The organism is Clostridiisalibacter paucivorans DSM 22131, assembly GCF_000620125.1.
In the GTDB taxonomy this organism is placed as follows: Bacteria; Bacillota; Clostridia; order Tissierellales; family Clostridiisalibacteraceae; genus Clostridiisalibacter; species Clostridiisalibacter paucivorans.
The window spans coordinates 57,672-145,038 of record NZ_JHVL01000002.1 but is presented as its reverse complement, the minus strand read 5'-3'; the positions used below and the strand labels follow the sequence as shown (position 1 = coordinate 145,038).

93 protein-coding genes, 5 tRNA genes and 1 CRISPR repeat array (1 of these 99 running past the window's edge) are annotated in these 87,367 nt (G+C 29.6%); of the genes, 93 read left to right on the top strand and 5 right to left on the bottom strand.

What is annotated here, in order from left to right; genetic code table 11:
- The first annotated feature begins 140 nt into the window (after positions 1–140).
- The 4 genes from Q326_RS0101655 (at position 141) to Q326_RS0101640 (ending at position 2,111) form a co-directional block, all read left to right on the top strand.
- Positions 141–214 (top strand) — tRNA-Cys (locus tag Q326_RS0101655).
- A gap of 14 nt (positions 215–228) precedes the next feature.
- Positions 229–305, top strand: a tRNA-Arg gene (locus Q326_RS0101650).
- Between the two features lie 148 nt (positions 306–453).
- Positions 454–1,413 (top strand): tyrosine-type recombinase/integrase, encoded by a 960-nt coding sequence (locus Q326_RS0101645; RefSeq protein ID WP_026893794.1) that lies wholly within the window; start codon positions 454–456, stop codon positions 1,411–1,413.
- Entirely contained in the window at positions 1,413–2,111 is a 699-nt protein-coding gene (locus tag Q326_RS0101640) for a helix-turn-helix domain-containing protein (protein WP_026893793.1), read from the top strand. The genes Q326_RS0101645 and Q326_RS0101640 overlap by 1 nt, the downstream gene beginning before the upstream one ends.
- A 372-nt stretch (positions 2,112–2,483) precedes the next feature.
- Here Q326_RS0101640 and Q326_RS0101635 read toward each other — a convergent pair whose 3' ends face one another.
- Positions 2,484–2,687 carry a helix-turn-helix domain-containing protein gene (locus tag Q326_RS0101635; protein WP_026893792.1) on the bottom strand — a complete coding sequence of 68 codons (204 nt, stop codon included), beginning with the start codon at positions 2,685–2,687 and terminating at the stop codon, positions 2,484–2,486.
- Between the two features lie 169 nt (positions 2,688–2,856).
- Here Q326_RS0101635 and Q326_RS0101630 point away from each other — a divergent pair, with 169 nt between their 5' ends.
- The 17 genes from Q326_RS0101630 to Q326_RS18405 all read left to right on the top strand — a co-directional run bounded on the left by Q326_RS0101630 (position 2,857) and on the right by Q326_RS18405 (position 17,158).
- Complete coding sequence (locus tag Q326_RS0101630) at positions 2,857–3,105, top strand: hypothetical protein (protein WP_026893791.1); 249 nt, start codon at positions 2,857–2,859, stop codon at positions 3,103–3,105.
- A gap of 69 nt (positions 3,106–3,174) precedes the next feature.
- Positions 3,175–3,414 carry a hypothetical protein gene (locus Q326_RS0101625; RefSeq protein WP_026893790.1) on the top strand — a complete coding sequence of 80 codons (240 nt, stop codon included), beginning with the start codon at positions 3,175–3,177 and terminating at the stop codon, positions 3,412–3,414.
- Between the two features lie 490 nt (positions 3,415–3,904).
- A complete protein-coding gene (locus Q326_RS0101620; RefSeq protein WP_026893789.1) occupies positions 3,905–4,666 on the top strand; it encodes a hypothetical protein in 762 nt (253 codons plus the stop codon).
- Positions 4,667–4,892: 226 nt separating this feature from the next.
- Entirely contained in the window at positions 4,893–6,338 is a 1,446-nt protein-coding gene (locus Q326_RS0101615; RefSeq protein ID WP_026893788.1) for a hypothetical protein, read from the top strand.
- Between the two features lie 541 nt (positions 6,339–6,879).
- Positions 6,880–7,350: a hypothetical protein gene (locus tag Q326_RS16420; RefSeq protein ID WP_051531016.1), complete on the top strand. Its 471-nt coding sequence runs from the start codon at positions 6,880–6,882 to the stop codon at positions 7,348–7,350.
- A gap of 73 nt (positions 7,351–7,423) precedes the next feature.
- Entirely contained in the window at positions 7,424–8,254 is an 831-nt protein-coding gene (locus tag Q326_RS0101605; RefSeq protein WP_026893787.1) for a major capsid protein, read from the top strand.
- 103 nt (positions 8,255–8,357) lie between these two features.
- On the top strand, positions 8,358–8,597 hold the full coding sequence (locus Q326_RS0101600; RefSeq protein WP_084489492.1) for a helix-turn-helix domain-containing protein: 240 nt from the start codon (positions 8,358–8,360) through the stop codon (positions 8,595–8,597).
- 63 nt (positions 8,598–8,660) lie between these two features.
- Positions 8,661–8,834 (top strand): hypothetical protein, encoded by a 174-nt coding sequence (locus Q326_RS18635; protein WP_169733566.1) that lies wholly within the window; start codon positions 8,661–8,663, stop codon positions 8,832–8,834.
- Positions 8,776–9,612 (top strand): hypothetical protein, encoded by an 837-nt coding sequence (locus Q326_RS0101590; protein ID WP_026893785.1) that lies wholly within the window; start codon positions 8,776–8,778, stop codon positions 9,610–9,612. The genes Q326_RS18635 and Q326_RS0101590 overlap by 59 nt, the downstream gene beginning before the upstream one ends.
- Before the next feature lie 13 nt (positions 9,613–9,625).
- The gene (locus tag Q326_RS0101585; protein ID WP_026893784.1) at positions 9,626–10,012 is read left to right on the top strand and encodes a hypothetical protein; all 387 of its coding nucleotides are present in this window, start codon (positions 9,626–9,628) and stop codon (positions 10,010–10,012) included.
- A complete protein-coding gene (locus Q326_RS0101580; protein ID WP_026893783.1) occupies positions 10,005–11,546 on the top strand; it encodes a phage terminase large subunit family protein in 1,542 nt (513 codons plus the stop codon). Before Q326_RS0101585 ends, Q326_RS0101580 begins: the two co-directional genes overlap by 8 nt.
- A gap of 157 nt (positions 11,547–11,703) precedes the next feature.
- Positions 11,704–12,987: a phage portal protein gene (locus tag Q326_RS0101575; RefSeq protein ID WP_026893782.1), complete on the top strand. Its 1,284-nt coding sequence runs from the start codon at positions 11,704–11,706 to the stop codon at positions 12,985–12,987.
- Between the two features lie 763 nt (positions 12,988–13,750).
- Complete coding sequence (locus tag Q326_RS18845; protein ID WP_156936221.1) at positions 13,751–14,053, top strand: hypothetical protein; 303 nt, start codon at positions 13,751–13,753, stop codon at positions 14,051–14,053.
- Between the two features lie 20 nt (positions 14,054–14,073).
- The gene (locus Q326_RS0101565) at positions 14,074–14,388 is read left to right on the top strand and encodes a hypothetical protein (protein ID WP_026893781.1); all 315 of its coding nucleotides are present in this window, start codon (positions 14,074–14,076) and stop codon (positions 14,386–14,388) included.
- A gap of 347 nt (positions 14,389–14,735) precedes the next feature.
- Positions 14,736–15,074 carry a hypothetical protein gene (locus Q326_RS0101560; RefSeq protein WP_026893780.1) on the top strand — a complete coding sequence of 113 codons (339 nt, stop codon included), beginning with the start codon at positions 14,736–14,738 and terminating at the stop codon, positions 15,072–15,074.
- 210 nt (positions 15,075–15,284) lie between these two features.
- Positions 15,285–16,403 carry an Ig-like domain-containing protein gene (locus Q326_RS0101555; RefSeq protein ID WP_026893779.1) on the top strand — a complete coding sequence of 373 codons (1,119 nt, stop codon included), beginning with the start codon at positions 15,285–15,287 and terminating at the stop codon, positions 16,401–16,403.
- A gap of 578 nt (positions 16,404–16,981) precedes the next feature.
- Entirely contained in the window at positions 16,982–17,158 is a 177-nt protein-coding gene (locus tag Q326_RS18405; protein WP_169733565.1) for a hypothetical protein, read from the top strand.
- A gap of 410 nt (positions 17,159–17,568) precedes the next feature.
- Positions 17,569–18,942: direct repeats of the CRISPR family, unit length 30 nt; unit sequence GTTATTACTTTACCTATAAGGAATTGAAAC.
- Between the two features lie 461 nt (positions 18,943–19,403).
- Here Q326_RS18405 and Q326_RS0101535 read toward each other — a convergent pair.
- Positions 19,404–19,490, bottom strand: a tRNA-Leu gene (locus tag Q326_RS0101535).
- A 129-nt stretch (positions 19,491–19,619) separates the two neighbouring features.
- On the opposite strand from Q326_RS0101535, the gene Q326_RS0101530 reads away from it, so the two are divergent.
- The 53 genes from Q326_RS0101530 (at position 19,620) to Q326_RS0101270 (ending at position 64,948) form a co-directional block, all read left to right on the top strand.
- Entirely contained in the window at positions 19,620–20,210 is a 591-nt protein-coding gene (locus Q326_RS0101530; RefSeq protein WP_026893778.1) for a sigma-70 family RNA polymerase sigma factor, read from the top strand.
- Between the two features lie 23 nt (positions 20,211–20,233).
- Positions 20,234–21,424 (top strand): DUF4349 domain-containing protein, encoded by a 1,191-nt coding sequence (locus Q326_RS0101525; protein ID WP_026893777.1) that lies wholly within the window; start codon positions 20,234–20,236, stop codon positions 21,422–21,424.
- A 4-nt stretch (positions 21,425–21,428) separates the two neighbouring features.
- Positions 21,429–22,172, top strand: a complete 744-nt coding sequence (locus Q326_RS0101520; RefSeq protein WP_026893776.1) for an SIMPL domain-containing protein — start codon at positions 21,429–21,431, stop codon at positions 22,170–22,172.
- Between the two features lie 214 nt (positions 22,173–22,386).
- Complete coding sequence (gene polA / locus Q326_RS0101515) at positions 22,387–25,062, top strand: DNA polymerase I (protein ID WP_026893775.1); 2,676 nt, start codon at positions 22,387–22,389, stop codon at positions 25,060–25,062.
- Entirely contained in the window at positions 25,049–25,675 is a 627-nt protein-coding gene (coaE, locus tag Q326_RS0101510) for a dephospho-CoA kinase (RefSeq protein ID WP_026893774.1), read from the top strand. Before polA ends, coaE begins: the two co-directional genes overlap by 14 nt.
- Positions 25,676–25,693: 18 nt before the next feature.
- Entirely contained in the window at positions 25,694–26,260 is a 567-nt protein-coding gene (locus Q326_RS0101505; RefSeq protein ID WP_245592043.1) for a lytic transglycosylase domain-containing protein, read from the top strand.
- Between the two features lie 104 nt (positions 26,261–26,364).
- The gene (locus Q326_RS0101500) at positions 26,365–27,402 is read left to right on the top strand and encodes a nicotinate phosphoribosyltransferase (protein ID WP_026893772.1); all 1,038 of its coding nucleotides are present in this window, start codon (positions 26,365–26,367) and stop codon (positions 27,400–27,402) included.
- A 21-nt stretch (positions 27,403–27,423) separates the two neighbouring features.
- Complete coding sequence (locus tag Q326_RS0101495) at positions 27,424–29,169, top strand: peptide ABC transporter substrate-binding protein (RefSeq protein WP_026893771.1); 1,746 nt, start codon at positions 27,424–27,426, stop codon at positions 29,167–29,169.
- Positions 29,170–29,228: 59 nt separating this feature from the next.
- A tRNA-Leu gene (locus Q326_RS0101490) sits at positions 29,229–29,313 on the top strand.
- Between the two features lie 147 nt (positions 29,314–29,460).
- Positions 29,461–31,245: a flavocytochrome c gene (locus tag Q326_RS0101485; RefSeq protein ID WP_026893770.1), complete on the top strand. Its 1,785-nt coding sequence runs from the start codon at positions 29,461–29,463 to the stop codon at positions 31,243–31,245.
- A 217-nt stretch (positions 31,246–31,462) separates the two neighbouring features.
- Positions 31,463–32,527, top strand: coding sequence for a DNA polymerase IV (gene dinB, locus Q326_RS0101480; protein WP_026893769.1), 1,065 nt, complete (start codon positions 31,463–31,465; stop codon positions 32,525–32,527).
- A 48-nt stretch (positions 32,528–32,575) separates the two neighbouring features.
- Positions 32,576–33,346 (top strand): SPOR domain-containing protein, encoded by a 771-nt coding sequence (locus Q326_RS0101475; RefSeq protein ID WP_026893768.1) that lies wholly within the window; start codon positions 32,576–32,578, stop codon positions 33,344–33,346.
- Positions 33,347–33,365: 19 nt separating this feature from the next.
- A complete protein-coding gene (locus Q326_RS0101470) occupies positions 33,366–33,746 on the top strand; it encodes a DRTGG domain-containing protein (RefSeq protein ID WP_026893767.1) in 381 nt (126 codons plus the stop codon).
- Positions 33,730–34,164 carry an ATP-binding protein gene (locus Q326_RS0101465; RefSeq protein ID WP_026893766.1) on the top strand — a complete coding sequence of 145 codons (435 nt, stop codon included), beginning with the start codon at positions 33,730–33,732 and terminating at the stop codon, positions 34,162–34,164. Before Q326_RS0101470 ends, Q326_RS0101465 begins: the two co-directional genes overlap by 17 nt.
- A 10-nt stretch (positions 34,165–34,174) precedes the next feature.
- The gene (locus tag Q326_RS0101460) at positions 34,175–35,458 is read left to right on the top strand and encodes a [Fe-Fe] hydrogenase large subunit C-terminal domain-containing protein (protein WP_347876184.1); all 1,284 of its coding nucleotides are present in this window, start codon (positions 34,175–34,177) and stop codon (positions 35,456–35,458) included.
- 1 nt (position 35,459) lies between these two features.
- Entirely contained in the window at positions 35,460–35,792 is a 333-nt protein-coding gene (locus tag Q326_RS0101455; RefSeq protein ID WP_026893764.1) for a DRTGG domain-containing protein, read from the top strand.
- Between the two features lie 2 nt (positions 35,793–35,794).
- The gene (locus tag Q326_RS0101450; RefSeq protein ID WP_026893763.1) at positions 35,795–36,520 is read left to right on the top strand and encodes a PHP domain-containing protein; all 726 of its coding nucleotides are present in this window, start codon (positions 35,795–35,797) and stop codon (positions 36,518–36,520) included.
- Positions 36,517–37,062 (top strand): ATP-binding protein, encoded by a 546-nt coding sequence (locus Q326_RS0101445; protein WP_026893762.1) that lies wholly within the window; start codon positions 36,517–36,519, stop codon positions 37,060–37,062. The genes Q326_RS0101450 and Q326_RS0101445 overlap by 4 nt, the downstream gene beginning before the upstream one ends.
- A 332-nt stretch (positions 37,063–37,394) precedes the next feature.
- Positions 37,395–38,717: an electron transport complex subunit RsxC gene (gene rsxC, locus Q326_RS0101440; RefSeq protein WP_026893761.1), complete on the top strand. Its 1,323-nt coding sequence runs from the start codon at positions 37,395–37,397 to the stop codon at positions 38,715–38,717.
- A gap of 18 nt (positions 38,718–38,735) precedes the next feature.
- Positions 38,736–39,677 (top strand): RnfABCDGE type electron transport complex subunit D, encoded by a 942-nt coding sequence (locus Q326_RS0101435; RefSeq protein ID WP_026893760.1) that lies wholly within the window; start codon positions 38,736–38,738, stop codon positions 39,675–39,677.
- Positions 39,670–40,698, top strand: a complete 1,029-nt coding sequence (locus Q326_RS18115; protein ID WP_084489491.1) for an RnfABCDGE type electron transport complex subunit G — start codon at positions 39,670–39,672, stop codon at positions 40,696–40,698. The genes Q326_RS0101435 and Q326_RS18115 overlap by 8 nt, the downstream gene beginning before the upstream one ends.
- A gap of 27 nt (positions 40,699–40,725) precedes the next feature.
- The gene (gene rsxE / locus Q326_RS0101425; RefSeq protein WP_026893759.1) at positions 40,726–41,328 is read left to right on the top strand and encodes an electron transport complex subunit RsxE; all 603 of its coding nucleotides are present in this window, start codon (positions 40,726–40,728) and stop codon (positions 41,326–41,328) included.
- A 16-nt stretch (positions 41,329–41,344) separates the two neighbouring features.
- A complete protein-coding gene (gene rsxA / locus Q326_RS0101420) occupies positions 41,345–41,917 on the top strand; it encodes an electron transport complex subunit RsxA (RefSeq protein ID WP_026893758.1) in 573 nt (190 codons plus the stop codon).
- Positions 41,918–41,929: 12 nt separating this feature from the next.
- The gene (rnfB, locus tag Q326_RS0101415; RefSeq protein ID WP_250160287.1) at positions 41,930–42,919 is read left to right on the top strand and encodes an RnfABCDGE type electron transport complex subunit B; all 990 of its coding nucleotides are present in this window, start codon (positions 41,930–41,932) and stop codon (positions 42,917–42,919) included.
- Positions 42,920–43,084: 165 nt separating this feature from the next.
- The gene (locus tag Q326_RS0101410; protein ID WP_026893756.1) at positions 43,085–43,474 is read left to right on the top strand and encodes a NusG domain II-containing protein; all 390 of its coding nucleotides are present in this window, start codon (positions 43,085–43,087) and stop codon (positions 43,472–43,474) included.
- A 19-nt stretch (positions 43,475–43,493) separates the two neighbouring features.
- A complete protein-coding gene (locus tag Q326_RS0101405) occupies positions 43,494–44,009 on the top strand; it encodes a Gx transporter family protein (protein ID WP_026893755.1) in 516 nt (171 codons plus the stop codon).
- 25 nt (positions 44,010–44,034) lie between these two features.
- The gene (locus Q326_RS0101400; protein WP_026893754.1) at positions 44,035–44,286 is read left to right on the top strand and encodes a DUF4321 domain-containing protein; all 252 of its coding nucleotides are present in this window, start codon (positions 44,035–44,037) and stop codon (positions 44,284–44,286) included.
- A gap of 12 nt (positions 44,287–44,298) precedes the next feature.
- Positions 44,299–44,877, top strand: a complete 579-nt coding sequence (locus Q326_RS0101395) for a nucleoside triphosphate pyrophosphatase (RefSeq protein WP_026893753.1) — start codon at positions 44,299–44,301, stop codon at positions 44,875–44,877.
- Between the two features lie 31 nt (positions 44,878–44,908).
- Positions 44,909–45,598: a RadC family protein gene (gene radC / locus Q326_RS0101390; protein ID WP_026893752.1), complete on the top strand. Its 690-nt coding sequence runs from the start codon at positions 44,909–44,911 to the stop codon at positions 45,596–45,598.
- A gap of 25 nt (positions 45,599–45,623) precedes the next feature.
- Positions 45,624–46,649 carry a rod shape-determining protein gene (locus Q326_RS0101385; RefSeq protein ID WP_026893751.1) on the top strand — a complete coding sequence of 342 codons (1,026 nt, stop codon included), beginning with the start codon at positions 45,624–45,626 and terminating at the stop codon, positions 46,647–46,649.
- A gap of 17 nt (positions 46,650–46,666) precedes the next feature.
- Positions 46,667–47,512, top strand: coding sequence for a rod shape-determining protein MreC (gene mreC / locus Q326_RS0101380; protein ID WP_026893750.1), 846 nt, complete (start codon positions 46,667–46,669; stop codon positions 47,510–47,512).
- A 22-nt stretch (positions 47,513–47,534) separates the two neighbouring features.
- Positions 47,535–48,038 carry a rod shape-determining protein MreD gene (mreD, locus tag Q326_RS16405; RefSeq protein WP_245592044.1) on the top strand — a complete coding sequence of 168 codons (504 nt, stop codon included), beginning with the start codon at positions 47,535–47,537 and terminating at the stop codon, positions 48,036–48,038.
- 2 nt (positions 48,039–48,040) lie between these two features.
- Positions 48,041–51,370, top strand: coding sequence for a penicillin-binding transpeptidase domain-containing protein (locus Q326_RS16400; protein WP_051531014.1), 3,330 nt, complete (start codon positions 48,041–48,043; stop codon positions 51,368–51,370).
- A gap of 249 nt (positions 51,371–51,619) precedes the next feature.
- Positions 51,620–52,237, top strand: coding sequence for a septum site-determining protein MinC (gene minC, locus Q326_RS0101365; protein ID WP_026893749.1), 618 nt, complete (start codon positions 51,620–51,622; stop codon positions 52,235–52,237).
- A gap of 20 nt (positions 52,238–52,257) precedes the next feature.
- Positions 52,258–53,052, top strand: a complete 795-nt coding sequence (minD, locus tag Q326_RS0101360; RefSeq protein WP_026893748.1) for a septum site-determining protein MinD — start codon at positions 52,258–52,260, stop codon at positions 53,050–53,052.
- Between the two features lie 17 nt (positions 53,053–53,069).
- Positions 53,070–53,354: a cell division topological specificity factor MinE gene (gene minE / locus Q326_RS0101355; RefSeq protein ID WP_250160286.1), complete on the top strand. Its 285-nt coding sequence runs from the start codon at positions 53,070–53,072 to the stop codon at positions 53,352–53,354.
- Positions 53,355–53,370: 16 nt separating this feature from the next.
- The gene (gene mgsA, locus Q326_RS0101350; protein WP_026893746.1) at positions 53,371–53,769 is read left to right on the top strand and encodes a methylglyoxal synthase; all 399 of its coding nucleotides are present in this window, start codon (positions 53,371–53,373) and stop codon (positions 53,767–53,769) included.
- Between the two features lie 111 nt (positions 53,770–53,880).
- On the top strand, positions 53,881–54,549 hold the full coding sequence (locus Q326_RS0101345; RefSeq protein ID WP_026893745.1) for a M23 family metallopeptidase: 669 nt from the start codon (positions 53,881–53,883) through the stop codon (positions 54,547–54,549).
- Between the two features lie 87 nt (positions 54,550–54,636).
- Complete coding sequence (locus Q326_RS0101340) at positions 54,637–56,478, top strand: TIGR03960 family B12-binding radical SAM protein (RefSeq protein ID WP_250160285.1); 1,842 nt, start codon at positions 54,637–54,639, stop codon at positions 56,476–56,478.
- Positions 56,478–57,179, top strand: coding sequence for a TIGR03936 family radical SAM-associated protein (locus tag Q326_RS0101335; RefSeq protein ID WP_026893743.1), 702 nt, complete (start codon positions 56,478–56,480; stop codon positions 57,177–57,179). Before Q326_RS0101340 ends, Q326_RS0101335 begins: the two co-directional genes overlap by 1 nt.
- An 83-nt stretch (positions 57,180–57,262) precedes the next feature.
- Positions 57,263–58,711, top strand: a complete 1,449-nt coding sequence (locus Q326_RS0101330) for an Rne/Rng family ribonuclease (RefSeq protein WP_051531013.1) — start codon at positions 57,263–57,265, stop codon at positions 58,709–58,711.
- A gap of 109 nt (positions 58,712–58,820) precedes the next feature.
- Positions 58,821–59,132: a 50S ribosomal protein L21 gene (rplU, locus tag Q326_RS0101325; protein WP_026893741.1), complete on the top strand. Its 312-nt coding sequence runs from the start codon at positions 58,821–58,823 to the stop codon at positions 59,130–59,132.
- An 8-nt stretch (positions 59,133–59,140) separates the two neighbouring features.
- A complete protein-coding gene (locus Q326_RS0101320; RefSeq protein WP_026893740.1) occupies positions 59,141–59,473 on the top strand; it encodes a ribosomal-processing cysteine protease Prp in 333 nt (110 codons plus the stop codon).
- 3 nt (positions 59,474–59,476) lie between these two features.
- Positions 59,477–59,776, top strand: a complete 300-nt coding sequence (gene rpmA / locus Q326_RS0101315; protein ID WP_026893739.1) for a 50S ribosomal protein L27 — start codon at positions 59,477–59,479, stop codon at positions 59,774–59,776.
- Between the two features lie 102 nt (positions 59,777–59,878).
- The gene (locus Q326_RS0101310) at positions 59,879–60,403 is read left to right on the top strand and encodes a Spo0B domain-containing protein (RefSeq protein ID WP_026893738.1); all 525 of its coding nucleotides are present in this window, start codon (positions 59,879–59,881) and stop codon (positions 60,401–60,403) included.
- 50 nt (positions 60,404–60,453) lie between these two features.
- Positions 60,454–61,737 (top strand): GTPase ObgE, encoded by a 1,284-nt coding sequence (gene obgE / locus Q326_RS0101305; RefSeq protein WP_026893737.1) that lies wholly within the window; start codon positions 60,454–60,456, stop codon positions 61,735–61,737.
- A 51-nt stretch (positions 61,738–61,788) separates the two neighbouring features.
- On the top strand, positions 61,789–61,971 hold the full coding sequence (locus Q326_RS0101300) for a hypothetical protein (RefSeq protein ID WP_026893736.1): 183 nt from the start codon (positions 61,789–61,791) through the stop codon (positions 61,969–61,971).
- A gap of 25 nt (positions 61,972–61,996) precedes the next feature.
- Positions 61,997–62,290, top strand: a complete 294-nt coding sequence (gene yhbY, locus Q326_RS0101295; RefSeq protein WP_026893735.1) for a ribosome assembly RNA-binding protein YhbY — start codon at positions 61,997–61,999, stop codon at positions 62,288–62,290.
- A gap of 63 nt (positions 62,291–62,353) precedes the next feature.
- A complete protein-coding gene (locus tag Q326_RS0101290; RefSeq protein WP_026893734.1) occupies positions 62,354–62,557 on the top strand; it encodes a hypothetical protein in 204 nt (67 codons plus the stop codon).
- A gap of 82 nt (positions 62,558–62,639) precedes the next feature.
- Complete coding sequence (gene nadD / locus Q326_RS0101285) at positions 62,640–63,257, top strand: nicotinate-nucleotide adenylyltransferase (protein WP_026893733.1); 618 nt, start codon at positions 62,640–62,642, stop codon at positions 63,255–63,257.
- Positions 63,258–63,275: 18 nt separating this feature from the next.
- A complete protein-coding gene (gene yqeK / locus Q326_RS0101280; RefSeq protein ID WP_034600754.1) occupies positions 63,276–63,836 on the top strand; it encodes a bis(5'-nucleosyl)-tetraphosphatase (symmetrical) YqeK in 561 nt (186 codons plus the stop codon).
- A gap of 19 nt (positions 63,837–63,855) precedes the next feature.
- Positions 63,856–64,200: a ribosome silencing factor gene (gene rsfS, locus Q326_RS0101275; RefSeq protein WP_026893731.1), complete on the top strand. Its 345-nt coding sequence runs from the start codon at positions 63,856–63,858 to the stop codon at positions 64,198–64,200.
- Positions 64,201–64,297: 97 nt separating this feature from the next.
- Positions 64,298–64,948, top strand: a complete 651-nt coding sequence (locus tag Q326_RS0101270) for a helix-turn-helix transcriptional regulator (protein WP_026893730.1) — start codon at positions 64,298–64,300, stop codon at positions 64,946–64,948.
- 47 nt (positions 64,949–64,995) lie between these two features.
- On the opposite strand, the gene Q326_RS0101265 is transcribed toward Q326_RS0101270, so the two are convergent.
- A complete protein-coding gene (locus Q326_RS0101265) occupies positions 64,996–66,300 on the bottom strand; it encodes a D-alanyl-D-alanine carboxypeptidase family protein (RefSeq protein ID WP_026893729.1) in 1,305 nt (434 codons plus the stop codon).
- A 234-nt stretch (positions 66,301–66,534) separates the two neighbouring features.
- Here Q326_RS0101265 and Q326_RS0101260 point away from each other — a divergent pair, with 234 nt between their 5' ends.
- From Q326_RS0101260 to Q326_RS0101190, 16 genes are all read left to right on the top strand, one after another.
- Positions 66,535–67,170, top strand: a complete 636-nt coding sequence (locus tag Q326_RS0101260) for a ComEA family DNA-binding protein (protein ID WP_034600803.1) — start codon at positions 66,535–66,537, stop codon at positions 67,168–67,170.
- An 18-nt stretch (positions 67,171–67,188) separates the two neighbouring features.
- Positions 67,189–68,223 carry a selenide, water dikinase SelD gene (gene selD, locus Q326_RS0101255; RefSeq protein WP_084489494.1) on the top strand — a complete coding sequence of 345 codons (1,035 nt, stop codon included), beginning with the start codon at positions 67,189–67,191 and terminating at the stop codon, positions 68,221–68,223.
- Between the two features lie 25 nt (positions 68,224–68,248).
- A complete protein-coding gene (gene selA, locus Q326_RS0101250) occupies positions 68,249–69,685 on the top strand; it encodes an L-seryl-tRNA(Sec) selenium transferase (protein WP_026893726.1) in 1,437 nt (478 codons plus the stop codon).
- Between the two features lies 1 nt (position 69,686).
- Positions 69,687–71,603 (top strand): selenocysteine-specific translation elongation factor, encoded by a 1,917-nt coding sequence (gene selB / locus Q326_RS0101245; RefSeq protein ID WP_026893725.1) that lies wholly within the window; start codon positions 69,687–69,689, stop codon positions 71,601–71,603.
- A 30-nt stretch (positions 71,604–71,633) separates the two neighbouring features.
- Positions 71,634–72,332 carry a response regulator transcription factor gene (locus Q326_RS0101240; RefSeq protein ID WP_026893724.1) on the top strand — a complete coding sequence of 233 codons (699 nt, stop codon included), beginning with the start codon at positions 71,634–71,636 and terminating at the stop codon, positions 72,330–72,332.
- Positions 72,298–73,749: a sensor histidine kinase gene (locus Q326_RS0101235; RefSeq protein WP_245592042.1), complete on the top strand. Its 1,452-nt coding sequence runs from the start codon at positions 72,298–72,300 to the stop codon at positions 73,747–73,749. The genes Q326_RS0101240 and Q326_RS0101235 overlap by 35 nt, the downstream gene beginning before the upstream one ends.
- Before the next feature lie 128 nt (positions 73,750–73,877).
- Positions 73,878–74,378 carry a nitroreductase family protein gene (locus Q326_RS0101230; protein ID WP_026893722.1) on the top strand — a complete coding sequence of 167 codons (501 nt, stop codon included), beginning with the start codon at positions 73,878–73,880 and terminating at the stop codon, positions 74,376–74,378.
- A 163-nt stretch (positions 74,379–74,541) separates the two neighbouring features.
- On the top strand, positions 74,542–74,958 hold the full coding sequence (locus tag Q326_RS0101225) for a hypothetical protein (protein ID WP_026893721.1): 417 nt from the start codon (positions 74,542–74,544) through the stop codon (positions 74,956–74,958).
- Between the two features lie 6 nt (positions 74,959–74,964).
- Entirely contained in the window at positions 74,965–75,618 is a 654-nt protein-coding gene (locus Q326_RS0101220) for a DNA alkylation repair protein (RefSeq protein ID WP_034600748.1), read from the top strand.
- A gap of 65 nt (positions 75,619–75,683) precedes the next feature.
- A tRNA-Sec gene (locus tag Q326_RS18400) sits at positions 75,684–75,780 on the top strand.
- Positions 75,781–76,025: 245 nt separating this feature from the next.
- On the top strand, positions 76,026–77,630 hold the full coding sequence (gene serA / locus Q326_RS0101215; protein WP_026893719.1) for a phosphoglycerate dehydrogenase: 1,605 nt from the start codon (positions 76,026–76,028) through the stop codon (positions 77,628–77,630).
- Positions 77,631–77,821: 191 nt separating this feature from the next.
- Complete coding sequence (gene larAH6, locus Q326_RS0101210; protein ID WP_034600745.1) at positions 77,822–79,087, top strand: nickel-dependent malate racemase, LarAH6 family; 1,266 nt, start codon at positions 77,822–77,824, stop codon at positions 79,085–79,087.
- Positions 79,088–79,258: 171 nt separating this feature from the next.
- Positions 79,259–79,639, top strand: coding sequence for a universal stress protein (locus tag Q326_RS0101205; protein WP_026893717.1), 381 nt, complete (start codon positions 79,259–79,261; stop codon positions 79,637–79,639).
- An 88-nt stretch (positions 79,640–79,727) separates the two neighbouring features.
- On the top strand, positions 79,728–80,027 hold the full coding sequence (locus Q326_RS16395; RefSeq protein WP_051531012.1) for a YkvA family protein: 300 nt from the start codon (positions 79,728–79,730) through the stop codon (positions 80,025–80,027).
- A gap of 112 nt (positions 80,028–80,139) precedes the next feature.
- Positions 80,140–81,537 (top strand): hypothetical protein, encoded by a 1,398-nt coding sequence (locus Q326_RS0101195; protein ID WP_026893716.1) that lies wholly within the window; start codon positions 80,140–80,142, stop codon positions 81,535–81,537.
- A 114-nt stretch (positions 81,538–81,651) separates the two neighbouring features.
- Positions 81,652–82,740 (top strand): PRK06851 family protein, encoded by a 1,089-nt coding sequence (locus Q326_RS0101190; protein WP_026893715.1) that lies wholly within the window; start codon positions 81,652–81,654, stop codon positions 82,738–82,740.
- 18 nt (positions 82,741–82,758) lie between these two features.
- Here the strand turns inward: Q326_RS0101190 and Q326_RS0101185 are convergent, their stop codons facing one another.
- Positions 82,759–83,310: a cupin domain-containing protein gene (locus Q326_RS0101185; RefSeq protein WP_026893714.1), complete on the bottom strand. Its 552-nt coding sequence runs from the start codon at positions 83,308–83,310 to the stop codon at positions 82,759–82,761.
- A 303-nt stretch (positions 83,311–83,613) separates the two neighbouring features.
- Between Q326_RS0101185 and Q326_RS0101180 the strand changes: the two genes are divergently transcribed.
- Positions 83,614–84,825 carry a DUF819 family protein gene (locus Q326_RS0101180; RefSeq protein WP_026893713.1) on the top strand — a complete coding sequence of 404 codons (1,212 nt, stop codon included), beginning with the start codon at positions 83,614–83,616 and terminating at the stop codon, positions 84,823–84,825.
- Positions 84,826–84,848: 23 nt separating this feature from the next.
- Positions 84,849–85,820 (top strand): dipeptidase, encoded by a 972-nt coding sequence (locus Q326_RS0101175; RefSeq protein ID WP_026893712.1) that lies wholly within the window; start codon positions 84,849–84,851, stop codon positions 85,818–85,820.
- A gap of 12 nt (positions 85,821–85,832) precedes the next feature.
- Here Q326_RS0101175 and Q326_RS0101170 read toward each other — a convergent pair whose 3' ends face one another.
- Positions 85,833–86,732, bottom strand: a complete 900-nt coding sequence (locus tag Q326_RS0101170) for a phosphatidylserine decarboxylase (RefSeq protein ID WP_026893711.1) — start codon at positions 86,730–86,732, stop codon at positions 85,833–85,835.
- A gap of 98 nt (positions 86,733–86,830) precedes the next feature.
- On the opposite strand from Q326_RS0101170, the gene Q326_RS0101165 reads away from it, so the two are divergent.
- Positions 86,831–87,367: the 5' portion of a metal-dependent hydrolase gene (locus Q326_RS0101165; protein ID WP_026893710.1), read on the top strand. Its footprint extends 141 nt past the window's final position; 537 of the gene's 678 nt are visible here — the first part of the coding sequence; the start codon lies at positions 86,831–86,833; its stop codon lies beyond the right edge, outside the window.

The following is an 87,367-nucleotide window of genomic DNA, read 5'->3' as shown; positions in this document are numbered from 1 at the left end:
TAAAAATTAGATACGGCGGCATAGCCAAGTGGTAAGGCATAAGCAGAGAACCCAAATCTTTATTATGATTTGGAGTGAATCGCTTAGTAGAGTAGTATGTAGAATCATCTGATTAAGGTATAAAAATAAAAATTAAATATGGCGGCATAGCCAAGTGGTAAGGCAGAGGACTGCAAATCCTTTATCCTCAGTTCGAGTCTGAGTGCCGCCTCCAAAAATTATTTGTATGCGCCTATAGCTCAGCTGGATAGAGTGTCTGACTACGAATCAGAAGGCCGGGGGTTCAAATCCTCCTGGGCGCACCAGATATTGAAATTTCAACGTTTATAGCGATTGAGATTTCCAAAACAGTAAAATAGACATTGTGATTACTTGATTTTTATACAAGTTATTGCGATGTCTTTTTTATATGCAATTTTATGATTGTTGTCGGAAAAATGGAGGTATTTTAAAATGAAAATTAATATACAAAAAGATTTTTCTGACAAAAGTTTTAAAGAAGGATTTAAAGATTTTATAAGATATTGCAAGGTAAGAAATTTATCATCATCTACATTAAGATATTATAACACTACAGTAGATAAATTTACAGAGTTTTTTAATGAAGATAATCCAATCAATATTATTACAGAGGGAACTATACACGATTATATATTATATCTAAGGGAAGAAAGTAACTGTAATAACATATCCATAAATACACATCTAAGAGGTATAAGGGCAATTCTATATTATTTCATGAACTTAAATTATATGAAGAAGTTTAAAATAAAAATGTTAAAAGCAGAGAAAAAAATAAAAGAAACATATTCAGATAGAGAGTTAGAAATATTACTAAAGAAACCTAATTTAAAAAAATGTAAATTTAATGAATATAGAAATTGGGTTCTTATTAATTATCTATTAGCCACAGGAAACAGAGCCAACACAATTGTAAATTTAAAAATAAAGGATTTAGATTTTGAAGGTGGTTATATCCATTTAACTACAACTAAGAATAGAAGGCAACAGATCATTCCGATGTCAAAGAAATTAAGTCGCATACTAATAGAATACTTACAATATAGAGGTAGCGAATTAGATAACTATTTATTTCCTAATGCCTACAATAAGCAATTAACTGTTAATGGTTTAGGACAGGCAATAAGAAAATATAATTTAAAGCGTGGAGTACCTAAAACAAGTTTACATTTATTTAGACATACATTTGCTAAGAAATGGATTTTAGCAGGTGGGGACATATTCCGATTACAAAAAATATTAGGACACAGTACATTAGATGTAGTCAAAGAGTATGTCAATATGTTTGCAGAGGATTTAGTAGATGATTTTGATAAATTAAATACACTAGACCAAATAACATCTAGTGGAAAAGATGATTACATTACCCTTAATAAAGGGGGTAGAAGATAATGCTTAATGGAAATTTATTTGTACCTAAACATATAGCAGAAAAACTAAATATTAAAGAGAATATAATGTATGCAGTCCTAAGAAATTTCATGAATAATCAAAACAAAACTTGTTACCCTAGTATAGCAACATTATCTGATACTACTGGATGGTGTCCTAATACTGTAAGAAAGTGGTTAAGAAAATTAGAAGAAAAGGGTGTAATATTAATTAAAAAAAGAATAATAAAAAAACAAGGTAAAAAATGGAATGATACTAATATATATCATTTTATTTTAGAGGGGGTAGTTCAAAATAACAATAATTCTACTTCAAAGAATAGGGACAAACTTAATAAAAAAGAAAAGAATAAGAATATGACTGTACAGACAATTAAGGATAAATTATTAAAAAAATACGATAATAGCATTGTCCAAAAAGCCCTACAATGCCTAAAGAGGGCTACAGAACATGGAACAGTAATAAATCATCTATTAAACTACTTAAATGCTATTTGCACCAAAATATTAAAGCAAATGGAACTTATAAAAGGAATAGATAGTTTAGAAGTCGGTAAGCACGACATCAAAAAAGGAAAAAGCCCTAGTGCCAACAACACTAGAGCCAAGGTTAAAACCAAGTTCCATAATTTTGAGCAACGAACTTCTAAATATTCTGCTAAAGAATTAGAAGACATGGTAAGATACAAATTCAAATAAATTATATTTTACCATAATATAGAAAATTTTAGTCGAGAGTTTACTATTTGTAAAAAATTAGTAGATTGTCGACTAAAAGTATTTCTACAATTATTATAGCAATTATATTTATATATTTCAAGTATCCAATCCATTTTTGGACTGGTTATATGTAATATTATATCTCTACTATATTAACTATCTATTTTGCGTATATACAATTTTAAGAGGTTTAAATATCTTAATAGACCTATTGCATAGATAACATAGATAGAAAGGCAATAGATAGAATTAGATTTAATATAGTCAAATAAATTAGGTATTTGTGCAGTACAGTATGGTGTGTTGTGTATTTCCACTAACAAAAAAATAGACGCCTAACTGACCGTCTATTTAATCTTTTACATGTTCTATTATATCTCCTATGTTACAGTTAAAGAAATTACAAAGTTTATCTATAGTATCAAACTTTACACTAGATTTTTTATTGTAAATAAAATTATATAAAGTAGAATAGTTTATATTTGTTTTTTCCGATAACCATCTTATATTTCTTTCTTTTTTTTCTAATATGTCTAATACTTTTATATTTAACATTTATATCCCCTTCTTTATTTAAATGTTTGATAATAATAGTATAACAAAAAAATAGTAAATATTCTATATACAATAACAATTATCTATTGACAGATAATATAGATGCGATATACTATCTATATAGAGATAAAGATTATCTATAGACAAATAATAAACAGGAGGTAAAAATATGAAGGTATATACAAAAAGAAATATCGGCTTTGAAAAGGGTATAATTACTTTTACAGATTCGAGGATATTATCTATATTACAACAAGGATTAAAGCAAAGAATAAATTTATGCGAAAGTTGGAAAGAATCGGCAACAGAAGAAAAGAAAGCAGAAATAGACAAGGAAATAGCAGAATACAGAAAATATTTAGAAGAATTGGAAAATGAGATAGATTTAGACGAATTAGAAAAGAAATTATTATGTTAGTATTAGCATATGCGGGAAAAGTAAAAGATTTAGATAAATATTTAAACAATTATAAAGGGGAGATTATGGATGGAAAGAATAGTAAAAGAACATTTAAACAACATATCAAATATGGTCAACATGGACAAACAACAAATAAAACAAATATTTATAACATCTACAAAAAAATATAAGATACATAGAAGTAATGCAGACAAATGGCTAGAAGAATATAAAAAATTGCAAGATAAGGAAAAATATCTATTTTGGTTTGTGTTAGATGGGTTTTGTGGTGGACATGTAGCACAGGCATTGAGAGAAGTAAAATAGTCGACCAAAAAGAGGACTGGGGAATTAAAATCCTAGTCCTTTATCTACTTTAATATATATAGTAAAACTGCACATAAATAAGCATGTACAAGAAAAATAGACATAATATACCATAATAAACATATATAAGCATATATCAAGTTTGGAGATAGTTAGAATCCATGTTATACTTATTATATATGTCTATACATATTTATGGCTAATTATATATTTTCTATAAATCTATTATATATCACATTATTTTGTTTTGTCAAGTGTTAAATGAAAAGGAGGTGTAATTATTAAATATTACATAATTAAAAATAAGTATCTAGCAGATACATTGGCTTTTTTAGGTTTTAGATATTATAAATATCAAAATAAAAAAGGAGATACAGTTTATAGTTTTAAAGATACTGTGAAGTTTAGGAAGGCATTGACACAAATAACCAAACTAAAAAAAGAATTACATTAAAATCAATTTAGATAAAAAATAGGAGGAATGTCGATTATGAATGATAAAAATAAAAATTTTGTAAAAGTACCACACCAATGGTATCAAATGGATAAAGAAGGAATTAGTTTCATGAGTCAATTAGGAGATAAAAGGTTTACGCTTTGGTTTGCAATAAATAAAGTAGCAATACAAAGTGGTATGGCAGATATAATACGTTATAGCATAACAGAAATATCCAATGATATGAAAATATTAAAAGGTTTTAGCAACAAAACAAAAGTAAGGAATATGTTAATAGCACTAAAAAAAGTAAAGTTAATTGAATGTGATAGATTAAATAAGGAAACAAAACCGTCAAGTTTAATTTCTATAAAAGTTAATACAGATAGATATATAAAAGATTGCAATAACAAAGGATTTAGTATGATAAGTACAGATTTGTATGATGATAAGATACAAAAGTTAGATTGTACAGGATTTTTTATATACTGTTTCTTACATAAAAATCATAATGTTAATTTAGGTAATCAAGATATAACAAATAATGGATACTGTGAAACAACAAGAGATTCAATATCAAGAATACTAGGGATTAAAAATAAAAAAACAATAACAAAATATACAAATAAAATAGTTAAGGCAGGTAAGTTAGTAAAGAAAATTAAACAACAACAATATCAAGATGAGAATGAACTAGGGGATATAGTAACAAAATGGACACCAAACAGATATATTGTATGGGCAAAAATAGACAATTGTAATAAATATTATATACCAATAACCAGTAAGAAAAACAAAAAGGAGAAAGCAAGTTAGTTTAACACACGGGGCAGGTTTCCTGCAACGTGTATAATAGTAATTCTAATTTATATACAATTCTCTTTTATATAATGTGACCCAAAAACGTATCAAGTTTGAGTCGTTTTTACACTCCGACATAGTGTGTTTTTGAGTTGTTTTTACACTCCGATGTACTTGGCTATTTTTCAATGGTTGTAGCGATTTGAAATTTATATTAAAAATTTAGGGGGGAATGTCGATTATGAATAAAGATAATTTAAAAAATAACAAAAAATATGGTTATACAAATTATAAATGGTTATATGATTACATAGAAGGGTTATTCTACGAAAAGTGGGATATGTGTACTTATAATATTGATAGTCAAAAAATTCGACCTTGTAAAGGCAATAATGGTTTTGTTTATCCTTTTAAAAGAGGCATTAGGAAAGTGGAAACAAAATCTAAACAACAAGTAGACCATATAATACAAATAGAAATTAAAAAAATAATAAAAAAATATAGTTGGATTGACAAAAAGTCCGATACTGGAATAGATAAAGAAGATATTCCAAATATATGTTATTTAAAAATTATGGAATTAACCAATAATTTTATATTGCCACAGGACACACGTGAAGGTGAAGAAACGCAAAGGTTTAATGCTTATATAGTTAAAAATTTAAAAAATAAAGTAACTGATTATATTAATGCTAAATTAGAAGTAATAAGAAATCAGAGGACAGTAGATAAACAAAGATATAGTTTTTATTATATGCCCAACTTTTCGGTTGACTTATTTCAAGATTTAGAGTTTGAAGAAGGCGAGAGTTCCTACATTATTGATAGTGCCGTTGACTCCTATAGATCTTATGGCTCTACGTACATAGATTATAAAGAAAATGAATATATGAATGTTGCAAAGGATGTAATAGCAAATAATTTAACTAATAGACAAAAGGAATATATAGAAGAATTATTATTGTCAGCAACGGAAAACATAGACATATTTAATATTAGACGTGTAAATATAACTAAAACGGCTAAAAAGATGGGAGTTAGCCGACAAGCAGTAAAAAATGTTATAAAACAAGTTAAAAACAAGATAGATAAAAAATATAATATAAATTATACAGATAAATATAATAGAATGTTGCATGAAAAAGAAGAAATAACTCCACTATTAAATAAGATAGGTGAATTACTGGATGAACAAGGAGTTAAAACAATAATAGATTTTGTAAGGGATAATATAGATAAAGAATTTATTATAGATTATGTTTTAGAAAAAATGAAACATGAACACAAAAGATATTTAATTAAAAACTTTTTAAGAGTAGAGGAAAAAATTAATAATATACAAGAAACAGTAATTAGGATGAAAAGTACAAAAGATAAAGCACATATGCAATATTTAGATGTTGAAGGAGTATTAAAATGTTATGATGAAAAAAAATTAAATAATAGATATACTAAACAAGTTGTATTTAGTGTTATTGATGCTTTAAAACAATATGTTAACTATATAGATAATTACAAATATAAGAATAAAGTTAAAACAAAGCAACTAACAAAAAGGGAAAAGGAGAGATTTTTCATGAAAGATAGAGAAAAAGAATTAATTGAAAAAGGACTTACAACACTAGAAAGCGTAGAAAAGTATAACAATATATACCATAAGATTTATTTCGATGGAAATGTAGGATAAAATAGTTACCCCTGCACAGTATATTAATATAGGAAGGGGTAGTTTATTTTTACCTAAAATACACCATTATATTCTATGTTATTCTTATTATATCCTACATAAACCAAAAATACAACCCTTTTTTGAAAAAAGTTCTTTTATTTTATTAAAATTTTTATTTTCAAATTTAATATTGCAGGGTACTCCCCCTGCTTTTCTTATTTTTTTTAGTCAACTTTCATTAACCAAAACCAAATAAATAAACAAACGAAAGGATGTGATAGCATTAAAGATTTAAGGCAGGAACTAAAAAATTATTGTAAAGAAAATGGTATTAAGTATGTGTATATAGCAAACAAAATAGGAGTGTCTAAAAGTATGCTATCGCATTATATACATTATAGAAAGAATTTAAACAGTAATAGTATGGACAAATTAAAGCAAATAATAAAGGGCTAATTACAGTATATAGCCCTTATTATAATAAAAAATAAAAATAGGTGCTATGATATGGCAACTTGATTTAAGGGGCTTAGAATAGCAACTAGAAAGGAATGATTATATGGAATGGAAAGAAAATATGTCAAAGGAAGAATTTGAAAAAGCAATACAAGGTGCAGAGGATAAGGTCAGAACTCAACTTTACAATGATAAAATTAAACCATTGGAAAGTGAAATATCTGAACTTAAACCAAAGCAGAAGTCAGAAAAGGAAATAGCATTAGAAAAGAAAGAAAAAGAATTATTAGCAAAGGAAAGACAATATAAAATAGCAGATACATTAAAGGAGAAGAATTTACCTACAGGATTATCTAAATACTTAAATGTTGGTGATGAAGGTTTAGAAGATGCTATTGAAGAATTAGAGGAAATTTTTAATAGCCACGAACTAGATAATAGTTATAAACCTAAGAATAATAAAAAGAAAACTGAAACAACAGTAACAAAAGAACAGTTTAAAAATATGTCTTATATGGAAAGACAACAACTTTACGAAACAAATGCAGAACTATATAAACAATTATCTAAATAAAGGTATTTCTACAAGATGTGGAAGTATCTTTTTTTATACATAAAAAAATAAAATGTGAAAGGAATGATTTAATATGGCATTAATACAAAGAGATATTTATGCACAATTAACAAGGGAAAAATTCGAGGGAAAAGTTAAGGTACTAAACCTTGCAAGACCTTTAGGAGATTTGGAAGGTATGGGACAAGGAGAGAAGATAGCATTTCCAAAATGGGGATTAATCGGACAACCTACAGAAATGACTAAAGGGGATGCAATATCTACAGAGGAAATGCAACAGACAGAGTCATATGCAACTATTAAACAGGTGGGTAAAGGTGTTATGGTTTACGATTCTAGCAACAAAACTAATCTAGGTAACCAACTTGACGAAGGAGCAACACAAACAGGTTTAGTAATGGCTCGAAAATTGGATGATGACTTAATCGCAGAAGCAAAAACTACACCACTACAAACAACTTGTGCAGACCCTAAAGCAATAACAAATGCAGAAATAGAAACTGGAATGTTAAATTATGGCGATGAAAGGGATATTGAAGAATTTGCAGGTATAGTTGTTAATAGTTTATTAATCCCTAGTTTTTATGCTATGAATGAGTTTACAGATGCACAAAATACTACAACTATGCAAAATAATGGACTTATCAGAAATGGTCTATTAGGTTTCTACAGAGGTATTCCAGTTTACATAAGCGATAAAGGGACATACGACTCTACTGCTGGAGAATGTATAACTTTAATAATTAAGAAGGGTAGTTTAGGATATAAAATGGCGAAAAACTTAGACATAGAGTTAGACAGAGAGGCAAAATACAAAAGAACAAATGTATTTGCAGATATGATGTATGCAGTTAAACTTGTAAAAGACGATGGAGTTGTTTGTATTAAATCTACAAATGCATAGTAGGTATCCTTTAATAGGAGGGGTTTATTCCCCTTCTATTATTTTTTTAAATGACTATTTTGTAAATGTAATTACATAAATATAAAAATAAAAATTGAAAGGAATGATTATATTGTTACGAGGACATCAACTCAAAAGGTTAAGAATGGTAAAAGGACTAAGACAGGAGGATGTGGCAAAGGCACTAGATGTAAAGCGAAACTATATTTCTATGTTGGAGAATGAAATACAAGCAATAAATATAAACAGATACCACCAATGGGTTAATTTCTTAAACTCTGATAAAGCAAGGGAAATAGCAAAAAGGAACATAGAAAAGAAAGTTGATAAAAGTAAAAAGTAATAGGTTAATAAATTTATAAAAATAAACAAAAATAAAAATAAAAAATGAGAGGAAGGTGCAGTTATGCCATTCAAACAAAAACAAAAAAGGAGTATTAAAGTAATAAATTTTAAAGTAACAAAACCAAATGTGGGTTTGTACCCTGCATTAGCAACACTTACGGCATACGATAACAAAAATGAAAAAAGAGGTAAGAGAAAAATTTCCAAAGTGGGTAGAGGACAACCAAAAATTTGATTTAGTATTAAGCGATGATATAGACAGTTTATTATCTTGTGTATTTCTAAAAGAAATAAAAGGATATGAAATAAATTTTTTCTATGATTTTGAAGAAGGAGTTTATAAATTACATAATACAGGAAATAAAGCATTTGCAGTAGATGTAGATTTTGTTAAAGGTAGATGTTGGGGAAATCACGTTACTATGCTCAATAAAAATGACAAATATAATAAAGATTGTGCCAATCTAAATGTAATCAATAAAATTAGTAGAGAAAACTATACAGATAAATTTTGTGGCAGTACATTATTACAAATATTAAGTTATTATAACTATGATATATCCAATCTAAGTGAGGAAGCCAAAATGGTTTTACTTGCGATAGATGGAAGTTATTTAGGGTATTATAGCAGAAGTGATAAATTTAATAAAACAAATAAATATTATCTATGTGATGTGCTAGAATTTGAAGAATTATATCAACTACAACAAAGACATAAGGAACAGGATTTTGAAGATATAAGGAGAAAATATAGTTTAAAATGTAAAATAAAATTAAATATAGATAATAGTTTATATACTGCATTAAACCTTACAGAATTAAGTAGGGTTTTTTCTATGCCTATAGAACTACCACAAGGGCAATTCAACAAGGAAATAGTTAAAGTTCGTAATAGTAAAGTGAATTTAGGATATGGCTACAAACATAGTAAAGAGAAAATAAAAAAGAAACCATTTTCATTGGCAGTAGTATATACAAATAAAGTTAAATATTCATATGTAGATAAAAAATGAAAGGATGATTTGCATGGCAGGGACTAAAACAGTTACACCGTTTATGGAATTAAAAAAAAGTGTAAAAGAAAGAAAAGCATACTTTGTAAAATGGTATTGTTCCCCAAAAGAGGATAGAGAACCGTTCGAGGAATTGTCTAAGAAGTTTTTACATAATATTAATTATGAAACAGCAGAACAGTGGGTACTAGAGCCAAAAGTGGCAAAAGCAATAAAATATTATATGCGATTATTACATCTGCCAAAAATGAAAAATATATACGATAAGATGTACGAACAAGCATTAAGTGGAGATGTTCAGTCGGCTAAATTTTTAGCAGATTTTAGTAAGGAATTTTTGGCAGATGACAAAGAAGATGAATTAAGTAAAATCCTTGATGGGATTGATATAAATGACTAATGCAGATAAATTAAAAAAAGTATTAAGCAATTCCAAACTTTGGATAGTGAATTTTTTAAGGATAGCCAATAAAGAAGGTAAGGTTGTACCCTTCAAGTTGAATGAGTTGCAAGATGAATTTTTAGGTGGTATGGATAAATATAATATTATACTTAAAAGTAGGCAGTTGGGATTTTCTGTTTTAATGACTGCCTATTCTTTATGGATAGCAACAACACAAGCCAATTCAACGTGTTTACTTATGTCTTATTCGATAGATAGTGCGACTGGTATATTCGAGAAGTTAAAACAGATGTATTGGACAATTCCAAAGGTTTTAAGACCTACACTTGTAAATAACAATAAAAAGGAATTAAAGTTTACAAATGGAAGTAGAATAATAGTTTGTACTTGTGGTAATAAAGATGTTGCAAGGGGTTTAACAATTAAATTTGCCCATCTGTCCGAAGTTGGATTTATGAAGGATACAATTAATAAACAGTTGTTGGCTATAGAACAGGCATTAGTTCCACAGGGTAAAATAGTATTAGAGTCAACTGCCAATGGACTAAATTATTTTAGTGAGTTATGGAATAAAGCAAGTAATGGCGAGAATATGTATATACCTTATTTTGCTAACTGGTATGAAAATAAAACTATGTTTAAACAGGATTATATTAATGCAGTTAAAATGTGGAAAGCAAGACATAACGGTAAGATACTAACTAAAGCAGAACTGGATGCAGAGGAATTAGACCTACTTGATAAAGGGGCTACAATGGAACAGTTAATGTGGAGAAGATTAAAAATAGCAAATAGTAGTTTAGAACAGTTTAAACAAGAGTTTCCTGCAACGCCAGTTGAAGCATTTATTAGTACAGGAAACAATGTATTTAATTCTAAAAAGATAATAGAAAGAATAAGGTATATACCTAAACATCTTAATAGAAACCAATTAAAGGACTTGTCTAATACTTTAAAACAGTATTACAATAGTTCTTTTTTTATATGGGAAAAACCTAAGAAGGATAATAAATATTATATCGGTGTTGACAGTGGCGAAGGGTTAAAACAGGATTATTCTGTTTGTGAAGTGTTCAATTCAGATGGCGTACAATGTGCAGAGTTTAGGTCGAATAAGATACCACCACATAAGTTTGCAGAAGTGGTATATAACATAGGCAAATACTATAACAATGGTTATTTAGTAGTCGAAAAAGCAAGTGCAGGACATACAGTAGTATCGAAACTTAGATACGATTACAAGTATAAGAATATGCACAAATATAAGTCGTATGATGCTAGAGGTAGGGCTAAAAAGAAAATAGGATTTAGTACGGACTCAAAGTCAAGACCATTGATGATTAACGGATTTAGAGAAAAGTTTGAAGAAGGACAGGTACTTATTAATAGTAAATATTTACTAAAGGAAATGAATGTATTTGTATCTATAGATGGTAAAAATCAAGCACAGAAGAATTTCCACGATGATACAGTAATGGCTACTGCTATGGCTTTAATTGGTATGGATGCAGGAATTTATTATAAGAGTTAATTGACAAGGTTGTCGGATAGTAAGGTATCACAAATTTGATTACAACACACTCAAAATGTGAAGAGGTGTCATAATGGCAAAACAAGACGCCATAATGGCGGTTTGACATTAAAGGGGATAAGGACAGTCCTAATTCCAAAATTTAAGGAGGTATAACATGAATAAATTAAATAAATATATAAGTGATACATATAATAATAATCCTTTTTGGTTTGCAGAAGAAGTTAAACAAGCACATCATATAAGCAGAATAAGTAAGGTGTTAGACAATAAAAATTATTTAGATGGTAAGAACCACAAGGTATTAGAAAGGGAAGATATAGTTTACAAGGATAAGGAACTTAAAGTAAGCAAAATGATATTACAGACGGCTAAATCAATAGTTCGTACACATAATAGTTATATTGTAGGTAAGAGGGTTAGTTTAACTGGTACAGATGATAAAGTTAAGGTATATAATCGTGTATTTAGACGTGGTAAATTCCATAGTACCAATTACAAGATCGTTGACAAGATTAATAAATATGGTGATGTATTTGAATATGTATATTACAAGGATGGAAGGATTACATCAAAGTTAATCCCAAGCGAGGACAGTTATCCTGTTTACGATAATACAGGGGACTATGTGGGCTTTATAGAATACTATACAGATGCACTATCAAATATAGAATACTATACTGTATATAGTAGTGATAAAGTTGATAGATGGACTAATAAGGGTGGCAATTACATTAAGGATGATAGTGTAGTTAATTTAACTGGATTACCTATTCATTACCATAATGTAAATGATACTGATGATTATTTTGGTAGAAGTTTATTAGAGGATATAAAGCCAATATTAAATAAGGTGGAGTATTTGCTTAACAAGATGGATGATGCTATAACTATATTATCACTAAATCCTATTAGTTATACTACTGGACAGAGGATAGAAGGGACAATAGATGCAGATGCAGTAGGTTATATGTTGTCATTGGATGATGGGGACTTTAAGTATGCAGTGGCTAATTTGGACTCTAATAGTATTAAGATGTTATATAATGCTTTAGTTGAACAGTTGGTGGTTATTAGTGGTGTACCTTCACATATGTTCGGACAGTCAAATATAGCCAATGTTAGTGAGGTTAGTTTAAAGATACTATATCAAAATCTAGATAATATGGCTAGGGAATTAGAGGTTTATCTTAGAGATGGGTTTGATACAAGAGCAGATAAGATAGATATACTATTAAATAAGCAGGGTATAAAGTTTAATGTAGATGATTATATTGATGTAGAGTTTAATTATAACCGTCCTATTGATGAGTCAGAGAGGATAGACCAATTATCTAAACAGTATCAAGATGGTGCATTAAGTATAAGGACATATATAGAAAAATCACCATTGACAAGTGATATAGATACAGAACTAAAACGAATAGACCATGAAGGGTAGGGAAGATAATACAAACGCTAATACAGTTGTATAATGGAAATAAATAAGGGATATATAAGACATATTTGTGTATATGGATATGGTGTGTTTGGTGGTAGTCGCTATCGTTTTGAGTGATGGCAATATATACCTCTAGGGGTATGTTGAATAGGATATGTGAATGGTTGTTCATATGAATGGTTGCTCATATGTTATTAGCGTAATAAAGTGTAACATAATGATACAGAATTGACCTGTAAAAATTTGTCTGTTATGTATGGAAATCCGTACACTTTACTATAATAAAGCATAATATATCCTATATCTAAATATACCTACAGGGAGTATATAATATTGAAATGATTGTAAATAAATATAAAAATATACATGGAAATAGTAATTGTAAATATATTACATGTAATTGTAAATAATAAACAATAATTGTAATAAAATAGGATAAATAATAGATATTTTGTAAGCGATATAAACACAAATATATCTAAGTAAATATAATACACATTATATGCACTTATACGAAAATATATAAACCTTTACAAATGCGATAATATAGCCATTTATAAAGTATAGTATAATTTAATTGGAAATAAAAGGTTTGTCGCAAAATAAAAATTATACGACTAACATATTTTGCAAGCAATACCCCTTTTCCAATTTTTTGTTTATAGTTAACCTACTTTTTTTCTGCCAATAAAATTTAATATATGTTATATATGGAAAATGGGACAATATTATGCTAAAATAAAGAAAAGAGGGGGTATCATATATGGATAGAGGGAATTTAGGTCGCATATTCTACTTAATTAGTGGTGGCTTTATATGTTATGGATTTTACAAAATATTTGCTTATAAAAACTTAGACAGTATTCTTGATAGTGGCACTAATGCATATGTTGGTGGAGATGCTTATAACTACATAATCAATAGTAATTATGCTACTGGATATTTTGTACTAGCACTATTATTTACTATATTAGGTTCTACGATGTTGATATTAGAAAAGATGGATGACAATAAATCAAAAGAAGATAATCATGAAAATAGTGAGAAAGAGAAAACTAATAGTTAACAATAAAGAGGGGGAGTTCTATGAATAAAGACATTGCTAATTTAATAAAAAATAGTATCGAAGATATTTACAATAAAAGCGACACTGCAATAATGTTATTTTATCATAATGACATTGGTGGGATTTCTAACCATGAAATTGAATATAATATTGCTGAAAAACTAAAAATTGGAGATACATATATTAGATATTCAATTAATGAAAGAGTACCATGTAAAAATGATTTTATAATGTGTTATCAAGTAGTAGAGAAAATAATTGATGAAAATAACAATATTATACTTATAGTTCATGAGAAAAATAATGTTGATGTAAATATTAAAAAAGTTGACTAAGGAGGGATAATATCGAAGAATATACATACAAAGGTATTAAATACTATATACAAACATACAACCATGAAGAATACAAATATAGGGCTATAATTCGTATTGATGGAAAAAATCAATTTAAATATGGATATAGTGAAGAGAGTGCAAAAAAACATATGGAAGAATTTATTGATATTAAAATAATTTTTAAAGGTACTTCGATTTAGTCGATGTGCCTTTTTTAATATATAAATATATTTAGTAAAGTTCTATCAGAACCATACTAACTTTTAAAGTTCCATCTTGAACCATTAAAAAAATGACTTACAGTGGTGTGGTGAGTCCTAATTAAATAAGAAAGGATTGATAATATGACAAACTTAGAACGATTAAAATTAGAACTTAATCATAAAGAATATTTCACCGACAATGAGTATAAAATATTTTTATCTGAAAATGGCTTAAATGGTGATGATACCTATAACAAAGACCTCAATCAAAGAGATTTATTATATACTGTAGTAGATATATTGGAGGCAGTAGCCAATGATGTAGACCTTATGAGAAAGATAGATACAGAGTTTCAAACTACAAGTCAAGCAATAAAATATCTTGAAAATAGAATAGAAAAAATAAGGAATAGGATTATGGATATAGAGGATGCAGATGCAGGATATAGTAATGTAAGTTTACTGTTTACAAGGAAATAATATATCATAATAAACCTTATCATAAATGATAAATAATAATACATATAGACAGTTAATAACATAGTTTATACCCTGTTTTATATACCATTTATTGATATATGGACTTCTAAGGGCTTTTAGGTACTTAATAGACCTATTAGTCCTTTAATTAATTTTAGGGGCTTAAAATTTTATATACTGGAAAAATAAATAATAGGAAGGTGATATAATATGTTAAATCCGTTAAAAACTCAATTTTTATATCATTTGAAAAAATTTGGCTATACTGCTACTTTGAATGGTGTAGAAGATATACGAATATTTACGAAAGAGTACAACGATGCAGTATCGACAAAAGACCATAAGTATCTATTTACAGAAAAAGGAAAGGTTAAGCAAGGAGATTATATAAACTTATTAGGATTAGATTATCTAGTAATACATGAAGATGAGTCAACAAATAATGTATATACTAAATTTATAGTAAGGAGAATTAAATATATTGTTAAATTTATAATAGATAGGGAAGTACATTTTATTCCAGTTGTTATTAATGAAGGAATACAAGATATAGAAAGTAATCAGTATTTTCAAACTGGAAAAGGAGAGTTAGTATTATTGTTAAAAGAGGATACAACGACAAGTAAAATAAATGTTAAAGACAGATTTATCAAAATGAATAGTGCATGGGCTATAACAAACATAACAAGTACAGAAAAAGGAATATTAAAAATATATGCTACAATGGATACATTTAATGCCGATGATGATAAAGAACTAGAAATAGCAGATAGGTGGAAATTTGAGGATACATATACAATTGCCATAAGTAATCAAGTAGGAACTATAACCACCGATGATACAGTACAACTGGATATAGTAGCAAAGAAAAATGATATAGTTGTAGAAAATCCTACATTAACATTTACAAGTAGCGATGATACAGTTGTTACAGTAGATGCTAATGGACTTGTTACGCCAATAAGAGCAGGGACAGTAGATATAACTGTTAATTATCAAAATGTAAGTGATACAATAACAATAAATATAGAAGAAGCGATAGTAAATAATTATACTATTCAATTAGAAAATTCACTTAATGACCCTAGAGTAATAATAGATTACGAAAATACATTTACTGCTAAAGTTTATAATAATGATACTTTGGTTGATGAGCCAGTAGATTTTGCTATCACAGGAGATACTGACAATTTAGAAATAATATCCCAAACTGATAAGGACATAACATTAAAAGGTTTAGATTTTGGCAATATAACACTTACTGTAACGTTAAGAAGTGACAATACGGTTAGCATAAGTAAAGATATGCCAATAGAATATATTTATTAATGTATAGACCTGTAATATGTCTAAGTTCATTAAAAGGGCTTAGAAAGGAAATGAGAGGGTCGTTATAATCTAAATAGTAATAAAAATTATATATTTTATTTGAATAAGCATTATGAGTTATGTTATAATTACTATTAAATAAAAAAATAATAGATAACAATCATGATGTTTATTTTTGAAAAGTTGCTGGAAATGGCTTGATTTCAATGGTTGCGTTAAATGGAAATTTATGTCTGACTACGAATCAGAAGGCCGGGGGTTCAAATCCTCCTGGGCGCACCAGATAGAAACCTTGTAATTTTAATAATTACAGGGTTGTTTTTATAATATAAATAAAAGGTATGTAATATATAATATAGTAAGGCCGTTACTATTTTATATAGAATGGATCTTTTAAAAAAGCGGTATTGCAATAATTTAAATTATTGTAATACCGCTTTTTGTGATTTATAATAGTCATATTTTGATTAAAGGCTATAAAAAGATTTGTTCATAAAGGATTGACAATTTATTTAGAACGTCGTAGGATAGAAATGTATTAGATTTACAGGATTTGATTACATATTTGAAGGGAGATTATGATGAAATCATTAATTTACTTAATATTTGGTTTAATATTTTTTGCAATAGGATATGGCATTCACAAAAACAATATAAAAGATAATCGTAAATATATACTTTTTGCATTAGCTGGAGCTTCTTTTTTTGGAGCAATTATAGAAAAGTTTTGTGAATTAATAGAAACACAGTTTTAAATCAAGTATGAGATTTTGCATGAGAACAATATAATGAAATAATAAGTTAATTAACATAAATTATATCAATGGATAATATGGGGCTATATATTTTATTTAGTATTTATAAAGTCTTTTTAGATAAAAATAGATTTGGTCTAAAAGCTTTTTTATCTAAATTTTAGAAAGTTTTATAATATATATGTAGAATAATATTAATAAAAAATAAGATGTGTAGTTTTGTCGTCGACCTACAGTAGTGCAAAAACCCCTGGAGGTCGACGACATTTATCGTTTTGATAAAGATATTAGTGTAGTAAAGAAATTTACTGGAATTAGAAGGAGTTTTGATAGTTTTGTTGAATTAGTTAAGTAAGGAAATATAGAATTGGTATTTTTTGTACATTGTGATATTTGCTACATCATAATGGGTTATTACTTTACCTATAAGGAATTGAAACCTGGATTAGTAGATGACTATATATGGTTTTGTAAGCAGTTATTACTTTACCTATAAGGAATTGAAACTATTGTCAGTCTTGTGTTAGCACGTCTGTATTTTTTGCGTTATTACTTTACCTATAAGGAATTGAAACGTAAATTCAAATTTTGGAATAGAGGACATGCATATAAGTTATTACTTTACCTATAAGGAATTGAAACAGTATTAAATCACCAGTATCTATATCTACTGGATGTTCCGTTATTACTTTACCTATAAGGAATTGAAACTCTTCAAAATCAATAAGAGTAATGCCTTTATCGTTTAGTTATTACTTTACCTATAAGGAATTGAAACTATAAACCCCCAAATAAATCTGTATGAAATTGTATATTGGTTATTACTTTACCTATAAGGAATTGAAACGATTCTCGTATCTTGTCCAGTGCCCAATCTGCTTCTAAGTTATTACTTTACCTATAAGGAATTGAAACAGCCTATATTGTTTTGGTATATCTTCTTCTGTTTCAGTTATTACTTTACCTATAAGGAATTGAAACTAATTATTTTAAACTCCTTCAAAATGAGATAACTCGGTTATTACTTTACCTATAAGGAATTGAAACGAAGATATGGCTCAATTTGAACAGTCAGAAAGAATGGAGTTATTACTTTACCTATAAGGAATTGAAACCACGCCAACAGGAGCAAAAGAACTAAGCGACAAAGAAGTTATTACTTTACCTATAAGGAATTGAAACCAAAGCTTTAAAAGTGGTATATAGTAAGCTGTTATATGGTTATTACTTTACCTATAAGGAATTGAAACTTTCTACTATCTTGTTCTTTCTCCCAATTAGCTTTTGTTATTACTTTACCTATAAGGAATTGAAACATTCCCAATAAAGAGCTTTCATAGATTTTCCTGACTGGTTATTACTTTACCTATAAGGAATTGAAACTACTGACAAAAATTTTGATTATGAGGAGATAAAAGATGTTATTACTTTACCTATAAGGAATTGAAACTCTGGATTATTATTTAATTTTAAAGAACTTCCTCCGTTATTACTTTACCTATAAGGAATTGAAACATTGATATATCCCCTGCCTTACTCTATCTCTTTGCGTTATTACTTTACCTATAAGGAATTGAAACGAGACAGCAGCCATATAAGAGAAGCTTATTTAGAATTAGGTTATTACTTTACCTATAAGGAATTGAAACAAACTTTCATATCCAGTAGGATTTAGCACAGTGGCACGTTATTACTTTACCTATAAGGAATTGAAACTATATTGGCGCATTTTTTAGTGTACTTTTTTCTTGTTAGTTATTACTTTACCTATAAGGAATTGAAATTCTATTAGCTCCACCCTCGTTATAGTTTGAGTTGTTTATTATTATTTTATCTATAAGGTTTTGTATGGGGTTGTTTGGTAGATTGGTAATGAGAACAAAAGGCAAAATTCATGAATTAAAGTTTTTGAAAGGTACTAATATGATAGAAGTGTATAAAAGTGTAGTTGAAAAATATCATAAACGAATGTATATAATTTAAGGGCCAGTTAAGCCCTTATTTTTTATAAAATATTATACATTCTAATAGCAAGTATTAAAAAATCACCTATATAATTAGCCTATATTGAACAAAAATGATATTAGTAATATAATTATATGGACAGTATATAAAAACTCTTTAAAAAGCTTTTGTAGATTTCTGAAGATTTGACCATATAGAAATAAAGAGTTTATTTACATAAAAAAATCCATAATCTCAAAACACGCATCTTCAACGGTTTTAACGATTATGGATTAGTATTTGGTGCCGAAGGTGGGACTCGAACCCACACGGTATTGCTACCACTGGATTTTGAGTCCAGCGCGTCTGCCAATTCCACCACTTCGGCTTGTCAACCACAAGAATAATAATAACATAATATATATATATAAGTCAAGTATAAATTTAAAAAATATTATGGAACTTTCTATTAAAACAGTTCGTCTAATTGTATAATGGAGCCAGGAGGTGAAAGTCTATGAATGATAGAGAACATATATTGATAAAAAAGAGTATAAAAGGGGATATTGATGCTTTTGAAAAATTGATAGAAAAACATGAGAAAAGGGCTTATAATATAGCTTTGAAAATGTTAAAAAATCCAGATGATGCAATGGATGTATCTCAAGAAGCATTAATTAAAGTATATAGATATATTAAAGGTTTTAATGAAAAATCAAGTTTTTCTACATGGTTATATAGAATAGTAGTGAATACATGTATAGATTATTTAAGAAAAAACAAGGAAAGACATTATTCTTTAGATAACCCTATTAATACTTCGGAAGGAGAAATAAAGAGGGAAGTTGCTGATGATACAAGTAGTCCCGAAAAAGAATTAGAAAAAACATTAAATAAAGAATTGATACATAGTTCTATAAATAAACTAGAAGATATTCATAAAACAGTTATAATTTTAAGGGATATTGAAGGTTTTAGCTATGAAGAAATAGCAAAAATATTAGATTGTTCCCTTGGAACTGTAAAATCAAGAATTAAAAGAGGAAGGGACAACCTAAAACAAATTATAGTTAAAGAGATGGAACATTATGATGAAACTGTCGTCTAATGATATAAGAAAGGAGGAATAATATGGACTGTAAAGATTTTGAAAAAAAAGTTTCCTTATATATAGATGGTTATATAGATGATATAGAAAAGAAAGAATTTGAACTTCATATAATGGAATGTGATAAGTGCAAAAAATCTTATAAAAAAACAATCGAAATTCTTAAGACATTGAGACAATATCCTGAAGAAGATTTACCTAAAAATTTTAAGGAAAGTCTTCATAAAAAATTAGCAAAAGAAAGTACAAAATCAAATAAAAAGCAGAGATTTGGAAATTGGAAAATAATAGCCTCCATAGCTGCTATAATTATATTTGTTGTTTCTATCCCTACTTTAATACAATTAAACCCAAAAGATATTTATGATAAGTCAATTACTGAGCAATCTATTGAAATGAATGAGAATTCCAGCATACAAGAACAAGGAACAAAAAATGCTGCTTTTAGAGCAGACAATGTTGAAGGAATTAAGCCATCTACAAAATCTGGATCAACGGATAAAAAAGTGAATAGAAAAATAATACAAAATGGAAGAATTCAAATAAATATAGATGATTACGAAGAAGTGGTAAATGGATTGAAACAATATATTAATGAGAATAAAGGGTATATAGAAAATTTGGAAACCATGTATCATAGTTATGACAGAGCAGATAAAGATAATTCTTTAAAATATGGGAATCTAATCATTAGAGTACCGGAAAACACATTTGATAAAATCTTCTCATATTTAAGAAATTTAGGAGAGGTTATGGATGAAAACATTTCTAGGAATGATATTACTAAGGAATATTATGATACTAAAAGTAGGATTGAAAATTTAAAAATTCAAGAAGAACGTTTAAGAGATATAATGAAAAGTGCTAGTAAGGTTGAGGATATACTAAAGATAGAAAATGAACTAAGAAGGACTAGAGAAGAAATAGATATTAATATAGGAACGGTACAAAATTGGGATAGTTTAGTTAATATGTCTACTATTACAGTAGAAATTAGAGAAGTTAAAGACTTAAAAAAATCAATAACTCCCATAGATAATAACATATTTAAAAGGTCTAGAGATGGTTTTATTGAAACTTTAAATATTGTTATAGGTAATTTAGAGAGTGGGTTTATTTATATAGTGTCTATATTACCTATATTGGTTTTAATTTTAATAGGTATTCTAATAGTATTATTAATAATAAAAAAATATAGAAAAAGGAGAGATTAAAAAAATGTTCAATAGAAAGACATTTATATTATCAATAGTTTTATTACTGGTATTAACTGTAGGTTATCTCATAGGAGGTATTAGTTTAAATAATAATGAAGTTTTGGCTTCAACAGAGGCTGATATGGGTAATACAATAACAGTAAGCGGAGAAGGAACTATAAAAGTAGACCCTGATATTGCATTTTTAAATATTGGAGTAGAGACGGAGAATAAAGATAGTCAAAAGGCACAAGAAGAAAATATGAATAAGATGAATAAAATTATTGAAGAATTAAAAAAACAAGGAATTGATGAAAAGAATATTAAGACAGTGACATATGATATAATAACAAAAAGAAATTATAATAAAGATGATGGAACTAATGAAATTTATGGGTACATTGTAAGAAATATTGTAGAGGTTAAGATAAATGATATAGATAAAGTAGGTAAAATTATAGATGCAGTTTCAAATATAGGTTCTAATTACATTAGAAATATAAGGTTTGGTATAGAAAAAGAAGAAGATTATTATATAGATGCACTGCAACTGGCCATAAAAAATGCTGAAGAAAAAGCTAAAGCCATGGGACAGACTATTGGAGTAGAAGTTAATAAACCTTATAAGGTGATAGAAGATTCAAGAATGAATTATTCAGTAAGAAATTATGCTATGGATACTGTAATGAAAGTAAAAGAAAATACTCCAGTATCTAGTGGTCAGTTAGAGATAAACGCATCTGTAAATATTATATATAAATACTAAACTATTATGAAATAATTTAGATAGTTTGTGGTAAAGATAGTTATCTTGTATTTTTTCCAACAACAAATGTATTTTTAATCTAAAAGCGACTATTTGTCGCTTTTTCTTATTTATATTTATATGTTTACTGATAAATCCTTTTAATATATACTAAATAGGAAGGTAATACTTAAGATAAGTATTATGTATAAGGAAATTAAAAGGAGCTGGTATCTTGGATAAAGAAAAGTTATTATTGATAGATGGAAATAGTTTATTACATAGAGCATTTCATGCATTACCTCCTTTAAAAACTAATGATGGAGTGTATACCAATGGTGTATATGGATTTTTAACAATGCTATATAAAATTTTAGAGGAACATGAACCAGATTATATTGCGGTGGCATTTGATAAAAAATCCCCTACTTTTAGGCATAAAGAGTATGATAACTATAAAGCAGGCAGAAAAGAAACTCCAAACCAATTAAAAAGTCAATTCCCGATATTAAAAGAAATATTAGACAAGATGAATATATGTAGAATAGAAATCGATGGATATGAGGCAGATGATATTGTAGGTACATTGGCTAAGTTCGGAGAAAAAAAGGATTTTAATGTAATAGCTTTTACTGGAGACAAAGATTATCTACAGTTAATTAGTGATAGTACAAAAGTTGCTATAACAAAAAAAGGAATTTCAAATATAGAGATATATGACAATAAGAAGATGATAGAGAGGTATGGTTTGGATTCAAAGCAATTTATAGACTTAAAGGGACTTATGGGAGATAAGTCCGATAATATACCTGGTATCCCTGGAATAGGAGAAAAAACTGGAATAAAGCTTTTAAAACAATATAAATCTATTGATGGTATATATCAAAATATTGATAATATATCTGGAAAGATGAAAGAAAGACTTATAGAAAATAGACAGCAAGCTATAATGAGTAAAAGGTTAGTGACTATTATAACTAATATTCCAATAGATATTAGTATTGATAGCCTAAAAAAAGAAGATCCTGATTCATTGGGGTTATATGAAATATATAGAAGGTTAGAGTTTAATAGTCTTTTAGATAAGATAGATATAAATGAAAAAGAAAAAGACAGATTCATATTAAAGACAGATTTTAATATAATATATGACAAAGAAGAACTATACGATGTATTAGACCAAGTTATAGATAATGGAAAATTTATTTTTAAATTTGTAGTAGATGGAAATGACTACTTGAATGATCCCATATTAGGAGTAGCTATTAAGTGTAATGAAAGCGTATCGTATTATATGGAGTTTAAGGATAATAGAGATTTATTTTTCAAAGATAAAAGAGTTATAGATATTTTTCAAGATGAAAGAATAAAAAAAGAAGGACATAATCTTAAAGAAGATATAATAGTATTATTTAAAAATGATATAGAGATTAATGGTATATACTTTGATACAGTAGTAGGGCAATATTTAATAAATCCTTCTCAAAACAATTATGATATAAAACATATTTGTACAGAATATTTAAATCTAGAATTAAAGAGCAAAGAAGATATATTGGGTAAAGGTAAGAAAAGTAAAACATGGTCTGATTTAGACATTGATAAAAGAGGTGAATTTTTTTGCAATATAGTTGATACTGTATACAGAGTAGAAACAGAGATGTTGAAAAAAATAAGTGATTATGAAATGACAGAGTTATTTTTTGACGTGGAAATACCATTAATTGAAGTATTAGCTAATATGGAATATACTGGCTTCAAGGTAGATAGTAATAAACTTAAAGAATTAGGGAAAGAATTTGATGAAAAAATAGATGGCTTGAAGAAAAATATATACGAATTATCTGGTGAAGAGTTTAATATTAATTCACCAAAACAATTAGGGGTTATACTATTTGAAAAATTGGAGCTTCCTATAATTAAGAAAACTAAGACAGGATATTCTACAAGTGCTGAAGTTTTAGATAAATTAAAAGACAAACACCCAATAATAGAAAAAATATTAGAATATAGACAAATAGTTAAATTAAAAACTACGTATGTGGATGGATTACTGTCTTTAATTAATAATAGTGATAATAGAGTACACTCAAGTTTTAACCAAACTATAACTACCACAGGTAGAATAAGCAGTACCGAACCTAATTTACAGAATATACCTATAAAGACAGAGGAAGGACGAAAAATTAGGAAAGTTTTTATAGCAGAAGATGATGACTTTGTCCTTGTTGATGCTGATTATTCTCAGATAGAATTAAGGGTTTTAGGTCATATATCTAAAGATAGTAAATTGATGGAAGCCTTTTTTAAGAGTGAAGATATACATACGAAAACTGCTTCAGAAGTTTTTGGTGTTTCTAAAGATGAGGTTACATCTCTAATGAGAAGTAGAGCTAAAGCAGTTAATTTTGGAATAATATATGGGATAAGTGATTTTGGATTATCTAGGGACTTGAAAATACCTAGAAAAGAGTCAAAACTTTATATAGATAATTACCTTAAGAACTACAAAAAAGTTAAGGAATACATGGAAGATATAGTTAAAGAAGGAAGAGAAAAAGGGTTTGTTAAAACTATATTAAATAGAAGAAGATTTTTACCAGAGATTAAGTCTAAAAATTTTAATGTAAGATCTTTTGGTGAGCGAATGGCTATGAACACACCTATTCAAGGAAGTGCAGCAGACATAATAAAAATAGCCATGGTAAATGTTTATAAACAACTTAAGTGTAAAAATATGAAATCAAAATTAATTCTTCAAGTCCATGATGAATTAATCATAGAGGCTAGTAAAGGTGAAGTAGAAGAAGTAAAGAATCTTTTAAAAAATTTGATGGAAAATGCAGTTGAGTTGGAAGTACCATTAAAAGTGGATATGAAGACAGGTGATAGTTGGTATGAAACAAAGTAATGCTATTATAGGCATCACAGGAGGAATTGCTACAGGTAAAAGTACTGTGACAAAGATTCTTTTGGATAAAGGTTTTACTGTGATAGATGCTGATAAAATTGCTAAAAAAGTTGTGGAGATTGGTGAACCATGTTATGTTGATATAGTAGATGTTTTTGGCAAAAAAATATTAAATGAATATTTGGAGATAGATAGAAAGAAGTTAGGGGATATTATATTTAAAGATGAAGAAGCTAGAAAGAAGTTAAATAGGATAGTACATCCAAAAGTATTTGACGAGATAAAAAAACATATAAATCTTAATGAGTTAAAAAACAAAATAATATTTTTAGATATACCTCTTTTAATTGAATCTATTAAAGAAATGGGACAAAATGATATATATGCTGATGAAATATGGCTTATATATGTGGAGTTAGATACCCAAATAGATAGACTTATGAATAGAGACAAAATAAGCAAAGATGAAGCACTAATGAAAATAAATGCCCAAATGTCTTTGGAAGAAAAGAAACAATATGCAGATAGAATTATATACAACGATGGAACAATAGAAGAACTAAAGATTAAAATTTCAAAAATAATAGATGAAGTAGAATTTAAATTAGTATAAAGGCGGAGGGGTGTTTATTTGGGAATCTATGTATTTAGGGTTAAAAGACTAATAACTATTTTATTGATCATAATATTGTTTTTTTTGTTAATATTATTTTATAAAGATATAGGTAGGATATTGTTTCCAATAAAATATAGAGGTTATATTGATGAATATGCGTATAAATACAGTATAGATCCATTGCTTGTAGCTTCCATAATAAAAACTGAAAGTGGATATGATAAAGACGCACTATCATCAAAGGGGGCTATGGGTCTTATGCAGATTCTACCAAGTACAGGGAAGTGGGCTGCTGAAAATTTAAAATTAGAGAATTTTAATGAAGAAAAATTATACAATCCTGAGACTAATATTATGATTGGATGTTGGTATATAAATAATTTAAACAATCAGTTTGACGATGAATTGAGATTAGTACTTGCTGCTTATAACGGTGGAAGCGGTAATGTATCTAAGTGGTTAAAAAACGAAAAGTATAGTAATGATGGAAAGGAATTAAATAAAATTCCTTTTAAAGAAACAGAAGATTATATAGAAAAGGTACTTAAAACATATAAATTATATAAAATTTTTTATAGATAATATAAATTTTGCATAAAAAATTTGTTATAATAGAGTAGAATGTCATAAACTATTGGAATATACAAATACTTTTATTAATTACTAACATTGAAAGGATGAAAATGATGAAAGATATAAGAAACTTAAAAGATGTAGAAAAATGTGAAATAGACTCTGAGAATAGGCTGTTGTATTCAGCTACTCATGAGGATATACTCAATGGATTGACAACAGATATATATTTTCTTAGAACACAGGATATTTTAGATTATATGGGAATTTCTGAAAAAATTGTTACAGCGGAAATATTTGCAAGGAAAAAGGGTATTTTTGTAGGTATTGAAGAAGTAAAAAACATTTTAAAAGATAAAAATATTGAGATGTGGGCATTAGAAGAAGGAGAAGAATTTGGACCTAAAGATACTTTGGTAAGAATAAAGGGTCCTTATAAAGAATTTGGCATATATGAATCAGTGATATTAGGTTGCCTTGCTAGTCCTAGTGGATGGGCTACAGCATCTAAAGAAATTAAAGAAGCATGTGGAGATAAAAATTTTGTTTGTTTTGGTACTAGACATTTACATCCAGCTGTAGCACCTGTAATGGAGAGAGCAGCAAGAATAGGTGGAGCAAGTGCAGTAAGCAATATATTGACTGCAAAATTAATTGATGAAGAGCCATCGGGTACATTACCTCATGCATCATTTTTATTAGCAGGAGATACTTTAGAGGTTGCTAAAGCTTATGATGAGATAATGCCTCCAGAACATAAGCGTATAGTTCTTGTAGATACATTTAAAGATGAAATTGAAGAATCCTTGAGGCTAGCTAAAGAGCTAGGTAAGAATTTATATGGGATTAGATTGGATACACCTAGTGAAAGGGGAGGAGTTACTGTAGAATTAGTAAAAGAGCTCAGGGCTAGACTAGATTTAGCTGGATATCCATGGGTTAAAATATTTGTATCAGGGGGACTAAAACCTGAGAAAATAAGTCAATTGTCAGAGGCAGGAGCAGATGCATTTGGTGTTGGCAGCTATATCTCGGGAGCACCAGGTATAGATATGACTATGGATATAAAAGAAGTAGAGGGCGAACCTATAGCAAAACGAGGAAGGGTACCAGGCATTATTGAAAACCCTAAATTAAAAAAGATGATTTAATACAACTTAGGAGGAATAAATTTGAGATTTGGTAGAAGTTCTTTAGGGATTATAATACTGATAGCATTCATGATTTTAATAGGATGTAATAATGAGAATATTATAGATAATGATAGTAGTAATGAAACTGAAACGGATGTAGTAGAATATGAACCTACTTATGGAGGAGAATTGGTATTACCTATAACGCATGTAGATACATTAAACCCTTTATTGACAAGGGATAAACAGTTGTATTACTTTAACAACTTGATATATGAAGGACTTTTTGCATTAGATAAGAATGGAGATATAAAAAATGTGCTGGTAGATACTTATACTTTATCTGAGGATGGTAGAACCATACAAATAGTTTTAAAAAATGATGTGCAATGGCATGATGGAAAAGCTTTAACATCTTCAGATGTGAAATTTACTATAGATACTTTAAGATATGGAGCTGTAAATGCATTATATGGAGAAATATTATCCGATGTATATAGACCTTCTAGACTCGGTGATTTGTCTCATATTATAAGTACTAGAACAAATGGAGAAAAGAGCATATCGATAGAATTTGATAAGTCATATAGTAATGCCTTGGAAAGCTTAATATTTCCAATAATACCTAGACATGGTTTTGAAGGATTGAGTGATAGGAATGCATATAAAGCAGCATCTAATAAAGACTATGATTTTAAACCTATAGGAACAGGACCTTATAAGGTTGAGAATTATGAAAAATTAAAACGCATTGAACTGGTTGCTAATGAAACTTGGTGGGGAGATAAACCTTATATTAGTAAAATAATTGGACAGATAATACCAGATAAGGAAGCTACAATTACCTCTTTTGAATCTGGAATTATAGATGTCACTACAATATTAGATATTGATTGGGAAAAATATAATGAAAATAAAAACATAGATATATATGAGTATATAAGTTCCAATTATGAGTTTATAGGATTTAATTTTAATAGAAATATATTTAAGGATGAAGGTGGAAAAGCTATTAGAAAAGCTATTGCTTATGCTATAGACAGAAATGCTATAATACAGAATGTATATTTAGGTCATGCTACCACGATAGATGTACCTATATGGCCCAATTCTTGGTTGATATCTGAAGAAGGAAATACTTATGGATATAATCTAACAAAGGCTAAAAACATATTGAAAGAAGCGGGTTGGAAAGATGATGACAAAGATGGAATATTAGAAGATGATAAGGGTAATAAATTAAGTATTTCTCTATTGACCAATGGTTACAACACATTAAGAAGAGAAAGTGCTGATATAATAAAAGAGAATTTAAAAGAAATAGGTATAGATATAAAACTTAAATATAATTCTAAAGAAGGTGCAATAACAGAGGAAGATTTGGCTTTAGATTGGGAAAGTACTAAAGATATGTTATATAAAGGAGATTATGACATGGCATTATTAGGTTGGGAAATGTCTCCTATACCAGATATATCTTTTGCATTTCATTCATCACAGATAAGAAGTGGAAGTAATTTTATAGGATACAAAGATAGTAAGATGGATCAGTCTCTCATAGCGGCATTTAATGCTAAAAATAGAGAGGAAAAAAAGCAGAAATATAAATTGTTACAGCAAAATATTATAGAAGATTTACCATATATGAGTTTGTTTTTCAAGAATAATGCATTGTTGATTAATAATAAGGTAAAAGGAGAAATTGAACCATTACCATTTAATATTTATAACAATATCAATAAATGGTATATACCTGAAGAAAATCAATCTAAGGATATAGAATAAATTGACTTGACACAGTATGTTTTTAGGGTTATACTATATCAGTGACTTTAAAAATATACGCGGGTGTGCTGGAATAGGCAGACAGGCACGGTTGAGGGCCGTGTGTCGTATGGCGTATGGGTTCAAATCCCATCACCCGCACCAAAAAGACTACCCAAATTGGGTAGTCTTTTTATTTTAATTAGATTTTTTCAATAATAAGAATGAATATTAAAATATCTTGACTTTGTTTTAAAATTAACATACAATCTACTTAAATATAAAAAACTAAATGTAAAAGGAGGAATTTAAATGAAGAAATTTAGAACTTTATTAGTTTTAGTACTTTCTATTGCCATGTTATTGACTGCATTTGGATGTCAAAGCAATGAACCTACATCATCTGATGAAGGTGAAGAGTCCAGTACCACATTTAATGCAGGTACATATATGGGTGAAGCCCAAGGTCACAATGGTACTCTTAAGGTAGAAGTGGTACTTAGCGAAGATAAGATAGAAGAAGTGAATGTTGTTGAACATAGTGAAACTCCTCAAATTAGCGATGTTCCCTTAAATCAGATACCTGAAACTATAGTGAAAAATCAAAGTTTGGCAGTTGATACTATCTCTGGTGCAACAGTTACTAGTGATGCTGTATTGACAGCAGTAACTAAAGCATTGGAAGGTGCAGGAGTAGAGATTAGTGCTTTATCTCAGACAGTGTCCAATGAATCAACTGAGCCTAAAGAAATGATTTCTAAGTCCGCTGATGTAGTAGTAATAGGTGGAGGCGGTGCTGGACTTTCAGCTGCTGTTGCTGCAGGAGAAAATGGTGGTAAGGTAATTTTGATTGAAAAAATGCCTATGCTTGGAGGCAATACTATTAGATCAGGTGGTGCTTATAACTCAGCTGATCCTGAAAGACAAAAAGAGCAAGGAATTGAAGACTCTATTGATAAACATTTTAAGCAAACATATGAAGGTGGAGACAAGGCTGGAGATTCTAAATTAGTTAAAATAATGGTTGAGAATGGACTAGATGGTAAGCATTGGTTGGAATCCTATGGTATGGAATTTAGAAACGAAATAGGATCTGTTGTAGGTTCTTTATGGCCAAGGACTCATCAAGCTGTAAAGCCTGCTGGTACAGGATACATAGAAACTTTAGAGAAAGCAGCAAAAGAATATGGTGTTGAGATTATAACTAATGTTAAGGCTAAAGAGATAATAAAAGATGAATCAGGAAGAGTAATAGGTGTAAAAGCTGAAAATGTATTAGATAAAACACCTATGGAAATTATGGGAGAAAAGGGTGTTATACTGGCATCAGGAGGTTTTGCTGCCAATGTAGAAATGAGAACTAAATATGTACCAAGTTTAACGGCAGATAAACCAACAACTAATCATCCTGGGGCTACTGGAGATGGAATTGTAATGGCTGAAGATGTAGGCGCTCAATTAGTAGGTATGGAACATATTCAATTACTACCTATGGCGATTGAGTTGGTAGGACCTACCATTAATGTAGAAAATTCGATTTTTGTCAACAAAGAAGGAAAACGTTTTATAAATGAAGATAATCGTAGAGATAAATTATGCGAAGCAATCTTAGCTCAGACTGATGGTCAATATTATATGATTAATGACTCTCAAGTTATTACAGGTCCTAATAATGAGACAGGACAAAATATTGAAGAACTAATAGAAGAAGGTATTATTGTAAAAGCTGATACTATAGAAGATTTAGCACAAAAAATAAATATAGAGTCAAATGTATTAAAAGATACTGTAGATAAATTTAATAAGTCTGTAGATGAACAAAAGGATGAATTTGGACGTAAATTATGGAAAAATAAAGTTGAAAAGGCACCTTTTTATGCTACATTGAGATACCCTGCAGTGCATCATACTATGGGAGGAGTAAAAATCAATGAGAAAACCCAAGTGCTAGATGCTAATGATGAAATAATCCCAGGATTTTATGCAGCTGGTGAGATAACAGGAGGGATCCATGGAACTAATCGTTTAGGTGGAAATGCCTTGCTAGATATTGTAGTATTTGGACGAATTTCAGGCGAAAACATTATGAATCAGTAAAAATGAATACGGAGTAAATAAAAAGACTGGATCATTTTGTCCAGTCTTTTTATTTGTGACTATTTTAAAATGAAACTTTTTTAATAAAATAAAAAAGATATAATATATATATTAATATAAGTTATAATGCAATAAACAATGTTAATTAAGTTAATTGATATAATTATTAGTCATAGTATTGATAAAATGTTATAATATATATAATGGAAGTGTTAATATGGATAATAGATGGATACTGCATGTTGATATGGATGCCTTTTATGCATCCATAGAACAGAGAGATAGGCCTAATCTAAAAAATAAGCCAGTTATAGTAGGGGGCAATCCATACTCTAGAGGAGTGGTGTGTGCGGCATCTTATGAGGCTAGAAAGTTCGGAATTCGTTCTGCTATGCCATCAAAAAAAGCTAAGGCTTTATGTCCTAAGGCAGTATTTGTACCTGTAAATAAAAATAAATATAAAAAAGTTTCACAAAAGTTACATGATATATTTTATAATTATAGCAATAAGATTGAACCTATATCTTTAGATGAGGCCTTTTTAGATGTGTCAGGTAAAAATCCTTTGGAAATAGCGAAAAAAATAAAGGAAGATATAAATAACAAGTTATATCTTACAGCTTCTGTTGGCATATCCTATAATAAATTTTTAGCCAAACTGGCTTCAGACATGAAAAAACCAGATGGGTTAACCATAATACAAAAAAATGAAGCTATAGATATATTAAAGCCACTATCTATAAGAAAATTATGGGGGGTAGGTCCTAAGACGGAAAAAAAGTTAAAGAGATTAGGTATATATAGAATTGAAGACATCCAGAAATATGACAAAAAAACTTTGGTGAATTTATTTGGCAAAAGAGGAGAAGAATTAATTGATTTTGCAAATGGCATAGATAATAGGCCTGTGGAGAATCCAGAAGGAGCACAGTCTATAGGTGAAGAAAATACATTTTTAGAAGATACAAATGATATAAAGATACTTCATGAAAGAGTAGATAGATATGTAAAAGATGTAGTGACTAGAATTTTAAGAAAGAGATATAGAATAAAAACTGTGACGTTAAAAATAAAATATGAAGATTTTACTGTGGAAACCAGAAGTATAACATTAGACTACTCTACTGATGATTTTAATACAATAAATAGAACTGCCCATTATATATTAGACAATAGGTTTAATATAGATAAAAAGGTAAGACTTTTAGGAGTTACATTATCTAATATAGTATATTTTGATGAACCTATTCAATTGAGTTTGAATTTAGATAAATATATATAAACATTTGTGAATTTATTTAAAACAATTAAAGTTGTTTGGAGGTAGATTATGAGGTTAAGCAGAAAAAATAGAAAAAGGTATAGTAGAAGGGACAAGCTAGTAAACTTTCTACTTTTTTTTATAATAGCTCCTTTAGTATCTGTCATGATAGCTTTTGGTCTAGTAAAACATGTATTATTACCCAATATAGATAAAGAAGTTGATGAAAAGACAGAAATTAGTGAAGTTAAAGATGAAAGCAAATCAAAAGATAATGATAAAGAAGTATATGAATTTAAAGATTTGGTTTTATATAGCATACAAACAGGGAGTTTTGATGATATTGAAAACGGTAAGTTACTTGTAAAAGAAATGAATTCAAAGCAAATACCTGGGTTTATTTTAGAAGTTGATAATGATTATAAAGTTTTTGCTGGGACTTTTTTAGATCGTGAAGAAGCTGAAAGATATAATGTATATGTTAAAGGTATATTAAAAGATAGTTTTATTAATGAGAAAAGGGTTGAAATCAAATCAGTAAGAAAAGAAGGTCTAGCCAATATAATAAATACAATAAAAAATAGTTATGAGGAAGAAACGGCTCTGTTGTCAGAACAGTTAAAAGATTCACAAATCAAATCCTTAAAAGTTACTATAGATAATAACAATAAGAAAATATTAGAGCAATTAAATAATTACAAAAATGATGATGAAGATAGAAAAAGTCTCAATAAATTTTTACAAAAAAGACAGTCTATGATAGATAATGCTGAAGAGGACATAATTAGTGAGTACTATAGGGTGTTCTACAATTATATAAATATTATAAAGGTTGATTAGATAGGGGTGTGTTAAAAGCATGAAATTAAGAGAAATAAAGGAAATATTAAATGCTGAAGTCTTAACTGGCGAAGAGTTTCTAGACAGAGAAGTAACAAAGGCCTTTGGCTCTGATCTCATGAGCGATGTATTGGCTTTTGTAGACGGCCCCACAATACTTTTAACTGGACTGACAAATCCGCAGGTTATAAGAACGGCAGAGATGATAGATTTATTTGCAATAGTTTTTGTAAGGGGAAAAACACCTAACAAACAAGTATTGGAACTAGGAAAAAGGAATAATTTTACTATAATGAAAACAGATTATATACTTTATACTGCATCGGGGAAATTATATGAAAAAGGATTGACAGGTGTAGAGTCAGGGAGGAGCAAAGTCTTAGATGAGAGTAGAAAATAATTCTATTAAGCTTGAATACAAGATTGTTCGTAATGATTTCACACAGGCTGGAGAAGCTTCTAGTAATGTGAAAAAAATATTGAAACAATTAGGTATAAATGCAGATGTGACAAGGAGGGTATCTATAGCCACATATGAAGCAGAAATGAATCTTGTAATACATTCAAATGGTGGCAATATATCAGTTATAATTTCTCCAAAAGAGATAGAAATTTTATCTAAGGACATTGGTCCTGGAATACCAGATATAGATTTAGCTATGGAAGAAGGATATTCTACAGCACCTAATGAAGTGCGAGAATTGGGATTTGGTGCAGGTATGGGGTTACCAAATATTAAGAGATGTGCTGATATATTTGATATAAAATCGAAAGAGGGACAAGGAACGGAAGTATATATTAGAATACTAATTAAATAGTATATAATAAATGGCGGTGATAGATATGAATAAATATTTCCACTCTGTTGTTTTGGAAGAGGAAAAATGTAAAGGGTGTACTCATTGTATGAGGAAATGCCCTATGGAGGCTATCAGAGTGAGAGATAAAAGGGCAATAATAATTAAAGAAAGATGTATAGATTGTGGAGAGTGTATTATAGTTTGTCCATACCATGCTCAAAATGCAATAACAGATGATTTATCAAGGCTTCAAGATTTTGAAATGAATATAGCAATATTATCTACTACAATGTATGGGCAATTTACTGATAATATAGATATGAATAAAGTATATCAAGGTATAAAAAATATGGGTTTTGATTATGTCTATGATGAGGGAATTGCTGCAGATATTTCTAGTATCATATTAAGGAATATTATTGAAAAAGAAAAAATTCCTAAACCCATTATATCTTCAATGTGTCCTGCTATACTAAGGATTATTCAAGTAAGATTTCCTACATTATTAAAAAATATAGTAAATATAGAATCGCCAATGGAGATTGCTGCAAGGCTGGCGAAAAGAGAGATAATGAAAAAAAATAATATAAAGGAAGATAATATAGGAGTATTTTATTTGACACCTTGTCCTGCTAAAGTAACCAGTATTAAACAGCCTATAGGAATAGAAAAATCTGAACTAACTGGGGCAATATCTATAAAGAAGATTTATGGTGATATAGTGAGTAATACTAAGCATATAACTGATTATGACAAGTTTAATAAAGGCTCTCATCTTGGCATAGGATGGTCTTCGGTTGGAGGTCAAAGTAAGGCTATAGGCATTAAAAATTATATTTCGGCAGATGGCATAGATAATGTAATAGATGTTTTAGAAGAAATAGAGTTAGGAAAACTCAATAACATAGATTTTTTTGAAGGATATGCATGCATAGGAGGATGTGTAGGAGGACCATTGAATGTTGAAAATCCTTTTATAGCTAGTAGTAGAATCAGAAAAATTTCAAATAATGAAGAATATAAATCTAAGGTAAAAGATAGTTATGCAATGGATCTATATAAAACTAAAGCTGTATGCTGGACAAATGAATTAAAGCCTAAAGAAATAATGCAGTTAGATGACGATTTTGAAACAGCAGTAAAGAAGATAGAAAAGCTTAAGTATATTTTAGATATATTGCCTGGTCTTGATTGTGGCTCATGTGGTGCTCCTAGTTGTAGGGCATTAGCAGAAGATATAGTTAGAGGTTATGCCAATATATATGATTGCATGTTTATGAATGATAATAATAACGATAATGAGGGGGGTTGAAATGCTTATAAGAGATATAGTTAAAGAATTAGGATTGAAAGTTGTGGCGGGTGACGCTGGTATAGATAAAAATGTAGAAGGAGTCTATATAGGGGATTTGTTAAGTTTAGTGATGGCTAAAGCAGGAAGTAGTAATATATGGATAACAATTCAAACGCATATAAATGTAATGGCAGTAGCCACATTGGTAGATATTTCTGCTGTTTTGATAGCTGAAGGGGTAGAAATAGATGAAGACACAATAAATAAATCGAATGAAGAAGGTATTCCATTATTAAAATCAGATTTAAGTGCCTATGAATTGGCTTGCAAACTAAAAGAAATGGGATTATAGAAATGAAATTTAGCTATGATATGCATATTCATTCTTGCTTATCACCTTGTGGTAATACTGATATGACACCTAATAATATAATAAACATGTGTTATATAAAGGGGTTAAATATAATAGCTATAACAGATCATAATTCTATGCTAAATGTAGAGTCTATAATGAAGCTCGGACTTGAAAAAGATATATTGGTAATTCCAGGTATTGAGGTGACTACTAAAGAAGAAGTACATGTATGTTGCTATTTTTATGACTTAAATGATGGGATAAAGTTTCAAGATTTAATTTATGATGGATTACCAGATATAAAGAATAATCCTTTAATTTTTGGTAATCAAGAAATAAGGGACATGGAAGATGAATTAATAAATGAAGTAGATAAATTGTTGATTAGTAGTACCAAATATTCTTTAGATGATATAAACGATATGGTTAAAAAATATAATGGAGTAATGGTGCCTGCTCATATTGATAGAAAGTCATTTGGTATGCTTGCTGTTTTGGGATTTATACCTGATGGATTAGATATATATACAGTAGAGTTGTCAAAATATTTTCAAGACCAAAATAATATTTTCAATACAGATTTATCAAAATACAATATAATAAAAAACTCTGATGCCCATTATTTAAGAGATATAAATGAGCCTATTAATTTCATAGATATAGAACAGTTAAATATAAATTCAGTGTTAACGTATCTTACAGATACAGGGGGAATAATAGCATGAAAGAATTATCACTTCATATATTGGACCTAGTAGAAAACTCCTATGATGCAGGGGCAACATTAGTAAAAATAAATATATTAGAAAATATAGATAAAGATATATTGACTGTAGATATAGAGGACAATGGCAAGGGAATGGACGAAGAATTTTTAAAAAGAGTAGATGATCCTTTTATGACTTCCAGAAAAACTAGAAAGGTAGGAATGGGCATATCTTTGACTAAGGCTGCAGCTCTAAGATGCGAGGGAGACTTTAAAATATCTTCTGAATTGGGAAAAGGAACAGAAGTGCACTTTAGTTTGAAATATAGTCATATAGATAGAGCACCATTGGGCAATATGGGGAAGACATTAGTTTCTTTATTAAATAAAGATAAAGATGTAGACATAGTATATAGACATCAGTGTAATAATAGAGAGTTTAAATTTGACACTAGAGAAATTAAAAAGACATTAAAAGAATTAAGTATAGATAATATAGATGTGCTGTTATGGATAAAGACATATATAGAAGAAAATATAAAAGATATTCATAATATATAACTATAGTTAATAAGTTTAATTAAGATGTTTTATTAGTTAATTTAATAATTATCATTAGGCTTGTACAAAAATGATATAAGTGTTATAATGAATTGTAAAAAAAGTAACAGATGGCTTAAAATACTGCTAAGTGTTTAACGATTATACAATGAAAAGGTTTTATATGTATAAATTATTAACATAGGTATATTTGAGCAGGACAAAAAGACTCTGTTATTTTTTAATGTATAAAACATTTTGTATACAAAATAATACTTGTATTTTACATTGTATATTTATTAACTAATATTATTATAACCAAAATAAAAATAAATAGATAAGAGGTGAAATAAATGTTAAAGGATCTCACATTTAAGGGTGGGGTTCATCCACCACATTTTAAGAAACAAACAGAAAATATTTCTGTGGAAAAAGCTAAAGATCCTGCAATTGTAAAAATTCCTATGCAACAGCATATAGGAGCTCCTTGTCAACCTATAGTTAAAGTTGGAGACAAGGTGAAAGTTGGACAAAAAATTGGTGAAGCAGAGGCTTTTGTTTCAGCACCAATTCATTCCAGTGTATCTGGTACAGTTAAAAAGATAACAGAGATTGCTACACCCACTGGAAAAGCGTTGTCAGTTATTATAGAGTCTGATGGGCAAAATGAAGTTCATGAGTCTATTCAGCCTAAAGGAGATTTAAACTCTTTATCAAAAGAAGAAATACTAGCAATAATAAAAGAAGCTGGTATAACAGGAATGGGAGGAGCTGGATTTCCTACCCATGTAAAACTATCTCCACCGCCAGATAAAAAGATTGATACTGTAGTTTTAAATGGTGCGGAGTGTGAACCATATTTAACAGCCGACCATAGACTTATGTTAGAAAAACCTGAGCTTGTAATATATGGTTTAAAGGCTATAATGAAAGCTGTGGGAGTAGATAAGGGTTATATAGGTATTGAAAATAATAAACCTGATGCTATTGCGAAAATGGTTGAAGCTTCAAAAGATGATTCAAGTGTTGAAATAGTTTCCTTTAAAACTAAGTATCCACAAGGGGATGAAAAGAGAATAATCAATGCTGTTACTGGAAGAGAGGTGCCTTCTGGTGGTCTACCTATGGATGTAGGCGTAGTAGTAAACAATGTAGGTACTGCAGCTGCTATTGCTACTGCAATACAGACAGGTATGCCGTTAATTGAAAGAATAACAACAATTACGGGTAGTGCAATTAAAGAACCTAAAAATTTAATAACAAAAATAGGAACACCTTTTAGAGAAATAATTGAACAGTGTGGAGGCTATAGTGAAAAGCCTGGAAAATTAATTATGGGTGGACCTATGATGGGACTTGCTCAATCTAGTGATGAAATACCATGTATAAAGGGAACATCTGGAATTTTAGTGTTAAATGAAAAGGATGCTAGGTTACCTGAACCAGGACCTTGTATAAGATGTGGTAAATGTGTAGATATTTGCCCTGTGCATTTGCAACCATTGAATATAAGTAAATTGTCCTTAAAGAAAATGTTTGAAGAAGCAGAAGGATATAGAGCTTTAGATTGTATAGAATGTGGTTCCTGTTCTTTTGTCTGTCCTTCAAAGAGACCATTACTTCAATCAATAAGAGTAGCAAAGAAAGAAATAATAGCAAAAAGGAGAAAAAGCTAATAGATAGGGGGTTTTGAAATGGATACAATACTAATTGGATCATCTTCTCCTCACTTGAGGTCTGATGAGACTATTACATCGGTGATGAGAGATGTCTTAATAGCGTTATTGCCTGCAACTTTGGCAAGTTTATATTTTTTTAGATTTAATGCGCTTAAACTAATAGTACTAGCAATAGCTTCTGCAGTTATTACAGAAGTAATTATACAAAAGATGTTGAAGAAGCCTGTTACGATAAATGACTTAAGTGCTGTGGTTACTGGATTACTTTTGGCCTTTAATATACCTGCTTCAGCGCCATGGTGGTTACCTGTAATAGGATCAGTTTTTGCTATAGCGATAGTAAAGCAAGCTTTTGGAGGATTGGGACATAACTTTATGAATCCTGCATTGGCAGCAAGGGCTATGTTGTTAGCATCATGGCCAGTAGCTATGACAAGTTGGGTTACACCGGGAGCAGATGCAGTAAGTACTGCTACACCACTTGCTATTATGGGTGGAGAAGCAAGTCAGCCATTACCGTCTTTAACTAATGTACTAATAGGTAATATAGGTGGATGTCTAGGAGAAACTTCAGCACTATTACTAATACTTGGAGGAATTTACTTATTATATAAAGGCATAATTACTTGGAGAATACCTTTTACCTATATAGCTACAGTAGCTATAATGACCTTTATATTTGGTGGAGGATTTGAAATGATGACCTATCATTTATTTGCCGGTGGTTTAATGTTAGGTGCATTTTATATGGCTACAGATTATGCATCTTCACCAGTTACACCACGAGGACAAATAATATTTGGTATAGGATGTGGTATTATAACATCAGTAATTAGATTATATGGTGGATATCCTGAAGGTGTTTCATATTCCATATTATTGATGAATGTTGCCGCACCTATTATAGATAAATATACTAGTCCAAAAGTATTTGGTGAGGTGAAGCAAAATGCGTGAGATAATTAAATTGGGATTAATATTATTTATAATTACTGCTGTAGCAGCGGTTGTACTTGGACTTTCTAATGGAATAACCTCTGAAAAAATATTAGAGGTTGAGGCAGCAAAAAGTGAGGCTGCTAGAAAAGAAGTTCTTTCTGATGCAGAGTCTTTTGAAGCTGTTGAGTTAAGCGGTACATCAGAGGAAATAATTGAAGCATATAAAGGATTAAAAGGTGGAGAAGTAGTGGGATTTGCTATTAAAACTGCCACTTCAGGATATGGAGGAAATGTAGAAGTTATAACTGGAATTTCTTCTGATGGTATAATCAAAGCAGTAAAGGTTGTAGGACATCAAGAGACACCAGGTCTTGGGGCTAATTCAACCAGTGTGGAATTCCAAGGTCAATATAGTGGGAAAAAAGTTGACAATGAAATAACAGTTGTAAAAACTACTCCATCTAATGACAATGAAATTCAAGCCATAACAGGGGCTACAATTACATCAAATGCAGTTACAAAGGGAGTAAATTTAGCTAGAGAATTGTTTAATACTGGTGTTAGCCCAGATAAAGTAGAAAGCGCTAATAAAGAAAAAATCGAATCAGCTAAGAAAGAGCTATTTCCTGATGCAGAGTCTTTTGAAGTTATGGAATTAGATGGTGCTTCTGAAGGAGTCATTGAAGCACATAAGGGATTAAATGGTGAAGAGGTATTAGGATATATAATAGAAACAGGCACTGAAGGATATGGTGGTAATATAGAGATTATGACTGGTATTTCTTTAGAAGGTAAAATAACAGGTGTCAAGGTTATAAATCATAAAGAGACACCTGGTGTTGGAGATAAAGCCATTACGCCAGAATTTCAAGCACAATATGAAGGGAAGAAAGCTGATAGTGAAATAGTATCTGTAAAATCTTCTCCTTCAAATGACAATGAAATTCAGGCTGTAACTGGAGCTACAGTTACTTCTGATGCAATAACAAAAGGGGTAAATGTAGCTAGAGAGTTATTTAATAGTGGATTAAATAAATAATTAGAGATAAAGTGCGGAGGTGAAAAAATGAATTTCTTTAAGACTCTTAAAAATGGGATAATTGATGAGAACCCAACATTTGTTCAAGTACTTGGTATGTGTCCTACATTAGCTGTTACTACTTCAGCTACTAATGGTATGGCAATGGGGTTAGCTACTACTTCAGTGTTAATTGGATCAAATTTTGTGGTTTCTTTGTTGAGAAAGGTTATACCAGATAAAATCCGTATACCAGCGTTTATAGTTATAATAGCAACATTTGTTACTTTAATTGGAATGTTTATGCATGCCTATGCAGTTGAGTTATATAATTCATTGGGACTTTTCATACCTTTGATAGTTGTTAACTGTGTAATATTAGGTAGAGCTGAGTCTTTTGCTTCAAAGAATAATCCTGTTTTTTCAATAGGTGATGGCTTAGGAATGGGATTAGGATTTACTTTAGCTCTTACTGTATTAGGTATAATTAGAGAACTTTTAGGTGCAGGTAGTATATTTGGATTTCAATTATTAGGTGAAGCGTTTAAACCAGCTATAATAATGATATTGCCTCCTGGAGCATTCCTTGCGTTGGGTCTATTGATAGGTTTATATAATTGGACAAAACTTAGAAAAAAAAGAGAAGCGTAAAGGGGGAGGAGTATAAATGGGTTTATTAACAATATTAATTAGTGCTATATTGGTTAATAACTTTGTGTTGTCAAAATTTTTAGGAATATGTCCATTCTTAGGAGTTTCAAAACAAGTTGAAACTGCTAGTGGAATGGGTATGGCAGTTACATTTGTTATGACATTAGCATCTATTATAACTTATATAATACAAAAGGCTATATTAAATACATTAGGATTAGAATTTCTTCAGACAATAGCTTTTATATTAGTAATTGCTTCTTTAGTGCAATTTGTTGAGATGTTTGTAAAGAAATCAAGCCCTGCTTTATATGAGGCATTAGGTGTATACTTACCTCTTATAACAACAAACTGTGCAGTTCTTGGGCTTGCAATACTGAATATTCAAGAAGGATATACTTTGATTGAAACAATAGTTAATGCAATAGGTGCTTCTGTAGGATTTTCTTTAGCTATAGTTCTATTTGCAGGTATAAGGGAGAGACTTGCGTTAGCTGATGTTCCAGAATCGTTAAAGGGTTTTCCAATAGCATTGATAACAGCAGGATTAATGTCTATAGCATTTTTAGGTTTTGCTGGACTTGTATAGGAGGTGAAAATAATGGATCAAAGCATAATGAGCAATATATTATTTCCTGTAATTAGTTTAGGTGGATTAGGGTTAGTATTTGGTTCAGGGTTAGCCGTAGCTTCAAGGGTTTTTGCTGTAGAAGTTGACCCAAAAGTTGAAGAAATAAGAAAGGCATTACCAGGTGCTAACTGTGGAGCTTGTGGATTTCCAGGATGTGATGGATTAGCAACAGCTATAGCTTCAGGAAAAGCTCCAGTTAATGCATGTCCTGTAGGTGGAGCTAATGCTGCTGAAAAGATAGGACTTGTTATGGGAGTTCAAGCTGAGGCTGGAGAGAAAAAAGTAGCAAAGGTAATGTGTCAAGGAACAGAATGTAATGCTAAGAATAAATTTGAATATACGGGCATCAAAGATTGTAAAGCTGCAGTATTAGTTGGAGGCGGAAGCAAAGCTTGTCAATATGGATGTCTAGGATTGGGGACTTGCTTAGATGTATGCGCTTTTGATGCTATTTCTATAGAAGATGGTATAGCTAAAATAGATCCAGATAAATGTACATCTTGCGGTAAGTGCATTGAAGCATGTCCTAAAAGTGTAATAGAGTTGGTACCTTATAGTCAAAAAGTGCATGTGGAATGTAATAGTAATGAGTTTGGAAAAGATGTTAAAGATAAATGTTCTACAGGATGTATTGGGTGTCAAATATGTGTAAAATCTTGTCCTTTTGGAGCAATAGAGTTTGAAAATAAATTGGCAAAGATTGACTATGAAAAATGCAGAAATTGTATGGTTTGTGTTGAAAAATGTCCTACTGGTGCAATAAGTGGGCAGCTAGAAAATAGAAAGAAAGCTAATATTTCTGAAGATAAATGTATCGGTTGTACAATATGCGCTAAAAATTGTCCAGTAGATGCTATAGAAGGGGAATTAAAGCAAACACATAAGGTGATAGAAGATAAATGTATTGGCTGTGGTGTTTGTGCAGAAAAGTGTCCAAAGGATGCAATTGAACTTAAATAATTTAAAAGGGAATCCCAAAAGGGGTTCTCTTTTTTATGACTAATATGTGCAAAAATTGTTACTTGTAAAAGACTTAGTTAAATGGTAAACTTTAAATGTGATACTGTCTAATTTTACAATTTGAAGTCATATATTTTTTATCATAATGTAAAGGGAAGTGTTTCAATGAGATTTATGACAAAATGGGACAAGGTTCTTATAATAGCAATTATAATATTGAGTATTTCAGGTTTATTGGTTGTAAAAGAAATGGCATGGAATGATGGAACGAAATATCTTGTTGTGACTGTAAACAATAGAGAATATAAACGTTTCTCTTTAGGAAAAAATATGATAGGTGAAATTATTGATATAGATACAGAGTATGGACATAATAAAATAGAGATAGGAGATGGCAAAGCAAGAATAATTGAATCAGATTGTCCTGACCATCTTTGTGAAAGGCAAGGCTGGATTTCTAAGCCAGGTCATATAGCGGTATGTTTACCAAACAGATTATTTATAGAGATAACTTCTAATGATTATGAAGAATCAGTAGATGACTATAGTTATTGATATGCTAGGGGTGTTATATATGAATAGAACTAAAAGAGCTATTTTCCTTTCATTGCTTGTTGGTTCAGGATTGGTATTGAGTATAATTGAATCTTTTATTCCTATACCATTTATTGCTCCTGGAGCAAAGTTGGGATTGGCTAATATTGTGGCTCTGATTACAGTAGTATTATATGGATTAAAGGCAGGATTATTGGTTTCATTTTTGAGGACGATAATTTTAGCTTTATCTACAGGAAATGTAACTGCACTTATGTATAGTTTGCCAGCAGCGGTTATAAGCACTTTGGTAATGTTTTTAGTATACAAGACATTGTCAAAGCATTTTAGCTTGATTGGAGTTAGCATATTAGGAGCTATAGCACATAATATATCTCAAATTACAGTTGCAACTATAGTGATGGAGAATATTATGATTTATTCATACTTACCTGTAATGATATTAGTCAGTCTTTTTACAGGATACTTTGTAGGGCTGTCTTCAATATTCTTGTTTAATAATTTAAAGAACAATATGGCAAATGCGATTATGTGATTATGAAAAATAAGGGAGGATGAAAATGAGGGCTCGAAGTAGAGGAACCGCCGTATTAATAATATTGATTCTTGTGGGAATAATTATAGGTGGAATAATAGGAGATCTTTTTGGAGAACAGATAAGTTTTTTATCTAAAGGATATTCTATAGGAATAAAAGAGCCATGGCATATTGATTTAAATGTTATACAATTAACTTTTGGTTTTATGCTTAATATTAATATAGCCAGTGTCTTAGGTCTTATTATAGCTATATTTGTTTATAAAAGAATTTAGTAGGTGAAGGATATGAACAGAATAATATTGGCATCTATGTCTCCTAGGAGGAAATCTTTATTGTCAAAATTTAATGCCAAATTGCATGTAAAGGGAAGTTTCATAGAAGAATATATGGACAAAGATATGTCTCCAGAAGTTAATGCTATGTCTTTAGCCTTTCAGAAGGCTGAAGATGTGTCAAAAAGAGTTAGTAAAAACGACATAATAATAGCTGCAGATACTTTAGTTTATAAGGGAAGGATATTAGGTAAGCCTCAAGATAGAAGAGAGGCTTATAATATGCTTAAATACTTAAGTGGAAGTGTACATTCTGTGTTTACAGGTATAGCAGTTATGAAAACAGGTTCCAATATAAAAGTAGTTGATTATGAAGAAACTAAAGTTGAATTTAGACAATTGAAGGATACTCTTATAGAGAAATATTTAGATACAGGAGAATATATAGATAAAGCAGGTTCTTATGGTATACAAGGAAAGGGAGCTATATTTGTAAAAGGGATTAAAGGTTCTTATTCTAACGTAGTTGGTCTACCTATAGCAAAAGTAGATAATATTTTAAGTGAGTATTTTGATATTATGTTGTTATAGTAATGGTTTAGGTGCTTATAGGAGGATTAATATGAATTGTAATTATACAATTAAAGACATGCCTAAAGAAGAAAGACCTAGAGAAAAACTATATAAATATGGGCCTAAAATGTTATCGAATTCAGAACTTCTGGCTATAATTATAAGGACAGGTAGTAAGAAAAATACAGCTTTAGAATTGTCTAATAGGGTGCTTTCATTGGATCAATCTGGTTTAGAATTCTTGTCGCAAAGTTCTTTAGAAGAACTTATGGCTGTAGAAGGGATTGGAAGATGTAAGGCTGCTCAGATACTTTCTGCCATAGAGTTGGGAAAGAGATTAGCAGCATACAATAAACAAGATTCTTTACAAATTACATCACCATTGGATGTAGTCAACTTATTGATGGAAGAAATGAGAAATTTTAAAAAAGAATATTTTAAGATAATAATGTTGAATATTAAAAATAAAATTATAGCTATTAATGATATTTCTATAGGTAGCTTAAACTCTTCAATTGTTCATCCCAGGGAAGTTTTTATAGATGCAATAAAAAGGAGTAGTGCATCTATAATATTGACGCATAATCATCCTAGTGGAGACCCTACACCTAGTAGAGAGGATATAGCTGTATCTAAAAGGTTGTATGAGTGTGGAGAATTGTTGGGAATAAAAGTACTCGATCATATTATTATTGGAAATAATAAATATATTAGTCTTAAAGAAAAAAATTTGATATAAGATAGGACAGGAAGGAGCAATAAATATGGGTATGTTTAATATATTTTCTAAAGATATGGGAATAGACTTAGGAACTGCTAATACATTAGTTTATGTAAAGGGAAGAGGTATAGTAGTTAGAGAACCATCAGTTGTAGCCATAGAAACTAAGACCAATGAGGTTATGGCTGTGGGAGAAGAGGCAAAAAGGATGATAGGAAGGACACCAGGAAATATTATAGCCATAAGACCTATAAAGGATGGTGTAATAGCAGATTTTAATATAACTCAGAATATGATTAAATATTTTTTAAAAAAGGCTTATCAAGGGAAAACTTTTGTTCAACCTAGAGTTGTAATATGTGTTCCATCGGGAGTAACAGAAGTTGAAAAGAGGGCAGTAGAGAATGCTGCTCAACAAGCTGGAGCAAGAGAGGCTTATCTTATAGAGGAACCTATGGCAGCATCTATAGGAGCTAATCTTCCGGTACAAGATCCTACTGGAAGCATGGTAGTTGATATAGGAGGAGGAACTACGGAGGTAGCAATAATATCCTTAGGAGGTATCGTAACCAGTAGGTCTATAAGAGTTGGTGGCGATGAGATGGATGACTCTATAATTCAGTTTATAAAGAAACAATATAATTTAATGATAGGTGAAAGAACTGCAGAAGATATAAAGATGACTATAGGTTCTGCTTATTTAAAAGGTAAAGAACAAAAAATGAATATTAGAGGTAGAGATCTTGTAGCAGGGTTACCTAAAACTATTGAGGTCTGTTCTTCAGAAATATATGAAGCATTGAAAGAGCCTGTATTAAATATAATAGATGCAATAAAATATACATTGGAAAAAACTCCTCCAGAGTTGGCAGCAGATGTAATGGAACAAGGGATAATGCTTACTGGCGGAGGGGCATTTCTTAATGGGTTAGATAAATTAGTAGCGGAAGAAACTGGTATGCCAGTTTTGATAGCTGAAAGTCCTTTAGATTGTGTGGTTTTAGGCACAGGAAAGGCTGTTGAAGATATTGATATGCTAAAAAAAGTAGCTGCAAGTTCAAAAAGATAGTAAGCTGGTGATAATATATGTCAATATTTAAAAAATATGGGAGTAAGATGATAGTTACAGGAGTTGCCATCATTTTACTTGTAATAATAGGAATTTCATCTCATAATAGAGGAAAGACTTTTTTTATAGAAAATAAGTTTGTAAACATAATAACTCCTATACAGAAGGTAGTATACAATTTTGGTGAAAGTATATCTAACAATATAGAATCTCTAAGGAATTTAGGGAATCTTAAGGAAGAGAATGAGAGATTAAAAAAAGAGATAGTATCTTTAAAGGAAAATAACAGAATATTGGATAATGTAGTAAGCAAGTATGATTTTTTGGAGAATGAAGCTGTGCTTAAAAAGAACTCCAATTATACCTTTGTAGATGCTCAAGTTACAGCGAAAGATAGTGGAAATTGGTTTAATAACTTTGTCATAGATAAAGGTGCTAATGATGGAATTAAAAAAGATGATGTAGTAGTCCAAGGAGTTAAAATTGATGGCAATATAGTAAAGGAAGGATTGGTAGGAAGGGTAATAGAGGTTGGAGATAATTGGTCTAAGGTTTTATCTATAATAGATATTAGAAGCAATATTAGTTTTAAGGTCATTAGGACTCAAGACAATGGTGTTGTTAGTGGAGAAATGGACAATCAAATGGAAGGTTTTTTATTTGATGAAAAAGCAGACATAGTTAAAGGGGACAAGCTGGTTACATCAGGATTAGGAGAAGTGTTTATACCTGATATGTATATAGGTGTAGTATCTAAAATAGAGAAAAAAAATGATGAGTTAATAAAAAATATTATAGTTGAACCTGCAATAGACTTTAAAAAAATCAATGATGTTTTTGTAATAATTAACCAAAATAAGTAGAGGGGTTTTTAAGTTGAACAATATGGTGCCAGTGATTGTTATATTATTGAATTTTGTTATTCAAACTACAATATTTGAGCATATTGCAGTTTATTCTGTTTTGCCTAATACAGCACTTATAATAGTAATCATATTTGCTATATTGAGGGAAAAGAGGCAAGGGGCTATAATAGGTATAATTACAGGATTTTTATACGATATGTTGTTTTATGATGTAGTAGGCACCCATAGTTTAGTTTATTTTTTGATAGCTTATTCATATGGTTCAATAAATAATAAATTTTTTAGAAACAGTCCATTTACAGCAGCGGTATTTACATTTATAGGGACTATATTAAGCCATTTATTATACTATATTATAATGTATATTTTTGGGGTTAATATGGAATTTATATTGTTGCTCAGAAGGGTTATTATAGTTGAATCTATATATAATAGCATACTGTCTATATTTATATTTAAATTGATATATAGTATTGAAAACAGATCAAATTTAAGTTTTAGAAGTTATAGAGGCAGGAGATAAAAATGAAGTTAAGAGAAAAACTAAAGGATAGATACAATATTTTATTGATAATACTATCAGTAATATTTGCAATAATGGGAATTAGATTAGCAATATTGACTGCTATAGAGGGACCTGAGTACAGAGAAATTTCTGATAATAAAAGGGTTAAGGAAGTACCGATGACTGCACCTAGAGGAGAGATAAGAGATAGATATGGCAGGTTGTTAGCGGGCAATAAACCTAGTTTTACAGTACAGATAATGAAGGATGAAATTAAGGGTGATGATAGAAATAAGATTGCCCTTAAGTTAGTAAATATATTGGAAAAACAAGGGGAAATATATATAGATGAATTGCCTATAAAATTAAACAATATTGAGTATAAAAATTTTGAAGATTATTTAAAAAATATAGCTGTTGAAGATGAAATTATAGATATAATTATGGAAAATAATCTATTAAATGAATTATTGGATACATATTATGTATCTGGTAATTATGAATCAATAACAGCAAAGAAGGCATCATCAATATTGCATCATGAAGATATACATCAACCATTTAAAATAAACATTGATAAACAGTCTAATAAGGTTAGTATAAAATTTGATGAGACAGAAGATATAGAAAAATGGAAGAAAAAAAATAATATACCTAGAGAATTAGGAGCAAAGGACACACTTATTCACTTGCTTTCTAGAGATGAAAAATATATAAGAGGTCTTATGGGACATGATGTAACTAGAGAATTAATATATAAAAAATTAGTACAAAAAGGTTTAGGTGAGAAATATATATTAGAGAAGTTTGATTACAATTTCGATAAGGAATATAAAGAAATTAAGATATCATTAATGGAAAGATTCGATAATATAACTATGGAGACTACTGCTAAAGAAGATTTCATAAATATAGTTCTTACCTCATATATTAATCAAATTCTTAATACAATCTATGAAAGTAGTGATTCTGAAGGTGAATATATAATTCCCGGTAAAATGATTATGGATAAATTTGATGAAGCAAATATTAATGTACCTGTTGAGATACTCGTGGATAAAGAAAATAATACCACTAGATTTAAATATAAAGATATACAATCCCAGAAACAATTTTATAAAGAAGAAAATATAAATAATGAGTTAGATCCATTGGAAGCTGTAATCTATTTGGGAAAAAAGACTAAAATTATAGATGATATTATAACTGATAGTGACCTTAAATATATTATACAAAAGATGATATTAAATGATGGAACAAATCCTAAAATATCTATAGCTAAATGGGAATATGTAGCATTATTAAATAAAAAAAGTTGGTTAGGAAAATATGGATTAGATGAAGATTTAAATGCCGAGGATGCATTTTACAATTTATGTGATAAATTTGGGATAGATGATTCCCTTAGTTTTTATGAAAAAAGACATATCCTAAATGTAATAGAACAGTTAGGCAAGCAAGGTTATAGGGCGTATCAACCAGTAAATATATCATATGGAGTTAATGATATAACTGTAGCTAAGATAATGGAAAATAGTGATGAATTAAGAGGAGTTAAAGTCTCTGTAGAACCTGTAAGATATTATCCAATGGGGAAAATTGCATCTCATGTATTGGGATATTTAGGTAAGATATCACAACCAAATGAAATAGAGAAATATATTGAAGAATTAGGTTATTCTCCCAATGATATAATTGGTAAAACAGGGGTAGAGGAAGAATTTGAGGAATATCTCAAAGGAGAGATAGGTTCAAAGAAAGTTGAAGTAGATGTATTTGGAAATACTATAAATGTATTGGATGAAAAGAAAGCTATTCCAGGAGACAATCTATTTCTTACAATAGATACTAAACTTCAAAAGGTTGCAGAGGATTCTTTGAAATATGCTTTAGAACAGATACAAATAGGGGGAAGATATAAAAGTAAATGGGGTAATTATAAATATGGTACAGCTAAAGGAGGAAGACATTATAGCAATGCTACATCGGGTTCCTTGGTGGCTATAGATGTAAAGACAGGAGAGATCTTGGCACTAGCAAATTACCCTTCATATGATCCTAATTTGTTTTCAACAGGTATTTCTTTGGAAGATTGGGAGAGTTTAAAGCCTGAGAAGGACAATGACCCATTGGCTCCAAGACCACTATATAATATTGCATTACAAACAGCTATACAACCAGGCTCAGCATTTAAAATGATTACAGCATTAGCAGGACTTCAGAAAGGAATAAGTCCTTATAAAAAGATTAACTCTCTAGGATATGTGGATTTAGGTAATCAAAGATTTGGTTGTTGGATTTGGAATACTTATAGGGGATCTCATGGTCCTACTGATATGTTTAGGGCAATAAAGGACTCGTGTAATTATTATTTCTACACTTTGGCTGCGGGAACTAATATGAGAACAAATAAGAGCATAGGAGTAAAGGTAGATATAGAAGATATATTATATATGGCTAAAGAGTTTGGATTAAATGATAAGACTGGAATAGAGATTAGTATACCTAATGAAGCAGGTAAGACTCCAGACCCCTATGATAAGACTCGTTCAATCAAAAGATATTTGACTAGATTTTTAAATAATAATATAAGAAAATATATAAAAGAAGATGTGACACTTACTGATAAAGAGATTAAAAAGGTCATAAATGAGATAGCATCATGGACAGAATTAGAAGAGCCTTTATCTAGAGCGGAAGTAATGAGACGATTGTATAAGATGAATATAGATGGTCGTAAAAAACTTGAAGGGGATAGAGCCAATATTACAGATATTATAAAGTTTACTTATTTACAACAAGCAGGATGGAAATTGGGAGATACATTCAATATTTCTATAGGACAAGGACAAAACACATATACGCCTTTACAAATAGCCAATTTTATCGCTACATTATCTAATGGAGGATATAGATATAGGGTAAGTGTGGTGGATAAATTAGAAGATTTTAAGGGGAATAGAAAGGAACATAGAAAGGCAGAAGAACCCCATAGAGTTGGCTTGGATGATTATAAATATCTTGATTATGTAATGAAAGGTATGAATATGGCAGCTACAGACGGTACAGGAAAGACCATATTTAGAAATTTCCCTATTCAAGTTGGAATTAAAACAGGTACAGCAGAAAAAGACGGCATAAATCCTGCTACTGGAAAACCATATGATGATTATGCATGGTTCGTTGCATTTGCACCATATGAAGATCCTCAAATAGCTATAGCTACAGTTATATTTCAAGGAGGACATGGTGGATACGCAGGGCCAGTGGTTAGAGATGTCATAGCCGAATATTTGGGACTTAATACTGAAGAGGATGTATTTACTTTTAATAATAAACTGGTTCCTTAGGCCTCGTAATCTTACGAGGTCATTACTATCTCAAAGTATTAGAAAACTATTTAAATCTTTTTTTGACTTTTTGCAGGATTTAGTCCAGTTATAAAGAATAAGTACTTAAATGATTATTCTGTAGGTTCAAATTTTATAATATACATATGGAGGTAGAATTCTATATTATTTTAAAAAATAAATAATACAATTAGATAGAGTAAAGACTCCATCGTAGTTGAGTATTACTTTATGGAGGTATAAATGTATATGGAAAAAGATTCTGTTATATTTAAAGGAACTAATGAAGGACTATATATATATATAAAAGAAGCAACGTTTGAAAATATAAAAATGAATTTAAAATATAAATTAGAAAAAGGACATGATTTTTTTAGAGGGGGTAAAGTTATAGGGTTTAAAGGTAAAACTCTAACATCAAAGGAAAGAGATACTTTGACAAATATACTAAAAGAAGACTATGGATTAAAGGTAGATATAATAGAACCAAAGGTTGTTAAGCCTCCGTGTTCTCAAGATATAGTAGAGGGACAGACTAAATTTGTAAGATCAACAATAAGGTCTGGACAGAGTATAAAATATGATGGAAATATTGTTGTTTTAGGTGATGTAAACCCTGGAGGAGAGGTTATTGCTACAGGAAATATAATCATTATGGGTTCTCTTAGGGGGATTGTACATGCTGGGAGCAGTGGAAATAAAAGGGCTATAATAGCAGCATTTAAATTAAAATCAAAACAATTAAGAATAGCAGATATAATTGCTAGATCTCCAGATAATGAGATATCAAATCCTAAATGGCCAGAATTAGCAAAGATAAAAGGAGATTCTATTATAATTGAACCCTATTTACAAAAAAACAATTAATAAGTTGGGAGGCTGAGAGTATGAGCGAGGTTATAGTTGTAACATCAGGAAAGGGTGGTGTAGGTAAAACAACCACTGTAGCCAATATAGGAACAGGGTTAGCAATGCTGGGAAAAAAAGTAGTAGTGGTTGATGCAGATATAGGATTAAGAAATCTTGATGTAGTATTAGGTCTAGAAAACAGGATAGTATATGACGTTGTAGATGTTGTAGAAAAGGTATGTAGATTAAAACAGGGACTTATAAGAGACAAAAAGTACGATGGTCTATATTTATTACCAGCAGCTCAAACCAGGGACAAGACTGCAATATCACCTAAACAAATGCAAGAACTTACTACTAATTTAAGAGAATTATTTGATTATATTATTATAGACTGTCCTGCAGGAATTGAGCAAGGGTTTCAGAATGCTATAGCTGGGGCAGATAATGCTATAGTAGTTACTACACCAGAGGTTTCGGCTGTTAGAGATGCAGATAGGATAATAGGTCTTTTAGAAGCTAAAGGGCTACATAATCCAAGACTTATAATAAATAGAATAAGACATGATATGGTAAAAAGAGGAGATATGATGAATATTGATGATATGATAGATATACTTGCTATAGATTTATTAGGGGTTATACCAGATGATGAGTCAATAGTAGTTTCTACAAATAAAGGGGAACCAGTAGTAACAAATAAAGATGCTATGGCTGGTATGGCATATATGAATATTACTAGAAGGATAACAGGTGAAGAAGTTCCTTTATTAAGTTTAGAAGTAGATGAGGGAGTATTTACTAAGATTAGAAAGATATTATTTGGAAAATAATATGAGGAGGAATTATATTGGACTTATTCAAACTTTTTAGTAAAAAAGATAATAAAAGTAAAAATGTGGCAAAAGAGAGGTTGAAACTTGTTTTGATACATGATAGAACCAATGTTTCTCCAAAGTTTTTAGAAATGATAAAGGGAGATATAATAAAGGTTATATCAGATTATATGGAAATAGATAAGGACGGCTTAGATATAAAAATAACTAGAACTAAAAGCAATACTGATAACACACCAATACCTGCATTAATAGCTAATATACCAATTTTAAAGATGAAAGATAAGACTGTCGAGTAGATCTAGGAGGAATAAAATGAATATAGCATTAATCGCCCATGATAGAAAGAAAAAAGATATGGTAAACTTTTCACTGGCATATAAACATATATTTGCCAAACATACTATTTTTGCTACGGGAACTACGGGTAAAAAAATACAAGAAGCCACAGGACTTGAAATTCACAGGTTTTTATCAGGACCATTGGGAGGCGATCAGCAAATTGGCTCTAAGATTGCCTCAGATGAGATGGATTTAGTTATTTTTATGAGGGATCCGTTAACAGCTCAGCCCCATGAACCAGATATTTTGGCATTGTTAAGATTGTGTGATGTACATGGAATACCATTAGCTACTAATGTAGCTACTGCTGAAATTTTAATTAAAGGTCTTGAACGAGGGGATATGCAATGGCGAAATGTTTTTAAAAAATAGCACTTAAGTGCTATTTTTTAATTTATATGCTATTTAGATGAAAAGTAATAAATAAATAATACCCAAAATAGATATATATTATAACAAATATAATTTGGGTAGGTGAGTGTAGTGGGTTATGGATTTTTTAATGAAGGAAGAAAAAGGTCAAGCACAGATTTTTTTCAAAGAAAGAAGGATAAAACTTTTTATAGAGGTCAACTAAAGAAATTATTTATAAGTATATTAATAGTCGCTGTAATAATTACGATTAAAAGATTAAACATAAATATTACTAGAGATGCATTTAATATGATTAAAGAAACAGTTAGTTATAATTGGGATATAAGAAAAATAGGAAATATAAAGGAGGTACCTAATAAAATAGTTTCTGTATTTAATGAGAAAGAAATAAAAATGATTAAAGATGATGAATATATATGGCCAGTAAGTGGAGATTTATATAAAGATTATGGAAAGATTAAAAAGGGAGAAAGTATTGTAGTATTTAATAAAGGATTAGATATAATGCCAAGATCAAAGGATGTTTTATCTATTAATAGTGGTATAGTTTTAAATTTTGGCAACGATAATTTGCATGGTAAGTATGTAAAAATAAAACATAATGAATGCGAAGCTATTTATTATGGGTTTGAAAACATATATGTGGAAAAGGGAGAAAATGTAGTTAAGGGTCAAAAGATAGGGGAATTAAAAGAAACTGGTAAACAGATAGGAAAATTTCATTTTAGAATATTAGAGAATGGAGAACTAATAGATCCTAAAAAAGTATTGAATTGATATCAAATATTGAGTAAAGTATATAATTAGTGGTAAAATATCTTTTAGGGTCTTAAAATATAATATTTGAAATAGAGGATGATTATAATGATAAACGAGAGATTATTAGATAAAATACTGAAGAAAGTCGAAAAACCAGGAAGATATGTGGGTAGAGAGATAAATTCTATACACAAAGATATAACTGATGAGACTATAAGATTTGCATTTGCATTTCCAGATATATATGATGTAGGAATGTCTCATCTAGGTTTGCATATCATATATAATTTATTGAATCAAAAGGACCATATATATTGTGAGAGAGTATTCGCTCCATGGATAGATATGGAAAAACAGATGAGAGATAATGACATATTCCTTTACTCTTTGGAATCTAGAACGGCAATAAACAATTTTGACTTTATAGGATTCACATTGCAATATGAAATGAGTTATACAAATATAATTAATATGTTAGATTTAGGTGACATACCCATATTATCTAAAGATAGAACCTTAGATGATCCCTTTGTAATTGCAGGTGGACCATGTGCGTATAATCCTGAACCATTGGCGGATGTAGTAGATATATTTGTAATAGGAGATGGCGAGGATGTAACTTTAGAAATATTGGATAAATACAAAATGTGGAAGGATAAAGGATTAGAAAGAGAAAAGTTCTTAGAAGAGATAGTTGATATAAGGGGTGTTTATATTCCTTCGTTTTATGAAGTAACATATAATGATGATGGTACTATAGAAGGTATGCACCCTAAAAAAGAAAAATATCCTAGGATTATAAAAAAAAGAATTGTTAAGGATTTAGACGCAGCTTATTTTCCTGATAAGATTATAGTACCAAATATATCTATAGTTCATGATAGGATAATGTTAGAGATATTTAGAGGTTGTACAAGGGGATGCAGATTTTGTCAGGCAGGGATGCTTTACAGACCTGTAAGAGAAAGAAGTATAGATACGCTTTTAAAATATGCTGATAGTCTAGTAAAATCAACTGGCTATGAAGAAATATCCTTATCATCTTTGAGCACAGGTGATTACTCTCATATAAATCAATTAGCTATAGAGCTTATAGATAGATTCAAAGAAAAGGGGATAGGACTTTCGTTACCGTCACTAAGGCTTGATTCTTTTTCATTTGAAATTATAGAAGAGATTCAAAAGGTTAGAAAGACTGGGCTTACCTTTGCTCCAGAAGCGGGAACACAGCGTCTTAGGGATGTAATAAATAAAGGTATAGTGGAAGATGATATTATAAATTCTGTCACAGAAGCATTTGAAAGAGGATGGTCAACAGTAAAGTTATACTTCATGATGGGACTACCTACTGAAACAGATAAAGATATAATGGGTATAAAGGAATTAGCATATAAGGTTAAAGACATATTTTTTAATATGCCTAAAGAGAAAAGAAGGGGAAATTTAAAAGTTACTACTAGTGTATCGTGTTTTGTACCTAAACCTTTTACTCCATTTCAATGGCATCCTCAAGATAGCATAGAGGATTTTTATAAGAAACAAGATATGTTAAAGAAAGAAATAAGAGATAGGAAAGTGACCCTTAATACGCATGATCCTAGATTAAGTTTTATAGAGGCAGTATTTGCTAGGGGAGATAGGAGACTTTGTAAAGCTATAATATCTGCATGGAAAAAAGGTTGTAAATTTGACGGATGGTCAGATTTATTTAAATATGAGTCATGGTTAAAGAGTTTTGAAGAAAATGATGTAAATCCTCATTTTTATGCAAATAGAATTAGAGATTATGAGGAAAAGTTACCGTGGGATTTTATTGATGCAGGGGTAACTAAAAAATATCTTATAAAAGAAAATAAAAATGCTGAGAAAGGTCAGACCACTAAAGATTGCCGTAATGGATGTACTGGTTGTGGTGTTAGCAATATTGTGCCAGGGGGTAAATGTTAATGTATAAACTTAGAATAAAATTTGCAAAAAGAAAAGAAGCTAAATATATATCCCATTTAGATTTGATGAGACTAATTCAAAGGGCCTTTAGAAGGGCGAATATACCAGTAGAATATACTAAAGGATTCAATCCACATCCTAAACTTTCTTTAGCAATAGCTTCGCCTTTGGGGATGGATAGCGATGGAGAATATATGGATGTAGAATTGACTGAAAAAATTGAAGTTAAAGATTTTATAAAGGATATGAATATGGTATTACCATATGGTATATCTATGATAAAAGCAAGATATGTTACAGATAAAAAGTCTTTGGTGTCTATGATTGAATGGTCTTCTTATATAATGGAGATAGAGTTTGAAAATGAGATAGAACCTGAAGATATAAAATCATTGGTATCTGATATATTAAGTAGAGATGAGATTATAATTACAAAAGAAAAAAAGAAAAGAAATAAAATAGTAAAGAAAAGTAGTAATATAAGAGAATATATAAAAGAAATTGAATTACTATTGTGTGAAGAAAATAAGATTGCATTGAAATTACTATTAAAAACAGGAAGCAGAGGAAATTTAAAACCAGAGGCGTTGATTCCTGTGTTTGAAGGAATTATAAATAGAGAAATAAAAAAAGAGAATGTGAAAGTAAAAAGGATGGAATTATATGTTCAAAGAGATGGGAATATAGTCGCTCCCATATAATTTGGACCAGCTATTAAAGGTTTAGTATATATAATTAATATTACAGTCTCTCAATATACAAATCTAATTAAGTGGTGATAAAATTGAAGGATATAATTATAGACTGTGGATATACATTACAAAGAGTTGCAATATTAGAAGATGGAAAATTTGCAGACTTTTTTGTAGAAGACAAACAAAAAGGTAGTGTCTTAGGAAATATTTATAAGGGAAGGGTAGTAAATGTATTGCCTGGAATGGGTGCTGCATTTATAGATATTGGCCTTAAAAAAAATGCCTATTTGAATAAGAGATATATAGTGGGCAATAAAGAAAATGAAATAAATATGAGAGATAAATCAATAAAAGATATGATAAAGCAGGGACAAGATATAATAGTACAAATTATAAAAGAACCTATAGGCGGTAAAGGAGCAAAAGTAACAACAGACATATCTATTCCAGGCAAATATATTGTACTAATGCCTAAAAGTAATACCATATCTATATCAAGAAAAATAAAGGATGAAAGAGAAAGAAAAAGATTAAAAGATATAGCCCGGGAAATAAAATTAGAGGGAATGGGTATGATTTTAAGAACTGAGGCCGAAGGAAAAACAAAAAAAGATTTAAAAAAGGATATTAATTTTCTTTCTAAGATACAACAAAAAATATCTTTAGAAGGAAACTTAGGTTTTCCTCCAAAATTATTATATGAAGATCTTGATTTAATTCATAGGATATCTAGAGAGTATTTGACTAATGATGTGAAGAAATTGGTAATAAACAAAAAGGACTTTTATATTGACTTGAAGCAGTTTATTTCTCATACAGTACCTGATTTTGAAAAGAAAATAGTACTATACGATGAACCATATAATATATTTGATGAATATGGACTTGAAGTCAAAGTAAAAGAATTGTTTGAAAAAAGAGTTACATTGAGCAATGGAGGGTATTTACTTATAGATGAGACAGAAGCATTGACCGTGATAGATGTAAATACAGGTAAATTTGTTGGCAGTGTAAGAGAGGAAAAAACTATACTTGAAACTAATATATTAGCAGCAATAGAATCGGCTAGACAATTGAAGCTTAGAAATATTGGAGGAATAATAATTATTGATTTTATTGATATGAAAAAGAAAGAAGATAAAAAATATCTAATTAATATTTTTAATAAAGAATTAAAAAGGGATAAGTTGGCATCAAAAGTGTTAGGGATAACTAAGCTAGGATTAATTGAAATTACTAGGAAAAAAGATACTGGTAAAACATCAAATAAATTGATGGATCATTGCAGCTATTGTAAAGGAACTGGAAAAGTTTTTAAAGGTACTACTTTGATAGATTATATAGAAAAAGATATAAGAGTAATGAAATTTCATACTAATACAAGAAATATAAAAATAGCAGTTAGTCCTTATATGTATGATAGATTAAAAGATAACAAGCTATTTCTTGAATTAGAGAAAATTCATGATATGAATATAAAACTTTATAGTTCTTCAGAAATAATAGACAATGAATATAAGATAAAAACTCATAGTTGACAAATAAGTCTCTATTTGATAGAATGTTGTTCTGTAAGTAGCCGCACAGCATGGGTTTTAAAACTAAGTACCTTATGTTGGCGAGACTGGATAGAGGAGGTGTATTTAAATGTATGCAGTATTAGAGACTGGTGGAAAACAGTATAGAGTTCAAGAAGGCGATGTATTATTTGTAGAAAAACTTGATACTAATGAAGGTGAAACTCATAGCTTTGATAAAGTACTTTTGGTTTCAGGAGATAATGGTGTTAATGTTGGAAGACCATATGTTGAAGGAGCTAAAGTTGAGGCTAAAGTTTTAGATCATGGAAAGTCTAAGAAGGTTATTGTATTTAAGTATAAAGCAAAAAAAGATTACAGAAGAAAACAAGGGCATCGTCAGCCATATACTAAGATACAGATAGAAAAAATTAATGGATAGTGTTATTTATGACTAATGTAAAAATATACAAAAATAGAGATGGAATTGTGCAAGGATATGAAGTCAAAGGCCATGCTGGTTATGATGACTATGGTAAAGATATTGTATGTGCAGCCATTTCTGTTTTAGCACAGACAGGAATTTTTTCTTTAAAAAAGATATGCAATTTAGATTTTTATTTTTCTATGGAAGATGGGTATTTAGAAGTTGTTATACCTAGAGAGATAGATGAAGATACTAGAAGAGATGTCAGTATAGTATTAGATACCATATTAATAGGTATAGAAAGTATTAGGGAATCATATCCTGATTATATAACTATCCTATATGAGGAGGTGTAAGGGATGTTGAGAATGAATCTTCAATTATTTGCTCATAAAAAAGGAGTAGGTAGTACAAAAAATGGTCGTGATAGTGAATCTAAGAGATTAGGTGTTAAAAGAGCAGATGGTCAATTTGTATTATCAGGAAATATTTTAGTTAGACAAAGAGGCACTAAAATCCATCCAGGACTTAATGTAAAAAAAGGTGGAGATGATACTTTGTTTGCTGTGGTTGATGGTGTAGTTAAATTTGAAAGAAAAGGTAAAGCCAAAAAACAAGTAAGTGTTTACACTAAAGAAATGCTAGCTAGCGTAGAATAGAATTTTGTTAACCTACCTTTGAGGTAGGTTTTTTTATTTATTTTATATGAATCATATGTTAGAATATACTTAATATAGAGAAAACAATGGGGGGAAAGATTAGTGGATTATCTTAAGGATAATAAAAAAGAAGAAAATTTAATAAAAAAGTCATATTTAATAAAAATGGTTGGTTTGTGTAGGGAGTATAGACATGATTATATGAATAATTTTCAGATTTTATTGGGATATTTACAAACTAATAATTATGACAGGGCTGTTGATTATATAAAAAACATTTCAGAGATTAATATTAGAACAAAAAATATTTATAAGCTTTCCCTTCCTGAAGTATCTATTTTTTTAGATAAAAAAATCAGAGAATTTTTCTTTGAAAATATATTATTAGAATTCAATGTCATAAAGAACATAAAAAAAGAAATAAGGGTTATAAATAATGAAGTAGAGATAATAAAATCTCTAGAAAAATTTTTAGATAAAGCATTTAAAACCCTTGACAATATTGATATACTTACTAAAATAAAAATAGATGTAATTGAAAATGAAGAAAAAATAGATTTTATTATTAATGATGAAAATAATATAGAGGAATATAAAATATCTTTTGACTTAGAAAATAAGAATTGACACTAAGGGTCAAGTTGATATAATTAAATTATTATATGAGGATGATAACAATGTTTGTTGATAAAGCCAAGATTTTTGTGAAAGCTGGGAATGGTGGTCATGGAGCAGTAGCATGGCGAAGAGAGAAGTATGAGCCGTCAGGAGGTCCAGCCGGTGGGGATGGTGGTTCTGGAGGCAATGTAGTTTTAAAGGTAGATGAAGGTCTTAGAACATTAATGGATTTTAAATATAAAAAGCATTATAACGCTCAGAATGGTGAAGATGGTAAATCTAAGAGACAGTTTGGAAAAAAAGGTGAGAACTTATATATAAAAGTGCCACCTGGAACAATAGTTAAGGATGTAGCTACTGGTAAAATCATATCGGATTTGATAGAGAATGGGCAGGAGTTTATTGTAGCTAAAGGAGGAAAAGGTGGCAGGGGAAATGCTAAATTTGCCACTGCAACAAGACAGGCGCCAAGATTTGCAGAGGGAGGAAGTAAAGGAGAAGAGAGAGAAATAATTTTAGAACTTAAAGTATTGGCGGATGTAGGATTGGTAGGATTTCCAAATGTAGGTAAGTCTACTTTTTTATCAGTGGTATCACAGGCAAAGCCTAAGATTGCCAACTATCATTTTACAACATTAAAGCCTAATTTAGGAGTAGTTAGATTAGGTGAAGGAAAGAGTTTTGTTATAGCCGACATACCAGGACTTATAGAAGGAGCCCATGAAGGTATTGGATTAGGTCATGAATTTTTAAGACATGTAGAAAGAACTAGGATATTAATCCATATGGTAGATATTTCAGGGCAAGAGGGAAGAGATCCCTTTGAAGATTTTAATAAAATAAATGAAGAATTACAAAGATATAATCCTAAACTGGCTTCAAGACCTCAAATTGTAGTAGCAAATAAAATGGATCTAACTGATTCAGAAAAAAATCTTAATGAATTTAAGAATAAATTAGAAAAAACGAATTGTAAATATGAACTTTTTTCTATATCAGCAGCTACAAGAAAGGGTATAAAAGAACTATTATACAGGGTGTTAAATAAATTAGATGAAGTGGGAGATCCAGAGCCTTTATTTGCAGTAGAAGAAGTGACATCTTATCAGTATAAGGGTAAAGAAGATGAGGTTATAGTTAGAAAGGAAGATGGCAAATTTATAGTAGAAGGCAATTATGTTGAAAAGGTATTAAATTCTACTAATTTTGATGATTTTGATTCCACAAGGTATTTCCAAAGAAAACTTAGGGAGAAGGGTATAATAGACCAATTAAAGAAATTGGGAGTGAATGATGAAGATATAGTCAATATATGTGGATACGAGTTTGAGTTTTTTGAATAGACATATAATATTGTTAAAATTATTCAATTAATTGTGGAGGTTAAGAGTAACATGAATTGCTTAAATTGTGGTAATTGCAAAGAAAATCAACCAACATATTATTGTTTGGCTAAAGATGAAATAGTTGTTAATTCCAATTATAAGCCTGGAGAGAAGATTAGAAGTGGATGGAAAAAAGGCAGTAAGAGTTATGAAATTAGAAGGAAAACATTAAGAAAAGAAGTAGAATTATGATAGATAAATATTAGGAGGGAAATTTTTGATAACAGGAAAACAAAGGAGTTTTTTAAAGGGTATAGCCAATGGAATGGATCCTATATTTCAAATTGGAAAGAATGGCATTACTGAAAGTTTTGTAAAACAGATAGATGAGGCATTGGAAGCTAGGGAATTGATAAAGATAAATGTACTAAATAATAGTTTCTTGAGTGCCGATGAGTGCGCAAAAGAATTAGCAAAAGCGACTAATGCTGAATTTGTTCAGAGTATAGGAAATAAATTTGTAATTTATAGAGAATCTGAAAATAATAAAAGGATAGAATTACCCAGATAAAAAATTTTGTATAAAAAGAATCTCCATTGAAAAAACTAACCTTGAAAGGATGGTTGTTTAAATATGGAGAATCAAAGACCGCTAGATATGGTGAAAAATTTATATGACAAGGGATTTAAATGCATAAAATATGAAGAAGATGAGAATCAAAGATTGAAGGTATATTTTAAGAATTTTGAAACAGAAAAAATTGATGATCTGACCCTTTATAATGTACAGTCTATAAAAGATGTTAAAGAATTTGTAGATAACCAATATCAAGGTTAATTAAAACCCTCTAATACATAAAAAAGAGGGTTTGTTTTTTAATAGTTCCTAAAATTACATATATTTTACCGGAGGTATAATAATGGAGTCTAATAAAAAGAGATATGGAATAATGGGAGGAACATTTGACCCTATTCATTTGGGACATTTAGTATTGGCAGAAGAAATAAGAGATAAAATGAATCTAGAAAAGGTAATATTTGTTCCAACAGGTATTCCACCTCATAAGGATTCTATTAATCTTACAGAAACTAAACATAGATATCTTATGACTTTACTAGCTACAATAACTAACCCCCATTTTGAAGTATCTTCCATAGAAATTGAAAGAAAAGGTGTAAGTTATACGATAGATACAATAAATGCCTTTAAAGATAAATTTCCAGATGTAGATTTTTATTTTATAACTGGTGCAGATGCTATTTTGGAGATATCTACATGGAAAGATGTAGACGAGCTTTTAAATGCATGTAATTTTGTAGCAGCTACTAGGCCTGGATTTAACAAATCTTTAATGGAAGAAAAGATTAAAAGTCTAGAAGATAAATATAGAAAAAGGATTTATTTTGTATCTGTAGCTGCTCTGGAAATATCATCTACAGATATAAGGAATAGAATAAAAGAGAGGGATACAGTTAAATATTTACTTCCTGACTCAGTTAAATATTATATTGAAAAAAATAACCTTTACAAAGATTAGCTTTAAGGAGAGATTATTTTGTGTATTAGTAATGAACTCATAGATAAATTAATTGAAGATATAGGAATGGCTAGATATGAACACTCTATAAGAGTGAAAAATATGGCTGAAAGACTCTCGAAAGTATATGGAGTAGACTCGAGTAAAGCAGTTATAGCAGGACTATTACATGACTGTGGAAAGTTTAAAGATAAAACAGTTTTATTGAACATGTTAAATAAATTTGATATAATTTTGAAGAATGAGTATAAAGACAATTTACAATTGGCCCATGGAATATTGGGTGCAAAATTAGCATCTGAAATATATAATATTAAAGACAAAGAAATACTAAATGCTATAAAATACCATACTACAGGCAGAAAAGGTATGAGTGCTTTAGAGAAGATAATATATATTGCAGATTATATTGAGGAAGGAAGGGATTTTCCTGGATTAGATACAGTTAGAAAATTGGCTTTTGAAGACTTGGATAGGTCATTGATTAAGGCGTTAGATAATACTATAAAACATGTCATAAACAATGGCTGGATTCTTCATACAGATACAGTTGAGGCACGAAATAGTTTAATATATTAATATTAGGAGGTTTGAATTATTGATTAAATTAGATAATATGATTTCCATTGCAGTTGAAGCAGCAGAAGATAAGAAGGCATTAAACATAACTATATTAGATATTTCTGATGTTACAACTATAGGGGATTATTTTGTTATTTGTACTGGAAATTCTGAAAGACAAGTAATGGCAATTGCTGATAATATTGAAGAGAAAATGCATGAATCAGGATATAGTCTAAGGAATAAAGAAGGATATAGAACAGGCAGATGGATACTGATGGATTTTGGTGATGTAATTGTTCATGTATTCCATAAAGAAGATAGAGAATTTTATAATTTAGATAGGGTATGGAAAGATGCTAAAAAAATAGAACATGAATAACTAAACAAAATGTCTCGAGAATTCTCGGGATATTTTGTTTAAAAAGTTACAATAATATGGTAAAATAAAAAATAAAATATGCAATGGAGTGAAATAAATGTCAAAGAAAATACATCCATTATTAAAGAGCTTTATTCCATTGGTTGAAGTCGTAGCTAAAACCTTTGGTAATGATTGTGAAGTAGTGCTTCATGATATATCTAATCCTCAGCAGTCTATAATAGCTATAGCAAATGGTCATGTAACTGGTAGAAAAGTAGGGAGTCCCATGACTGAAAGGGGCCTTAAAGCTATAAGGAACAAAGAATTTGATAAAAGCTTAATCCGATATAAAAATATTACTGTAGATGGAAGGACGTTAAAGTCCTCAACTGCTTTTATAAAAGATGATAATAATCAGGTTATTGGTTGTTTATGTATAAATGTTGATATTTCTAAATTTATAGTGACTAGGACAGTTATTCAAGAAATAACAGAGACATTAGATGAAAAAAAATCTAAGATAGAAGAAGAAACATATGGAACTAATATAAATGATATTTTATGTAGTGTTGTAAATAAGGTATTGGAGCAAGTTGGGAAGCCAGTAGCATATTTAAATAAAGATGAGAAGGTTGATATAGTAAAGGAATTAGAAAGCAAGGGTACATTTTTAATAAAGGGTTCTGTAGATTATGTAGCAGATGTACTATGTGTTTCTAGATATACCATATATAATTATCTAGATGAAATAAGAACAGATAAATAATGCCTGTGATTAAAAGTCTAAAAAAAAGCCAAGTATATTTGGCTTTTTTATCTTCTATATACAAAAGGTGATGATTCTTGCCTTTTTCTTTTCTTTCTTTTATATCTTTTATAGCCTATGTAGCTTCTCCACAAGATAAATAAAATTATAGCCCAAAACCACCATTTTTTAAATAAAGTAAATTGCCTATCTGTACTAACTACATTATAAATACCCTTCCTATTTATATTAGATGTTGCAATGATATTACAAGTACCTATAACTTGATTATCTAATTTATATTCAATCATACCGAGAACTTGGTTTTCTGTAACAGGGGCATCTATTTTATTTCCCATAATAATTTCCTTTTTTATATTATCTTGTTTATCTTTAGGTATAAGAGCAAATACATCTTGACCAGTAACGGCAGTTACAAAAGATTTATCACCATATTTAACATCTATATTTTTAATAAATTCATTTTTAAAGGATATTCTTTGACTAACAAAATTATCAAAACCATAGTTTAATAATTTATGAGTATCTACGTATACATTTTTTCCTTCTGCTCCTAATACAACAGCTATAAGACGGGTATCGCCTCTAATAGCTGTAGAAACTAAACAATTCCGAGCAACGTCTGTATACCCTGTCTTAATACCATCGGCATCTGGGTATTTTATATCAACAACTTTCCCATCTACATTTATTTTATTGCTAGCCCCTGTACCATATAATAATCTATTAGCTGAAAACAAATTTCTAGGTTCTCCTTTAATTTCGGTAGCTGGGATTGTATATTTATAATTGCTCACAATTTTTTTAAATGTTTTATTTTGCATAGCATATCTAGCCATCATTGCCAAATCATAAGCCGTTGTAGTATGATTTTGGTCGGGAAGTCCATTGGGATTTACAAAATTAGTATTCTTGGCACCTATTTCTATTGCCTTCTTATTCATAAGTTTTGCAAATTCTTCTACAGATCCAGATATATGGCGAGCTATAACCAATGCTGCATCGTTAGCTGATTCTATCAAAAGTGCATGAAGCATATCATTCATAGATAAGACTTCGCCTGGCTCCAATGCTATATGGCTTCCATCTACTTCATATGGGCTTTTTTTATCTACTGTTACCATATCAGTAAGTTCACTGTTTTCTAGAGCCAATATTGCTGTCATTATTTTAGTAGTACTGGCAGGATACATTTTTTTATGCATATCTTTTTGATACAATACATTTCCTGTTTCAGCATCTATTAATATTGCTGATTTTCCCAAAATATTGAGATTAGAATTGCTATGGGCATATAAAGGAATATTAGTTATTATAATAAGGACAAAGACAATTGATACAATTTTTTTCATATACTCACCTCTGAATTAGCTTAGTTGTTTAAGAATAAAAACTTTACCTATATAGTATATCAAAAAAAAATAAAATTTTAAGAAATAATTTTACTAAATGATAATTTCTTGTTGGTAAAATTATACAATGCATTCCCAAATTAATTACTCATTTCAAAAAAGAAGGGTTTTTAACTATAATGTAGAAAATATAATTTAAGGTTTTATGAAAAGGGAAGTGAATATCTATTGGATATGTTTAATAAAAGAGAACATATAGTTATATTTTTCCTTATAATAGTTATAGTGGGTTTGATAGGATATAATATAGTAATAGATGATAAGATAAAAATTTCAAATGATTCTTCCTATGGAAAAGATACATTTGAAAAACCAGAATTAGAATATAATAATGAAATAGAAAATAATACTACTGAAGAAAGCAAAATAATGGTTGATATAAGTGGAGAGGTCCATAATCCAGGAGTTATTGTATTAGACATAGATTCTAGATTAATAGACGCAATAAATGCAGCGGGAGGATTGACAGAAAAGGCAGATATAAAAAGAATAAACAGGGCAAAAAAGATTAATGATGAAGAAAAAATTAATATACCCAGTATAGATGATAGAAATAAAATATCACAGGATACGGAATTAACTACAGATGGATGGAATGATTCTATTGAGACCAATGTTAGAAAAATAAATATAAATATTGCATCAATTACTGAACTTATGGAATTGCCAGGCATAGGAGAAGTAAAAGCTAAAAGAATAGTTGAATATAGGAATGAAAATGGATTTAAAAATATTGAAGATATTCAAAATGTTAATGGAATAGGTCAGAAAATATACGAAGGTATTAAGGATATGATTACAGTAAATTAAGGAGTGATAAACTTGACAGTGGAGCAAATAAGATTGACTCAGTTAACCAAGAGTTCTGGATGAGCAGCTAAAATAGGTCCTGAGACCTTGGCACAGGTACTGTGTCAATTACCAGAAATAAAAGATGATAGATTGATGGTAGGTGTAAGTACTTCAGATGATGGAGCAGTATATAAATTAAATGATGATACTGCTATTATACAGACTATAGATTTTTTTACTCCAGTAGTAGATGACCCTTATATATTTGGCCAGATAGCAGCAGCAAATGCATTAAGTGATATATATGCAATGGGAGGTCAGCCCAAATTGGCAATGAATATTATATGTTTTCCAAACTGTCTATCAACTGATGTTATGACCAAGATACTAAAGGGTGGTCATGACAAGGTGACAGAAGCAGGGGCAATTATTGTTGGGGGACATACAGTAGAAGATGATGAACCTAAATATGGACTTACTGTTACAGGTTTTGCTAATCCCAATGATATACTTAAAAATAGCAGTGCTAAGAAAGGGGATTATTTAATACTTACTAAACCTTTAGGATTAGGTATAATAAATACAGGTATAAAGGCAGATATGGTAAGTAATGATACTTATAAAAATGCAATAGAGACAATGATTTTGTTAAATAAATATGCTATGGAAGCTACAAAGGGAGTAGAAGTTAATAGCTGTACAGATGTAACAGGTTTTGGTCTTTTGGGTCATGGCCTTGAAATGGCCCAGGGAAGTTCTGTAACATTAGAATTTGACCACAAAGAAATACCTATAATAGAAGAGGCTATTTCATTGGCCAATATGGGTCTTGTCCCTGGGGGTGCCTATTCTAATAAGAAATATATTGGAGATAATGTTATGTTTTCAGATGATATATCAGAGACATATAGAGATATTATGTTTGATCCCCAGACATCTGGAGGATTACTCTTATCAGTAAATGAATCAAATTTAGAAGATCTGAAACAAAATTTTAAAAAGCATGAAATAAAATATTGGACTATAGGAAGGGTTTTAGAAAAAGGAGATTATCCCATTTTAGTTGTATAATTTTGAAATTTTATGATGAAAGGAAATGATTTTTGTGTCTAATAGACAAGACATGTTTAAAATACTTCCAAAGGTAGATAATCTATTGAATTCCAATAAAATAATAGATCTATTGAAAGATATACCTAGAAATGTGGTAGTGAACACAATTAGAGAAACAATAGAAGGTTTAAGAAAAGATATTTTATCTAATAATATAGAATTACAACAATTAAAAAACATGGTTAACAATATAGAAGATATAATATCTAATAAAGCCCAAAATAAAATGGAGATTAAATTTAAAAGGGTTATAAATGCTACGGGGACTATAATTCATACTAATTTAGGGAGATCTCTTATAGATAAAGAAATAATGGAATATGTAGTAGATGTGGTTACAAATTATTCTAACTTAGAATACAATTTATTAGAAGGTAGTAGAGGTTTAAGATATGATCATATTGAAGGTATTATAACTAGAATTACAGGTGCTGAGGCAGCATTAGTAGTAAATAATAATGCTGCTGCAGTTATGCTTGTACTTAATACTATGGCAAAGGACAAGGAAGTTATCGTCTCTAGAGGTGAATTAGTTGAAATAGGAGGTTCATTTAGAGTTCCTGATGTTATGGAACAGAGTGGAGCTAAATTAATAGATGTGGGAACCACAAACAAAACCCATTTGAAAGATTATACAAATGGTATAGGAGAAGAAACAGGTGCATTACTTAAGGTCCACACAAGCAATTATAGAATTTTAGGTTTCACTAAATCAGTAAGTATTGAAGAGTTAGTTAAAATAGGAGAGAAATTTGAAATACCTGTAATAGAGGATATAGGCAGTGGAGTATTGGTAGATTTGGAGAAATATGGCATAGAGCATGAGCCCACTGTAAAAGAGTCTATAGAATCAGGGATAGATATAGTTACGTTTAGTGGAGACAAGTTATTAGGAGGGCCTCAGGCTGGTATAATAGTAGGCAAAAAAAAATATATAGATAAAATGAAAAAAAATCCTCTAACTAGAGCTTTAAGGGTAGATAAGTTCACAATAGCCACGTTGGAATTAATATTGAGACTATACTTAGATGAAGAGAAAGCGATAAAGAAAATACCTACTTTAAAGATGTTGACCATGTCTATAGAAGAGGTCTCTTTAAAGGCAAATATATTATCTAATAAGATAATTGATAAACTTACAGGAAAGATTAATGTGAAAATAGTAGATGGTTTTTCACAAGTTGGTGGTGGAGCATTGCCTTTGGAAAAAATACCAACAAAACTTATAGAATTAGTTTCAAATGATTTAACAGCATCTGAAATAGAGAGGAGATTAAGGAAAGAAAGTATTCCAGTGGTAGTTAGAGTATTTAAAGATAAAATTTATATAGATTTACGAACTGTAAAAGAAGATGAATTTGATATAATAGTATATGAACTTGAAAGGGTATTGAGTAATCATCATATAAAGGGGTTTTAGGATGAAAAATGTTATAATAGGAACAGCTGGCCATATAGACCATGGTAAGAGTACATTAATAAAGGCATTAACTGGGAGAGAAACTGATAGATTGAAGGAAGAAAAGAATAGAGGTATATCAATCGAATTGGGATTTACATATTTTGATTTGCCCAGTGGAAAAAGAGCAGGAATAATAGATGTTCCAGGTCATGAAAAATTTATTAAAAATATGCTTGCTGGAGTAGTAGGTATGGACATGGTCGTATTAGTCATAGCTGCAGATGAAGGAGTTATGCCTCAAACTAAAGAGCATTTAGATATATTGAATATATTGAAGGTGAAAAATGGTATTATAGCATTGACAAAAGTAGATATGGTGGATAAAGAGTGGATTAAATTGGTTAGAGAAGATACAGAGGAATATATAAAGGGAACTTTTTTGGAAGGGAGTCCAATAGTAGAGGTATCTTCTATTAGTAAAATAGGAATAAAAAAAATAATAGAAGAAATAGATAAGATGGCAAATTCCTTAAAGGATATTAGTGCTAAAGGGATTGCTAGGGTACCAATTGATAGGGCATTTACCTTAAAAGGATTTGGAACCATAATAACAGGGACACAGTTATCTGGAAAGATAAATGTGGGAGACGAAATGGAAATTTTTCCTAAAGAAAAGATTTGTAGAGTAAGGTCTATACAGGTACATGGAGAGGATATGAAAATCACGTATCCTGGACAAAGGGTTGCCATAAATATAACAGGTATAAAAAAATCCCATATAGATAGAGGAGATGTAATGGGACCTGTGGATTCAATGCTTCCGACTATGATGTTAGATGTTAAATTAGAATTATTAAAAGATTCTCCTAGAATAATAGAAAATCGTAATAGAGTAAGATTGTATTTAGGTACTAAAGAAATATTGTGTAGGGTAATATTATTGGATAGAGATATGTTATTGCCAGGTGAAAGTTGTTATGCTCAACTTAGACTAGAAGATAAAACTGTAGCTAGTCAAGGAGACAGGTTTATAATAAGATTTTATTCTCCAATGGTAACCATAGGTGGGGGAGAAATATTGGATAGTAATCCACCAAAAAGGAAAAGATTTAATAAAGAAATATTGAAAGAATTTGGCATAAAGGAAAAGGGAGATAATGAGGATATAATTGAGTCTGTAATAAAAAGAAATAGTGACAAATTTCCATTATTATCATATATATCTTCACAAACCCTATTAATAGAAGAAGAATTAATTGATATATTGAAAATCTTAATAGAAAAAAATGTTATAATTATATTTGATGATATTAAAAATACATATGTAATACATATGGAATATTTTATGGAAGTTTCAAAAAAAATAATAGACTATATTAAGAAGTATCATGAAAAATATCCACTAAGACAAGGTATTTCTAAGGAAGAGTTAAGAAGTAGATTTTTATCTAATGCGACAATAAATATCAGTGATAAGTTTTTTGAGAAGATGAATAAGCAGAACAAAATAGAGCAGAAGAGGGAATATATTTGTCTGAAAGGTTTTAAAGTTAAATACAAAGGTATTTATTTAGAGATAAAAGAAAATTTGGAACAAATATATAAATCCTTTGGATATTGTCCTAAAAATAGAGATGAGATTTTAGCAGAGGTGAGATATAATAAAGATGATGTAGAAGAGGTTTTATTAGCAATGATTCTAGAAGGTACTCTAGTTTCAATTAAAGAAGATATGATTATGCACAAAGATTTTTATAAATCTGCAATAAAAGAGTTAAAGTACGTTATTAATAACGATGGATTTATTACAGTGGGGCAATTTAGGGATTATTTAAAAACTAATAGAAAATATGCTATATATTTATTAGAGCATTTTGATAGTAAAAAAATTACTGTTCGTGATGGAAATAAAAGAATATTATATAAAAAAGATTAGTGACTATAATAATTATTATGAGGTGATTACATGAGTAATAGAATACTCATAGTTGATGATGAATCCTTATTAGTTAAAGGATTAAAATATAGCTTGGAACAAGATGGATACGAAACTGATGCTGCCTATGACGGTATTGAAGCTCTTAAAAAGTGGAAAGAAGGAGAATTTAATTTAATAATATTAGATTTAATGCTTCCTGGAATGGATGGTCTAGAAGTCTGTCAGAGAATAAGAGAAAAATCAGAAATCCCTATTATAATGCTTACTGCTAAGGGAGAAGATATGAATAAAATATTGGGATTAGAGTATGGTGCTGATGATTATCTTACAAAACCTTTTAATATATTGGAGCTTAAAGCTAGAATAAAGGCCATATTTAGGAGAGTAAATTCTAAAAACACAAGAAATGGTGAACAAATAATAAAGGTAGATGATTTTACTATAAATACATTGGGAAGAAAGATTACAGTAAAGGGAAGGGAGATTAATCTTACGGCTAAGGAATTTGACCTTTTTCTATTGTTAGCTACAAATCCTGGCAAGGTATTTAATAGAGAAGAACTTTTAGAAATAATATGGGGATATGAATATTTTGGAGATTTGAGAACTGTAGATGTACATATAAGAAGACTGAGAGAAAAAATAGAGCAAAATTCTAGTCAAGCAGAATATATATTGACCAAATGGGGAGTTGGTTACTATTTTAGGGGTAAGACTGAACAATAAAAACAGGTTTATAAGTATAAGGTGGAAACTTGTTTCCACCTATTTATTATTAATTCTTATTTTTGTAGTGATAGTTAATATATTTATCACTAGAACTCTTCTTAACCTTTATATTGAGCAAAAAGAAAAGGATACGTTAATAAATGCCAATATTCTTTCCAATAGAGTAAAATTCTTTTTGAATGCTGATGAAGGAAGTAGTTTTTTTCTTAGAGATGTATTAAAAAATCAAATTGATAATTTTAGTAAAGAAATAGGTTCTAGAATAATTGTTGTAGATGATAAAAAAGTGGTAAAAGGAGATTCAAATGAAAAATTGATTAATAAAAGGTTGAATTATGAAGAGATAGATATTGCCCTTTCTGGTGATACAAAGGTGAATACATATGAATTTAATGACTCTGGTCCGATGATGTATATAGGAGACCCTATAATGGTTGATAATAAAGTTGTAGGGGCTACATTGGTACTGACATCCCTTAGAGATGAATATAATCGAGTTAGAGAAATCAGACAGGCAATCAATATGGTTTCCTTAGTGACTATGTCTATAATACTTATAATAAGCTATTGGTTTGCATCTATATTTTCAAAACCTATTACAAGATTTACTACTGCTATAAATAAAATGGCTCAAGGAGATTTAGGTCAAAGGGTAGAAATAAATACAAATGATGAATTCAGTCAATTGGCCAATGCCTTTAATGTCATGACTATAAAATTGGACCAAGTTGACACTCAAAGAAAGGATTTTGTAGCCAATGTGTCCCATGAACTTAGGACACCTCTAAGTTCTATTAAATTATTATCAGAGTCTTTATTACATCAGAATGAAACCAATGTGGAAATCTATAGAGATTTTCTGGAAGATATAGATTCAGAAATAGACCGCTTAAACAATATAATAGATGATCTATTGATGTTAGTGGATTTGGATAAAGAAAAGCTAACATTAAATTATAAAATAACTTATATTAATTTTATGTTGGAAAAATTGATATCCAGACTAAAGCCTTTGGCAGATGAAAAAAATATCAGCATAAAATATATTCAGAAAGAAAAAATACAAATTAAAGTGGATTCAGAAAAATTGCAACAGGCCATAATAAATATAGCCCATAATGCAATAAAGTATACTCCAGAAGGAGGAAAGATAAAGATTAGCTTATATTCTAAAGATAAGTATGTAGTTATAGAGATTAAAGATAATGGAATAGGTATCCCAAAAGAAAGTTTACCGAATATATTTGAGAGATTCTATAGGGTAGATAAAGCTAGAACCAGAAATACTGGAGGAACAGGACTAGGGCTTCCCATAGCGAATCAGATAATTTCTTTACATCAAGGGCTAATAGATGTAGATAGTGAAATGGGGAAAGGCACTATATTTCATATAAGAATTCCATATAATATGTAAATAGAAAATGACTAAAAAGGTATAAATATTGAGAATTCAAAGTAAATAATTTTACTTCACTTGGTTATACTAAATTGACATAATAAAATGGTATGACATATTGCCTTATATGGGAAGGGATGGGTAAAATGGATAGTATTTCAACCGGGAGGAGTATAGGAGAATACAGTGGGAAAAGGGTGTCTGATGATTTAGTAAAAAAACTGTTACAGTCTGCAATTGCATCATCTTCAGCTGGTAATAGACAGCCATGGGAATTTATAGTGGTTAGAGATAGGAATAGACTTATAGAAATAACACAAGTACATCAGTATTCTCAGATGTTGAAAGAGGCTGATGTAGCTATTATGATATGTGGAGATGAGTCTAGAGAGAAAGATGATGGGTATTGGATACAAGATTGTGCCACAATAACAGAAAATATTCTTATAGCTGCTGAAGAGTTAGGATTAGGGGCAGTTTGGTTAGGAGTATATCCAAATGAAGATAGAGTTGAATCTATAAAGAATATATTCAATATTCCCCAATCAGTAATACCATTGGCTATAGTTTCAATTGGATATCATGTAGAAGATAAAGAACCTGCTAGTAGATATATAGAAGATAAAATACATTATGATATTTGGTAATTTAGAATATTATATAAATATAGAATAAGTTAATAGTTAACAGTAAGTAGTTTAATGATAAAGTCCATAGGATTTTTTCCATCAATTACTAACTACTAGCTAATACCTACTAACAATTTGATGTATAATAAAATCATACATATATTTTGCGGGGGTGTGTATTTTGGGAAAATGGAGAGTGTCAGAAGTTATAGCATACTTTAATTCAGACATAAAATCTATTTGGGATGTAGTTACTAATAATGAAGATTATAAATGGCGTAGTGACATCGAAAGGGTTGAGATTATTAATAAAGGGGAATCTTTTATTGAATATAATCATAAAGGACAAGCTGTTAAATTTACTATAACTAATAAGAAGAAGTATGAAAAATATGAGTTTCGAATGGAGAATAAATTTTTTTATGGATTTTGGACAGGCACTTTTTTTTCTTTAGAAACTGGGGGGACAAAAATTATTTTTACAGAGAAGATATATATTAGAAATCCTATAATGAAGATTATGTCTTATTTATTTTTAAATTTAAAGAAAATGCAACAGAATTATATTGTAGACTTAAAAAATAAATTGGGAGATTAATAAATTATGAGTGAAGAAATTATAAAAAAATTTTATGATAATGGAAATGAATTTGAGTCAAAGAAAATGGCAAAATATATGAGAAATAAATTTCTGTTTTTAGGGATAAAAAGGCCAGAAAGATTAGTTTTACAAAAGGGATATATAAAACAATGTAAAAGGATCAAAAAAATAGATTGGGATTTTATATTTAAGCTTTGGAAATTGCCAGAAAGAGAATTTCAATATCTGGCAGTTGATATACTAGTAGCTTTGAAAAAAGAAATTAAAAATATTGAAATTGATAAAATAGAGAAATTAACAATAAATAGATCATGGTGGGATACTGTAGACTTTTTATCATCAAAAATAACAGCTGATGTTTTGGATAGGTATCCTGATTATATAGAAGAAACTATCATAAAGTGGAGTGAAAGCAATGATATTTGGCTTTCAAGATCATCTATATTAGTTCAATTGAGATATAAAGAAAAGACCAATTTAAAATTACTTAGTACAGCTATCCTTAACAATATTAATTCTGATGAGTTTTTTATTAATAAAGCTATTGGATGGGCTTTAAGGGAATATTCAAAAACAGATAAATTTTGGGTAAAAGACTTTATTAAGAACAATAAATTACATCCCTTAAGCATAAAAGAAGGTAGTAAATATCTATAACTTATTTTATCTTGACAGATTTTGTATATATGCTATAATATATCGGTAGAAATAGTCTGTATGATGGGAGTAGATGGGTGCTGGTGTGTCCTGTGGTCTTCAAAACCATTACGGGGCGTTAAGAGCGTCCTGGGTGGGTTCGATTCCCACATATTCCCGCCAAATATATAAAAATAAGTAGATATAAGATAAAATGTCTTATATCTACTTATTTTTATATATTTGAATTGGTATGAATATACCTAGTTTGTTAAATAATAGTATTGCTTAGTAAAATTACAGAGTACATAGGTTGTATTTAATATTTTGTTATGCTATAATATTTTAAAGTTTTGTAATAGTATGTTAAAAAAAATTAAAATATAGCGTATAACATAATAAATAACAGAATTAGGGGGAATATTGTGATGGGAAATCAATGGAAAATATTAGTAACTGAAAGAATTGCCGAAGAAGGTATAGAAATGTTAAAACAAGAAGCAGATGTACATGTGGACTTTGAATTGAGCAGTGATGAGAAAAGACCAGAATTACTTAAAGAGATAAAAAACTATGATGCCATAATTGTTAGAAGTAAGACTAAAATAGATAGGGAACTTTTTGATGCATCAGAGAACTTAAAAGTAGTTGGAAGAGCTGGAAATGGTATAGATAATATAGAAGTAAAGGAAGCAACAAAAAGAGGAGTAGTTGTTGCTAATACTCCTGACAGTAATACTATATCCGCTGCTGAGTTGGCCATAGGTTTGCTTATAGCTCAATCCAGGAATATTTCACAAGCCAATACATATATAAAATCAGGTAAATGGGAAAGGAATAAATTTAAGGGATCAGAATTATATGGAAAAGTTTTAGGGATAGTAGGGTTAGGAAGAATAGGTTCACTAGTTGCTACAAGGATGCAATCATTTGGAATGAAAGTTATAGGATATGATCCATATATTCAGGATGAAAGATTCAAGAGATTTAATGTGGAAAAGAAAGATGCATTAGATAAATTAATTAAAGAATCTGATTTTATTTCTGTACATACTCCTAGAACTGAAGAAACAATGGGAATGATAGGAGAAGACGAAATAGAGATTATGAAGGAAGGAGTAAGACTTGTTAATGCTGCAAGAGGTGGTATTATATCAGAGCAGGCTATACTTAAAGGAATAAAAAATGGGAAAATAGCCAGTGCAGGTATAGATGTGCATGAAGTGGAACCATGCTACGATAACCCATTGTATGAATATGACAATGTAATAGTTACTCCCCATATAGGTGCAAGTACATTAGAAGCTCAACAAAACGTAGGAGTGACCATAGCTAATCAAGTAATAAGTGCACTTAAAGGAGAAGTTGTAACAAATGCTGTTAACTTACCTACTTTAAACAGGGATGAGCTAATAACAACGAAACCATATATTGATTTAATGGATAAGTTAGGAGGTATTTATTATCAGCTTTATAATGATCCTGTAGAAAAGGTAGAAATAAGTTACTATGGTAATGTAGCAAGGCAGGAAACAGACATGGCAACAATAGCCTTTCTTAAAGGTCTATTGAGCCCAGTTGTTGGAGAACATGTAAACTATGTTAATGCTAAAATGTTAGCAGAACAAAGAGGGATTGCATTAAAAGAAAATAAAAAGATGGATGTATTTAATGGATATACTCAATTAATAACAGTAAAAGTTAGAGGAAAAAATAAGACATTTACTATATCAGGTAATTTATCATCAAAAAATGAAGGTAAGATAGTAGAAATAGAAGGATATGAAGTAGATGTAGAACCTAGTGAATTCATGATTTTTGTGCAAAACATTGACGTGCCAGGTGTAATAGGAAAAATAGGAACTACATTGGCTATAGAAAATGTGAACATAGCAAAAATGCAAGTGGGAAGAAATAAACCGGGAGAAAGAGCATTGATGCTTTTAAATGTGGACGACATTGTTTCAAAAGATACTTTAGATGCTTTGACTAAGGTTGAGAATGTAATTTGGGCTAAAGCTGTAAGATTGTAGATTTGATTATAATGCCTTTCTTTATTTTGTAGGACTTAGATGTGAAAGCAAGTTAGTGGTTGGTAGTTAGTAGTTCATAGTTGATTGTGAAAATTCTATGGTTTTCATCGTTAAACTAATAACTACTAACCGTTAGCTACTAACTTATTCTATTTAAGAAGGGTATTATGTTTTGAAAGGAGAAAAGGGATATGGGTAAGCTTGAATTAAAATATGGTAAGGGAAAAATAGACATAGATGTTCCTGAAAAGAATTTTAAAGGCGTATTAGAAGCTAATACGAGAAAAGAAAATATAACATATACGGACGAAATAAGAGAAGTGGAGAGGGCATTACATAACCCAATAGGCATAAAATCATTGGATGAAGTGATAAAAATTGGACAGAGGGTAGCTATAATGGTAAGTGACATAACAAGACCTGTACCCACTAAAAAGATATTACCTCCTCTAATTAATTACTTAAATGATAGGGGTATTGAAGATAGTGATATAAAGATTATATTTGGTATGGGTATTCATAGGTCTCATACATCTGAGGAACAAAAGATACTAGTAGGTGAAGACATATATAATAGAATAAGCTGTATAGACAGTAATAGTGAAGAATATATTTATTGTGGAGAGACTAGGAGGGGGACAAAATTAAATATATGTAAATCGGTTGTGGATGCAGATATTAGAATATGCACAGGAAATATTGAATATCATTATTTTGCAGGTTATTCAGGAGGGGCAAAGGCTATAATGCCTGGAGCTGCTAATTATGATAGCATAAAGAATAATCACAAATTGCAACTTTTGCCAGGTTCTAAATCAGGAGCTATTAAAGGCAATCCTGTAAGGGAAGATATAGATGAAATAGGAAAAAAATTAGGTATATCTTTTATATTAAATGTGGTAATTGATGAAAAGAAAAATATATTAAAGGCCTTTGCTGGAGATTATATAGATGCACATAGGAAAGGATGTAAATTTTTAGATAATATATACAGTGTTAAAATAAAAGAAAAGGCTGATATAGTTATTGTATCTCCTGGAGGACATCCTAAAGATTTAAATATATATCAATCTCAAAAGGCATTGGACAATGCAAGTCATGCTGTTAAGGATGGAGGGATAATTATACTTGTAGCCCATTGTGGAGAAGGTTATGGAGAAAAGCATTTTGAAGAATGGATAAAGAATGCCACAGAACCAAGGGATCTTATCGATAGATTAAAGAAAGAATTTATATTGGGTGGACATAAGGCAGCTGCTATAGCGAGGATACTTGAAAGAGTAAAAGTATACATGGTTACATCCCTTAATAAAAAAATAGTAGAGGAATTATTTTTTTGTAAAAAAGATTCTTTGGAAAATGCTATAGAGGATGGATTAAATGAAATGGGACAGAACTCCAAAATAATAGCTATACAACAGGGAGGTTCTATTTTACCGATGCAAGAACAATATTAAATTTTTAACAAAAATTAATATTGATTGTTTAAGGACTAAACCATTTGATATACTAGCATTAAACATATTCCCAAATAATGATTTTATAATATACTTTAACTTTGTACTATACATTGTTATAATTACTATTGTGAGGGGTACATCAAGGGAAAGTGAAAGGGGTATATGTATATGCAAAACAAGAATATAATGGTTTGTGTGACTCAACAACGAACTTGTGAAAGGCTAATATTAAATGGTTATAATAACTTGAAAAGTCCTAAAGATAAACTGTATGTAATTCATGTGGTTAGTGAAAATGATAAATTTTTAAATAAATCAAATGATGGGGAAGCACTTGAATATCTATTTCAAGTATCCAAAAAAGCGGGAGCAGATTTGACAGTTATAAGGGCTAAAGAGGTAATTAAAGCAATAGGAAATTTTGCTAAAAATAAGAAGATAACAAATATAGTTATGGGTGCATCCCCAAATGGTGAAGACTTAGAAAGTCATAACTTAGCAGTTAAGCTAAAAAAAATATTGAATAATGTGGAGTTTATTATTGTATAATAGCTTTTACAAGCTGAAAGCACTTCCTGAAGAATATAATATCGTCTAAGGAAGTGCTTTTCTATAAAATAATAAGGGGATGAATTATATGAGATTGTTAAGGAATATACCTACTGCAATTAAATATTTATTTGATGGAGAAGTGCCTTTCAAGAAGAAGATATTATTGATATTAGGTATAATATATTTTATAAGTCCCATTGATTTTATACCCGAACCTGTAATAGGGCTTGGAATAATAGATGATGTAGCACTAATAACTTATATATTGAGCAAATTGTCTGCTGATTTAGAAGAATATAGATTGAAGAAATATAGAAAAAATAAAGATGAAGAAATAAAAGATAAAATAATAGAAGATGTTGATTATGATATAAAAGATGAGTGATTTTGGAGAAAACTATTTTAAATAAAGGAATTTATAAGATAGTTGTTGAATATTTATGACAGAATCAGTCTAAAAATATATAATTGTGGTAATTTTTGAAAGGAAGATATATATGTCTACTAATGATATATTTAGTAATTTAATAGTTGAAAATCTAGAATTGGAAAGTGATATACAGAAAATACTTTTATGCAAAGATAAAGATTTTAGTAAATATTATATAGTCAATGCTATTTCTGAAAAAAGAGTTTTAGACCCAGTAAATATTGATAAATTAGTAGATCAAGGCCTGGCTTTAGAGATTAAAGATACTGAAGAGTATGTATATATTATATCTGAATATAAGGAAGGTATTAGATTAAAAGATTATATAAAAAAAGAAGAGTCTTTATTAAGTAAAAAAATAGAGTATACTTCTTTTGTTTTTGATATAATATGGGAACATAGATATTTAACTCCGCATCTCATGTGTGCTCTATTATCTCCGAATAATTTTTTGATTTCAGAAGGTGAGATAGTTAATAGGGGTGTTTTAAATATACAAGAAGATTATGAATATATGAAGATTTCAGATGTATTGACAAAAGTTGGACATTTAATGAATGTTATTTATACAGGTGAAGAGTTATATTCTGATGAACTTGATAGTTCTATTCCTCCTGATATACAGAGGATTTTAAAAAAATGTTTAAGTAGTGGATATTCTAATTATGAAGAATTAATAGATGATTTTCATAGTTCTCAGATATATAGATTTATGAACAATAGATATGAGGAGAGTAGAGAGGATTCAAAGGTTAAAATTGAATTATATACTAAATATGAAGAAAGAACAGGAGTTAATAAGAAAAAAATTGGTCTCATTATATTGACCATGTTATTATTAATTTCTGCTATTGTACTTGGAACAGGTGATATATTTGATAAATTTAATATAAACTCACGGATAGATAAGGATACAGCTCTAGAGAATGATGGAAAAAGGGAAAAAGATAGAGAAATTTTTTCTATAGAAGATAAAGAAAAGTTGGAATCTGAAAGTGGTGTTGCAATTGGCCAAAGTCAAATGGAAGGACTTTACAATTTCTATGATGAGAAATTAATCAAAAAATCTGAGGGGGAAAATCTAGGACAGTTAGATGGTACTAAATATTATAAAGGAAATACCTCTGTAAAGGTAAGCAATGGAGAAAATATTGAAAAAGATTATGTAATTGCAGGTATAGATTTGACCAATGAATTTTTTGAATCATTGGCAGGGAGAAATGTGGATATATCTTTTTGGGTAAATTCTAAACAAGGAAAAGAAGCAAGTGTATTAATAAAATTATATAGTAAAGATAAGTTAGTAAGTCAAAAGATAAAAAAAATATATGTGCCAGAGTCTATGTGGACATTGTATAGTGTAAATTTAGACATAGGTAAGGCAGATTACATAAAAATATATCTAACTGATTGGGCTAATGGTGATATATGGTTCGATAATTTTGATGTAGATGTTTTAAAATAGACCTTAAAAAGGTCTTTTTTAATGCATAAAATACCTTCTTAATAAATAAATTATAAGTAAAGCATAGGGTAAAACTTTGTTAAAAGTTGTATGCTTAAAAAGGAGGTAAAAGATGTGGATGGAAAGATAAAAAGAGTATTTCCAGGAGCAAATACGTCAAAGGGTTTTTTTTCGTATTATGATTATATTATAGGGGAAGATGCCAATAGAGTATTCATTTTAAAGGGTGGTCCTGGTACAGGAAAATCTACTTTCATGAAGAATATAGCCAAAGATATGCTTGATAGGGGATATGATTTAGAATATCATCATTGTTCTTCTGACAACAATAGTATTGATGGTATAGTTATAAAACCTCTAAAGGTTGCAATAATAGATGGCACAAGTCCCCATATGATAGATCCTAAATATCCTGGAGCAATAGATGAGATAATAAATCTAGGAAGATATTGGGAAGAAAAAAGTATTGTAGAGAATAAAAATGATATAGTTAAGTATATTAAAGAAAATAAAGAATACTATAAAAGGGCATACAAATACCTTGATTCCGCTAAGAACATCCTACAAGATATAGAATATAAAGTGAATAATAGCATGGATTTTGTCAAAGTAAATAACCTTACAGATAAACTTTTACACGCGGTATTTGGTGATGTAAATGAAAAGGGTTCATTAGGTAGAAAAAGACATTTGTTTGGAAGTGGATATACACCCAATGGTCTGGTAGAGCATACTGAAACAATAATTAATGATTCAGAAGAAATTTATTATATAGATGGTTATATAGGTTCAGGTAAAACTACATTATTTAATATATTAGCCAATGAGGCTATTAAAAAAGGATTGAATGTAGAAGTTTATCATAGTCCGTTAATTCCCGAAAAAATAGAGACTGTAATTATTGAAGAGTTGTCTGTAGCATTTACAAAAAGTTCTAAGGCCCAAGATTTTGACAATAAAAAAATTTCTTTAAATGAATATTTAAATAAAAAGGTATTAAATCAATACAAAATAGAAATAGATGAAGATAAAGAGATGTATAAAAAGCTTATAGATATTGCGTTAAAAGACTTAAACAAAGCAAAGAAAGTTCATGACAAAATAGAGTCGTACTATATACCCAATATGAATTATACTGCATTAGACTCTGTTAGAGAAGAAGTTATAAGTAAAATAGTTCAATACGAAAAAAAAGACAGGTAATATTATATTCCTGTCTTTTTAAAAACTGGGTGGAGTCATTGCCCATATAGATATACAGGGCTCGTCACCTATATTTACATATCTATGTCCAATGGAACTATCAAGATAAATACTGTCTCCTTCTTCTAAAATATAATCTTCCTTTTCAGATTTAATAAGTAGCCTACCTTTAATTACTATGCCACACTCTTCTCCTTCATGAGCAACAAGGCCATTAGTAGATGAATCACCGGGTTCTATTGTTATATATAAGAATTCAATCTTTCTATTCATGTCTGGAGTTAAAGATTCATATATGGCATTGGAGTTAGAAGTAATGATGCGTTTTCTACTATGTTTTTTTACTATTGGACTTATATTTACTTTATTTTCTTCATTGAAGAAATATCCGATAGAAACATTTAAACTATTTGATATTTTCCATAGAGATGTAACTGACGGGACTACCATATTTCTCTCAATTTGACTTATTAAACCTGTACTTAAACCAGTTTTTTCTGCTAATTGAGCAATATTTAAATCCATAGATTTTCTTAAACTTCTTATTTTAGATCCAATATCTATATTCATAAAAGCACCTCATTTCTTTACAGAAAATTAATTATAGAACAGACAATAATATTTTAACATAGTATAGAAAAAAATAGTACTCTAAGATTTATTATTAATTTTAATATATAAAAAAACTTTTAATATGTTGAAAAATTTTTTTATATATATTAAAATTAAACTGAATAATAAATATATACTGAAAAATCACAATGATTTAAATTCAATATAATAAATTTTATTTAATATATTGAATTTTTTATTTTTTTGTAGTATACTAATTATTGAAAAGATTCTGTAAAATCATTAAAAGGAGATGGTTATGTGAGTAGTTTAATAAGTGCTGATAATACATGGGTATTATGGGCGATATTAACGGGTTGGGCAGCTATAAGTATTTGGCTGGAGCAAAATTATAAGTGGGCATCGAAAGTAACAGGAGCAATAATAGGACTTATAGGCGCAATGATTTTATCAAATTTTAAAATTATACCCACATCTGCACCAGCATATGATCAAGTATGGGGTTATGTAGTCCCGTTGGCAATTCCATTATTATTATATAAGGCAAATATAAGAAAAATATGGAGAGAAAGTGGTAGAATATTACTAATTTATTTAATAAGTTCTGTGGGAACAATGGTTGGAGCATTAGTAGGATTCATGGCATTGAAAAATATAGTTCCATCTCTTTATAAAGTAGGAGCAATGATGGCAGGTTCCTATATAGGTGGAGGAGTTAATTTTGTAGCTATGGCGGATTCCTTTGAGGCTCCAGGAGAATTGGTTTCAGCTGCAGTGGTAGCAGATAATTTGCTTATGGCACTTTATTTCTTTGTATTAATAGCAATTCCTTCAATGGCATTATTTAGAAAACTATTTTCTCATCCCCATATAGATGAGGTGGAAAGTATTGGCACCGATGATAAAGGTAAAACTCAAGCCGCTTCTTATTGGGGAAGAAAAGAAATATCTCTAAAGGATATAGCTTTTTCAGTTGGGACAGCGTTTGCTATAGTTGCAGTATCAAATGAAGTATCTGGATTTTTAGGTGAAATAATCCCTACTGGAAACTTTGGGCTTGAATTATTAAATGGGTTATTTGGGAATAAATACCTTATAATGACTACATTAACTATGATATTAGCAACATATTTACCAAATTTCTTTGGAGGTATGAGGGGAGCTCAAGAGATAGGTACTTTCTTAATATATATTTTCTTTGTAGTTATAGGAGTACCAGCATCTATACCCCTTATAATATCTAAATCACCAATGCTTTTAGTATTTTGTGCAGTGATGGTATTTTCTAATATGGCTATAACATTAATATTTGGAAAATTGCTGAAGTTTAATTTGGAAGAAATATTATTGGCATCTAATGCCAATATAGGAGGACCTACAACGGCAGCGGCTATGGCTATAGCAAAGGGTTGGGATAAATTAATCATACCTATACTGTTAGTAGGAACATTAGGATATATAATAGGAAACTATTTTGGTATATTTATGGGAAATATACTGCATATGCTATAGAGATATTTTAAGGAGGTAACAAAATGATTTTTGACGCTCATGGTGATATATGGACAGATATAACAATAAAGAGAGAGCAAGGAGAAAAGGATATATTTAAGAAGTATCATCTTAAAAAATATAAAAGAGGAGAAGTAACTGGTGGTATATTTGTCATATGGTGTGATCCACCTTATGACAAGACACCTAAAGAGAGAATATTTCAGGTTATTAAAAATATATCCAATGAAATATTAGAAAATCAAGATTTATTTAAAGTAATTCGAAAATATGAAGACTTGGAAGCTGTAAAAAACAATAAATTTACTGTAATGATAGGTATAGAAGGATTGAGTGGCATAGGTAAAGATATAGATATGCTAAATCAATTATATATGTTTGGAGCAAGACATGGATCGTTAACATGGAATGAGCAAAATGAATTAGGTACTGGTGTATTAGGAGATGAGAATAGGGGGTTAACCCAATACGGGGTAAAAGCAGTAAAAAAGATGAATGATTTAGGAATGATAGTTGACGTATCCCATGCAAATGAAAAGACATTTTGGGATATCTATGAAGTTTCAGATGCTCCCATAATAGCTTCCCATTCAAATTGTAGAGCATTATGTGATGTGCCCAGAAACTTAACAGATGCTCAAATCAAAGCTATAGGAGAAAAAGGTGGTGTTATGGGTCTAAATGCCTTTAGGGAATTTGTTTCTTTAGATAAAGAAAAACAGACATTAGACTCATTGGTTGATCATGTAGACCATATAGTAGAATTAGTTGGGATAGACCATGTATGTTTCGGATTTGATTTTTTTGATTATTTACAAGGAGATACAGTGGATAGCTTTTCAGAGGATAATTCCATAGGCATTCCCAATTTCCAAAATATATCAAAGGTTCAAAATTTAATTAAGGCCCTTGAAGATAGAGGATATTCTAAAGAAGATCTAGAAAAAATTAAATATAAAAACATATATAGAATAATAAAAGAAGTATTAAAATAGCAATAAAAAAGCCTAATTAGGCTTTTTTATTGCTATTCTTTCTCCCATATGGATTTTTGTTTCTAGTCCCTTTGATGTGTTTTCCAATATGTCATCATCAATTGCAATTACATTTTTCTTTAAAAACATAATTACAGTAGAGCCTCCAAATTTAAAGAATCCCTTTTCATCACCTTTATAAACGGATTTGCCTGGAGTATATGTTTGGATTATGGAACCAACACATGTTGCACCTACTTCTACCATTACTATTTCGTCAAAATTGTGTGAATTAAATATTGTGAGTTCTCTTTTATTTTTGCAGTATACATTTGATATATTGTTTAGAGTTAAAGGATTTACAGAATAATAATCTCCTTTGATTTTTATATTGTTTTGGGCTATACCATCATCGGGAAAATGAAATCTATGATAATCTGAAGGTGCTAATCTAATAACTATACAGTGGCCTTCTATATATCTTTTGGCCATGGTTGAATCTAAAAAAAGTTCAGAGAGTTTATAAGAACTACCCTTCACCTGAATTATATTTTTTATGTCTATAGATTCATATGCTAATATTTTTCCGTCGACAGGAGATATTAGTACGTTTTTGTTTTTATTAATAGGTCTAGCAGAATTTTTAAGTTTTCGTGTGAAAAAGTGATTAAATGTCTTAAATTCTGAAATATCTTCAATTAGAGATTCACTCATATCTATATTTAATGTTTTTATAAATTGAGGTATCTTTTTTCTGCTGATACTTAAATCTTGAATTTTTCCATATATACTAGAAAACAGCTTCTTTTTCACTATCTTTTCTAGAAATATATTTCCACTTTTAGTATTGTTTATCCACTTTAAATATTTATTACCAGCTACAATTTCCCTTTTCTTTTCATTGGTTTGTCTGTCTACATAGTAAATATCCATAATTACCACCTTATCTTTGACTTAATGTTTTTATAATTATATTATATATATTAAGTAAAGATTTAGAAAGATTAAAAATAATATAGGGGGTTAATTATATGAAGATTAAATATCTTAGTCATTCGTGTTTTATTATTGAGGGGGAGGGAATAAAGGCTATAATCGATCCATTTATAACAGGAAATGCCAATAGTCCAGTGAAGGTTAATGAGATTAAAGGTATAACACATATATTTATAACCCATGGACATGGAGATCATATAGGAGATACTGTAGAGATAGCAAAAGCTAATGATGCAAAGATAGTATGTAATTTTGAAATCAGTCAATATTTATCTAAATTCAATTTAGAAGTTCATCCAATGCATATAGGAGGAAGAGTGGAAATGAACTTCGGAAGAGTAAAAATGACTCCTGCATTACATGGTTCAGGTATAACCACAGAAAATGGCATAATTTGTGGAGGAAGCCCAGGAGGATTTTTATTAGAAATAGAAGGAAAGAAGATTTATCATGCAGGAGATACTGGTCTTACTATGGATATGCAGCTATTGAAAGATGAGAGTATTGATGTGGCATTATTACCCATAGGTGGTAATTTCACTATGGATGTAGAAGATACTTTAAGAGCAGTA

Bases quoted from the DNA above. Each gene is read 5' to 3' on its own strand.
- nadD (WP_026893733.1), top strand. From the start codon at position 62,640: ATGGAGTCTAATAAAAAGAGATATGGAATAATGGGAGGAACATTTGAC.
- Q326_RS0101320 (WP_026893740.1), top strand. From the start codon at position 59,141: ATGACTAATGTAAAAATATACAAAAATAGAGATGGAATTGTGCAAGGA.
- Q326_RS0101555 (WP_026893779.1), top strand. From the start codon at position 15,285: ATGTTAAATCCGTTAAAAACTCAATTTTTATATCATTTGAAAAAATTT.
- Q326_RS0101335 (WP_026893743.1), top strand. From the start codon at position 56,478: ATGTATAAACTTAGAATAAAATTTGCAAAAAGAAAAGAAGCTAAATAT.
- Q326_RS0101520 (WP_026893776.1), top strand. From the start codon at position 21,429: ATGTTCAATAGAAAGACATTTATATTATCAATAGTTTTATTACTGGTA.
- Q326_RS0101625 (WP_026893790.1), top strand. From the start codon at position 3,175: ATGGAAAGAATAGTAAAAGAACATTTAAACAACATATCAAATATGGTC.
- Q326_RS16395 (WP_051531012.1), top strand. From the start codon at position 79,728: ATGAGATTGTTAAGGAATATACCTACTGCAATTAAATATTTATTTGAT.
- Q326_RS0101175 (WP_026893712.1), top strand. From the start codon at position 84,849: ATGATTTTTGACGCTCATGGTGATATATGGACAGATATAACAATAAAG.
- Q326_RS0101220 (WP_034600748.1), top strand. From the start codon at position 74,965: ATGAGTGAAGAAATTATAAAAAAATTTTATGATAATGGAAATGAATTT.
- selA (WP_026893726.1), top strand. From the start codon at position 68,249: ATGATTTTTGTGTCTAATAGACAAGACATGTTTAAAATACTTCCAAAG.
- Q326_RS0101630 (WP_026893791.1), top strand. From the start codon at position 2,857: ATGAAGGTATATACAAAAAGAAATATCGGCTTTGAAAAGGGTATAATT.
- Q326_RS0101270 (WP_026893730.1), top strand. From the start codon at position 64,298: ATGTCAAAGAAAATACATCCATTATTAAAGAGCTTTATTCCATTGGTT.
- Q326_RS0101525 (WP_026893777.1), top strand. From the start codon at position 20,234: ATGGACTGTAAAGATTTTGAAAAAAAAGTTTCCTTATATATAGATGGT.
- Q326_RS0101260 (WP_034600803.1), top strand. From the start codon at position 66,535: ATGTTTAATAAAAGAGAACATATAGTTATATTTTTCCTTATAATAGTT.
- Q326_RS0101405 (WP_026893755.1), top strand. From the start codon at position 43,494: ATGAATAGAACTAAAAGAGCTATTTTCCTTTCATTGCTTGTTGGTTCA.
- Q326_RS0101465 (WP_026893766.1), top strand. From the start codon at position 33,730: ATGAGAGTAGAAAATAATTCTATTAAGCTTGAATACAAGATTGTTCGT.
- Q326_RS0101470 (WP_026893767.1), top strand. From the start codon at position 33,366: ATGAAATTAAGAGAAATAAAGGAAATATTAAATGCTGAAGTCTTAACT.
- Q326_RS0101635 (WP_026893792.1), bottom strand. From the start codon at position 2,687: ATGTTAAATATAAAAGTATTAGACATATTAGAAAAAAAAGAAAGAAAT.
- rsxC (WP_026893761.1), top strand. From the start codon at position 37,395: ATGTTAAAGGATCTCACATTTAAGGGTGGGGTTCATCCACCACATTTT.
- Q326_RS0101585 (WP_026893784.1), top strand. From the start codon at position 9,626: ATGGCAGGGACTAAAACAGTTACACCGTTTATGGAATTAAAAAAAAGT.
- Q326_RS0101185 (WP_026893714.1), bottom strand. From the start codon at position 83,310: ATGAATATAGATATTGGATCTAAAATAAGAAGTTTAAGAAAATCTATG.
- Q326_RS0101195 (WP_026893716.1), top strand. From the start codon at position 80,140: ATGTCTACTAATGATATATTTAGTAATTTAATAGTTGAAAATCTAGAA.
- minD (WP_026893748.1), top strand. From the start codon at position 52,258: ATGAGCGAGGTTATAGTTGTAACATCAGGAAAGGGTGGTGTAGGTAAA.
- Q326_RS0101575 (WP_026893782.1), top strand. From the start codon at position 11,704: ATGAATAAATTAAATAAATATATAAGTGATACATATAATAATAATCCT.
- Q326_RS0101560 (WP_026893780.1), top strand. From the start codon at position 14,736: ATGACAAACTTAGAACGATTAAAATTAGAACTTAATCATAAAGAATAT.
- Q326_RS0101410 (WP_026893756.1), top strand. From the start codon at position 43,085: ATGAGATTTATGACAAAATGGGACAAGGTTCTTATAATAGCAATTATA.
- coaE (WP_026893774.1), top strand. From the start codon at position 25,049: ATGAAACAAAGTAATGCTATTATAGGCATCACAGGAGGAATTGCTACA.
- Q326_RS0101290 (WP_026893734.1), top strand. From the start codon at position 62,354: ATGGAGAATCAAAGACCGCTAGATATGGTGAAAAATTTATATGACAAG.
- Q326_RS0101385 (WP_026893751.1), top strand. From the start codon at position 45,624: ATGGGTATGTTTAATATATTTTCTAAAGATATGGGAATAGACTTAGGA.
- Q326_RS0101600 (WP_084489492.1), top strand. From the start codon at position 8,358: ATGATTATATTGTTACGAGGACATCAACTCAAAAGGTTAAGAATGGTA.
- mreC (WP_026893750.1), top strand. From the start codon at position 46,667: ATGTCAATATTTAAAAAATATGGGAGTAAGATGATAGTTACAGGAGTT.
- Q326_RS0101455 (WP_026893764.1), top strand. From the start codon at position 35,460: ATGCTTATAAGAGATATAGTTAAAGAATTAGGATTGAAAGTTGTGGCG.
- Q326_RS0101565 (WP_026893781.1), top strand. From the start codon at position 14,074: ATGAATAAAGACATTGCTAATTTAATAAAAAATAGTATCGAAGATATT.
- selB (WP_026893725.1), top strand. From the start codon at position 69,687: ATGAAAAATGTTATAATAGGAACAGCTGGCCATATAGACCATGGTAAG.
- Q326_RS0101445 (WP_026893762.1), top strand. From the start codon at position 36,517: ATGAAAGAATTATCACTTCATATATTGGACCTAGTAGAAAACTCCTAT.
- Q326_RS16420 (WP_051531016.1), top strand. From the start codon at position 6,880: ATGGAATGGAAAGAAAATATGTCAAAGGAAGAATTTGAAAAAGCAATA.
- Q326_RS0101230 (WP_026893722.1), top strand. From the start codon at position 73,878: ATGGATAGTATTTCAACCGGGAGGAGTATAGGAGAATACAGTGGGAAA.
- Q326_RS18635 (WP_169733566.1), top strand. From the start codon at position 8,661: ATGCCATTCAAACAAAAACAAAAAAGGAGTATTAAAGTAATAAATTTT.
- Q326_RS0101590 (WP_026893785.1), top strand. From the start codon at position 8,776: ATGAAAAAAGAGGTAAGAGAAAAATTTCCAAAGTGGGTAGAGGACAAC.
- minC (WP_026893749.1), top strand. From the start codon at position 51,620: ATGGAAAAAGATTCTGTTATATTTAAAGGAACTAATGAAGGACTATAT.
- Q326_RS0101170 (WP_026893711.1), bottom strand. From the start codon at position 86,732: ATGGATATTTACTATGTAGACAGACAAACCAATGAAAAGAAAAGGGAA.
- Q326_RS18845 (WP_156936221.1), top strand. From the start codon at position 13,751: ATGGATAGAGGGAATTTAGGTCGCATATTCTACTTAATTAGTGGTGGC.
- rpmA (WP_026893739.1), top strand. From the start codon at position 59,477: ATGTTGAGAATGAATCTTCAATTATTTGCTCATAAAAAAGGAGTAGGT.
- rplU (WP_026893741.1), top strand. From the start codon at position 58,821: ATGTATGCAGTATTAGAGACTGGTGGAAAACAGTATAGAGTTCAAGAA.
- Q326_RS0101615 (WP_026893788.1), top strand. From the start codon at position 4,893: ATGAATAAAGATAATTTAAAAAATAACAAAAAATATGGTTATACAAAT.
- larAH6 (WP_034600745.1), top strand. From the start codon at position 77,822: ATGGGTAAGCTTGAATTAAAATATGGTAAGGGAAAAATAGACATAGAT.
- Q326_RS0101605 (WP_026893787.1), top strand. From the start codon at position 7,424: ATGGCATTAATACAAAGAGATATTTATGCACAATTAACAAGGGAAAAA.
- Q326_RS0101485 (WP_026893770.1), top strand. From the start codon at position 29,461: ATGAAGAAATTTAGAACTTTATTAGTTTTAGTACTTTCTATTGCCATG.
- rnfB (WP_250160287.1), top strand. From the start codon at position 41,930: ATGGATCAAAGCATAATGAGCAATATATTATTTCCTGTAATTAGTTTA.
- Q326_RS0101300 (WP_026893736.1), top strand. From the start codon at position 61,789: ATGAATTGCTTAAATTGTGGTAATTGCAAAGAAAATCAACCAACATAT.
- Q326_RS0101400 (WP_026893754.1), top strand. From the start codon at position 44,035: ATGAGGGCTCGAAGTAGAGGAACCGCCGTATTAATAATATTGATTCTT.
- Q326_RS18115 (WP_084489491.1), top strand. From the start codon at position 39,670: ATGCGTGAGATAATTAAATTGGGATTAATATTATTTATAATTACTGCT.
- Q326_RS0101645 (WP_026893794.1), top strand. From the start codon at position 454: ATGAAAATTAATATACAAAAAGATTTTTCTGACAAAAGTTTTAAAGAA.
- obgE (WP_026893737.1), top strand. From the start codon at position 60,454: ATGTTTGTTGATAAAGCCAAGATTTTTGTGAAAGCTGGGAATGGTGGT.
- rsxE (WP_026893759.1), top strand. From the start codon at position 40,726: ATGAATTTCTTTAAGACTCTTAAAAATGGGATAATTGATGAGAACCCA.
- Q326_RS16400 (WP_051531014.1), top strand. From the start codon at position 48,041: ATGAAGTTAAGAGAAAAACTAAAGGATAGATACAATATTTTATTGATA.
- Q326_RS0101500 (WP_026893772.1), top strand. From the start codon at position 26,365: ATGAAAGATATAAGAAACTTAAAAGATGTAGAAAAATGTGAAATAGAC.
- Q326_RS18405 (WP_169733565.1), top strand. From the start codon at position 16,982: ATGATGAAATCATTAATTTACTTAATATTTGGTTTAATATTTTTTGCA.
- Q326_RS0101435 (WP_026893760.1), top strand. From the start codon at position 38,736: ATGGATACAATACTAATTGGATCATCTTCTCCTCACTTGAGGTCTGAT.
- radC (WP_026893752.1), top strand. From the start codon at position 44,909: ATGAATTGTAATTATACAATTAAAGACATGCCTAAAGAAGAAAGACCT.
- Q326_RS0101240 (WP_026893724.1), top strand. From the start codon at position 71,634: ATGAGTAATAGAATACTCATAGTTGATGATGAATCCTTATTAGTTAAA.
- mgsA (WP_026893746.1), top strand. From the start codon at position 53,371: ATGAATATAGCATTAATCGCCCATGATAGAAAGAAAAAAGATATGGTA.
- serA (WP_026893719.1), top strand. From the start codon at position 76,026: ATGGGAAATCAATGGAAAATATTAGTAACTGAAAGAATTGCCGAAGAA.
- Q326_RS0101205 (WP_026893717.1), top strand. From the start codon at position 79,259: ATGCAAAACAAGAATATAATGGTTTGTGTGACTCAACAACGAACTTGT.
- dinB (WP_026893769.1), top strand. From the start codon at position 31,463: ATGGATAATAGATGGATACTGCATGTTGATATGGATGCCTTTTATGCA.
- Q326_RS0101640 (WP_026893793.1), top strand. From the start codon at position 1,413: ATGCTTAATGGAAATTTATTTGTACCTAAACATATAGCAGAAAAACTA.
- Q326_RS0101450 (WP_026893763.1), top strand. From the start codon at position 35,795: ATGAAATTTAGCTATGATATGCATATTCATTCTTGCTTATCACCTTGT.
- Q326_RS0101580 (WP_026893783.1), top strand. From the start codon at position 10,005: ATGACTAATGCAGATAAATTAAAAAAAGTATTAAGCAATTCCAAACTT.
- Q326_RS0101340 (WP_250160285.1), top strand. From the start codon at position 54,637: ATGATAAACGAGAGATTATTAGATAAAATACTGAAGAAAGTCGAAAAA.
- rsxA (WP_026893758.1), top strand. From the start codon at position 41,345: ATGGGTTTATTAACAATATTAATTAGTGCTATATTGGTTAATAACTTT.
- Q326_RS0101475 (WP_026893768.1), top strand. From the start codon at position 32,576: ATGAGGTTAAGCAGAAAAAATAGAAAAAGGTATAGTAGAAGGGACAAG.
- Q326_RS0101265 (WP_026893729.1), bottom strand. From the start codon at position 66,300: ATGAAAAAAATTGTATCAATTGTCTTTGTCCTTATTATAATAACTAAT.
- Q326_RS0101530 (WP_026893778.1), top strand. From the start codon at position 19,620: ATGAATGATAGAGAACATATATTGATAAAAAAGAGTATAAAAGGGGAT.
- mreD (WP_245592044.1), top strand. From the start codon at position 47,535: ATGGTGCCAGTGATTGTTATATTATTGAATTTTGTTATTCAAACTACA.
- Q326_RS0101460 (WP_347876184.1), top strand. From the start codon at position 34,175: ATGGCGGTGATAGATATGAATAAATATTTCCACTCTGTTGTTTTGGAA.
- Q326_RS0101395 (WP_026893753.1), top strand. From the start codon at position 44,299: ATGAACAGAATAATATTGGCATCTATGTCTCCTAGGAGGAAATCTTTA.
- Q326_RS0101620 (WP_026893789.1), top strand. From the start codon at position 3,905: ATGAATGATAAAAATAAAAATTTTGTAAAAGTACCACACCAATGGTAT.